At 61.0% G+C, this 110,931-nt stretch carries 118 protein-coding genes (2 of these 118 only partly in view); 60 read left to right on the top strand and 58 right to left on the bottom strand.

Annotated elements, in window-relative coordinates; all coding sequences use genetic code 11:
• A protein-coding gene (locus ACR0KM_RS08270) for a 2-isopropylmalate synthase (protein WP_480825831.1) crosses the window boundary here: on the top strand, window positions 1-355 show its 3' portion. 1,214 nt of this gene lie to the left of the window's left edge; only the last 355 of its 1,569 coding nucleotides appear in the window; its start codon lies off the left edge, out of view; its stop codon occupies window positions 353-355.
• 167 nt (window positions 356-522) lie between these two features.
• On the opposite strand, the gene ACR0KM_RS08265 is transcribed toward ACR0KM_RS08270, so the two are convergent.
• A complete protein-coding gene (locus ACR0KM_RS08265) occupies window positions 523-1,308 on the bottom strand; it encodes a 23S rRNA (adenine(2030)-N(6))-methyltransferase RlmJ (protein ID WP_480860300.1) in 786 nt (261 codons plus the stop codon).
• Between the two features lie 155 nt (window positions 1,309-1,463).
• Here ACR0KM_RS08265 and ACR0KM_RS08260 point away from each other — a divergent pair, with 155 nt between their 5' ends.
• From ACR0KM_RS08260 to ACR0KM_RS08235, 6 genes are read left to right on the top strand one after another with little or no spacing between them, the layout of a single operon-like run.
• On the top strand, window positions 1,464-2,510 hold the full coding sequence (locus ACR0KM_RS08260; protein ID WP_480808446.1) for a rod shape-determining protein: 1,047 nt from the start codon (window positions 1,464-1,466) through the stop codon (window positions 2,508-2,510).
• Window positions 2,511-2,566: 56 nt separating this feature from the next.
• Window positions 2,567-3,469, top strand: coding sequence for a rod shape-determining protein MreC (gene mreC / locus ACR0KM_RS08255; protein ID WP_480860298.1), 903 nt, complete (start codon window positions 2,567-2,569; stop codon window positions 3,467-3,469).
• Window positions 3,462-3,998, top strand: a complete 537-nt coding sequence (locus ACR0KM_RS08250) for a rod shape-determining protein MreD (protein WP_480860295.1) — start codon at window positions 3,462-3,464, stop codon at window positions 3,996-3,998. Before mreC ends, ACR0KM_RS08250 begins: the two co-directional genes overlap by 8 nt.
• Window positions 3,995-5,944, top strand: coding sequence for a penicillin-binding protein 2 (gene mrdA, locus ACR0KM_RS08245; RefSeq protein WP_480860292.1), 1,950 nt, complete (start codon window positions 3,995-3,997; stop codon window positions 5,942-5,944). The genes ACR0KM_RS08250 and mrdA overlap by 4 nt, the downstream gene beginning before the upstream one ends.
• Window positions 5,941-7,080: a rod shape-determining protein RodA gene (rodA, locus tag ACR0KM_RS08240; protein WP_480860290.1), complete on the top strand. Its 1,140-nt coding sequence runs from the start codon at window positions 5,941-5,943 to the stop codon at window positions 7,078-7,080. The genes mrdA and rodA overlap by 4 nt, the downstream gene beginning before the upstream one ends.
• 10 nt (window positions 7,081-7,090) lie before the next feature.
• Window positions 7,091-8,023 carry a 2-hydroxyacid dehydrogenase gene (locus ACR0KM_RS08235; protein WP_480860287.1) on the top strand — a complete coding sequence of 311 codons (933 nt, stop codon included), beginning with the start codon at window positions 7,091-7,093 and terminating at the stop codon, window positions 8,021-8,023.
• On the opposite strand, the gene ACR0KM_RS08230 is transcribed toward ACR0KM_RS08235, so the two are convergent.
• From ACR0KM_RS08230 to ACR0KM_RS08205, 6 genes are all read right to left on the bottom strand, one after another.
• Window positions 8,020-10,035 (bottom strand): M3 family metallopeptidase, encoded by a 2,016-nt coding sequence (locus tag ACR0KM_RS08230; protein ID WP_480860285.1) that lies wholly within the window; start codon window positions 10,033-10,035, stop codon window positions 8,020-8,022. The genes ACR0KM_RS08235 and ACR0KM_RS08230 overlap by 4 nt on opposite strands.
• Window positions 10,036-10,098: 63 nt before the next feature.
• Window positions 10,099-11,145: a HesA/MoeB/ThiF family protein gene (locus ACR0KM_RS08225; protein WP_480860284.1), complete on the bottom strand. Its 1,047-nt coding sequence runs from the start codon at window positions 11,143-11,145 to the stop codon at window positions 10,099-10,101.
• Window positions 11,145-11,600, bottom strand: coding sequence for a dUTP diphosphatase (gene dut / locus ACR0KM_RS08220; protein WP_480860282.1), 456 nt, complete (start codon window positions 11,598-11,600; stop codon window positions 11,145-11,147). Before dut ends, ACR0KM_RS08225 begins: the two co-directional genes overlap by 1 nt.
• A gap of 27 nt (window positions 11,601-11,627) precedes the next feature.
• Window positions 11,628-12,824: a bifunctional phosphopantothenoylcysteine decarboxylase/phosphopantothenate--cysteine ligase CoaBC gene (coaBC, locus tag ACR0KM_RS08215; RefSeq protein WP_480860280.1), complete on the bottom strand. Its 1,197-nt coding sequence runs from the start codon at window positions 12,822-12,824 to the stop codon at window positions 11,628-11,630.
• 63 nt (window positions 12,825-12,887) lie between these two features.
• Window positions 12,888-13,709, bottom strand: a complete 822-nt coding sequence (locus tag ACR0KM_RS08210; RefSeq protein WP_480860278.1) for a ChaN family lipoprotein — start codon at window positions 13,707-13,709, stop codon at window positions 12,888-12,890.
• A complete protein-coding gene (locus ACR0KM_RS08205) occupies window positions 13,706-14,584 on the bottom strand; it encodes an RNA polymerase factor sigma-32 (RefSeq protein ID WP_480823650.1) in 879 nt (292 codons plus the stop codon). The genes ACR0KM_RS08210 and ACR0KM_RS08205 overlap by 4 nt, the downstream gene beginning before the upstream one ends.
• 101 nt (window positions 14,585-14,685) lie before the next feature.
• Between ACR0KM_RS08205 and cobU the strand changes: the two genes are divergently transcribed.
• The 4 genes from cobU to ACR0KM_RS08185 are packed head-to-tail and all read left to right on the top strand — an operon-like array spanning window position 14,686 to window position 18,288.
• Window positions 14,686-15,207, top strand: a complete 522-nt coding sequence (gene cobU / locus ACR0KM_RS08200) for a bifunctional adenosylcobinamide kinase/adenosylcobinamide-phosphate guanylyltransferase (RefSeq protein ID WP_480860276.1) — start codon at window positions 14,686-14,688, stop codon at window positions 15,205-15,207.
• Window positions 15,204-15,782, top strand: coding sequence for a histidine phosphatase family protein (locus tag ACR0KM_RS08195; protein WP_480860274.1), 579 nt, complete (start codon window positions 15,204-15,206; stop codon window positions 15,780-15,782). Before cobU ends, ACR0KM_RS08195 begins: the two co-directional genes overlap by 4 nt.
• A 58-nt stretch (window positions 15,783-15,840) precedes the next feature.
• Window positions 15,841-16,725, top strand: a complete 885-nt coding sequence (locus ACR0KM_RS08190) for a glutathione S-transferase N-terminal domain-containing protein (protein ID WP_480860272.1) — start codon at window positions 15,841-15,843, stop codon at window positions 16,723-16,725.
• Between the two features lie 48 nt (window positions 16,726-16,773).
• Complete coding sequence (locus tag ACR0KM_RS08185; RefSeq protein WP_480860268.1) at window positions 16,774-18,288, top strand: YifB family Mg chelatase-like AAA ATPase; 1,515 nt, start codon at window positions 16,774-16,776, stop codon at window positions 18,286-18,288.
• On the opposite strand, the gene gshB is transcribed toward ACR0KM_RS08185, so the two are convergent.
• The 3 genes from gshB to rsmI form a co-directional block, all read right to left on the bottom strand.
• The gene (gene gshB, locus ACR0KM_RS08180) at window positions 18,285-19,217 is read right to left on the bottom strand and encodes a glutathione synthase (protein WP_480823643.1); all 933 of its coding nucleotides are present in this window, start codon (window positions 19,215-19,217) and stop codon (window positions 18,285-18,287) included. The two genes, ACR0KM_RS08185 and gshB, sit on opposite strands and share 4 nt — an antisense overlap.
• Before the next feature lie 61 nt (window positions 19,218-19,278).
• The gene (locus ACR0KM_RS08175; protein WP_480860266.1) at window positions 19,279-19,647 is read right to left on the bottom strand and encodes a YraN family protein; all 369 of its coding nucleotides are present in this window, start codon (window positions 19,645-19,647) and stop codon (window positions 19,279-19,281) included.
• A gap of 4 nt (window positions 19,648-19,651) precedes the next feature.
• On the bottom strand, window positions 19,652-20,509 hold the full coding sequence (gene rsmI, locus ACR0KM_RS08170) for a 16S rRNA (cytidine(1402)-2'-O)-methyltransferase (protein WP_480860264.1): 858 nt from the start codon (window positions 20,507-20,509) through the stop codon (window positions 19,652-19,654).
• Between the two features lie 87 nt (window positions 20,510-20,596).
• On the opposite strand from rsmI, the gene ACR0KM_RS08165 reads away from it, so the two are divergent.
• From ACR0KM_RS08165 to murJ, 3 genes are read left to right on the top strand one after another with little or no spacing between them, the layout of a single operon-like run.
• The gene (locus ACR0KM_RS08165) at window positions 20,597-21,769 is read left to right on the top strand and encodes a penicillin-binding protein activator (RefSeq protein ID WP_480860262.1); all 1,173 of its coding nucleotides are present in this window, start codon (window positions 20,597-20,599) and stop codon (window positions 21,767-21,769) included.
• Window positions 21,770-21,788: 19 nt separating this feature from the next.
• Window positions 21,789-24,548, top strand: coding sequence for a [protein-PII] uridylyltransferase (locus tag ACR0KM_RS08160; RefSeq protein ID WP_480860261.1), 2,760 nt, complete (start codon window positions 21,789-21,791; stop codon window positions 24,546-24,548).
• Window positions 24,545-26,086 carry a murein biosynthesis integral membrane protein MurJ gene (gene murJ, locus ACR0KM_RS08155; RefSeq protein WP_480860259.1) on the top strand — a complete coding sequence of 514 codons (1,542 nt, stop codon included), beginning with the start codon at window positions 24,545-24,547 and terminating at the stop codon, window positions 26,084-26,086. The genes ACR0KM_RS08160 and murJ overlap by 4 nt, the downstream gene beginning before the upstream one ends.
• 5 nt (window positions 26,087-26,091) lie before the next feature.
• Here the strand turns inward: murJ and ACR0KM_RS08150 are convergent, their stop codons facing one another.
• A complete protein-coding gene (locus ACR0KM_RS08150) occupies window positions 26,092-26,778 on the bottom strand; it encodes a rhomboid family intramembrane serine protease (protein WP_480860256.1) in 687 nt (228 codons plus the stop codon).
• An 86-nt stretch (window positions 26,779-26,864) separates the two neighbouring features.
• Between ACR0KM_RS08150 and trpS the strand changes: the two genes are divergently transcribed.
• The gene (trpS, locus tag ACR0KM_RS08145; protein ID WP_480860253.1) at window positions 26,865-27,893 is read left to right on the top strand and encodes a tryptophan--tRNA ligase; all 1,029 of its coding nucleotides are present in this window, start codon (window positions 26,865-26,867) and stop codon (window positions 27,891-27,893) included.
• A gap of 51 nt (window positions 27,894-27,944) precedes the next feature.
• On the opposite strand, the gene ACR0KM_RS08140 is transcribed toward trpS, so the two are convergent.
• Window positions 27,945-28,994 carry a Glu/Leu/Phe/Val family dehydrogenase gene (locus ACR0KM_RS08140; RefSeq protein WP_480860251.1) on the bottom strand — a complete coding sequence of 350 codons (1,050 nt, stop codon included), beginning with the start codon at window positions 28,992-28,994 and terminating at the stop codon, window positions 27,945-27,947.
• 129 nt (window positions 28,995-29,123) lie between these two features.
• Between ACR0KM_RS08140 and ACR0KM_RS08135 the strand changes: the two genes are divergently transcribed.
• From ACR0KM_RS08135 to ACR0KM_RS08075, 13 genes are all read left to right on the top strand, one after another.
• Window positions 29,124-29,585: an Lrp/AsnC family transcriptional regulator gene (locus ACR0KM_RS08135; RefSeq protein WP_480823626.1), complete on the top strand. Its 462-nt coding sequence runs from the start codon at window positions 29,124-29,126 to the stop codon at window positions 29,583-29,585.
• A gap of 58 nt (window positions 29,586-29,643) precedes the next feature.
• A complete protein-coding gene (locus ACR0KM_RS08130; RefSeq protein WP_480860249.1) occupies window positions 29,644-30,501 on the top strand; it encodes a branched-chain amino acid aminotransferase in 858 nt (285 codons plus the stop codon).
• Between the two features lie 53 nt (window positions 30,502-30,554).
• On the top strand, window positions 30,555-31,010 hold the full coding sequence (locus ACR0KM_RS08125; RefSeq protein WP_480823622.1) for a universal stress protein: 456 nt from the start codon (window positions 30,555-30,557) through the stop codon (window positions 31,008-31,010).
• A gap of 9 nt (window positions 31,011-31,019) precedes the next feature.
• Window positions 31,020-31,613, top strand: coding sequence for a DsbA family protein (locus ACR0KM_RS08120; RefSeq protein ID WP_480860248.1), 594 nt, complete (start codon window positions 31,020-31,022; stop codon window positions 31,611-31,613).
• A 69-nt stretch (window positions 31,614-31,682) separates the two neighbouring features.
• A complete protein-coding gene (locus ACR0KM_RS08115) occupies window positions 31,683-32,246 on the top strand; it encodes a NifU family protein (RefSeq protein WP_480531999.1) in 564 nt (187 codons plus the stop codon).
• The gene (gene tsaB, locus ACR0KM_RS08110; RefSeq protein ID WP_480860246.1) at window positions 32,236-32,823 is read left to right on the top strand and encodes a tRNA (adenosine(37)-N6)-threonylcarbamoyltransferase complex dimerization subunit type 1 TsaB; all 588 of its coding nucleotides are present in this window, start codon (window positions 32,236-32,238) and stop codon (window positions 32,821-32,823) included. The genes ACR0KM_RS08115 and tsaB overlap by 11 nt, the downstream gene beginning before the upstream one ends.
• Window positions 32,820-33,239, top strand: a complete 420-nt coding sequence (locus tag ACR0KM_RS08105) for a GNAT family N-acetyltransferase (RefSeq protein ID WP_480860243.1) — start codon at window positions 32,820-32,822, stop codon at window positions 33,237-33,239. The genes tsaB and ACR0KM_RS08105 overlap by 4 nt, the downstream gene beginning before the upstream one ends.
• Window positions 33,240-33,387: 148 nt before the next feature.
• Window positions 33,388-34,386: a BMP family lipoprotein gene (locus tag ACR0KM_RS08100; protein WP_480860242.1), complete on the top strand. Its 999-nt coding sequence runs from the start codon at window positions 33,388-33,390 to the stop codon at window positions 34,384-34,386.
• A gap of 81 nt (window positions 34,387-34,467) precedes the next feature.
• A complete protein-coding gene (locus ACR0KM_RS08095; RefSeq protein ID WP_480860241.1) occupies window positions 34,468-35,997 on the top strand; it encodes an ABC transporter ATP-binding protein in 1,530 nt (509 codons plus the stop codon).
• A gap of 1 nt (window position 35,998) precedes the next feature.
• Window positions 35,999-37,093: an ABC transporter permease gene (locus ACR0KM_RS08090; protein ID WP_480860239.1), complete on the top strand. Its 1,095-nt coding sequence runs from the start codon at window positions 35,999-36,001 to the stop codon at window positions 37,091-37,093.
• Window positions 37,093-38,103 (top strand): ABC transporter permease, encoded by a 1,011-nt coding sequence (locus ACR0KM_RS08085; RefSeq protein ID WP_480860238.1) that lies wholly within the window; start codon window positions 37,093-37,095, stop codon window positions 38,101-38,103. The genes ACR0KM_RS08090 and ACR0KM_RS08085 overlap by 1 nt, the downstream gene beginning before the upstream one ends.
• 227 nt (window positions 38,104-38,330) lie before the next feature.
• Window positions 38,331-39,251: a sulfite exporter TauE/SafE family protein gene (locus ACR0KM_RS08080; protein WP_480823611.1), complete on the top strand. Its 921-nt coding sequence runs from the start codon at window positions 38,331-38,333 to the stop codon at window positions 39,249-39,251.
• A 1-nt stretch (window position 39,252) separates the two neighbouring features.
• On the top strand, window positions 39,253-40,017 hold the full coding sequence (locus ACR0KM_RS08075; protein ID WP_480860236.1) for a TIGR02186 family protein: 765 nt from the start codon (window positions 39,253-39,255) through the stop codon (window positions 40,015-40,017).
• 3 nt (window positions 40,018-40,020) lie between these two features.
• Here ACR0KM_RS08075 and ACR0KM_RS08070 read toward each other — a convergent pair whose 3' ends face one another.
• From ACR0KM_RS08070 to ACR0KM_RS08040, 7 genes are all read right to left on the bottom strand, one after another.
• Window positions 40,021-40,749 (bottom strand): SDR family oxidoreductase, encoded by a 729-nt coding sequence (locus tag ACR0KM_RS08070; protein ID WP_480860234.1) that lies wholly within the window; start codon window positions 40,747-40,749, stop codon window positions 40,021-40,023.
• Window positions 40,746-42,278 (bottom strand): ATP-dependent DNA helicase, encoded by a 1,533-nt coding sequence (locus ACR0KM_RS08065; RefSeq protein ID WP_480860233.1) that lies wholly within the window; start codon window positions 42,276-42,278, stop codon window positions 40,746-40,748. Before ACR0KM_RS08065 ends, ACR0KM_RS08070 begins: the two co-directional genes overlap by 4 nt.
• A gap of 50 nt (window positions 42,279-42,328) precedes the next feature.
• A complete protein-coding gene (locus tag ACR0KM_RS08060; protein WP_480860231.1) occupies window positions 42,329-42,967 on the bottom strand; it encodes an acyl-homoserine-lactone synthase in 639 nt (212 codons plus the stop codon).
• Between the two features lie 81 nt (window positions 42,968-43,048).
• Entirely contained in the window at window positions 43,049-43,768 is a 720-nt protein-coding gene (locus ACR0KM_RS08055) for a helix-turn-helix transcriptional regulator (protein WP_480823601.1), read from the bottom strand.
• On the bottom strand, window positions 43,707-43,925 hold the full coding sequence (locus ACR0KM_RS08050; protein WP_480860229.1) for a hypothetical protein: 219 nt from the start codon (window positions 43,923-43,925) through the stop codon (window positions 43,707-43,709). The genes ACR0KM_RS08055 and ACR0KM_RS08050 overlap by 62 nt, the downstream gene beginning before the upstream one ends.
• A 210-nt stretch (window positions 43,926-44,135) precedes the next feature.
• A complete protein-coding gene (gene ccrA / locus ACR0KM_RS08045; protein ID WP_480860227.1) occupies window positions 44,136-45,422 on the bottom strand; it encodes a crotonyl-CoA carboxylase/reductase in 1,287 nt (428 codons plus the stop codon).
• Window positions 45,423-45,534: 112 nt separating this feature from the next.
• A complete protein-coding gene (locus ACR0KM_RS08040) occupies window positions 45,535-46,911 on the bottom strand; it encodes a 1-acyl-sn-glycerol-3-phosphate acyltransferase (protein ID WP_480860225.1) in 1,377 nt (458 codons plus the stop codon).
• Between the two features lie 146 nt (window positions 46,912-47,057).
• On the opposite strand from ACR0KM_RS08040, the gene ACR0KM_RS08035 reads away from it, so the two are divergent.
• The 3 genes from ACR0KM_RS08035 (at window position 47,058) to deoD (ending at window position 50,167) form a co-directional block, all read left to right on the top strand.
• Window positions 47,058-49,025, top strand: a complete 1,968-nt coding sequence (locus ACR0KM_RS08035) for a methylmalonyl-CoA mutase family protein (protein WP_480860222.1) — start codon at window positions 47,058-47,060, stop codon at window positions 49,023-49,025.
• A gap of 95 nt (window positions 49,026-49,120) precedes the next feature.
• Window positions 49,121-49,438, top strand: coding sequence for an H-NS histone family protein (locus tag ACR0KM_RS08030; protein WP_480860220.1), 318 nt, complete (start codon window positions 49,121-49,123; stop codon window positions 49,436-49,438).
• Between the two features lie 18 nt (window positions 49,439-49,456).
• Window positions 49,457-50,167: a purine-nucleoside phosphorylase gene (gene deoD / locus ACR0KM_RS08025; RefSeq protein ID WP_480823591.1), complete on the top strand. Its 711-nt coding sequence runs from the start codon at window positions 49,457-49,459 to the stop codon at window positions 50,165-50,167.
• 12 nt (window positions 50,168-50,179) lie between these two features.
• On the opposite strand, the gene ACR0KM_RS08020 is transcribed toward deoD, so the two are convergent.
• The 11 genes from ACR0KM_RS08020 to ACR0KM_RS07970 all read right to left on the bottom strand — a co-directional run bounded on the left by ACR0KM_RS08020 (window position 50,180) and on the right by ACR0KM_RS07970 (window position 59,359).
• Window positions 50,180-51,043 carry an urea carboxylase-associated family protein gene (locus ACR0KM_RS08020; RefSeq protein ID WP_480860219.1) on the bottom strand — a complete coding sequence of 288 codons (864 nt, stop codon included), beginning with the start codon at window positions 51,041-51,043 and terminating at the stop codon, window positions 50,180-50,182.
• A gap of 701 nt (window positions 51,044-51,744) precedes the next feature.
• Window positions 51,745-51,885 (bottom strand): hypothetical protein, encoded by a 141-nt coding sequence (locus tag ACR0KM_RS08015; protein WP_480823587.1) that lies wholly within the window; start codon window positions 51,883-51,885, stop codon window positions 51,745-51,747.
• 488 nt (window positions 51,886-52,373) lie between these two features.
• On the bottom strand, window positions 52,374-53,153 hold the full coding sequence (locus ACR0KM_RS08010; protein WP_480470895.1) for a succinate dehydrogenase iron-sulfur subunit: 780 nt from the start codon (window positions 53,151-53,153) through the stop codon (window positions 52,374-52,376).
• 12 nt (window positions 53,154-53,165) lie between these two features.
• On the bottom strand, window positions 53,166-54,971 hold the full coding sequence (gene sdhA, locus ACR0KM_RS08005; protein WP_480860217.1) for a succinate dehydrogenase flavoprotein subunit: 1,806 nt from the start codon (window positions 54,969-54,971) through the stop codon (window positions 53,166-53,168).
• An 18-nt stretch (window positions 54,972-54,989) separates the two neighbouring features.
• Window positions 54,990-55,361: a succinate dehydrogenase, hydrophobic membrane anchor protein gene (gene sdhD / locus ACR0KM_RS08000; RefSeq protein WP_480823583.1), complete on the bottom strand. Its 372-nt coding sequence runs from the start codon at window positions 55,359-55,361 to the stop codon at window positions 54,990-54,992.
• Between the two features lie 12 nt (window positions 55,362-55,373).
• Window positions 55,374-55,760, bottom strand: a complete 387-nt coding sequence (gene sdhC / locus ACR0KM_RS07995; RefSeq protein ID WP_480823581.1) for a succinate dehydrogenase, cytochrome b556 subunit — start codon at window positions 55,758-55,760, stop codon at window positions 55,374-55,376.
• Between the two features lie 204 nt (window positions 55,761-55,964).
• Entirely contained in the window at window positions 55,965-56,633 is a 669-nt protein-coding gene (locus ACR0KM_RS07990) for a DUF1194 domain-containing protein (RefSeq protein WP_480823688.1), read from the bottom strand.
• Between the two features lie 60 nt (window positions 56,634-56,693).
• Window positions 56,694-57,722: a MaoC family dehydratase gene (locus ACR0KM_RS07985; RefSeq protein ID WP_480860216.1), complete on the bottom strand. Its 1,029-nt coding sequence runs from the start codon at window positions 57,720-57,722 to the stop codon at window positions 56,694-56,696.
• The gene (locus tag ACR0KM_RS07980; protein ID WP_480823575.1) at window positions 57,722-57,928 is read right to left on the bottom strand and encodes a DUF1737 domain-containing protein; all 207 of its coding nucleotides are present in this window, start codon (window positions 57,926-57,928) and stop codon (window positions 57,722-57,724) included. Before ACR0KM_RS07980 ends, ACR0KM_RS07985 begins: the two co-directional genes overlap by 1 nt.
• A 12-nt stretch (window positions 57,929-57,940) precedes the next feature.
• Window positions 57,941-58,495: an NnrU family protein gene (locus ACR0KM_RS07975; protein WP_480860214.1), complete on the bottom strand. Its 555-nt coding sequence runs from the start codon at window positions 58,493-58,495 to the stop codon at window positions 57,941-57,943.
• A gap of 6 nt (window positions 58,496-58,501) precedes the next feature.
• Window positions 58,502-59,359, bottom strand: coding sequence for an HpcH/HpaI aldolase/citrate lyase family protein (locus ACR0KM_RS07970; protein ID WP_480860212.1), 858 nt, complete (start codon window positions 59,357-59,359; stop codon window positions 58,502-58,504).
• Window positions 59,360-59,536: 177 nt separating this feature from the next.
• Here ACR0KM_RS07970 and ACR0KM_RS07965 point away from each other — a divergent pair, with 177 nt between their 5' ends.
• Window positions 59,537-59,836, top strand: a complete 300-nt coding sequence (locus tag ACR0KM_RS07965) for a hypothetical protein (protein ID WP_480860211.1) — start codon at window positions 59,537-59,539, stop codon at window positions 59,834-59,836.
• Here the strand turns inward: ACR0KM_RS07965 and ACR0KM_RS07960 are convergent.
• The gene (locus tag ACR0KM_RS07960) at window positions 59,833-60,588 is read right to left on the bottom strand and encodes a sulfite exporter TauE/SafE family protein (protein ID WP_480860209.1); all 756 of its coding nucleotides are present in this window, start codon (window positions 60,586-60,588) and stop codon (window positions 59,833-59,835) included. The genes ACR0KM_RS07965 and ACR0KM_RS07960 overlap by 4 nt on opposite strands.
• Before the next feature lie 161 nt (window positions 60,589-60,749).
• Between ACR0KM_RS07960 and mdh the strand changes: the two genes are divergently transcribed.
• From mdh to lpdA, 10 genes are all read left to right on the top strand, one after another.
• Entirely contained in the window at window positions 60,750-61,712 is a 963-nt protein-coding gene (gene mdh, locus ACR0KM_RS07955; RefSeq protein WP_480860208.1) for a malate dehydrogenase, read from the top strand.
• 562 nt (window positions 61,713-62,274) lie between these two features.
• Window positions 62,275-63,468 (top strand): ADP-forming succinate--CoA ligase subunit beta, encoded by a 1,194-nt coding sequence (sucC, locus tag ACR0KM_RS07950; RefSeq protein ID WP_480860207.1) that lies wholly within the window; start codon window positions 62,275-62,277, stop codon window positions 63,466-63,468.
• Between the two features lie 82 nt (window positions 63,469-63,550).
• Window positions 63,551-64,432, top strand: a complete 882-nt coding sequence (sucD, locus tag ACR0KM_RS07945; protein WP_480860205.1) for a succinate--CoA ligase subunit alpha — start codon at window positions 63,551-63,553, stop codon at window positions 64,430-64,432.
• A 3-nt stretch (window positions 64,433-64,435) separates the two neighbouring features.
• Window positions 64,436-65,167: a hypothetical protein gene (locus ACR0KM_RS07940; RefSeq protein ID WP_480860204.1), complete on the top strand. Its 732-nt coding sequence runs from the start codon at window positions 64,436-64,438 to the stop codon at window positions 65,165-65,167.
• A 1-nt stretch (window position 65,168) separates the two neighbouring features.
• Window positions 65,169-65,708, top strand: a complete 540-nt coding sequence (locus ACR0KM_RS07935; protein WP_480860202.1) for a DUF805 domain-containing protein — start codon at window positions 65,169-65,171, stop codon at window positions 65,706-65,708.
• A complete protein-coding gene (locus ACR0KM_RS07930; RefSeq protein ID WP_480823557.1) occupies window positions 65,705-68,662 on the top strand; it encodes a 2-oxoglutarate dehydrogenase E1 component in 2,958 nt (985 codons plus the stop codon). The genes ACR0KM_RS07935 and ACR0KM_RS07930 overlap by 4 nt, the downstream gene beginning before the upstream one ends.
• A gap of 3 nt (window positions 68,663-68,665) precedes the next feature.
• Window positions 68,666-70,180 (top strand): 2-oxoglutarate dehydrogenase complex dihydrolipoyllysine-residue succinyltransferase, encoded by a 1,515-nt coding sequence (gene odhB, locus ACR0KM_RS07925; protein ID WP_480860200.1) that lies wholly within the window; start codon window positions 68,666-68,668, stop codon window positions 70,178-70,180.
• A 2-nt stretch (window positions 70,181-70,182) separates the two neighbouring features.
• Complete coding sequence (locus ACR0KM_RS07920; RefSeq protein ID WP_480823553.1) at window positions 70,183-70,452, top strand: hypothetical protein; 270 nt, start codon at window positions 70,183-70,185, stop codon at window positions 70,450-70,452.
• A gap of 126 nt (window positions 70,453-70,578) precedes the next feature.
• Window positions 70,579-70,971: an MAPEG family protein gene (locus ACR0KM_RS07915; RefSeq protein ID WP_480823551.1), complete on the top strand. Its 393-nt coding sequence runs from the start codon at window positions 70,579-70,581 to the stop codon at window positions 70,969-70,971.
• A 57-nt stretch (window positions 70,972-71,028) separates the two neighbouring features.
• Window positions 71,029-72,417, top strand: a complete 1,389-nt coding sequence (gene lpdA / locus ACR0KM_RS07910; RefSeq protein WP_480860197.1) for a dihydrolipoyl dehydrogenase — start codon at window positions 71,029-71,031, stop codon at window positions 72,415-72,417.
• A gap of 150 nt (window positions 72,418-72,567) precedes the next feature.
• Here the strand turns inward: lpdA and ACR0KM_RS07905 are convergent, their stop codons facing one another.
• From ACR0KM_RS07905 to ACR0KM_RS07890, 4 genes are read right to left on the bottom strand one after another with little or no spacing between them, the layout of a single operon-like run.
• On the bottom strand, window positions 72,568-73,173 hold the full coding sequence (locus ACR0KM_RS07905) for a pyridoxamine 5'-phosphate oxidase family protein (RefSeq protein ID WP_480860196.1): 606 nt from the start codon (window positions 73,171-73,173) through the stop codon (window positions 72,568-72,570).
• The gene (locus ACR0KM_RS07900) at window positions 73,160-73,900 is read right to left on the bottom strand and encodes a lysophospholipid acyltransferase family protein (RefSeq protein WP_480860194.1); all 741 of its coding nucleotides are present in this window, start codon (window positions 73,898-73,900) and stop codon (window positions 73,160-73,162) included. Before ACR0KM_RS07900 ends, ACR0KM_RS07905 begins: the two co-directional genes overlap by 14 nt.
• A complete protein-coding gene (locus ACR0KM_RS07895) occupies window positions 73,900-74,799 on the bottom strand; it encodes a cell division protein FtsX (RefSeq protein WP_480860193.1) in 900 nt (299 codons plus the stop codon). Before ACR0KM_RS07895 ends, ACR0KM_RS07900 begins: the two co-directional genes overlap by 1 nt.
• On the bottom strand, window positions 74,796-75,497 hold the full coding sequence (locus ACR0KM_RS07890; RefSeq protein WP_480860191.1) for a cell division ATP-binding protein FtsE: 702 nt from the start codon (window positions 75,495-75,497) through the stop codon (window positions 74,796-74,798). The genes ACR0KM_RS07895 and ACR0KM_RS07890 overlap by 4 nt, the downstream gene beginning before the upstream one ends.
• A 170-nt stretch (window positions 75,498-75,667) precedes the next feature.
• Here ACR0KM_RS07890 and ACR0KM_RS07885 point away from each other — a divergent pair, with 170 nt between their 5' ends.
• Complete coding sequence (locus ACR0KM_RS07885; RefSeq protein ID WP_480823539.1) at window positions 75,668-76,369, top strand: zinc-ribbon domain-containing protein; 702 nt, start codon at window positions 75,668-75,670, stop codon at window positions 76,367-76,369.
• Between the two features lie 6 nt (window positions 76,370-76,375).
• Here ACR0KM_RS07885 and ACR0KM_RS07880 read toward each other — a convergent pair whose 3' ends face one another.
• The 5 genes from ACR0KM_RS07880 to argH all read right to left on the bottom strand — a co-directional run bounded on the left by ACR0KM_RS07880 (window position 76,376) and on the right by argH (window position 82,049).
• Window positions 76,376-78,925: a TIGR02302 family protein gene (locus tag ACR0KM_RS07880; protein ID WP_480860189.1), complete on the bottom strand. Its 2,550-nt coding sequence runs from the start codon at window positions 78,923-78,925 to the stop codon at window positions 76,376-76,378.
• 35 nt (window positions 78,926-78,960) lie between these two features.
• Window positions 78,961-80,226 (bottom strand): diaminopimelate decarboxylase, encoded by a 1,266-nt coding sequence (lysA, locus tag ACR0KM_RS07875; protein ID WP_480860188.1) that lies wholly within the window; start codon window positions 80,224-80,226, stop codon window positions 78,961-78,963.
• Between the two features lie 63 nt (window positions 80,227-80,289).
• On the bottom strand, window positions 80,290-80,439 hold the full coding sequence (locus tag ACR0KM_RS07870; RefSeq protein WP_480860186.1) for a hypothetical protein: 150 nt from the start codon (window positions 80,437-80,439) through the stop codon (window positions 80,290-80,292).
• 39 nt (window positions 80,440-80,478) lie between these two features.
• Window positions 80,479-80,664, bottom strand: coding sequence for an argininosuccinate lyase (locus ACR0KM_RS07865; protein WP_480823534.1), 186 nt, complete (start codon window positions 80,662-80,664; stop codon window positions 80,479-80,481).
• Window positions 80,661-82,049 carry an argininosuccinate lyase gene (gene argH, locus ACR0KM_RS07860; RefSeq protein ID WP_480823532.1) on the bottom strand — a complete coding sequence of 463 codons (1,389 nt, stop codon included), beginning with the start codon at window positions 82,047-82,049 and terminating at the stop codon, window positions 80,661-80,663. The genes ACR0KM_RS07865 and argH overlap by 4 nt, the downstream gene beginning before the upstream one ends.
• 21 nt (window positions 82,050-82,070) lie before the next feature.
• Here argH and ACR0KM_RS07855 point away from each other — a divergent pair, with 21 nt between their 5' ends.
• The 10 genes from ACR0KM_RS07855 (at window position 82,071) to yddG (ending at window position 90,131) form a co-directional block, all read left to right on the top strand.
• Window positions 82,071-82,637, top strand: coding sequence for a TlpA disulfide reductase family protein (locus tag ACR0KM_RS07855; RefSeq protein WP_480860184.1), 567 nt, complete (start codon window positions 82,071-82,073; stop codon window positions 82,635-82,637).
• Between the two features lie 64 nt (window positions 82,638-82,701).
• Window positions 82,702-83,064, top strand: coding sequence for a hypothetical protein (locus ACR0KM_RS07850; RefSeq protein WP_480823528.1), 363 nt, complete (start codon window positions 82,702-82,704; stop codon window positions 83,062-83,064).
• A gap of 121 nt (window positions 83,065-83,185) precedes the next feature.
• Window positions 83,186-83,572 carry a hypothetical protein gene (locus tag ACR0KM_RS07845; RefSeq protein WP_480860182.1) on the top strand — a complete coding sequence of 129 codons (387 nt, stop codon included), beginning with the start codon at window positions 83,186-83,188 and terminating at the stop codon, window positions 83,570-83,572.
• Entirely contained in the window at window positions 83,569-84,540 is a 972-nt protein-coding gene (locus ACR0KM_RS07840; protein ID WP_480860180.1) for a sterol desaturase family protein, read from the top strand. The genes ACR0KM_RS07845 and ACR0KM_RS07840 overlap by 4 nt, the downstream gene beginning before the upstream one ends.
• Window positions 84,541-84,631: 91 nt before the next feature.
• Complete coding sequence (locus tag ACR0KM_RS07835; protein WP_480860179.1) at window positions 84,632-84,814, top strand: hypothetical protein; 183 nt, start codon at window positions 84,632-84,634, stop codon at window positions 84,812-84,814.
• A gap of 92 nt (window positions 84,815-84,906) precedes the next feature.
• Entirely contained in the window at window positions 84,907-85,740 is an 834-nt protein-coding gene (locus ACR0KM_RS07830) for an EAL domain-containing protein (RefSeq protein WP_480823520.1), read from the top strand.
• Window positions 85,741-85,931: 191 nt separating this feature from the next.
• A complete protein-coding gene (locus ACR0KM_RS07825) occupies window positions 85,932-87,107 on the top strand; it encodes an acetyl-CoA C-acetyltransferase (RefSeq protein ID WP_480470928.1) in 1,176 nt (391 codons plus the stop codon).
• Window positions 87,108-87,294: 187 nt separating this feature from the next.
• Window positions 87,295-88,017 (top strand): acetoacetyl-CoA reductase, encoded by a 723-nt coding sequence (phbB, locus tag ACR0KM_RS07820; RefSeq protein ID WP_480860177.1) that lies wholly within the window; start codon window positions 87,295-87,297, stop codon window positions 88,015-88,017.
• Window positions 88,018-88,320: 303 nt separating this feature from the next.
• Window positions 88,321-89,268: a transcriptional regulator GcvA gene (locus tag ACR0KM_RS07815; RefSeq protein ID WP_480860175.1), complete on the top strand. Its 948-nt coding sequence runs from the start codon at window positions 88,321-88,323 to the stop codon at window positions 89,266-89,268.
• The gene (gene yddG / locus ACR0KM_RS07810) at window positions 89,265-90,131 is read left to right on the top strand and encodes an aromatic amino acid exporter YddG (RefSeq protein ID WP_480823514.1); all 867 of its coding nucleotides are present in this window, start codon (window positions 89,265-89,267) and stop codon (window positions 90,129-90,131) included. The genes ACR0KM_RS07815 and yddG overlap by 4 nt, the downstream gene beginning before the upstream one ends.
• Here yddG and ACR0KM_RS07805 read toward each other — a convergent pair.
• From ACR0KM_RS07805 to ACR0KM_RS07795, 3 genes are all read right to left on the bottom strand, one after another.
• On the bottom strand, window positions 90,128-90,292 hold the full coding sequence (locus tag ACR0KM_RS07805; RefSeq protein ID WP_480823512.1) for a YdcH family protein: 165 nt from the start codon (window positions 90,290-90,292) through the stop codon (window positions 90,128-90,130). The genes yddG and ACR0KM_RS07805 overlap by 4 nt on opposite strands.
• Window positions 90,293-90,417: 125 nt before the next feature.
• Window positions 90,418-91,185: a tRNA1(Val) (adenine(37)-N6)-methyltransferase gene (locus ACR0KM_RS07800; protein ID WP_480860173.1), complete on the bottom strand. Its 768-nt coding sequence runs from the start codon at window positions 91,183-91,185 to the stop codon at window positions 90,418-90,420.
• On the bottom strand, window positions 91,182-91,397 hold the full coding sequence (locus ACR0KM_RS07795; RefSeq protein ID WP_170771986.1) for a putative signal transducing protein: 216 nt from the start codon (window positions 91,395-91,397) through the stop codon (window positions 91,182-91,184). The genes ACR0KM_RS07800 and ACR0KM_RS07795 overlap by 4 nt, the downstream gene beginning before the upstream one ends.
• A gap of 56 nt (window positions 91,398-91,453) precedes the next feature.
• Here ACR0KM_RS07795 and ACR0KM_RS07790 point away from each other — a divergent pair, with 56 nt between their 5' ends.
• Complete coding sequence (locus ACR0KM_RS07790; protein WP_480860171.1) at window positions 91,454-92,452, top strand: polyprenyl synthetase family protein; 999 nt, start codon at window positions 91,454-91,456, stop codon at window positions 92,450-92,452.
• Here ACR0KM_RS07790 and ACR0KM_RS07785 read toward each other — a convergent pair.
• From ACR0KM_RS07785 to soxR, 4 genes are all read right to left on the bottom strand, one after another.
• The gene (locus ACR0KM_RS07785) at window positions 92,445-93,266 is read right to left on the bottom strand and encodes a 4-(cytidine 5'-diphospho)-2-C-methyl-D-erythritol kinase (RefSeq protein WP_480860170.1); all 822 of its coding nucleotides are present in this window, start codon (window positions 93,264-93,266) and stop codon (window positions 92,445-92,447) included. The genes ACR0KM_RS07790 and ACR0KM_RS07785 overlap by 8 nt on opposite strands.
• Complete coding sequence (locus tag ACR0KM_RS07780) at window positions 93,256-94,962, bottom strand: tetratricopeptide repeat protein (protein WP_480860168.1); 1,707 nt, start codon at window positions 94,960-94,962, stop codon at window positions 93,256-93,258. Before ACR0KM_RS07780 ends, ACR0KM_RS07785 begins: the two co-directional genes overlap by 11 nt.
• Window positions 94,963-95,066: 104 nt before the next feature.
• Window positions 95,067-96,713, bottom strand: a complete 1,647-nt coding sequence (locus tag ACR0KM_RS07775; RefSeq protein WP_480860167.1) for an electron transfer flavoprotein-ubiquinone oxidoreductase — start codon at window positions 96,711-96,713, stop codon at window positions 95,067-95,069.
• A 136-nt stretch (window positions 96,714-96,849) separates the two neighbouring features.
• On the bottom strand, window positions 96,850-97,305 hold the full coding sequence (gene soxR / locus ACR0KM_RS07770; protein WP_480860165.1) for a redox-sensitive transcriptional activator SoxR: 456 nt from the start codon (window positions 97,303-97,305) through the stop codon (window positions 96,850-96,852).
• An 87-nt stretch (window positions 97,306-97,392) separates the two neighbouring features.
• On the opposite strand from soxR, the gene ACR0KM_RS07765 reads away from it, so the two are divergent.
• The 3 genes from ACR0KM_RS07765 to ACR0KM_RS07755 all read left to right on the top strand — a co-directional run bounded on the left by ACR0KM_RS07765 (window position 97,393) and on the right by ACR0KM_RS07755 (window position 99,491).
• The gene (locus ACR0KM_RS07765; RefSeq protein ID WP_480860163.1) at window positions 97,393-97,773 is read left to right on the top strand and encodes a VOC family protein; all 381 of its coding nucleotides are present in this window, start codon (window positions 97,393-97,395) and stop codon (window positions 97,771-97,773) included.
• Between the two features lie 237 nt (window positions 97,774-98,010).
• Complete coding sequence (greA, locus tag ACR0KM_RS07760; protein WP_480860160.1) at window positions 98,011-98,481, top strand: transcription elongation factor GreA; 471 nt, start codon at window positions 98,011-98,013, stop codon at window positions 98,479-98,481.
• A 17-nt stretch (window positions 98,482-98,498) separates the two neighbouring features.
• Window positions 98,499-99,491: a hypothetical protein gene (locus tag ACR0KM_RS07755; protein WP_480860158.1), complete on the top strand. Its 993-nt coding sequence runs from the start codon at window positions 98,499-98,501 to the stop codon at window positions 99,489-99,491.
• Here ACR0KM_RS07755 and ACR0KM_RS07750 read toward each other — a convergent pair.
• The 4 genes from ACR0KM_RS07750 to ACR0KM_RS07735 are packed head-to-tail and all read right to left on the bottom strand — an operon-like array spanning window position 99,488 to window position 102,828.
• Window positions 99,488-100,753 carry a molybdenum cofactor synthesis domain-containing protein gene (locus ACR0KM_RS07750; RefSeq protein ID WP_480860156.1) on the bottom strand — a complete coding sequence of 422 codons (1,266 nt, stop codon included), beginning with the start codon at window positions 100,751-100,753 and terminating at the stop codon, window positions 99,488-99,490. The genes ACR0KM_RS07755 and ACR0KM_RS07750 overlap by 4 nt on opposite strands.
• Window positions 100,750-101,241 (bottom strand): molybdopterin-guanine dinucleotide biosynthesis protein B, encoded by a 492-nt coding sequence (gene mobB, locus ACR0KM_RS07745; protein ID WP_480860154.1) that lies wholly within the window; start codon window positions 101,239-101,241, stop codon window positions 100,750-100,752. Before mobB ends, ACR0KM_RS07750 begins: the two co-directional genes overlap by 4 nt.
• Window positions 101,238-101,894, bottom strand: coding sequence for a molybdenum cofactor guanylyltransferase MobA (gene mobA, locus ACR0KM_RS07740; RefSeq protein ID WP_480860152.1), 657 nt, complete (start codon window positions 101,892-101,894; stop codon window positions 101,238-101,240). The genes mobB and mobA overlap by 4 nt, the downstream gene beginning before the upstream one ends.
• Entirely contained in the window at window positions 101,887-102,828 is a 942-nt protein-coding gene (locus tag ACR0KM_RS07735) for a formate dehydrogenase accessory sulfurtransferase FdhD (RefSeq protein ID WP_480865475.1), read from the bottom strand. Before ACR0KM_RS07735 ends, mobA begins: the two co-directional genes overlap by 8 nt.
• Between ACR0KM_RS07735 and ACR0KM_RS07730 the strand changes: the two genes are divergently transcribed.
• A complete protein-coding gene (locus ACR0KM_RS07730) occupies window positions 102,827-103,537 on the top strand; it encodes an AzlC family ABC transporter permease (RefSeq protein WP_480860150.1) in 711 nt (236 codons plus the stop codon). The two genes, ACR0KM_RS07735 and ACR0KM_RS07730, sit on opposite strands and share 2 nt — an antisense overlap.
• Window positions 103,534-103,866 carry an AzlD domain-containing protein gene (locus ACR0KM_RS07725; RefSeq protein WP_480823482.1) on the top strand — a complete coding sequence of 111 codons (333 nt, stop codon included), beginning with the start codon at window positions 103,534-103,536 and terminating at the stop codon, window positions 103,864-103,866. Before ACR0KM_RS07730 ends, ACR0KM_RS07725 begins: the two co-directional genes overlap by 4 nt.
• On the opposite strand, the gene ACR0KM_RS07720 is transcribed toward ACR0KM_RS07725, so the two are convergent.
• The 7 genes from ACR0KM_RS07720 to ACR0KM_RS07690 form a co-directional block, all read right to left on the bottom strand.
• On the bottom strand, window positions 103,855-104,487 hold the full coding sequence (locus ACR0KM_RS07720) for a hypothetical protein (RefSeq protein ID WP_480823480.1): 633 nt from the start codon (window positions 104,485-104,487) through the stop codon (window positions 103,855-103,857). The genes ACR0KM_RS07725 and ACR0KM_RS07720 overlap by 12 nt on opposite strands.
• Window positions 104,488-104,508: 21 nt before the next feature.
• Window positions 104,509-104,643 (bottom strand): aa3-type cytochrome c oxidase subunit IV, encoded by a 135-nt coding sequence (locus tag ACR0KM_RS07715; RefSeq protein ID WP_480531848.1) that lies wholly within the window; start codon window positions 104,641-104,643, stop codon window positions 104,509-104,511.
• Between the two features lie 68 nt (window positions 104,644-104,711).
• A complete protein-coding gene (locus ACR0KM_RS07710; protein ID WP_480860148.1) occupies window positions 104,712-105,266 on the bottom strand; it encodes a hypothetical protein in 555 nt (184 codons plus the stop codon).
• Entirely contained in the window at window positions 105,253-107,091 is a 1,839-nt protein-coding gene (locus tag ACR0KM_RS07705; RefSeq protein ID WP_480860147.1) for a glycerophosphodiester phosphodiesterase family protein, read from the bottom strand. Before ACR0KM_RS07705 ends, ACR0KM_RS07710 begins: the two co-directional genes overlap by 14 nt.
• Before the next feature lie 64 nt (window positions 107,092-107,155).
• A complete protein-coding gene (locus tag ACR0KM_RS07700) occupies window positions 107,156-107,608 on the bottom strand; it encodes a DUF6173 family protein (protein ID WP_480860146.1) in 453 nt (150 codons plus the stop codon).
• A gap of 5 nt (window positions 107,609-107,613) precedes the next feature.
• The gene (locus tag ACR0KM_RS07695) at window positions 107,614-108,660 is read right to left on the bottom strand and encodes an MBL fold metallo-hydrolase (protein WP_480860144.1); all 1,047 of its coding nucleotides are present in this window, start codon (window positions 108,658-108,660) and stop codon (window positions 107,614-107,616) included.
• Window positions 108,660-110,363 carry an acyl-CoA dehydrogenase family protein gene (locus ACR0KM_RS07690; RefSeq protein WP_480860143.1) on the bottom strand — a complete coding sequence of 568 codons (1,704 nt, stop codon included), beginning with the start codon at window positions 110,361-110,363 and terminating at the stop codon, window positions 108,660-108,662. The genes ACR0KM_RS07695 and ACR0KM_RS07690 overlap by 1 nt, the downstream gene beginning before the upstream one ends.
• Before the next feature lie 133 nt (window positions 110,364-110,496).
• Here ACR0KM_RS07690 and ACR0KM_RS07685 point away from each other — a divergent pair, with 133 nt between their 5' ends.
• Window positions 110,497-110,931, top strand: the 5' end (the start) of a protein-coding gene (locus ACR0KM_RS07685; protein ID WP_480860141.1) for an L-threonylcarbamoyladenylate synthase. 513 nt of this gene lie beyond the right edge of the window; 435 of the gene's 948 nt are visible here — the first part of the coding sequence; the start codon lies at window positions 110,497-110,499; the stop codon falls past the right edge of the window.

Raw genomic sequence — 110,931 nt, 5'->3', positions numbered from 1 at the left:
TCAGGCCGAGGCGACACTTGAGCTGGAAATGGACGGCAAGGATATCATTGCCACCGAACATGGCGACGGGCCCGTGGATGCAACCTTCAAGGCCATCCGTGCGATTTATCCGAACAAGGCACATCTGCAGCTGTACCAGGTACATGCGGTGACCGAGGGGACGGACGCGCAAGCCACTGTCTCGGTGCGTCTGGAAGAGGACGGCATGATCGCCACCGGCCAGTCGGCCAATACCGACACGGTTGTGGCCTCGGCGAAGGCTTATATCCACGCGCTGAACCGCCTGATCATGCGCCGTGAAAAGGCAGGGCCCGGTGCCGATGCGCGCGAGATCAGCTACAAAGACCTGACCTGATCAAAGGGGAAAGGCTCCCGCACCCGCGGGTGCCCGGCTGCGCCGAACCCCCTTGCGGCTTTGGGCCCGGCAGCGCGCCAAAGGCGCCCTGCCGGCCCCAACGCGTTTGACGGCATCTTTGATGCTGGCAAACGGGGCGGGAGCATTTCTGGCCGTTTGGCACCTGCTCAGAATTTTTCAAACAAACCCGAAAGGCGGCCCATCTCGTCTTCAATCCCAAAGGGCGCGTTCAGCACGAACATACCCGAACCCACCATCCGATGCCCCTCGCGCGCCGGAGGGAACCTCACCTCATGGCAGGTCGCCTTGGGATAACCCGCTGATTTCAAGGCCGAGATCATGGGCCTGTGCCGTCCATCCGTCAGGATCGGATACCAAAGCGCGATCACCCCAACATTCCATTTGCGATGCAGCTTGGCGATCACCCCCGGAATGCGCTCGTAATCCGTCTTCACCTCATAGCTGGGATCGATCAGCATCATCCCCCGCCGCGGCGTCGGTGGCAGCAGGGACTGCGCCAGCTCAAACCCGTCCTGCTGGTAGACCTTCGCAACATAGGGCGACAACGCCAACGAAAGCGCCGCATGCTCCTGCGGGTGCAACTCGGCAAAATGCAGGCTGTCCTGCGCGCGCAGCAGATTGGCCGCAATCAGCGGTGAGCCCGGGTAGGACACCGCGCCGTGACGGCTCTGTACCTCCTCCAACACGCGCGCCATCGGATGACCCGCGCCAAACCACCCCTCGCGCTGCGCCCGCGCGATCCCGGCGGCCGCTTCGCCAGTGCGCACGGCCTCGGCTGCATCAAGGCGATACAGACCGCGCCCGGAATGCGTCTCGATATAGGTGATCGGTTTGTCTTTACGGGTCAGATACCCAAGCACCCACGCCAATAAAGCGTGCTTTTGTACATCAGCCAGATTCCCGGCGTGGTAAATGTGTTGATATGAGAGCATTTTGCCTTCTAAAGTCCCTATCAATAAGGCGGAAAGGTGCTGATTGTCGCGGAATCAGCCCTTTAACCGGGCGAGATGGCACCCTATAAGGCATCCGTCCCGGAACCGTCGAGTCGCGGGCAGTGGAAATTCTGACAAACGGGATCAGTAAAAATATGGGCATCTTTGGCAATCTGGGCGGCCTGTTCTCAGCGGATATGGCAATTGACCTTGGGACAGCGAACACGCTGGTCTATGTCAAGGGGCGCGGTGTGATCCTGTCTGAACCGTCGGTTGTGGCCTATCACGTCAAGGATGGCGTCAAAAAGGTCCTGGCCGTGGGCGAGGACGCGAAGCTGATGCTGGGCCGAACGCCCGGCTCGATCGAGGCGATCCGTCCGATGCGCGAAGGCGTGATCGCTGACTTTGACACTGCCGAAGAGATGATCAAGCACTTCATCCGCAAGGTGCATAAACGCTCGACCTTCTCGAAACCAAAAATCATTGTCTGCGTCCCTCATGGTGCGACACCGGTTGAAAAACGCGCGATCCGCCAGTCGGTTCTCTCGGCTGGTGCCCGCCGCGCGGGCCTGATTGCCGAGCCGATTGCGGCCGCGATTGGCGCGGGCATGCCGATCACCGATCCGACCGGTAACATGGTCGTTGATATCGGCGGCGGCACGACCGAGGTGGCGGTTCTGTCGCTGGGCGACATCGTTTATGCCCGTTCGGTTCGTGTGGGTGGAGACCGGATGGACGAGGCCATCATCTCATACCTACGCCGTCAGCAGAACCTGCTGGTCGGTGAATCCACCGCCGAACGCATCAAGACCACCATCGGTACAGCCCGTATGCCCGACGATGGCCGGGGCCAGTCGATGCACATCCGCGGGCGCGATTTGCTGAACGGCGTGCCCAAGGAAATCGAGATCAGTCAGGCTCAGGTGGCCGAGGCGTTGTCCGAACCCGTGCAGGCGATCTGCGAGGCGGTGATGACCGCGCTGGAAACCACGCCGCCCGATCTGGCCGCCGATATCGTCGACCGGGGCGTTATGCTGACCGGAGGTGGCGCGTTGCTGGGCGATCTGGATCTGGCGCTGCGCGAACAGACCGGTCTGGCTGTATCGATTGCTGACGAAAGCCTGAACTGTGTGGCTTTGGGCACCGGCAAGGCGCTGGAATACGAAAAACAGCTGCGCCACGCGATTGACTACGACAGCTAAGGCGCGCACCCTGAAGGCGTGAGAATTCGGGCGAGAGCAGCACGGGAAGGTAACCTGTGGCAAAGGACCGATCACAACGCGATGAATACACAACCCCCTTGCGCCGTCTGCTGCTGGGGATTGTCGTGCTGTGCCTGCTGGCCATCTTTCTGGTCTGGCGCATCGACAGCCCGCGTGTGGAACGGTTCCGGGCGCAGGTTGTGGATACAGTGGTGCCTTCGATGGAATGGGCGATGGTGCCGGTCACGGCTGCCGTCAATCTGGTGCGGGACTTCCAAAGCTACCAACGCCTGAGCGAGCAGAACCAGGAGTTGCGCAGCGAGTTGCGCCTGATGCGCGCGTGGAAAGAGGCCGCGCTGCAGCTGGAGCAGGAAAACGCCCGTCTGCTGGACCTCAACAATGTGCGGCTCGACCCCCGGCTGACCTATGTGACCGGGGTGGTGATGGCGGACAGCGGCTCTCCGTTCCGGCAATCGGTGTTGTTGAACGTGGGGGAACGTGACGGGATCGTCGACGGCTGGGCCACGATGGACGGGATCGGTGTGGTCGGGCGTATCTCGGGCGTTGGCGCGGATACGGCGCGGGTGATCCTGCTGACAGATGCCTCGAGCGCAATACCGGCGACCATCCAACCCTCGGGGCAGACCGCGCTGATTGCCGGGGATAACAGCGCGTCGCCGCTGGTGCAGTTTCTGGAAAACCGTGAGCTGGTGCGCCCCGGTGACAGGGTTGTGACCTCGGGCGATGGCGGCGTCTTCCCCGGCGGGTTGCTGATCGGCCAGATCGCCGTGGACCCCGGCGGGCGGCTGCGGGTGCGCCTCTCGGCGGATTTCGAGCGGCTTGAATTCCTGCGGGTGCTGCGGTTCCAGTCGGCCCAGCCCATCCGCGACCCCGGCGGCATCGTCGGCCCGCGCCAGCCCGAAGCAGCACTAACCGCACCGGAGGCCACAGATGGATAGGCCATCCTCGCACCTCTGGATGAAACGCGGGCTGTATCTGGCGCTGGCGGTGCTGGTGATGTTCCTGCACCTGCTGCCGCTGGATTCGAAACCGGATCGCTGGCCGTTTCCCGATATCCTGATGGCGCTGACCTATGCCTGGGTGCTGCGCCGCCCTGAATATGTGCCGATCCTTGCGATTGCCTTTGTGATGCTGATGGCCGATCTTCTGCTGCAACGTCCTCCGGGGTTGCTGGCGGCGCTGGTCGTGTTGGGCGCATCGTACCTGCGCACGGCAGCACCGGGGATGCGCGACAGCGGGTTTGTCAGCGAATGGACGACGGTTGGCGCCGTGATCACAGCAGTTTTTGTGCTCAACCGCGTCATTCTTGCTATTCTTTCAGTGCAACAGGCAGCGCTGGGGCCGGTGGTGATACAGGTGGTTCTGACAATTGCGATATACCCGCTGATCGTTCTGCTCAGCCAGAGCGCGTTTGGCGTGCGCCGCAAGTCGGTTGCTGACAACACGACCGCAGGGGCACGGGCATGAAGCAGCGCAAGCCCAAATCCCAAGGCCTCGCCTACAAACGCCTGCCGCGCCGGGCGCTGGTGCTGGGCGGGCTGCAGGCGGCCTTCATCGGCGGGCTGGCGGCGCGGATGCGCTTCATGCAGGTCGATCAGGCCGACGAATACCGCCTGCTGGCCGAGGAAAACCGCATCAATATTCGTCTGATTCCGCCGACGCGCGGGCGGATTTACGATCGCAACGGGCAGATCATCGGGCAGAACTCGCCGTCCTACCGCATCGTGATCGTGCGCGAGGATGCCGGTGATATCGACAAGGTCATCGCCAAACTGTCCGATCTGATCCCGCTGAACGAGGATGAGATTGAGAGGGCGCGCACCGAAATGCGCCGTTCGGCCCCCTTCCTGCCCGTCACATTGGTCGATCAGGTGACGTGGGAGGATATCTCGAAGGTCGCCGTAAACGCGCCGGCCCTGCCCGGGGTCACGCCAGAGGTCGGCCAGACGCGGCAATACCCGCGCTATGAGGATTTCGCCCATATTGTCGGCTATGTCGGCCCGGTCAGCGACTATGACCTCAGCCAGATCGAAGACCCCGAACCGGTGCTGCGCATCCCCCGGTTCCAGATCGGCAAGGTCGGTCTGGAAGCCAAGCAAGAGATCGACCTGCGTGGCAGGGCCGGTTCAAAGCGGGTTGAGGTCAACGCCACCGGTCGCGTCATGCGCGAGCTGGACCGGCAGGAAGGCCAACCCGGCGCGGATCTGCAACTGTCCGTCGACGCAGATCTTCAGCAATATGCGCAGGCGCGGCTGGCCGGAGAAAGCGCCGCCGCTGTAGTCATTGATTGCGAAACCGGCGATCTGCGGGCGATGGCCTCGGCCCCGAGTTTCGACCCCAACCTGTTTGTGCGTGGCATCTCGGTCGCGGACTATCAGCTCCTGACGCAGGACAAATACCGCCCGCTGGCCAACAAGACGGTTCAGGGCACTTATCCGCCCGGATCGACCTTCAAGATGGTCACCGCGCTGGCCGCGCTTGAGGCCGGTGTCGTTGGTCCCGGCAACACCGTCTATTGCCCCGGCCACCTCAAGGTCGGCAGCCGCCGCTTCCACTGCTGGAAACGCGGCGGTCACGGTATGGTTGACCTCAACACTTCGCTCAAGCGCAGCTGTGACGTTTATTACTATGACGTGGCGATCAAGGTCGGTATCGACAAGATCTCCGAGATGGCGCGTACCCTTGGGCTGGGCATTAAGCACGACATCCCGATGTCTGCCGTGCGTGCAGGGCTGGCCCCCAATCAGGAATGGAAACAACGCACCCATGGTGAGGATTGGCTGATCGGCGATACAGCCAACGCGTCGATCGGGCAGGGTTTCATGCTGGCCTCGCCGATGCAACTGGCCGTGATGACGGCAAGGATCGCCACCGGGCGCGCCGTCACGCCCCGTCTGGTCCGGTCTATCGATGGGGTCGAACAGCCAACCGGTGCAGGTGAGCCGCTTGAGATCAGCCCGGCAAATCTGAACTACATCCGCGAGGCGATGTGGTCTGTCTCGAACGACCGGCGCGGGACGGCTTATCGGAGCCGCATCATCGCCGATGATTTCCGCATGGCTGGCAAGACCGGCACCAGTCAGGTGCGCAACATCACCAAGGCCGAGCGCGCCGCAGGTGTGATCCGCAACGAGGATCTGCCATGGGAACGCCGCGACCACGCGCTGTTCGTCAGCTTCGCGCCCTATGACAATCCGAAATACGCCATCGCCGTTGTGGTCGAACATGGCGGCGGCGGGTCCAAGGCCGCCGCGCCGGTTGCGCGCGATATCATGCTGCAAGCGCTCTATAACGGCACACCGCCGCTTGAGGCCTATCCGACCGCTGATCGCGAGCGCATCAAGGAACAACAAAAACGGCTTGAGGGCGACCGCCGCCCCAAAGCGCGTCCTGACGCAAAGGACCGCGCATGAGCTATCTTGAATATGCCGTCAAATCCACGCCCTCGGGGTTCCGCAAATTCCTCTATATGAACTGGCCGCTGACGCTGCTGCTGATCAGCGTGGCGAGCGCCGGGTTCCTGATGTTGTTCTCGGTCGCGGGCGGATCGTGGACGCCGTGGGCCGAGCCGCAGATGGAGCGGTTCGGGCTGGGCCTGACAGTGATGTTCATCATCGCGCTCGTGCCGATCTGGTTCTGGCGGAATATGTCGGTCGTGGCCTATCTGGGGTCAATCGGCTTGCTTGTCATAGTCGAACTGTTCGGCACCATCGGCATGGGCGCGCAACGCTGGATCGACCTTGGGTTCATGCGGCTGCAACCCTCCGAGGTGATGAAAGTGGCGCTGGTCATGGTGCTGGCCGCCTATTACGACTGGCTGCCCGCACATAAAACCTCACGCCCGCTATGGGTGATCATCCCGGTCATCCTGATCCTGATCCCCACCTTCATGGTGTTGCGCCAACCGGACCTCGGCACCTCGATCCTGCTGCTGGCCGCGGGCGGAGGGCTGATGTTTCTGGCCGGTGTCCATTGGGCCTATTTCGCCGCCGTGATTGCGGCGGGGGTTGGCCTGATTGCCACAGTGTTCAACAGTCGCGGGACGGAATGGCAATTGCTTAAAGACTATCAATTCCGCAGGATTGATACGTTTCTGGACCCCTCAACCGACCCGCTGGGCGCAGGTTATCACATCACCCAATCCAAGATCGCGCTGGGCTCGGGCGGCTGGAACGGGCGCGGTTTCATGCAGGGCACCCAGTCGCGGCTGAACTTCCTGCCCGAGAAACACACCGATTTCATCTTCACCACCCTGGCCGAGGAATTCGGCTTTGTCGGCGGCATCACCCTGCTCATCCTCTATGGTCTGATCTTGGTCTTCTGCATGGTCACGGCGCTGGCGACCAAGGATCGGTTCTCGTCCCTTGTGACGCTGGGCATTGCGCTGAACTTCTTCCTGTTCTTTGCGGTGAATATGTCGATGGTCATGGGGCTGGCCCCGGTCGTTGGTGTGCCGCTGCCGATGGTCAGCTATGGCGGCTCGGCCATGCTGGTGCTGATGGCCGCCTTCGGTATCGTGCAAAGCGCCCATATCCACCGCCCCCGCTGAAAGGTCCTCCATGCCCGTAAACGTCCTGTTCTCTGCCCGTCCCGGGTTGTGGCCGGAATATGAAACGCTGCTGCGCAAAGGGCTGGCCGAGGCCGGGCTGGACTTTCATCTGGCCACCGACATTCCGTCCGATCAGGTCGACTATGTGGTCTATGCCCCGAACGGAGGGGTGCGGGATTTCACGCCGTTCACGCGGCTGAAAGCCGTACTCAGCCTCTGGGCCGGGGTCGAGAGCATTTCCGGCAATGAAACCCTGACCGTTCCGCTGGCGCGCATGGTGGATAGTGGGCTGAAACAGGGCATGACGGAATGGGTGGTGGGCCATGTGCTGCGCTATCACCTTGGGATGGACCGCCATATCACGCAGCAGGACACAACGTGGGAGCCGAACGCCCCACCGTTGGCCCTGCAGCGCACGGTCTGCGTTCTGGGTCTAGGCGAATTGGGTGAGGCTGCGGCACGGGCGCTGGCCGCGTTGAATTTCGATGTCATTGGTTGGAGCCGCACCGCCAAGGACATTCCCGGCGTGACCTGTCTGCATGGGGCAGATGGCCTGCGGGGCGCGTTGTCACAGGCGGAAATCCTTGTGCTGTTGTTGCCGGACACGGCGGCCACCACAAATATACTGAATGCTGATACGCTTGCCCTGCTGCCGAAAGGCGCCTGCATCATCAACCCGGGCCGGGGGCCTTTGATTGATGATGATGCCCTGCTGGCGGCCCTGAAGTCAGGACAGGTCGGCCACGCCACGCTGGACGTGTTCCGCACCGAACCCCTGCCGCCCGAGCATCCCTATTGGGCGCAGCCAAACGTGACAGTGACGCCGCATATCGCCTCGGAGACCCGGCCCGTAACCGCCGCTCAGGTCATCTGCGAGAACATTCGCCGAGGTGAAGCGGGCGAACCCTTTCTCCACCTCGTCGATCGTGATCTGGGCTATTAGGCCGCGATCAGCCCGCGACCTTTCAGAAGGGCTTCGACCCCCGGAAGACGCCCGCGGAAGGCCAGATACAGGTCCTCGGCCTCGCGCGATCCACCGGTGGACAGAATGTTGTCCTCCAACGCTTTGGCGCGTTCGGGATCAAAGGCACCGCCCGCTTCCTCGAACGCTGCAAACGCATCCGCATCCATGACCTCGGACCACATATAGCTGTAGTATCCCGAGCTATAGCCGTCGCCCGCAAACACATGGGCGAAATGTGGCGTCGCGTGGCGCATTCCGATGGCCGAGGGCATTCCCAGATCGGCCAGAACCTCTGCCTGCTTGGCCATCGGGTCCGCGGGTGCGGCCCCGTCATGGAAGGCCAGATCAACCAGAGCCGAGGCGACATATTCCACCGTCTGGAACCCCTGATCGAAATTGGCGGCCTGCAGCACCTTGTCCAACATCTCTTGCGGCATCGGCGCGCCGGTCTCGGCATGGGTTGCGAACTCGGCCAGTACCTCGGGCACTTCCAACCAGTGTTCGTAAAGCTGGCTGGGCAGTTCCACGAAATCCCGCGCCACCGAGGTGCCCGAGATGCTTTCATAGGTCACGTTGGACAGCATCTGATGCAGCGCATGGCCGAACTCGTGAAACAGGGTGCGGGCGTCGTCATAAGACAGCAGCGCCGGATCGCCCTTGGCAAAGTTGCAGACATTGATCACGACCGGAGCCTGCGCCTTCGGGAACTTCGCCTGCCCGCGCATCGCGCTGCACCACGCGCCCGAGCGTTTTGAGCCGCGCGCGAAGTAATCGCCGATGAACACCGCGATATGCTGGCCGTCGCGTGTCACTTCCCACGCGCGGCAATCGGGGTGATAGAGCGGCACGTCCAGCGGTGCGAACTCCAACCCGAACAGGCGGGCCGCGCAGGCAAAAGAGGCCTCGATCATCCGGTCCAGTTGCAGGAACGGCTTCAACGCGGCTTCATCGAGATCATGTTCGGCCTTGCGGCGTTTCTCGGCATAGTAGCGCCAGTCCCACGCTTCCAGCGGGCCGTTGACGCCATCCTCTTGCATCATCGCGGTCAGCACCTCGGCATCTGCGTTGACGCGGGTTTTGGCGGGCTGCCACACATCCATCAACAGATCACGCACGCGATCCGGTGTGCGGGCCATCTCGGTCTCAAGCTTGTAGTCGGCAAAACTGTCATACCCCAGCAGATTGGCACGTTCCTCGCGCAGGCGCAGGATTTCAGCCGCAATCTCTCGGTTGTCGGTCTCACCGCCATTTGCCCCCCGCGCGGTCCACGCGCGATAAGCCTTTTCACGCAAATCCCGACGGGGCGAGAATTGCAGAAACGGCACGATGATTGACCGCGACAGGGTCACGACGGGGCCATCCGCCCCCTTCTCCTGCCCCGCAGCGCGGGCGGCATCCACAGCAAAATCCGGCAGGCCCTGCAGGTCATCCTCGGTCAGGTCCATGAACCAATCCCGCTCATCGGCCAGAAGGTTCTGGGTAAAGGATGTGCCCAGCGAGGCCAGCCGCGCCTTGATCTCTTGCATCCGCGCGTCGGCCTCGCCTTCCAGCGCAGCGCCGGCGCGGACAAATCCGCGATGCGACAGCATCAGAACCCGCGCCTGCTCGTCCGTCAGGCCCAACTCGCCCTTGCGCGCCCACAGATCGGCCACCCGTTGAAACAGCGCCTTGTTCGATGAAATGCCCGAGAAATGCGCCGCGAGTTTCGGCGAGAACTCTCGCTGCAACTCCTCACGTTTGGGATTGCTGTCCGCGCCTGCGACCGTGAAGAACACCGACAGAACCTTGTCCAACTGCTCGCCAGCGGCTTCCAGCGCCTCGATCGTGTTGGCAAAGCTGGGCGCCTCGGGGTTCGCAGCGATTGCGTCGATCTGCGCGTTATGCGCCTGCAGCGCCTGTTCCAGAGCAGGGGCGAAATCACCGTCCGAGATCTCGGCAAACGGGGCGAGTTCGAAGGGCGTGGTCCAGTCGGACAGGATCGGGTTGGTCATGCGGGTCTCCTTTGGTCTTTACCTAGGAAACCCACCCCCAAGGGTCCAGTGCGCGCGGTGAAATTACCCGCCCGCACCGCAGATCGGGCAATCGGCGCGCTGCGATAGGGTGATCTTGCGGCTTTCGCCATAGAGCGCGTCATAGATCAACATCTCGCCCCGCAGGGCCTGCCCCGCACCGGTGATCACCTTGATCGCCTCAACCGCCATCATCGAACCAACAACACCGGGCAGAGGGCCAATCACGCCCGCCTCGGAACAGGACGGGGCCAGGCCGGGGGCCGGGGCCTCGGGGAAGATGCACTGATAGCAGGGCGCGCCGCTGGCGGGATCAAAAACGCTCAGCTGCCCTTCCCATTGCGACAGCGCGCCCGAGATCAGTGGTTTGCCCAGCGCAACTGCCGTCCGGTTGGCCAGATAACGGGTGTCGAAATTGTCGGTGCCGTCGAGGATCAGATCGAAATCGGCGAACAGGTCTGCGGCGATCTCGTCGGTCAGCCGCCGGTGATAGGGCAGGACAACCACATTGGGGTTCTGCGCTTCCATCGCCTGCTGGGCCGAAAACACCTTGGGCATCCCGATATCCGTGTCGCGGTGAATGACCTGCCGCTGCAGGTTGGCGTTCTCGACCTCATCATCGTCGATCACGCCGATCGTGCCCACGCCCGCCGCAGCCAGATATTGCAACGCCGGAGCCCCCAGACCGCCAGCGCCGATCACCAGCACCCGCGCCTGTTTCATCTTCTTTTGCCCCGGCCCGCCCAGCTCGCGCAGGACGATGTGGCGGGCATAGCGTTCCAGCTCGGTCTCGGTGAACTGATCTGAAGGCATCTTGGGCTCCTTAGCCTCGGCGGTTTCCGCTCGGTTTCGCAGCGCTTTCACGCCCCGACCATAAAGCAGAACCAGCACCGCAGAGCCAGCAAGGATCAACCACATCGCTGCAGAGCCGCCAGTTGCCTGACGCAAGGGGTTGCCTTCGGGCAAAACCAGTTGCGCGACGATCACCCCGGCCAGCAGCGTGCCAATAGACACCATCCGCGCATTGCGCGACACACCGGCCATCCAGCCCACGCCCCACAGCCCGGCGGCAAGGATCAGAACCAGCAGCATCAGCCGCGCCCGGTCGAACCAAAGCCACCCGTGCCCCGGTCGGTCTCGGACAGGGCATCGGTGGCCTCGAAAGTGGCCTGCACCACGGGGGCGACGACAAGTTGGGCGATGCGCTCTCCGTGGGTGATTTCGAACGAATCCTGCCCGGTATTCAGGACGATCACCCCAAGCGGGCCGCGATAATCGCTGTCGATGGTGCCGGGCGTGTTCGGCAGGGTGATGCCATGCTTCAACGCCAGACCCGAGCGTGGACGCACCTGTACCTCAAACCCTTGCGGGATTTCGATCCGCAAACCTGTCGGCACCAAAGCGCGGTGCCCAGGGGCCAGCGTGATCGAGGCCTTGCCCGGCAGGTTGGCCCGCACATCGGCCCCGGCAGCCCCCGATGTTTCGTAAGAGGGCAACGGGATCGAAGGATCAGACCCATCCTCACGGATCACACGAATTGCAACCATCCCGACACCCCTCGTTCTTTGCGGAAATCAATCGGCCAAAGTCGCCGCTATCTTCTGCGCCAGCCGATCCGCCACGGCGTCCTTGCCCATGCGCGGCCATTCCTCGGCCCCTTCGTCCGAGATCAGGATCACCGCATTCTCGGACCCGCCCATGATACCCGTTGCCGGGCTGACATCATTGGCCACGATCCAGTCACACCCTTTGCGCGCGCGTTTGGCGGTGGCGTGTTCGATGACATTGTCCGTTTCCGCCGCGAAGCCCACCACCAGCGCGGGGCGGCCCGTCTCCATCCCGGCGACGCGTTTCAGGATATCCGGGTTCTCGGCAAATTCCAGCGCCGGTAACCCGTCGCGGCTTTTCTTCAGCTTCTTGTCTGAGGCCGTGGCCACGCGCCAATCGGCCACCGCCGCAGCAAAGACACCTGCATCGACAGGCAATGCAGCCTCGACCGCATCGGACATTTCTTGCGCCGTTTCGACCGCGACAACTTGCACACCCTCGGGCGGCGCAACATCGGCTGGGCCGGTAACAAAAACCACCTCGGCGCCCAGCGCCGCCAGCGCCCGCGCCACCGCTGTGCCCTGCGCGCCCGAGGACCGGTTGGCGATATAGCGCACAGGGTCAATCGGTTCATGGGTCGGGCCAGACGTCACCAATACGCGCTTGCCCTGCAAGGGGCCGTCGCCAAGCTGCGCCTCTATGGCTGCAACAATCTCAAGCGGTTCCGACATGCGGCCCGGGCCGAATTCGCCACAGGCCATGTCGCCCTCATTCGGGCCGACAAAGCGGACGCCATCGGCCTGCAGCTGCGCCAGGTTGCGCCGCATTGCCGGGTGATCCCACATCCGCACATTCATCGCGGGCGCACACAGAACCGGCGTGTCGGTCGCCATCAGCAGGGTCGAGGCCAGATCATTGGCCAGCCCCCCCGCCATCTTGCCCATCAGATCGGCCGTCGCCGGGGCCACCACGATCAGATCGGCCGAGCGCGATAGCTGGATATGCCCCATCTCAGCCTCATCGGTCAGGTCAAACAGATCGCGATAAACCTTTTCTCCGGCCAGCGCCGACACGGACAGGGGCGTCACGAATTCCTCAGCCGCGCGGGTCAGAACCGGCGTGACGGATGCCCCACGCTCGCGCAGACGCCGGATCAGATCCAGCGCCTTATAAGCAGCGATTCCGCCACCGATAATCAGCAGAATGCGTTTGGATGCCAGCATCTCTAGCCCTTCCCGTCCCGGTCGACCCCGACATTAGGCAAGGCGGTCGGGCAGTTCCAGCAGTTAATTCTGAGTCTCGAAGGCCTTGCAGGGGTCCTCGCGCTCGACGGTCGGGCTGTCGATCACCGCGTCAAACTCACCATTGATAAGCCCATCTTCGGACTGCCCCAATACAAAGACCTTCAGGCCCGGACGCAACCGCGCAAGGAAAGTTGGAATGCCGCGGTCCTTGCGGGCATGGCCGTTGCCCGTGATCACCGCAATCGGCCCGCCGGTTTCATCGGTCGCCCGCAGAATAGCGCGGGTCAGCACCGCATCGCGCAACCTCTGGATCGCCACCATCTGCGGTAAAGCTTCTACGGGCAGCGCGTGACAATGGGCTGCAAGCTGATCAGCTTCCCGCGCGGCCTGATCCTCGGGCGACAGCGGAATGGTCAAGCCATAGCGCGCAGCATCCGCGCCCAGCGCGGTGGCAGCACCACGCTCCATCGCGGCACGGGCTGCAGCACGAGGGACCATGGCCCCATAGACCGGCGCGTTCGAAGCCTGAAAAACCGGGTAATACATGCTGAGCGGCGGCCAGCCGGATTCAGCCCAGCGTAGAATGCGAGACAAGTCCTCGGGGTTCGTGGCCGCCTTTTGCGCCAATCGCTGAGCGCCTTCCTCTGTCACCATCTCCCAGACCACACCCGAAGGGTTGATGGCTTCGATCGCCTCTTTCTGGACAACGTGGTGACGGGGGTTATCGTGGATTTCGCCAAGAATAACGACGTCGGCGGCCTGCATAGCCTCGCGCACATCCTGAGGGATCAGGTCAGCCGAATACCCGGCACGAGGTAAGACCGTGAACAGCACACACGCTACGAAAATCGCAATTTGTTTCATGCGAAGAAGTGTTGCACCTCGCGCGATTGCGCTTCAAGGTTCTTGCGCATCTTTATGAAGGCTGCGGCTTCAAGCTGACGCACCCTTTCTTTCGAGAGCCCAAGCTCTTGGCCCAAGCTTTCAAGGGTGCGCGCCGGTTCACGCAGCTTGCGCTCGCGCACGATGAAACGCTCTCGATCGTTCAGCGCCTGCATCGCGGTCACCAACCAATCGCGCAGTTGCTCGGTGTCGTGGCTGTGTTCAACGGTTTCAGCCGCCTGTTCGCGGTCGTCTTCCAGCGCATCAATCCACTCGCGCCCGTCTTCATCGGTCGATTGCACCGCATTCAGCGAGAAATCGGACCCGGCCAGCCGGCCTTCCATCATCTCGACATCGCGCAGCGGCACACCAATTTCAGACGCAATCATCTGATGCAGTTGATGGCGATCCAGCTCCTGACCCTCGGTCGCGGCTTCTCGCTCAAGCCGGGCCTGAACCCGGCGCATATTGAAAAACAGAGATTTCTGAGACGATGTCGAGCCGGTGCGCACCATGGACCAGTTCCGCATCACATAATCCTGAATGCTGGCCTTGATCCACCAGACCGCATAAGTCGAAAATCTTACACCGCGATCGGGATCGAATTTGTCAGCGGCCTTCATCAGGCCCAGACCGGCCTCTTGAATCAGATCATTCATCGGCGCGCCATAGCGCTTGAACTTGGCCGCCATCGAAATCGCAAGACGCATGTATGCGGTGATCAAACGGTGCAACGCCTGTTCATCTCGTTCATCGCGCCACGCATAGGCAAGCCTTAGCTCGGTTTCGGCATCCAGCAGTTCGGCCTTCATCGCCTGCCGGGACATTGAAAAATCATGTGCGTTGTCCAGTGCCATGCAACTCTCCCTTTTCCACCGGCTTTTGGCCGGGCTTGTCATGCCGACTTAGGGTCGATACGCAGGGCAAAACCGGGTGGATCACCAGAAAGGTAATAAAAGTGCACCCTAATTTAACCTTTGTGCTGGGCGGCGCGGCTTCTGGCAAGTCGCTTTTCGCTGAACAACTATCTGTTTTAACAGGGAAAAGCCGCGTTTATCTGGCGACATCACAAGTCTTTGATGACGAGATGCGCCTGAAAGTTAGGCAACATATTGCACAAAGAGGCAGCAGTTGGGAGACAATAGAGGCCCCGTTTGATCTGTCGCCCGAACTGGCAAGGCTGACATCAGATCAGGTTTGCCTGATCGATTGCGCCACCATGTGGCTGACCAATCACCTTCTGGCCGAAAATGATCTTGAGCGGGCCCGGTCCGCGTTGCTTGCTTCGCTGAAAGACTGCGCGGCACAGATCGTCATTGTCTCTAACGAAGTCGGCCACGGGATCGTGCCCGACAACGCCCTGTCGCGCCGCTTTCGCGAGGCGCAAGGGCGGCTGAACATTGCGCTGGCCGCGCAGGCCGACCGTGTGGTGCAGGTGACTGCTGGGTTGCCCTTGGTCCTGAAAGGCGCCCCCCTGTGACCCGCCTGCATCTGGTACGGCACGGGCCGACCCATGCCAAAACCATGGTCGGCTGGTCCGATCTGCCCGCCGACCTGAGCGACACCGCTGCGCTTGGCCGCCTGTCCGCGCATCTGCCGGCACAGGCCATCGTGATCTCATCCGATCTGTCCCGCGCCGCCGACACAGCCAGCGCCATTCAAGGCGCGCGCACACGACTGCCCCACCGCGAAGACCTGCGCGAGATTAACTTCGGCAGCTGGGAGCTGCGTGGCTTCAGAGAAATCGAGGCCGAAGACCCCGAACTGTGCTTTGCCTATTGGGACAATCCGGGCGAGGTCCGCCCCCCGAACGGCGAAAGCTGGAACGAGGTCCGCGCGCGGGTTGATACAGCCATCGATACGCTGATTGCTGCCCATACCGGCCACGATCTGATCATCGTGGCCCACTTCGGCGTGATCCTGACGCAGGTGCAACGCGCCCTGAATGTCGACGCGCAAGAGGCGTTTGGCCACCGGATCGACAACCTCTCGGTCACCGAGATCACCCATCACGGTGATCGCTGGTCCGTGGGTCGGATCAATCACCGACCGTGATGGGGCCGCGCACAAATCTCTGATTTACCAAGGCCGCGCCATCCGACATCGTTCGCGGATGACCTATGACCTTTTCATCGGCGACCGCCTGTTCTCCAGTTGGTCCATGCGCGGATGGCTTATGCTTGAGAAGTTCGGCCTGCCCTACCGCACCCATATGATCGGCCTCTATTCCGGCACGATGGCGGCGGATATGGAACCGCTGGCCCCTGCCCGCCTCGTCCCGGCGCTGCGGCTGCCAGAGGGAACCGTGGTTGGCGAAAGCCTTGCCATGGCCGAAACACTCGCCGAGCGCCACCCCGAAGCCGGGCTGTGGCCCACAGATCCCGCCGCCCGCGCGACCGCCCGCTGGCTGTGCGCCGAGATGGTTGCGGGATTCTCAGCCCTGCGGGGCGAATGCCCGATGCAACTGCGCCAATGCTGGCAAGGATTTCAGCCCTCTCCAGAAACCCTGTCTGACCTGCAGCGAATCGAGACCCTTTGGGCGTACGCCCGAACCCTCTCAGGCGCTGAAACCGGCCCGCTATTCGGGGCCTATTCCCTGGCGGATGTGTTCTACACCCCGGTCGCCGCGCGGATCATCGGTTATGGCCTGCCGGTGACCGACACCAACCGCGCCTATTGTCTTGAGCTGCTCTCCGACCTGTCGGTCCGGCAATGGCGCGCGATGGGTCTGACCGTTTCGTATGATCCGTTTCCCTATCCGCAGAATGGGCCCGTGCAGGACTGGCCGGTTGGCGGAACCTCTCGGCCCAAGGCCCTCGCCTCGGGTCCATCAGTCAACTCAACCTGCCCCTATTCCGGCAAACCCGTCACCGACTACCTCGAACTCGACGGCCAAATCTGGGGCTTCTGCAACCCGTTCTGCCGCGACAAAACCGTGGCCGACCCGGGGGCATGGCCAAAATTCACCGCCATGGTGGCAGACGTTAACCATTCCTAAACCGCAACCATGGCAGCAACGTCCTGTTAACCACGAAACAGGATTGCCATGGTCGCCCGCGCCCATACCGTAGCCTTTCAAGGCGTAGACGCCCGCCCGGTCGAGGTGCAATGCGCCGTTTCACCGGGCCTTCCGGCGTTCTCGATCGTCGGCCTGCCCGACAAGGCCGTGTCCGAGGCGCGCGACCGGGTGCGCAGCGCGCTCAGTTCGATGGCCATTGCCCTGCCGTCGAAACGGATCACCATCAACCTGTCCCCCGCCGACCTGCCGAAAGAGGGCAGCCATTTCGACCTGCCCATCGCCGTCGCCCTGCTGTCCGCGCTGGACATCATCCCGACCGACGCCGCCGAAGGGGCCGTGGCATTGGGAGAGCTATCGCTGGACGGCTCGCTGGTGCCGGTCGTGGGCGCCCTGCCCGCTGCCATGACCGCCGCCGCCGAAGACCGCGCGCTGCTCTGCCCTGCAGCATCCAGCGCCGAGGCCGCATGGGTCGATGCAACGCAGGTGATCGGCGCGGCCTCACTGGGCGATGTGGTCAAGCATTTAACCGGCCAATCCGCCCTGCCCGCTGCCACACCGGGCGAAGTCAGCCTGTCGCCCTCTGCACGCGATCTGCGCGACGTCAAAGGGCAGGAACGCGCCAAACGCGCGCTGGAAATCGCCGCCGCTGGCCGTCATCACCTGATCATGATCGGCACACCCGGTTCTGGCAAATCCATGCTGGCGGCCCGGCTGCCCGGCATCCTGCCGCCTCTGACACCGGTCGAGGCCTTGGAGACCTCGATGATCCAGTCCCTCTGCGGTTTGCTGGACGAGGGCGGCATCAGCCGCGCCCGCCCCTTCCGCGAGCCACATCACACCGCGTCGATGGCCGCCATCGTCGGTGGCGGCAAGGGCGCAAAACCCGGTGAGATTTCGCTGGCCCATAACGGCGTTCTGTTCATGGACGAATTCCCCGAATTCCCGCGCACCGTGCTGGAAACCCTGCGCCAGCCCATCGAAACCGGAGAGGTCATGGTCGCCCGCGCCAACGCCCACGTCAAATACCCCTGCCGGTTCATGCTTGTGGCTGCCGCGAACCCTTGCAAATGCGGCTATCTGACCGATCCCGCCCGCGCCTGTTCCCGCGCTCCGGTCTGTGGCGAGGACTATCTCGGTCGTATTTCAGGTCCATTGATGGATCGGTTCGACCTGCGAATCGAAGTGCCGCCGGTCAGCTTCACCGACCTTGATCTGCCACCTTCAGGCGACAGCTCCGCCACCGTCGCCGCGCGGGTCGAGGCCGCCCGCGCCCTGCAGGCCGACAGGTTCCGGGACATGCCAGGCACGCGGCAGAACGCCGACCTTGAAGGCACGTATCTGGAAGATTGCGCCGCCCCGGACGCCGAAGGCAAAGACCTGCTTTTGAAGGCCGCAGAACGGTTCGGCCTGTCAGCCCGCGCCTTTCACCGCATCCTGCGGGTCGCCCGAACCATCGCTGATCTGGAAGGCGCACCAGACATCCGCCGCCCCCATGTCGCCGAGGCCCTGAGTTATCGCATCAGCGCCAAGGTCGGCGGTTAAAGCTTCGACTCAATCGCTTGCCAGATTTTTTCGGCGATGTTCTCGCCGTTGAACCGTTCCAGCTCCTGAATGCCGGTGGGGGACGTCACGTTGATCTCGGTCAGGTAGTCGCCGATGACGTCGATGCCGACGAAAATCTGGCCCTTCTCTTTCAGTAGTGGCCCAATGGCGGCGCATATCTCCATGTCGCGGTCGGTCAGACCAATCTTCTCGGGCCGCCCGCCCACATGCATGTTCGAGCGCGTCTCACCCTCGGCTGGGACCCGGTTGATGGCACCCACGGCCTCGCCATCAACTAGAATCACCCGTTTGTCGCCATTGCGCACGTCGGGCAGGAATTTCTGGACGATCAGCGGCTCGCGGGAAAACCCGGTGAACAACTCGTGCAGGGAGGTCAGATTGCGATCATCCGGTCCCAGCCGAAACACGCCAGCGCCGCCGTTGCCATAGAGTGGTTTGAGGATGATATCCCCGTGCTTCTCCTTGAACGCCTTGATGGTCTGCAGATCGCGCGCAATCGACGTGGGTGGGGTGAGATCAGGAAAGTCCAAAACCAGCAGTTTCTCGGGATAGTTCCTGACCCAGAACGGGTCATTCACCACCAGCGCCTGCCCTTTCAGGCGATCCAACAGATGGGTCGATGTGATGTAATGCATGTCAAACGGTGGATCCTGCCGCAGCCAGACAACATCAAAGTCGGCCAGATCAACCTCACGCTCGGGGCCAAGAACCGCCGGGTCGCCCGGCACCCGTTGCACCGTCATATCGTGACCGCGCGCTGTAATCCGCCCCTCCTGATAGGCCAACTGGTCGGGCCCGTAGAAAAACAGCTCATGCCCACGGGCCTGTGCTTCTTCGGCCAGACGGAACGAGCTGTCGGCATTGATATCCACGGCCCCGATCGGGTCCATCTGAAAGGCGATCTTCATGGCGTATCCCTCAGTTCTACGCCCGATACATGGCGCACAGACCTGACGGGTTCAATGGCGATCAGCCGTGACCAAAGGCGTTTTCGATAATTTCAACCGCGCCAGAGCCATCGACCAACGCCGCGTCAAAGCGCACATTGGTCAGTTGTCCGCCCGGTTCATGTTCCAGAAACTGGGCTGCTGACGCGTAAATCCGGTCGATTTGCCGGGGGCTGATCCGCGCCGCCGCCGTTGCGAAGCTTGTGCTTTTCTTAACTTCGACGAACACGATCCCGTCCGCATTCCGCGCGATCAGATCAATCTCTCCACCTGCGCCGCGCCAGCGACGATGGGCAATCAAAAACCCACGCCTTTCATAGTCAGAAGCGACGCGAAGCTCCGCCGCCTGCCCCGCATGATAAGAAACCGAGCCCCGAACCGATCGCCGCATGATGTCATCCCTTTCCCAGCTTCAGGGCCTTTTGATAGATCGGCCTGCGCGGCAGGTTGAACATCTCTGACACCAGATCTGCCGCGTCGCGCACCGAATGGCTTTCCAGCGCCCGTTTCAAAGCCTCTTCTACGTCAGACTCGTTAACAGTTTGCGAATGCGCGCGATCCACAAGCAGGACGATTTCGCCCTTCACCGTCGCGCCCTGATACTCTGCCGCCAGATCAGCAAGCGTTCCGCGCCGCACCTCTTCGAATTTCTTCGTCAGCTCACGGCACATCGCGGCCTGCCGCTCGGCGCCCAGAACATCTGCCAAATCCTCAAGGCTTGCGGCCAGCCGCTTGGGGGATTCGTAGAACACCAGCGTTCCGGGAATGTCGCGCAGCGCCTCGATGCGCGACCGCCGTGCGCCTGAGGCATTGGGCAGAAAGCCCGCGAAAAAGAACGCATCCGTGGGCAGCCCCGCCAATGTCAGCGCCGCCAGGGCCGCCGAGGGGCCCGGGGCGCAGGTGACGGCAAAGCCTGCCTCAGCCGCCTGCCGGCCCAGATCATAACCCGGATCGGCGATCAGGGGCATCCCGGCTTCAGAGGCGTAGGCAACCGACTGCCCCGCCTCAAGCGCCTGAAGAATCTTGCTGCGCGCGCCCGCGCCGCTGTGGTCATGATAGGCCAGAATCCGGCGACCCTCGAGCGGTACGCCATGGATTTCCATCAACCGGCGCAGGCTGCGGGTATCTTCGGCGGCGATCATGTCCGCCGAGGCCAGCACATCCAGCGCCCTGAGCGTAATGTCGCGCGCGGCCCCGATAGGAGTGGCAACAAAATACAGGCCCGCGGCCAATCTGATCTTTTGGAAATTCAAAGCTGGACCCTCAGAGCGTGACGTTTATTATCGCGGATCGTTAGACCAAGGTGCCCTCAGACGCCGGATCAGGGAGTTTTCATTTAGATGTTTACCGTTTGCAAGCCCACCCGCAAACTGGCGAAATCCGCCATTGCTCTGGCCACGGCCGCATTTCTGGCCGCCTGTGAAGTGGGCGGCATTAGCGGAGGCCCGTCGATCGATACCTCTGATCCTGTGCCGGTGGCCCTGCTGGTGCCAAGCGGATCGCCACAGGCAGGTGATGCGGCGCTGGCACGAAGCCTTGAAAACGCGGCGCGTCTGGCAATGGCAGATTTGCAGAACGTAAAGATTGACCTGCGGGTTTACGATACCGCCGGAAACGCCGGCACCGCGTCAACGGTGGCCCAACAAGCTGTCGCCGATGGGGCCAAGATCATCCTCGGCCCGGTATACGCGCAGGCGGCAAACGCCGCCGGCCTTGCTGTGCTGAACAACAATGTCAACGTGCTGTCATTTTCGAACAACACCGGCATCGCCGGTGGCAACGTTTACGTTCTGGGACCTACATTCCAGAACACGGCCAACAGATTGGTCAATTTCGCCGGTCGTCAGGGCAAAACCGGAACAGTAATCGTGCACAGCAACGACCCTGCGGGTCAGCTTGGCCAGTCCGCAATCGCAACAGCGCTTGGCAGCAGCCGGGTCAAGAATGCTGGCACTGTGGGGTATGACCGGTCTCAGCAGGGCGTCATCAACTCGGTGCCGACGATCAAGGCAACCGTAGATGCCAATGCCGCCGATTCGATTTTTATGACCGCGACCACGGCGGGCGCGTTGCCTCTGTTCAGCCAGTTGCTGCCCGAGGCGGGCGTCTCACCGGCGAGTGTTCAGTATATCGGTTTGACGCGGTGGGATATTCCATCGCAAACGCTGGACCTGCCCGGAGTACAGGGGGGCTGGTTTGCCCTGCCTGATCCGGCCAAAGCTCAGGCGTATCGCCAGCGTTACAACAACACCTATGGCGAGGCACCGCACCCGATCAGCGGTCTGGCCTATGATGGGATCGCCGCCATCGGCGCGTTGGTCAGCCAAGGCAAATCCAACGCGCTGACCGGTGCCGCACTGACACAGAATGCCGGTTTTCAGGGCGTTGGCGGAATCTTCCGCCTGCGGTCGAACGGGACAAACGAACGCGGTCTGGCGGTTGCCACGATCCAGAACAAACAGGTGGTTGTGATTGACCCTGCTCCACAAAGCTTCTCTGGCGCCGGATTCTGAGCCACCGGCGCAGGCGACCATGCCTGACAACAAGCTAATCTGCCCCGCTGACCGGATATTTGACAGCGTCAAAGTCAATGCCGAACTTTCCGCCATCGTTGAAAGCGGCACGGACAACTCTGCCCTGCGTGCGGAGACCGTTCGCATTCTGCGAGAGGCCCAAAAGGCGGGACGCGAGGCCATTGCAGACGCGTTCGCCCAAGCGCCATTTGATGCGCGCCCTTTGACCCGGTCCTATACCTACCTGACAGACCAATTGGTCTGTACAGCCATGCGCGTCGCAAGTGAAACGCTGCACCCGCTGGCTACACCAACACAGGGCGAAAAGATCGCCGTTCTGGCCGTCGGCGGATATGGTCGGGGTGAAATGGCACCGTCGTCTGACGTCGATCTGTTGTTCCTGACGCCTTACAAGATCACCGCCTGGGCCGAGAGCGTGATCGAATCCATGCTCTATATCCTGTGGGATCTGCGACTGAAGGTTGGGCATTCGTCACGCACGATCAAGGACTGCCTGCGGCTGGGGGGTAATGATTTCACCATCCGCACCGCGATGCTGGAACAGCGCTATCTGGCTGGCGACGCCGCGCTTGCTGCAGAGCTTGAGACCCGGTTGAAGGCGGATCTGTTCAAAGGCTCTGAGCGCGATTTCATCGAAGCCAAGCTGAAAGAGAGGGAAGAGCGGCACCTGAAGCAAGGTCAGCGCTATATGGTCGAGCCGAACGTCAAAGAGGGCAAAGGCGGCCTGCGCGATCTGCAATCGCTCTATTGGATCGCAAAATATATCTATGGCGTTCAGGATGTGGCCGAACTGGTGCCGCTGGGCTTGTTCACGCCGGAAGAGTTCGAAGGCTTTGTTCAGGCCGAAGATTTCTTGTGGGCCGTGCGGTCTCATCTGCATCTGGTTACCGGGCGGGCAACGGAGCAACTGACCTTTGACCTTCAGGTCGAGGTGGCCGAGCGGATGGGATACAAGGACCGGGCCGGGCGACGCGCGGTCGAGGTGTTCATGCAGCGCTATTTCCGCGAAGCCACGCGCGTGGGCGAGTTGACCCGAATATTCCTGACAAAGCTGGAAGCGGCCCATGTCAAAAGCGCTCCGTTGCTGGAGCGTCTCTTTCGCCGCCGCCCGCGCGTGAAAGCCGGATATCAGGTTGTACATGGCCGCCTGGATGTCGCCGACCCGGACACTTTTCTGACCGATAAGCTGAACCTGTTGCGGCTGTTCGAAGAGGGGCTGCGCACAGGTATGCTGATCCACCCCGACGCCATGCGGTTGGTGGCTGCCAATCTGCATCTGATTGATGAAGACATGCGCAACAACAAGGAAGCGCGGCGCATCTTCCTTGACCTGATGCTGAAACACGGCAACCCCGAGCGCGCCCTGCGACGGATGAATGAACTGGGCGTTCTGTCAGCCTTCCTGCCCGAGTTCGAGCCCATCGTGGCGATGATGCAGTTCAATATGTATCACAGCTATACGGTGGACGAGCACACGATCCAGTGCATCGTCAACCTCGCCCAGATTGAACGCGGTGAGTTGATCGAGTCACTGCCGCTGGCCTCATCGATCCTCAAGGAAGGCGTCAACCGCAAGGTGCTGTATGTGGCGCTGCTGCTGCATGACATCGCCAAGGGACGGCCCGAGGATCACTCGATCCTTGGCGCGCAGATCGCGCGCAAGGTGGCCCCACGTCTGGGGTTGAACAAATCGGATTGCGAGACAGTGGAATGGCTGGTGCGCTATCACCTGCTGATGTCGGACATGGCGCAGAAGCGCGACATTTCGGACCCGCGCACCATCCGGGACTTTGCCAAAGCGGTCGAAACGGTCAAACGGCTGGACCTGCTGACAGTTTTGACCGTCTGCGATATCCGCGGCGTTGGCCCCAATACGTGGAACAACTGGAAAGCCACCCTGCTGCGCGCGCTACATGCCGAAACCAAACGCGCACTTGAAACCGGGATGGAGGACCTCAACCGTGCCAATCGCGGCGCGGGCGCGAAAAAGCTGTTGCGGGCCGAGTTGGCGGACTGGTCCAAGTCTGATCTGAAAACCGAAACCGGGCGGCATTACGATCCCTATTGGCAAGGCTTGAACCTTTCGACCCATGTCGAGTTCGCCGAGATGCTGAAAGCGCTGGAAGACAGCGGCGATCCCGGTGAGATGGAGATTCGCCTGCATCCCGACGAAGACCGCGACGCGACGCGCGCCTGTTTCGCCATGGGTGACCACCCGGGTATCTTTGCCCGCATCGCAGGGGCCCTGGCGCTGGTAGGCGCCAATGTGGTCGACGCGCGCAGCTATACGACCAAGGATGGCTACGTGACCGACGCGTTCTGGATTCAGGACGCCGAGGGCCGCCCCTTCGAATCCAGCCGCCTGCCGCGTCTGACGCAGATGATCCACAAGACGCTGAAAGGCGAGGTGGTGGCCCGTGACGCCCTAAAATCGCGCGACAAGATCAAGAAACGCGAGCGCGCCTTTAACGTCCCAACCCATATCACCTTCGACAATGACGGGTCCGAGATTTACACAATCATCGAGGTCGACACCCGCGACCGCCCCGGTCTGCTCTATGATCTGGCGCGTACGCTGGCTGCGGCCAATGTCTATGTCGCCAACGCCGTCATCGCGACCTATGGCGAGCAGGTGGTCGATACCTTCTACGTCAAGGATATGTTCGGCCTGAAATACCACTCGGACAGCAAGCAACGCGGCCTTGAGGCCAAGCTGCGCACCGCTATTACCGAGGGCGCCGAGCGCGCCGCCTCATGAAGCAGATCCGTCTGTTCTCGGGGTTTTTCACGGTAGGGTTCTGGACGCTGGCCAGCCGTATCCTTGGGTTTCTGCGGGAAATCCTGCTGACCGCCTATATCGGGCCGGGCCCGGTGATGGACGCCTTTGTCGCCGCCTTCCGCCTGCCCAATATGTTCCGCCGTTTCTTTGCCGAGGGTGCGTTCAACGCAGCCTTTGTGCCGATGTTCTCCAAGCGGCTGGAGGGTGACGAGAACGCCGAAGGCTTCGCACAAGACGCCTTCAACCTGCTGGCCGTTGCCGTATTGGCGCTGGTCGGTCTGGCGATGGTGTTCATGCCCGCACTGGTCTGGATCACGGCCGAGGGGTTCTATGGCGACGAACGCTTCGATCTGGCCGTGGACTATGGCTATGTCGTCTTTCCCTACATCTTGTTCATGTCGCTGGCGGCGTTGTTTTCCGGCGTGTTGAACGCCACGGGCCGGTTCGCCGCCGCCGCCGCCGCGCCGGTTCTGCTGAATATCTTCGCCTGCTCCGCCCTGATCTTCGGGGCGCTTTCAGGTGGTGAGGTCATCCGCTGGCTGATCGCCGTCATCCCCGCCGCAGGCGTCGCTCAGCTGGCCCTTGTCTGGATCGCAACCGAGCGCGCGGGCATCCGCATCCGCCCCGGCCTGCCGAAACTGAGCCCCGAGATGCGGCGCATGGTGCGCATCGCGGTGCCTGCCGCTTTGGCCATGGGGGTGACGCAGGTCAATCTGGTGGTGGGGCAGTTGGTGGCCTCGAAAACCGAGAAAGCCGTGAGCTGGCTGTTTGCGGCAGATCGCCTGTATCAACTGCCCTTGGGTGTGGTCGGTATCGCCGTGGGCATCGTCCTGCTGCCTGATCTGTCCCGTCGCCTCCGCGCCGACGACAAAGACGGCGCGCGCAATGCGTTTTCCCGGGCCGGAGAATTCACGCTGCTGCTGACCATCCCCTCGACCGTCGCCTTCCTGATCATCCCCGTCCAACTGGTCTCGGTCCTGTTCCAGCGCGGCCAGTTCACCGCCGAGGATACCGCAGCCACCGCGCTGGCCGTCGCTATCTATGGCATCGGCCTGCCCGCGTTCATGCTGCAAAAGCTGCTGCAACCGCTGTTCTTTGCCCGCGAAGACACGAAATCTCCGTTCCGATACGCCGTTGTTGCGATGGTTGTGAATGCCGCTCTCGCCTTTGGCCTTTATCCCGTCGTCGGCTGGATCGCGCCCGCCATCGCGGCCTCGATCGCCGGTTGGGCCATGGTTCTACTGCTTGCCATCGGCGCGCGGCGGTTCGGGGACGAGGCCCGTTTTGATGCGCGGTTCAAACACCGGGCATGGCGGATCGTTGCGGCCTCGGCCGGGATGGGCGTCGTCCTGTTTGCTGCGATCCACCTGTTCGGCTGGGCGTTTGACCTGTCTGGCCTGCGCTACCTCGCCTTACTCCTTCTGATCGCAGCGGCGGGTGCGGCCTACTTCGCCCTCGGTCACGTGTTCGGGGCCTTCAAACTGTCGGAATTCCGCACCGCGCTGCGCCGGGGGTGACCCGCCTAGTCGCGGCGTATCCTGCCCAGAATCCGCGCCCAGCCGCCCGGTGCCAGAAAGAACGACAGGCCAAACCCGGTGCCAAACCCGGCCAGATCGGCGACCCAGTCCGAGGTGCCCCCGAAAAGCAGGCCAAACAGGAGTTGGATACCCATCAGCACGGCAATCAGGCTGAACGCACGGGATTGATTTGCACCAACCAAAGACAGATTTCGCCAGAGCAGCCATGTGAACGCACCGATCAACCCGTAAACGGGCGGGAACCCTCCGACCAGCGGATAGGCCGGGTCCAGCAGCACCGCATAGGCCAGCGCTCCACCCACGCCGGACAGCACAAAGATGATCAGCATGGCGACGCTGCCGAACACCTCAGCCACCATCTTGCCCATCGCCAGCACGAAAACACAGACAAAGATCGCCTGCGTGAAATTGGCCGAAACAAAGGGATAGGTGACAAAGCGGATCACATGCTCGAACGGCCAACGCCCGTTTTCCACCATCCAGTCGAAGATATCGGGCGAAAACGTGTATTGCTGCAGCGCGTCCAGCCGCCAGCCCAACGCAGACGGCCCGCCAAGGATGCCGCGCGTGCCCAGTTGCAGGACTACCTCGATCCCGATGATGAACAACGTCAACGCCACCACCACAGGCGGTAGAGGGTTCACGGGCGGGGTATAATGCTCACTGCTCATTGGGCTGGCCCTTCGCGGCTGTTGACGTCCCTTGGCCTCATGGGTAAGCGACGGGGACTGATTTTTCCAGACGGGAGTTCCCTTCGATGACCGAGACCCAATTCACGCCGCGCGTGTTCTCCGGCATCCAGCCTTCGGGAAACCTGCACCTTGGTAACTATCTGGGTGCGCTCAAGCGTTTTGTGGACATGCAGGGTGCGGATTTTCAGACCATCTACTGCATGGTCGACCTGCACGCGATCACCGTCTGGCAAGACCCGGCCCGCCTGCGTGAAAAGACGCGCGAGGTCTGCGCAGGCTTCATAGCCGCCGGTCTCGACCCCGAAAAGTCGATCCTGTTCAACCAGAGCCAGGTGCCCGAGCACACGCAACTGGCCTGGATTTTCAACTGCATCGCCCGGATGGGCTGGATGCAGCGGATGACGCAGTTCAAGGACAAGGCGGGCAAGAATGCGCAAAACGCCTCGCTGGGCCTGTTTGCCTATCCGGCACTGATGGCGGCAGATATTCTCATCTATCACGCCACCCATGTGCCCGTAGGCGAGGATCAGAAGCAGCATCTGGAGCTGACCCGCGACATCGCGATCAAGTTCAACCACGACTATGGCGTCGAATTCTTCCCGGTGACCGAACCCGTCATCGGCGGCCCCGCGCCGCGCGTGATGAACCTGCGGGACGGGTCGCGCAAGATGTCGTCTTCGGACCCGTCGGACATGACGCGGATCAACATGACCGATGATGCCGACACCATCGCCAAGAAAATCCGCAAGGCGAAGACCGACCCGGATGCCCTGCCCTCGGAAATCGATGGCCTGTCCGAACGCCCCGAGGCGCGCAATCTGGTGAGCATCTATGCCGCTCTCAGCGATCAGACGGCGGAGCAGGTTCTGGCCGAGGTCGGCGGCAAGCAATTTGGTGAGTTCAAGCCGATGCTTGCGGAACTGGCGGTCTCGAAACTGGCCCCGATCTCGTCCGAGATGGCCCGGTTGATGGGCGAAGAGGCCGAGATCGATCAAATCCTCGCCCGCGGCGCAGAACGTGCCCGTGCGATTGCGGCTCCGATACTGCAGCAGACCTATGAGATTGTCGGGATGGTGGGCGCAGGCAAGCCCTGACCCTTTCGCAAACAGAACGCCGCCCCGATCAGGGCGGCGTTTTCTTTTGGCTCAGGCCGCCTTTGCACGCAGGGTTTCGTGCACGATGGCTTCTGCAATGTCATGCGGGCTGATCGCCTCGGCCCTGGCGCGGGTCAGAATGCGATCCATGGTCTGCTCCAGCGCCTGCAACCGGTGGTTCACCCAATCCTCACGATCGGCCACGCGCAGAATCTCGGTGGCGACATTGATGATCCCACCGCCATTAGCGACGAAATCCGGCGCATAGAGAATACCCCGGTCGTGCAGCAGCAGCGCGTCGCGGTCCTTGGCTAGTTGGTTGTTCGCACCACCGGCCACAGCACCAACCTGCAACAGCGGGATGCTGGTTTCATTCAGAATACCACCGATGGCGCAGGGGGCGAAGATGTCGGCCTCAACGCCATAGATCGCATCCGGTGCGACAGCCTGCGCGCCGAACCGCTCGGCCACGCGCGCGGTTTGCTCGGCGTTGATATCGGTGACGATCAGGCGCGCGCGCGCGTCATGCAGAAACTGGCACAGATGCTCGCCCACATGGCCCAAGCCCTGAACCGAAACGGTCAACCCGCCCAGATCGGCCAGCCCGAACCGGTGCTGCGCGGTCACCCGGATCGCGTTGAAAATCCCGCGCGCCGTGATCGGAGAGGGATCGCCACTGGCAAAGGCACCATCCGCCAGCCCGGCGACGAAATCCGCCTCAGACCCGATATGCGCCATGTCGGCCGGGGTCATGCCCATATCCTCGGCGGTCCAGTAAAGCCCGTCGAGGCTTTGGACCACGCGCCCGAAGGCTTTCAGCAGCTCGGGCGTCTTGTCGGCGCTCGGATCACCAATGATCACCGCCTTGCCTCCGCCCAACGGCAGGTCAGCGGCAGCGTTCTTGAACGTCATGCCCCGCGCCAGCCGCAGCGCATCCTGCAGCGCCTCGGCGGGATGGCCATAGGGCCGCATCCGCACACCACCCGCAGCCGGACCGCGTTGGGTCGAGTGGATGGCGACATAGCCCAAAAGACCAAGCTTGCTGTCTTTGAATTCAACCACGCGCTCGTGCTCGGGCGCGTCTACGATGGTGATGTCCATGCGTCTCCTCCGGAATCTCCAGAAGAGTTTGCCACCTTTGCCTGAGGGGTTCTCGCCATTATCTGGCTGGTTATTGTCATATGTTAGTGATATTCTCCATGATATTGCACAATTGTAGATACTTTCCCCATGGATACCATAGACACCAAAATCATCCGCGCCCTGCAAAAGGATGGGCGCATGACGGTCATTGATCTGGCGGACCATGTTGGCCTGTCCCCGACCCCCTGCGCGCGGCGATTGGAACGTCTGCAGCGCGATGGCATCATCACCGGCTATGCCGCGCAGGTGGATCCAGAACAATTGGGCTTTGGCGTCACTATCTTCGTCTCGGTCGAGCTGGAAAAGCAGGATCGCAAGGCCATTGATGCGTTCGAAAAGGCGATCCGCCGCTGTGACGAGGTGATGGAGTGCTACTTGATGACCGGGTCGCGGGATATTCTGCTGCGGGTAGTGGCAAAGGACCTCACTGCCTTTGACGCTTTTCTGGAACATCGGCTGATGCAGATTCCCGGGATCCGCAACCTCAGATCAAACTTTGCCCTGCGTACGATGGTCAAACGCGGAACGCTGCCGCTGCATCACGGATAATCTGCTGGACCTTGCCTCGGCCCCAACCTAGGTTTCCCTCGAACCGAGGGAGGGCACAATGGCAGTCGGCACAAACATCCGCACCTATTTCGATGGTCAATGGCATGACGGAGACGCTCCGATCATGCGCGCGGCAGACCATGGCGCTTGGCTGGGGTCGTCTGTCTTCGACGGCGCGCGGTTCTTTGAAGGGCTGACCCCCGATCTCGACGCCCATTGCGCGCGGGTGAACCGGTCCGCCGAAGCGCTGATGCTGGCACCAAACGTCACCACAGAACAGATGGTCGAGCTGGTGCACGAGGGGCTAGAGGCCTACGCCCCCGGCACAGCCGTCTACATCCGGCCGATGTATTGGGGGATCGACGGGGATCCCACTGCGATTATCCCACAGGAAGACAGCATCGGCTTTGCGATCTGCCTCGAAGCGATCCCTATGGCGCCCGAGACGGCCTCGGCCACGCTGACAACCACGCGGTTCCGCCGCCCGGTACTGGAATCCGCTGTCGTCAACGCCAAGGCCGGATGCCTCTACCCCAACAACGCAAGGATGCTGGCCGAGGCGCGGTCGAAAGGGTTCTCGAACGCTCTGGTCGCCGATGCGATGGGCAACGTTGCCGAAACTGCAACCGCCAACATCTTCATGGTGCGCGATGGCGAGGTCTTTACCCCCATCCCCAATGGCACCTTCCTTGCGGGCATCACCCGTGCCCGCCACATCAAGAACCTGCGCGCAGACGGTGTAACCGTGCACGAAACCGTCCTGAGCTTTGACGACTTCCACAACGCGGATGAGGTCTTCATGTCCGGCAACATGAGCAAGGTCACCCCCGTCACCGCGCTGGACGACACGCAGTATCAGGTCGGTCCCATCGCCCGTCGCGTGCGCGAGATGTATTGGGACTGGGCGGCCAGCTAGTTGCCAGTGCCCCCGCGCTGGGGCATGATCGCGGAAACAAACCGGGGACAGATATGCGCAAATTCCTTGTGGTTCTGGATGACAGCCGCGAATGCCTGAACGCGATGCGCTTTGCGGCTATGCGTGCGGCGCATACGGGCGGAGGGGTCACGATCCTGTCGGTTATCCCGCCGGATGAATTCAACCACTGGATCGGCGTTGCCGAGGTCATGCGTGAAGAGGCGCGCGAACGTATTCACGCCCATTTCGAAGTGTTCGCCAAATGGATGCGGGACAAGCAAGGGGTCGAACCCGAACTCGCCATCCGCGAGGGCGACCCGGTGCCCGAGATCATCGCCCATGTCCAGTCGGACCCGGAAATAGGCGTTCTGGTGCTGGGTGCCGGAACTGACAAGAAAGGTCCCGGGCCGTTGGTGACGCAGCTGACGCGTAACTCGGGCAGCCTGCCGATCCCGATTACCATCGTGCCCGGTGATCTGAGCAAGGAAAAGCTGGAAGCCATTACCTGAGGGCCGCAGATGGGTGCGCAACTGCAATTCTGGTTCGACTTCGCCTCGACCTATTCCTATCTCAGCGCGATGCGGATCGAGGCCATGGCCTCGGATCAGGGTGTCGAGGTCGCGTGGCAACCGTTTCTGCTGGGACCGATCTTTGCCGAACAGGGGTGGGACAACTCCCCGTTCAATATCTACCCCGCGAAGGGTCGGTATATGTGGCGGGACATGGAGCGTCTGTGCGCCGCGCGCGACCTGCCCTTGCAACGACCCGATGCGTTTCCACAGAACAGCCTCAAGGCGGCGCGTCTCGCGTTGACGATAGACGCGCCCGACCAGCGCGCGGCCTTTTCCCGCGCGGTTTATACGGCGCAGTTCGGCGTGGGTCAGGATATCTCGGACTTGCAGGTTCTGGCCGGGTGCCTGTCGCTTGCCGGTGCCGCGCCAAACCTCATGGACCGTATGGGCGACCCGCAGATCAAGGCGGCCCTGTTCGGACAGGTCGACCGCGCCAAGGCACTGGGCATCTTCGGTGCACCCAGCTTTGTCGCCGGGGACGAGCTGTTCTGGGGCGATGACCGCCTTGCGGACGCAATTTCTCAGGTTGCAGTAATTTAGAACGGTTCCAAATCTTGACTTCGCCCGCGCGGGCGCGCATATCAAGGTCACCTCAAACGGAGCCGCGCCATGTTCATCCAAACCGAATCCACGCCCAACCCGGCCACGCTGAAATTCCTGCCCGGTCAGACGGTTCTGGAAGCGGGCACCGCTGACTTCCCAAGTGCCGAGACCGCCGAGAAGTCGCCCTTGGCTCAGCGGATTTTCGGGGTAAACGGTGTGACCGGCGTGTTCTTCGGCAATGATTTCGTCACCGTTACGAAGTCGGATGACGTTCAGTGGGATCACATCAAACCTGCTATCCTCGGTGCAGTGATGGAGCACTACCAGTCGGGTCAGCCGGTCATGGCGGCCGATGCGCAGACCGCCTCGGGCCATGCCGAACACACTGGCGAAGACGCCGAAATCGTCAACCAGATCAAAGACCTGCTGGACAGCCGGGTCCGCCCTGCGGTGGCGCAGGACGGTGGCGACATCACCTTCCACGGCTTTGATCGCGGCGTGGTCTATCTGCATATGCAAGGTGCCTGCGCGGGATGCCCGTCCTCGACGCTTACGCTGAAAATGGGCATCGAAAACCTGCTGCGCCACTACATCCCCGAGGTGACCGAGGTGCGCCCTGTTGCGGTCTGACCCAACGATTCTTGCATTCGACACATCGGCCGCGCATTGCGCGGCCGCTTTGTTGTGTGGCGACCAGATCGTCGAAACCGTGGCCGAACCGATGACCCGAGGGCAGGCCGAGAGGCTGATGCCCCTGCTCGAAGAGCTGTTGACCCGGAACAGACTCAACTGGCAGAGCCTTGATGCGATTGGCGTGGGCGTCGGCCCGGGCAATTTCACCGGTATTCGAATATCGGTCTCCGCCGCGCGCGGTCTGGCGCTGGGGCTCGGGATTCCGGCGGTTGGCGTCTCGGGGTTTGATGCGCTGGGTGAATTGGCCGCTCCGGGCCAGATCCCCGCCATCCCCGCGCCGCGAGACCAGGTCTATGTTCAGCCAGACGACACTCCACGCCTGATCGCGCGTGATGAGGCCGAAGGGCTGGGCCCACTGTTCCTGTGTGCCGCCCCCGACCAGCAGGCCTACGCTATCGCCCGGCTGACCGCGCGCCGCTGGCAGGCAACGCAAACGGCGCCCGCCCCGCTTTATGTCCGACCCGCTGATGCCGCGCCGTCGCGCGATGTGCCACCGGTTCTGCTGGACGAATGACACCCGAAACCCTTGCCCAGATCCACACGGCAGCGTTCACGCAGTCCCGCCCGTGGACCGCGGCGGAATTCACCGACCTGCTGGCGGGGCGCTTCACCCATCTTGTTGGCGACGACCGGTGTTTTGCGCTGTTTCAAGTCATCGCGGATGAGGCAGAGCTGCTGACCATCGCAACCCATCCCGATCATCAAAGGCAGGGCCTTGCCCGTCAGGCCATGGCAAAATGGCACGCTCAGGCGCAGCACCTTGGGGCCACACGCGCCTTTCTAGAGGTGGCCGCCGACAATGAGGCAGCCATCGCGCTGTACTCAGACTGCGGGTACGAACCTTGCGGGCGGCGACGTGCCTATTATGCGCGCAAAACTGGCCCAAATGTGGACGCGATTGTCCTGGAGTGCCTGCTAATCGGGAAATAATCGATCTTTTTGACCAAATGATCAAAAATCAATTGACCGAAGCTGTTGCAAACGTCCTTAATTCCCGCCATCACAACAGGTATGCTCGCTCTGAGTGGGTGATGGGGCGGTCAAGCCCCGGACCGATAATAGCCAACGGGAGTAACAGATGAACCTTATGAAATCCTTGATGGGCGCCGCGGCGGCGGTTGCACTGACAGCTGGCGCCGCTCTGGCCGAACCGGCCCTGATCTTTGATCTTGGCGGCAAATTCGACAAGTCGTTCAACGAAGCTGCACATAACGGCGCGTCACGCTGGGCCGAGGAAACAGGCGGAACCTACCGCGAGATCGAAATGCAATCCGAAGCGCAGCGCGAACAGGCCCTGCGCCGCTTTGCCGAAGCGGGTTCGAACCCGATCATTACCATGGGTTTCGGCATGGCCGATCCGCTGGCCGCCGTGGCGCCCGACTATCCTGACACCACTTTTGTTGTGGTCGACGTGACATGGCTGGATGCACCCAATGTGCGTCAGGTGGGCTTTGCCGAACATGAGGGCTCGTACCTGGTCGGCATGATGGCCGCGATGGCTTCGGAATCCGGCACCGTCGGCTTTATCGGCGGCATGGACGTTCCGCTGATCCGTCACTTTGGCTGCGGCTATGCACAGGGAGCCAAGGCGGTGAACCCCGACATTAACGTGGTGGCCAACATGACCGGCACCACCCCCGCCGCCTGGAACGACCCGGTGAAGGGTTCGGAACTGACCAAGGCGCAGATCAGCCAGGGTGCTGACGTTGTTTATGCTGCGGCGGGCGGCACCGGCGTTGGCGTGCTGCAAACTGCGGCTGACGAAGGCATCCTGTCGATCGGTGTGGACAGCAACCAAAACCACCTGCATCCCGGCAAGGTTCTGACCTCGATGCTGAAACGTGTGGACGTCGCCGTTTACGAAGCGATGAAGGCCGGCGAGAACGTTGAAACCGGCGTGTTCGTCATGGGGCTGGCCGAGGATGGCGTGGGCTTTGCGATGGATGACAACAACGCGTCGCTGGTGTCGGACGACATGAAAGCGGCGGTCGACAAGGCCCGTCAGGACATCATCGACGGCAACGTCTCGGTTGTCAGCTATTACGAGAACGACAGCTGCCCGGCGCTGCAGTTCTGATATCACGCGGGGCGGGGGGCTGACCTCCGCCCCGTCTCCACTCTGCCGCGTGCGGCCCTTTCGGCAACCCAAGGACAAGACATGACCGTCCCCGCCATTGAGCTCAAAGGGATTTCCAAAGCCTTTGGGCCGGTTCAGGCCAACAAAGACATCTCCATCAGCGTCGCCCCCGGAACGATCCACGGGATCATCGGTGAAAACGGTGCGGGCAAATCCACGCTGATGAGCATCCTCTATGGCTTCTACAAGGCCGACAAAGGTGAGATCTGGATCAACGGATCAAAGACCGACATCCCTGACAGCCAGGCGGCCATCGCCTCGGGCATCGGGATGGTCTTTCAGCATTTCAAACTGGTCGAGAATTTCACCGTTCTGGAAAACATCGTTCTGGGTGCCGAAGATGGCGGGCTGCTGGCCCCCTCGCTGGCCAAGGCGCGTAAAGAACTGAAAGCGCTGGAAGAAGAATACGAGCTGTTCGTCGACCCCGACAAGCGTATCGACGAGATCGGCGTCGGCATGCAGCAGCGGGTCGAGATCCTGAAAGCGTTGTACCGCAAGGCCGAGATTCTGATCCTCGACGAACCCACTGGCGTGCTGACTCCTGCCGAGGCGGATCAGCTGTTCCGCATCCTCGACCGTCTGCGGTCCGAGGGCAAGACCATCATCGTGATCACCCACAAGCTGCGCGAGATCATGGAAAACACCGACACGGTCTCGGTGATGCGGCGTGGCGAGATGACGGCGACCGTGAAAACAGCTGACACCAACCCGCAGGAACTGGCCGAACTGATGGTGGGCCGCAAGGTACTGCTGCAGGTCGACAAAGTGCCCGCGCAGCCCGGCAAACCGGTGCTGGAGATCGAAAACCTCAGCGTCACCGATTCCGCCGGGGTCGAGCGCGTCAAAGGTATCAACCTAACCGTCCGCGCGGGCGAGATTGTGGGCATCGCCGGGGTCGCTGGGAACGGACAATCCGAACTGCTTGAGGTTCTGGGCGGGATGCGCCCGGGGCATGGGACGATCCGGCTGAACGGTGAACCGCTGGCCCTGCATGGCGCAGGATCTGACGGTCAGGCGCGGCGGGCGCAGGGCATTGCGCATGTGCCCGAAGACCGCCAGCGCGAGGGTCTGATCATGGATTTCCACGCGTGGGAGAACGTGGCCTTCGGCTATCACCGCGACCCGGCCTATCAGCGCGGCATCTTCATGGACAACGCCGCCCTGCGCGCCGACACCGAGGCCAAGATCGAAAAGTTCGACGTGCGCCCCCCGAATGGCTGGCTGACCGCCAAAAGCTTCTCGGGCGGCAACCAGCAGAAGATCGTCGTCGCGCGTGAGATCGAGCGCAATCCCGATCTACTGTTGGTGGGCCAACCCACGCGCGGCGTGGATATCGGAGCCATCGAATTCATTCACAAACAAATCGTCGCCCTGCGCGATCAGGGCAAGGCGATCCTGCTGGTCTCGGTCGAGCTGGAGGAGATCTTCTCGCTGTCCGACCGGATCGCGGTGATGTTCGACGGACATATCATGGGCGAACGTCTGCCCGCCGAGACGGATGAAAAGGAACTGGGCCTGCTGATGGCCGGTGTTGCGGGAGAGGCCGCGTAAGATGGAAAAAATGCCCAAATGGGCCGATGTGGTGCTGATCCCGCTGATCAGCCTGCTGTTGGCCACAATCCTTTCGGCAATCGTCATCCTCGCCATCGGAGAAGACCCGATCGAGGCGGTCAACCTGATGGTCACCGGCGCGTTGGGCTCGACCTATGGTTGGGGCTATACGCTGTATTACGCGACCAACTTCATCTTTACCGGTCTGGCCGTGGCGGTCGCCTTCCACGCGCGGCTGTTCAATATCGGCGGCGAAGGTCAGGCTATGCTGGGGGGCTTGGGCGTTGCCATCGTCTGCCTGTCGGTGCCGTGGCCGCACTGGACCATCGCCCTGCTGGCTGCTTGTGCCGCCTCGATGATCTTTGGCGCAGCATGGGCGGCCATTCCGGCCTATCTGCAGGCCAAGCGCGGCAGCCACATCGTGATCACCACGATCATGTTCAACTTTATCGCGGCCGCCTTCCTCAACTACATGCTGGTCAACGTCATGCGCCCGCAAGGTTCGCAAGACCCGGCCACCGCGCGCTTCCCCGAAGCCGTGCATCTGCCCACCTTCCAGTCGATGTTTTCAACCGCGGAAAACGTGATGTTCCGCGGCGCGCCTGCGAATATCTCGTTCTTCGTGGCGATCCTTGCCTGTTTCGTGGTCTGGGCGCTGATCTGGCGCACCCGGCTGGGCTATGAAATCCGCGCCTATGGGCATTCGGAAACCGGGGCGGTCTATGCCGGTATTTCTCCGGTCCGGATCACCATCATCGCCATGCTGATCTCGGGCGCGCTGGCCGGTCTGATGGCCATCAACAACGTGATGGGTGAGGCGGAGCGGCTGGTCCTGAACTCGACCGAGGGGGCCGGGTTCATCGGCATTGCCGTCGCCTTGATGGGGCGATCGCATCCGTTCGGCGTGTTCTTGGCCGCGATCCTGTTCGGGTTCCTGTACCAAGGGGGTGCCGAACTGGCGCTCTGGACGTCAATCCCGCGCGAGTTGATCGTGGTCATTCAGGCGCTGGTGATCCTGTTTACCGGAGCGCTGGACAACATGGTGCGGATGCCGCTTGAAAAGCTGTTCCTGGCTCTGCGGAAGGGGTCGGCCTGATGGATATCTTCCTGACACTCATCCAGGTTCTGGATTCCACCATCCGTCTGGCGACACCGCTGCTGCTGGCCTGTCTGGCCGGGCTATATTCCGAACGTGCGGGCATCTTCGATATCGGGCTCGAAGGCAAGATGTTGATGTCGGCCTTCTTCTCGGCGGCTGTGGCAGCTGTTACCGGCTCGGTCTGGCTGGGCCTGTTGGCGGGGATTGCGGCCTCACTGGTCCTGTCGGCGCTGCACGGGTTTGCCTCGATCACGTTCCGGGGCAATCAGCTGATCTCGGGCGTAGCCATCAACTTCCTCGCCTCAGGGATGACCGTGTTGGTCGCCCAAAGCTGGTTCCAGCAAGGCGGGCGCACTCCATCCCTGTTTGGCGGCGGGCGGTTCGAATCCGCCGAATTCCCCTATGCCATCGGTCCCGAGGACGCAGAACTGACCGGGAAACCGGTGTCCGAACTGATGTCTGAGGCCAACGTCCCGCACTTGGTCTATTCCGAGCTTCTGTCGGGCCATTCCATTCTGGTCTACGTGGCCTTCCTGATGGTGCCGCTGACGTGGTGGATTCTGTTCCGCACCCGTTTTGGCCTGCGCCTGCGCGCGGTAGGTGAGAACCCGGCAGCCGTCGACACTGCCGGTGTCTCGGTCGTGGGTCTGCGTTACGCGGCTGTGGCGATCTGCGGTATCCTGTGCGGCATCGCCGGGGCCTATCTGGCCACCGCCCTGCAAGCCGGGTTCGTGAAAGAGATGACTGCCGGGCGCGGGTTCATCGCGCTGGCCGCGCTGATCTTTGCGAAATGGCGGCCCTGGCACGCCATGTGGGCCTGCCTGCTGTTCGGTCTGCTGCAAGCCGTTGCCCTGCGTTTCCAGAACATCGATCTGGGCGGCGTCGTGATCCCGGTGCAGGTGATGGACGCCCTGCCCTATATCCTGACCGTGGTGATTCTGGCCGGGTTCGTGGGCAAGGCCGTACCGCCGCGCGCCGGGGGTGAACCTTACGTGAAAGAGCGCTGATAAGGCCAGTTCAGGACTGCCCTGCAGTCCTGTTTGCTGCAAAGCGGCATACAGAGTTGATTTTGTATGCCGCAACCGCTCTAAGGGGGTATGGACATGCCCCGCCACAGCTTTGCAGCCCCGGCATCCAAGGCCCAAGTTGTTGCGCGTGCTACGCCTGTTGAGTTTTACGTTATCACCGGTTCTGCTCCGTTGCGCGGCGCGGCCTGTCCCGTTTAGAAGAAGTCATGCAGATATACCTCCCGATTGCCGAAGTCTCCGTGAACGCGTTTCTGCTGTTTGGGCTGGGTGGCATGGTGGGAATCTTATCGGGCATGTTCGGGGTCGGCGGCGGCTTTCTGATGACGCCGCTTTTGTTCTTCATCGGCATCCCGCCAGCAGTTGCCGTTGCGACCGAAGCCAACCAGATCGTCGCCTCGTCCTTCTCGGGCGTTCTGGCCCATTTCAGGCGGCGAACGGTCGATCTGAAGATGGGAACGGTGCTGCTGATCGGAGGGCTGATCGGGGCGGCGCTGGGTGTGGTCCTGTTCAACTATCTCAAAAGCCTTGGACAGGTCGATCTGCTGGTCAAGCTTTGCTATGTGGTCTTTCTGGGCGTCATCGGCAGCCTGATGTTTGTCGAAAGCCTGAATGCGCTGCGCAAGTCCCGCAAGGGTGGCGGTACCCCGCCAAAGCGTCGTCAGCGCGGATGGATTCACGCAATGCCGTTCAAGATGCGGTTCCGGACTTCGGGGCTTTATATCTCGGTCATTCCGCCGGTCATGGTGGGGCTGTTCGTCGGCATCCTGTCGGCGATCATGGGCGTCGGCGGCGGATTTATCATGGTGCCTGCGATGATCTATCTGCTGGGAATGCCCACCAAGGTCGTGGTCGGAACCTCGCTGTTTCAGATCATCTTTGTGACGGCGTTTACCACCATGCTGCACGCCACAACAAACTATACGGTCGACGTGGTGCTGGCTGTTCTGCTGCTGGTCGGCGGCGTTGTGGGCGCGCAGATCGGAACGGTGATTGGCGCGCGGATGCCAGCGGAACAGCTGCGGGTGCTGCTGGCCGCGCTGGTGCTGGTGGTCTGCGGCAAACTGGCGCTGGACCTGCTCCTGCAACCGGCGGAACTGTATTCGCTGGGCGATGCGGGGGGGCACTGAGATGTTGCGCCTGATCGCCGCCCTCTGTCTGATCTGCCTGCCGGTTTACGCCGCCGAGGAACAGGTTGTTCTGGGGCTGTCTCAGGACCGGGTTTCGATCACCGCCAATTTCGACGGCTCGGAAATTCTGGTCTTTGGCGCCGTCAAACGCGAGGCCCCGATCCCCGAAGGCCCGCCGCTTGAGGTGATCGTCTCGGTCGTGGGCCCATCCGAACCTGTCACGGTGCGCCGGAAGGAGAAGAAGTTCGGCATCTGGGTCAACACCGACAGTCTGGTCGTCGATCTGGCCCCCAGCTTCTACGCGGTCGCCACCAGCGCACCGTTCCGCGAGGTGCTGACGAACACCGAAGACCTGCGTTACAAAGTGTCGGTTGAACGCGCCATACGATCGGTCGGGGCGGATATGAGCATTGAAAGCGCGCAGGATTTCGCAGCCGCTGTCATTCGCATCCGCGAGACTGAAGGGCTGTATTCCATCCGCGAAAACACCGTGGCGGTGGACGAACAAACCCTGTTCCGCACCTCGATCGATATGCCTTCGGACCTGACCGAGGGCGACTATACCGCGCGCATTTTTCTGACCCGTGGCGGCAACGTCGTATCCACGTTCGAAACCTCGATTGACGTGCGCAAGGTCGGGCTGGAGCGGTTCCTGTACAATATGTCCCGCGAGCAGCCGATCTGGTACGGGCTGATGTCGCTGGCCATCGCCATAGCCGCCGGCTGGGGGGCGTCGACGGCGTTCCGTCTTCTGCGGGAAAACTAGGCGCTATCCGCGACCGATATAGGGCATGGTCGTGGCCATCACCGTCATGAACTGCACATTCGCCTCGGGCGGCAACTGCGCCATGTGCAACACTGACCGCGCCGCGTCAGCAACATCCATGGTCGGGTCGGGTGTGCGCCCCGCTGCGATGGTGCTGTCGACCAGGGCCTGCACCATCGGCGTGCGTGCATTGCCAATGTCGATCTGACCACAAGCGATACCAAACGCGCGCCCATCCAGCGACAGGCTGCGCGTCAGCCCTGTAATGGCGTGTTTGGTTGCCGAATAATGCACCGAGTTGGGACGCGGCACATGGGCGGCAATCGAACCGTTATTGATGATCCGTCCACCCTGCGGTTGCTGCGCCCGCATCGCGGCAAAGGCCGCACGAGCACACAGGAACATCCCGTTCAGGTTCACATTGACCGAGCTGAACCAGTCCTCCAGCGCGATCTCGTCAATGGTGCCACCGGGCGCGAAGATACCCGCATTGTTGAACAGGACATCCAGCCGACCGGCTTTCGTGGTGAACGTCTGGAAGGCGCGGTTCACCGCATCCGGGTCGGTCACATCCACGACCAGCGGGATCGCATTGTCCCGCCCCTCGGCCATCGCGTGCAGCTTGTCTGCGCTGCGCGCCAGCAGGCCGACGCACCAGCCTTCAGCCAGAAACAACTCGGCCGTCGCGCGGCCTATGCCCGAGCTGGCCCCGGTGACGATGATCGTTTTCATGTCTCTTCCGCCTCCAATGTCAGCGATGGCGCGGCCACGGCCCGCAGGTCATCAACGCGCAGCGGGTGCGTCGGCTTCGACAACCGATTGCGCACCACCCAGACCAGCCGCTCTTGCGCACGGGTTATGGCGACATAGGCCAGACGTTTCCACAGCGGCTGCCCCGCCTCGGTCCGGCCCATGCGGGCGGCGGCGTAGATATCCGGGGCAAACACCTGAACTGTGTCCCATTGCGATCCCTGCGCCTTGTGGATCGTCACTGCTGCGCCATGCAGGAACGTCGCCCCCATGCGGGCGGCGTAGGGGATGAAGGGTTCCTCTTCGTCCGGCTTTTCAATCTGCACGATCGAGGCCGCGCTGACCTGCGGGTCTTCGGCCCCCATCACATGCAGGCGCGAAAACCCCGGCTTGCGACCGGGGCCCAGATAGATGACCTGCGCGCCCTTGATCAGGCCACGAGCCTCAAGGTCCAGCCGTTTCTTGCGATGTTTCAAGGGCAGTTCGATACCGTCGCAAATCAGCGGCTCGCCCTCCAGCAACTCGGTCTCGGGCGCGCCGTGGACGTTTCGGAAGGCTTGAATCAGGCGAATCCGGGTGGCGTTGCGCCAGACCAGAACCGGGCTGCGGGCCATCAGATCGACTTCGACCCGCTGACCCCAGACCACGCGGTCATCCTTGCGGGCGGTGTCCTCGATCAGCCGCTCGAAATCCTCGAACCCCATCGCCGGATCAGACAGCGCGTGGGCGAGGTCCAGAATCGGATTGCCCGCCGTCTGCCGATGCACCCGATGCAAAATCTGTTTGCGCGGTTCGGGCAGGGTATCGAACACCATCGACCCGGATTGATTCACAGGCGCCAGCTGCGCCGGGTCGCCGAACAGCAGCAGCGTCGGGAAAATCTCTTTCAAATCGTCGAACTGCCGGTCATCCAGCATCGAGGCCTCATCGACAAAGCCAATATCCAGAGGCTCCTCGCGCCGTTTCCAACCGGTGATGAAATCAGACCCGCGTAATCCGGCAGCGGCCAGCGCGCCGGGGATGGATTTGTTGTTGGCATAGAAGGCAGCCGCCCGATCCAGCGCCTCGTCGGTCAGGCCTTCGATCTCGGGGCGTTCATCATTGCCCGCCAGCCACTCGGCGATGCGTTCATATTCCGGGTCGTAAACCGGGGTATAGAGAATGCGGTGAATCGTTGTCGCGGGCACCCCGCGCAGGCGCAACACGCTCGCCGCCTTGTTGGTCGGCGCAAGGATCGCAAGGCTGCGTTTGTCGCGCGATTTGCGGCTTTCGAAATCGCCCGAGATCAGGTTAACGCCGGACTCGGCCAGCGCCTTGTAAAGCTCGGCCAGCAGCAGGGTCTTACCCGACCCCGCCTTGCCGATCACCGCCATCACACCCGATTGCCCCCCGCCCGGCAGCTTTAGCAAGGCATCGTCGTGGAGGTCGACACCAGCGCTGCGCAGCATCTCGGCGATGTTGTCGAAAGCGGCTGCCTGATCTTCGGAAAAGGTGACTTGGGGCAAGGACATGGCGCGACCCTACAGGGACGCGCCGCCCGCCACCAGACACCGAATGCGATTTAGGCCGACATTGCAAACCGATGCTGCGCGCCGCTGCCAAAGGCGGTCTTGAACCACAGGCGAGACAGCTCACGCGGGATGCCCGCACGGGCCGCGACGCGGTTGCAATCGTCCGCCGAATAAGGCCACAGACCCACCGAAATCTGATCCCGGCCGGACCCTTCCGAACCCAGCACCACCGGCGATGAGCCGATCATGCGGTAGATCCGGATCATGCGCGCATCAAAGACACCAGCGATATGGGTCAGGCCAAACCCCTCCATCACCTCGCCACCGCTGAGCATGATCGCACCAGCCGTATGGGCGCTGGCGGTGCGCGAGAGGCAAAAGCGCGTCACCTCCCAGATCATCGGGCTGCAGATGGGGCTGCCGCCGGTCAGATGGCCGAACACCTCGTTCACCATCACCGGGCCCGTGGTGGGCAGGATTCGCATCGAGCCGCCATGGCTGCCATCCGCCTCTTCCCAGATCACATAGAGCGGATTCAGATCATCATACTGATCCCGCTCCTCGCCCTTTTCATTCACCTTAACGTCCCAGCCCAGGCGAGTTTTGAACTGATCGGCCCGGTCCCGAAACATCCCCTTGGCCAAAACTGGAAATTTATGCAGCTCGTCCGCATACAAATAACGCAACATGACGTGTTCCCCTTGTCGTCCATTTGGAACAAAGGGGGTACGAACACGTGGTTAATTTACGATGAGAGCAACGTACGGTGATTAAACGACTATTAAGCCCCGGCTGAGCGCGGTGGCGATGGCGTGGGTCGTATTCTGCGCGCCAAGTTTTGATCGCGCGCTTTCGATGTAAGCGCGCAGAGTATGCTCGGAAATCGAAAGTGAATGCGCCACCTGCGCGCGGCTATAACCCAGCGCCAAAAGCGTCATCGCATCAATCTCGCGTGGCGAAAGCCCGCGCACGGTTTCAGGCTGCCGATTTTTGGCGAATTCCAGCGCTTTGCGATTCAGGAAATGCGCGACCAGAATCAGATCGCGACCATAGGCTGTGATGAAAGCCTGCCAAGCCGTATCATCGCAAGTATGGTTTACAGTGAACAGGGCAAACTGTCCGCTCGGGCCGCGGAGCGGGATCGAATATCCTTGGTTACCGACACCGTGTGCAAGTGCATCCTCCAGAAAGGCGCGCACTGCTTTCCCTGACCAGTTCAGCTGCTTCCAATCCACGGCGTGAAAGCGTTGAAAACACCCCAGTATTACCGGATCAATACGATGGTAGTTTCTGTCGCGGTATCGCGCATCCCATGCATCTGAATAGGTGGTGAAACCATATTGATCACCGGCCCCATCCACCCAGTGATATGTGACATGATCAATATTCAGCCGGTCCCTTAGCTGGACCGAAACGCTGGTCAGCTCTTCAAGCGTGCTGGTGCTTTCCAAATCCTCGAGGATCCGGCTCAAGTCGAATTGTGTTGCCATTCGCGCGCGCGCGTGCCTCGTCTTTCAAGGACGCAATCTCGGCCGCAGCGATCAACCTGGTGTCATCAAGCTGTTCGGCAAGCGCAGTTAAACCATTCGCCACCGCAAAGGCGTTGAGGTCCGACAATACGTCCAGTATCCACTCATTTTGCGCCATCAGGGTGTCCCCGAAATAGTTAACGAAGGGTTAACATAACCATATCATGCGGAGACTATTTCAGCCTACTCACTGCTTTCTACTCCCCAAAAATAGTGGGTCATGGGATACTAAGCCCTTGATAAGACTACCGACGCCATAAACGCAAAACACCCGCGCGACTAAGACAGGTCGCACGGGCGCAAGATTGCAGCGTTTCAGTCGCGCGTGTTAATCGCGCGCCGCCAGAACCTCATCCAGAGTCCGCATGCCAGTGTGCGGCGCCTGCACAAGCACGGACATATTGCCGGGCTTATGTTCGTTCCGCATCATTTTCATATGTGCCTCAGGCAGCTCCTTCCAGCTGAACACCTCGGACATGCAAGGGTCCAGACGCCGCTCGACCATCAGCTGGTTCGCCGCAGCCGCCTGCTTGAGGTGCGCAAAGTGCGATCCCTGCAGGCGCTTCTGGTGCATCCACATATAACGCACGTCGAAGGTCAGGTTATAGCCGGTAGTACCAGCGCAGATCACGACCATGCCGCCCTTTTTCACCACGAAGGTCGAGACGGGGAAGGTGCTTTCGCCGGGGTGTTCGAATACCATGTCGACATTCACACCCTTGCCGGTGATGTCCCAGATCGCCTTGCCGAATTTGCGGGCCTCTTTGAACCATTCAGCATATTCCGGGGTGTTCACCGTGGGTAGCTGACCCCAGCAGTTGAAATCCTTACGGTTCAGGACGCCCTTGGCCCCCAGCCCCATGACAAAATCACGCTTGCTTTCGTCCGAGATCACACCGATCGCGTTTGCGCCCGCCGTGTTGATCAACTGGATCGCATACGACCCCAGACCACCCGATGCGCCCCAGACCAGAACGTTCTGACCGGGTTTCAGATCATGCGGTTCATGCCCGAACAGCATCCGGTACGCGGTGGCCAGCGTCAGCGTGTAACAAGCGCTTTCTTCCCAGGTCAGATGTTTCGGGCGCGGCATCAACTGCTGGGCCTGCACATTGGTGAACTGCGCAAAAGACCCGTCCGGCGTCTCATAACCCCAGATGCGCTGGCTGTCCGAATACATCGGATCACCACCGTTGCAGTGTTCGTCGTCGCCATCGTCCTGATTGCAGTGGATCACGACCTCATCGCCAACTTTCCAGCGCGTGACCTTCTCACCCACGGCCCAGACAATGCCCGAGGCATCCGAACCCGCGATATGGAAAGGTTGACCGTGACCATCAAACGGGCTGATCGGCTTGCCCAGCGAAGCCCAGACGCCGTTATAGTTAACGCCTGCGGCCATCACCAGAACCAGCACCTCATGGCTGTCCAGCTTGGGAACGTCGACCACCTCAAGTTGCATTGCGGTGTCAGGTTCACCATGACGCTCGCGGCGGATCGCCCACGCATACATCTGCTTGGGAACATATCCCATCGGAGGGATCTCTCCCATCTCATAGAGGTCTTTTTCGGGCGCATCGTACGACGCGATGCCACTGTCGACGTCCAAAGCCATGCTGGCCTCCTATAACTCATCCATTGCCGCGCCGCAGAATCGCGGCTGTCACAAGATGGAATATTGGCCGTCACGAAATAATGCAACAGTTTTTGATATGTTTTTTGTAATTTTATGACCCAGCAGTCGCAGAAATGCTTGCTGCGCCTGCATCGTCGCGCGACGGCGGGGCCGGTTCAGAGGCTGCTGCATAATAAGCCAACAACTCGGGCCGCTGCCCGGTCGGACGCAACGTACCGTTCTCGCGCAGAAGAATCCTGCGTTCGACCAATTGATTGATCGCATCATCCACGGCCTCATCCCCGACCGTCTCAGGCCCACCCTGTTCCTGCAAACGCGCCCGAAGCGTCTCTTCTTTCATCTCGCCTTCCTGCTGGATCAGGCGACAGGCCGCCGGCAATGGAACAAAGGGCGTCGCAGCGCCGATCCGGCGCATCAATTCGCGCGCGAGATCGGTGGTCAGATCGCGGTCATGCGCTGCGCGAAATTCCTGCAGCGAGATCGGTTTTGCATACCGCACAGAGGCCATGCCGAAGCGTTTGTATCGCCCGGTGATCCGCCGCCAGATCTGTTTCAAGGTCCAGAGCGTGATAACACCGATACGGGCGCGAAAACGCCGTTCAGTGTCCTTGGCAGCGGCAGTGAGAACAGTGTCCTCCAGCACGCGGTCATAGTTCAGCGCGACCGGCACAAACACCACATCGTGGCCCTGTGGGTCCGCCGCATCGACCATGTATTTCAGCAACCCCAACTTGGGACGCCCCAGCTTGCCGCTCAGGCTCAGCCCGCCTTCTGGGAATATCGCCTGCGTCACACCCGCTTCGGTTGCGTGGCGCACGTAGCTGGCCAACACCTGACGATAAAGATCACTGCCCGATTTGCGCCGGATGAAATATGCGCCCATCGCTCGTATAAGCCGACTGAGCGGCCAGACCCGCGCCCATTCACCAACCGCATAAGACAGGGTGGAATGATCCGCCGCCAGATAGGTGATCAACACATAGTCCATGTTGCTGCGATGATTCATGACATAGATAACCGCAGCATCCGGGTCGATGTTGTCCACCGCCGCTTTGTCCTCGTAGCTGAGCCGGACATTGTAAAACGCATTGCTGAGGATCCGGGCAAATCGGATCGCCACGCTGAAATAGGCCACAGTCGAGAATGACGGAGCGATCTCGCGGGCGTAGCGCCGCGCCAGTTCCGATGCCACCGCATCAGGCACACCTTCCTGCTTGGCATGCTGCTGCACCGCTTTGCTGACCTGCGGGTCATAGATCAGCCGCTGGATCATATCGTGCCGACCAGCCAGCTTGAACGGCTGGATCGGACGCTGCAACCGCTTGTTCAGACGCGCCACAGCGCGTTCGAGCCTGCGACGAAAAAACCACCGCACCGATGGGAACAAGAAATGCGAAGCGAAAGTGACCGCGGCAAACAGCACGATCAGCACAAACAGCCAAAGCGGTAGTTCCACGGTCTGAGTCATCTGCGCACAGTGCCATCAATCTGGATCGCTCACAATCTGAAGAAACCCTGTTATGCCGCGACGCAGCGAATTGACATATGCTGAAAATTACTATTTATCACCTATTGACGTAATTTTGTTGCTCACTGACCCACGAGGCCCACCCGATGACGCAGACGCAGAAAGACCGCCCCTGGCTGATCCGAACCTATGCCGGGCATTCGACCGCCCAAGCGTCGAACGCGCTCTATCGTGCCAATCTGGCGAAAGGGCAAACCGGGCTTTCGGTGGCTTTCGACCTGCCGACCCAGACCGGGTATGACAGCGACCACACGCTGGCGCGCGGTGAGGTCGGAAAGGTGGGTGTCCCCGTCTGTCATCTGGGCGACATGCGGATGCTGTTCGACCAAATCCCGCTGGAGCAGATGAACACCTCGATGACGATCAACGCGACAGCGCCATGGTTGCTGGCGCTTTATATCGCCGTTGCCGAGGAACAGGGCGCGGATGTGTCCAAGCTGCAGGGAACGGTTCAGAACGATCTGATCAAGGAATACCTGAGCCGCGGCACCTATGTCTGCCCGCCGAAACCGTCGTTGAAGATGATCGCGGATGTGGCCGAATATTGCTATTCCAACGTGCCGAAATGGAACCCGATGAATGTGTGTTCCTATCACCTGCAAGAGGCCGGCGCGACGCCCGAACAGGAACTGGCCTATGCGTTGGCGACCGCCATCGCCGTTCTGGACGAGCTGCGCCCCCGTGTCCCGGCCGAGGATTTCCCGGCGCTGTGCGGGCGGATTTCGTTCTTTGTGAACGCGGGCATCCGGTTTGTTACCGAAATGTGCAAAATGCGCGCCTTTGTCGATCTTTGGGATGAAATCCTGCAACAACGCTATGGTGTCGAGGACCCTAAGTTCCGCCGATTCCGCTATGGCGTTCAGGTGAATTCTCTGGGTCTGACCGAGCAGCAGCCCGAAAACAACGTCTATCGCATCCTGATCGAGATGCTGGCCGTGACTCTGTCCAAGAAAGCCCGCGCCCGCGCCGTGCAGTTGCCCGCATGGAACGAGGCGCTTGGCCTGCCGCGCCCGTGGGATCAGCAATGGTCGATGCGGATGCAACAGATTCTGGCCTATGAAACCGACCTGTTGGAATATGGCGACCTGTTCGATGGAAATCCGGCGGTTGATGCCAAAGTCGAGGAACTCAAGGAAGGCGCTCGGGCAGAGCTGGCAAATCTGGAGTCGATGGGCGGGGCCGTCGCCTCGATCGAATACATGAAGTCGCGGCTGGTGGATTCGAACGCCGAGCGTCTGAACCGGATCGAACGCAATGAGACGATAGTGGTCGGAGTAAACAAATGGACCGAGGGTGAGCCCTCGCCCCTGCAGACCGAAGATGGCGGCATCATGGTGGTCGACCCCGCCGTCGAGCAGGACCAGATCGGGCGTCTGAACGACTGGCGCGCGGGGCGCGACCAAGCCGCCGTTGCCGCAGCTCTGCAGGACCTGCGCGAAGCAGCCGCGACCGGGGCGAATGTGATGGCCCCATCCATCGCTGCGGCCAAGGCGGGCGTCACCACTGGCGAATGGGCCGAGGAAATGCGCAAGGCCTACGGAACTTACCGAGGCCCGACCGGCGTTTCAGGATCTGTCTCGAACAAGACCGAAGGGTTGGACGATCTGCGCGCCGCGGTTGACGCCGTCAGTGACAAGCTGGGGCGTCGCTTGAAGTTTCTGGTCGGAAAGCCGGGGCTGGACGGGCATTCCAACGGGGCCGAACAGATCGCCTTCCGCGCCCGCGATTGCGGCATGGATATCAGTTATGAGGGTATTCGCCTGACACCCGAAGAGATTGTCGCCGCCGCACGCGCAGACAACGCGCATGTCATCGGTCTGTCTATCCTGTCAGGCAGCCATTTGCCTCTGGTACAGGACGTGATGAACCGCCTGCGCGAAGAAGGCCTGAGCGACATCCCCGTGGTCGTCGGCGGGATCATCCCCGATGAAGATGCCGATGCGCTGCGCGCCATGGGCGTCGCCAAAATCTATACGCCCAAGAATTTCGAGCTAAACGCCATCATGGACGATATCGTTACGTTGGCCGACCCAAAAAATATGGCTGCAGAGTAAGGGCACCCAGACCAAGCCGAAAAAAGCAATAGACCATTTCCCAATTTCGATTTACCAAAGCCAGCGCCTTGGGATTAAATCGGACGGGAAAAAGAATGGCAATTGATCTTGAAAAAATGTCGCGCAAAGAACTCATCGATTTGCGTAATGACATCGAAAAGGCAATGAAGCGCGCCGAGGCACGCGAACGTAAAGAAGCATTAAGAGCTGCGGAAAAAGCGGCTGCTGAATTCGGGTTTTCGCTGTCTGAATTGTCGTCAGACGGCCCGAAGTCCGGGAAGACACCAAAAGCCAAGCCGAAATATCGTAACCCCGACAATGCCGAACAAACCTGGACAGGTCGGGGTCGCAAACCGCGCTGGGTGCATGATGCGCTGGATGCCGGCACCGATCTTGCAGACCTTGAAATCTGAACCGGGGCATTTGCGAAAATGACAATACATATTGGCGCCGAAAAAGGTGAAATTGCCGAAACCGTTCTTTTGCCGGGCGATCCCTATAGGGCAAAATGGGCAGCCGAGACATTTTTGCAAAACGTAAGACAGGTCAATAACGTACGTGGCATGCTGGGATTTACCGGCACCTGGAATGGGAATGCGGTAACCATTCAGGGCAGCGGCATGGGTATGCCCTCGCTCTCAATCTATGTTAACGAATTGATCCGGGATTACGGGGCGAAAACGCTTATTCGCATCGGGTCCTGCGGAGGTATGCAGGACAGCGTCAATGTGCGGGATGTCATCCTCGCGATGACGTCGACCACGCTAAGCACCCCATCGCGCGGCATCCTGAAAGAGCTGAACTTTGCCCCCTGCGCGGATTGGGGCCTGCTGCAGGCCGCGGCACGGGCGGCAGAAACCAAAGGCACGCGTACCCATGTCGGCGGTATCTATTCCTCGGATGTCTTTTATGACGAACGCCCGGACCTGAACGAGCAAATGGTGCGCCACGGTGTTCTGGGTGTCGAGATGGAAGCGGCCGAGCTTTATATCCTTGCGGCGCGCCATAAATGCCGTGCGTTGGCGGTCCTGACGGTCTCGGACCACCTGCTGACTGGCGAAGCGCTGCCGTCATCTGATCGAGAACGCAGCTTTGGCGACATGGTCGAAATCGCGCTTGAGGCGGCTTTCCCAACCACTTGACACGCCCAAACACTAACGCCCATGCGTGCGATCATAAGCATTGCGCGCAGGGCTGCGCCAGCCCGCCAATGCGCCATCGGCAGGCGCAAAAACCTCGACCAGCAAAGGGTGGCATGGCGCGGTATCCGAGGAATGCTCGGATGAGCAGTCACCACCCGGGCAGGCACTGAGATTCCCCAGCAGATCAATCTCGGCGAAGAATTCCAGATAGTCACCAGGCCGAACAGGCGAGGCCTTCATAAAGTACTGACCGGTATCGCGGGTGAACCCGGTACACATGAACACGTTCAGAACATCATGTACGGCCGGTTCCGCCTCGGCCAGCGGGATGGCCAAATGATCTGCCAAAGCACGGGTCAGGTTTGAATGGCAGCAATGATGGTACTGGGTCCCGGCAAGCAAATTGCCTGTATATGGATCGCAGCGCGTACCAATCACATCATGGACCGAACCGCCGAACGCATCGATGCCATACCAGCCCAGCGTATCCGCAACGATGGTCGCCATCGGGCGCATATGCGGAAAGCTCGACCACATCTGCTCGCCCGTTGTCAGATGCGTGCCATGCAGCGCACGTGTCTTGCCGGAATAGAATCTTTCGGACAGGTCATTCAGATTCCAGAGATTGAGGTCGCCAACCTGCGGCCCCTCGACCGAGGTGATGCGAAAGAAATGCCCGGCAGGCACTTGGAAACAACGCGCGTCACGCGCTGGAACCAACACTTCGTCTGTTTTTTGCGCCGTTTCCCGAGCCGCCTGGTACAGCGCCAGAGGGGGCTTGGGCAACCCATCGGTGGGGTAGCAAATAACAGGCGCGACCACACGGCGGGCGTCCGCGTCATTCGGCGGTTGAGGGGTGTTCTGAGAATCTGTCATGGCTCGAGATTGACCTAGTTCGTGATGACGTAAAAGCCCAAAGCCATGCAGAAACAGACTTAACCGATCACAACGCGTGCACCATGTGGCGATTTAAAGCCACTCAAATCGGAAAAACCTCAAGAGTGCTTGGAATGCTCCCCCTAGACAAGGGTCCCGCTCGCATCAGATGCGCGTCAAAGCTGACTGCTGGCGCTTTGGATAACGCTTCTTCTTTTACATCACAGGTCATAGTTTTAGGACATACGGGGTACCTCACCACGCTGCATCCATTCGGATGCGCAGGCTAAGTGCGCCAAGTTATCTTCCACATCCTTTGTCAGGTCCTGTTTCGCGGTCGTCGTACAGGCAAGAGCGGAGCGTCACACAATATCAGTTTATCTGGGTGAGCAGGTTTGCAAGGTACCCACCGGCACCCGGAGCTCGCTCAAAGTCAATCAGCGCAAAAGCCCGTTGGATATCAGCCCTGCCCCTTGAGGCACCGCGTGGGTTCTTCATCTGATTGTGAAACGGCACCACAGAAACTGCAGCGCCATTGATGCGCATCGCGGTGCTGTCGCCACCGGCATTCGCGCGTCAGCGACGAGGTTCGGGAGCGCCAATAGAAGTAGGCAATAACACCGGCAGCAAGCAAAAGCAGAAGGACTGGCATCCTTCTGCTTTGCCGATTGTCAGCAGTTTTTCAAGACCGGACAGAGGTTTTAGGCGGCACGCGCGTATTCGAACAACTCCGGCGCGTCCTCGAAAGCTGGAACCTTAGGTTCGGGTGTGTAATAAGCCCACGCCTGTTCCAGGAGCTCAAGGGCTTTGGCCGCATCGGTTTTCTTTTTGTCTGCGCTCATCGAAGTGATCCCGTAATGTGTCATCACTCCTCCCCAACGCAAAGATATTCGGACCGGATGCCGGGCACATCAGATCTTTTTGCAGGCGGGGTATGCTCAAAATACATACAAGGCCAGCAGATACCTCTGCCAGCCCGATGCTTTGCAAAGGTTATGCAGCCATGCAGGCATTTGCCTTCGCGGCTTGCGCGTCAGTCACACCATTTCCGGGAACGAAGACTTCGGTTTGCTTCCCATTCTGAAGGACGTACTGGGTGGTAAAAGACCCCTCAATCCCGGCTTGGCTGGCGCAATCCACTTGCTTAAAGGCGAACTCAGCTCGACTGCTGTTCGATCCACTACATGCGGAAAGAGCACTGATCGATGCGACAGTCAGAACCTTGATTGGTGTTTGGGGCATTGATGTTCTCCAGCCATTCAATACCCGCAGAACACGAATAAATCCGGGGCGCTTCAGCCCCGGATTTCTTCTTCGACCTGAACTGTGGTTACACAGCCCGCTCGACCATCATCTTTTTGATCTCAGCAATCGCTTTGGCCGGGTTCAGACCCTTGGGGCAGGTTTTGGCGCAATTCATGATGGTGTGGCAGCGATACAGCTTGAAGGGATCCTCAAGCTCATCCAGTCGCTCACCTGTGGCCTCATCACGGCTGTCGATAATCCAGCGGTAGGCGTGCAGCAGTGCGGCGGGGCCAAGATAGCGGTCGCCATTCCACCAATAGCTGGGGCACGAGGTTGAGCAACTTGCGCACATGACGCATTCATACAGACCGTCCAGCTTCTTGCGATCTTCGATGGACTGTTTCCACTCCTTCGCCGGGCGGTTGGTCTTGGTTTCCAGCCACGGCATGATGCTGGCGTGCTGCGCATAGAAATGCGTCAGGTCGGGGATCAGGTCCTTGACCACGGGCATGTGCGGCAGCGGGTAAATCTTCACGTCGCCCTTGATCTCGTCCATCCCATAGATACAGGCCAGCGTGTTGATCCCGTCGATGTTCATCGCGCAGGACCCACAGATCCCTTCACGGCACGACCGACGGAAGGTCAGGGTTGGGTCGATCTCATTCTTGATCTTGATCAGCGCATCCAAAACCATCGGGCCGCAGGTGTCCATGTCGACGAAATAGGTGTCGACACGCGGATTTTGCCCATCATCCGGGTTCCAGCGATAAATCTGGAACTTGCGCACGTTGGTCGCACCTTCGGGTTTGGGCCAGGTTTTTCCGGTCGTAATCCGGGAATTCTTGGGGAGGGTCAGTTGTACCATAAGTTCCTCTCCTTAGAACGTGCGCGCCTTGGGCGCGATTCTTTTAAGGCTGATGCCACCTTCATCTTCGGTGGTCAGCGGATCAACGATGACAGGGCGATAGCTGAGGTCAACCTTGTTGCCCTCGACCCGGCTGACGGTATGTACTCGCCAGTTTTCGTCGTCACGCTCGGTGAAATCCTCATGCGCGTGCGCGCCGCGGGATTCTTTGCGGGCCTCTGCACCGACAATAGTGGCCAGCGCACTTGGCATCAGGTTGGTCAGTTCCAGCGACTCCATAAGGTCGCTGTTCCAGACAAGGCTGCGGTCCGAGACTTTCAGGTCGTCCATCTTGGCAGCGATGGCAGTCATCTTCTCGACGCCCTCAGCCATGGTTTTCGACGTCCGGAACACAGCCGCATCCGACTGCATGGTCTTTTGCATCTCAAGCCGCAGATCAGCCGTCGGAACCGCACCGCTTGCGTTGCGCACCGCATCAAACCGGTCAAACGCCTTATCGACCGATGTCTGATTCAGCACTGGGTTGGGTGCATCCGCATCCACGACCTTGCCCGCCCGGATCGCCGCCGCGCGGCCAAAGACCACAAGGTCGATCAGCGAGTTCGACCCAAGCCGGTTGGCCCCGTGGACCGACGCGCACCCGGCCTCACCGACGGCCATCAGGCCGGGGACCACAGCGGTGGGATTGTCCTCGGTCGGGTTGAGAACCTCACCCCAATAGTTCGTTGGGATACCACCCATGTTGTAGTGAACTGTCGGCAGAACCGGGATCGGCTGCTTGGTCACGTCGACCCCAGCGAAGACCCGTGCAGATTCCGAAATACCCGGCAAACGCTCGGCCAGTGCCTCGGCGGGCAGGTGGCTCAGGTTCAGGTGAATGTGATCACCGTCCTCCCCGAGCCCGCGGCCCTCGCGGATTTCCATGGTCATCGAACGGCTGACATAGTCGCGCGGTGCCAGGTCCTTATACTGGGGCGCATAACGCTCCATGAACCGTTCGCCTTCCGAGTTGGTCAGGTAACCGCCCTCGCCCCGCGCGCCTTCGGTAATCAGACAGCCCGAGCCGTAGATGCCGGTCGGGTGGAACTGCACGAACTCCATATCCTGCAGCGCCAGACCCGCGCGGGCCACCATGCCACCACCATCACCGGTGCAGGTATGGGCCGAGGTCGCGCTGAAATAGGCGCGGCCATAACCGCCAGTCGCCAGCACCACCATCTTGGCGTTGAAGACATGCATCGTGCCGTCGTCCAGTTTCCAGCAAACGACGCCCTGACACTGTCCATCATCGGACATGATCAGGTCGATGGCAAAGTATTCGATATAGAACTCGGCGTTGTTTTTCAGCGACTGGCCATACAGCGTGTGCAGGATGGCGTGGCCTGTCCGGTCCGCAGCCGCGCAGGTGCGCTGCACAGCGGGACCTTCGCCAAATTCCGTTGTGTGCCCACCAAATGGGCGCTGATAAATCTTGCCTTCTTCGGTGCGGCTGAACGGCACGCCATAGTGCTCAAGCTCGTAAACGGCCTTGGGAGCCTCACGCGCCAGATACTCCATCGCGTCTGTGTCACCCAGCCAATCCGAGCCCTTGACGGTGTCGTACATATGCCATTGCCAGTGATCCGGGCCCATGTTCGACAGCGACGCGGCGATCCCGCCCTGCGCGGCGACCGTGTGCGAGCGGGTCGGAAACACTTTGGTCACACAGGCCGTACGCAGCCCTTGTTCCGCCATGCCCAGCGTGGCGCGCAGCCCGGCCCCACCGGCACCAACAACGACCACGTCATATTCATGCGTTTCGTATTCGTAAGCAGCCATTTCTTTCAGCTCCGGGAATTAAAGGGCAATGCGCGCGATGGCGAAGAGGCCAGCCGCGGCCGCGCCGTACGACAGGCAAGTCGTCAGGATGATCAAGACTTTTTCCATGGTCCCGTGGACATAATCCTCAAGCATCACCTGCGCGCCTTCGGCAAAGTGTTTCATGCTGACCACAAGGGTCAGCGCGGCAACAATCGCCGGGAACGGGCGCGAGTAATAGTCCAACACCACGTCATACGGCTGACCCAGTACCGGGCCGAATGTGAAAATGAACAGCGGAACAAGGATCAGCAATGCCACCGAGCTGACCTTCATCCGCCAAAAATGAGCAGTACCTGCCTTGGCCGACCCAAGACCCGTCGCGCGTTTGCGGTCCGTCAGATAACGCATAAGTAAACTCCTTTACGCGACAATCAGCAGGGTGAGCAGGGTCAGAACGACCGAGCCGATAACAACCGCCCAGCCCAGCTTCATCGCAGTCGGCAGATCCAGCCCCACCGCATTGTCCCAGATCAGGTGCCGGACACCGGCCAGTGTGTGGTACCACAGCCCCCAAAGCGACAGCGCCATCACCAGATCGCCCAGCACCGATGTGAGCCACCAGTTCGCCCGTTCGAACGCTTCGGGAGAGGTCGCTGCGGCCAGAAACCACCAGACGATCAGGAGTGCCGCAACAATGAGCGCATTTCCGGTAATACGGGTCAGGATGGACGTGACCGACGTCAACTGAGGACGATAGATCGACAGGTGCGGCGAAAGCGGGCGATTGCCCCGATTTACATCGGCCATGGCGGCTCCTTTTCGGTTGGCTACCGAACGTTTTACTGTTTTTTGCGACACTGTCACGCGCTGCAGGTGCAAAAAGCGTTAAATCCAGCGCAAATCGCGCGATAAAATCTGTTTGTGATCACGACCACATTTTGCGTGATCACAAATCGCATTCAGCGCCGCCAATGTTAGCGTTTTCAAGGGAAAAGCTATGTGATCACGAATCTAGTGACGACCGCGATTCAGGTCCGCCGTCTGCTGCGTCACTTCGCGCAGCAATTTTTTGCGGATACGTTCGGGGTAATCGGCGAATCCGGCGGCCGAGACGACAAAGGCACCCTCGCCCACGATAACATTCTCAAAGAAATAGGCGGTCAGGTCGGGTTCGCTTTCTTCAATGGCAATGGCGTTCACGGTCACTCCGCGATCCCGCAGTTTAGGGTGCAGTTTCACCGGCTCGACACCCTCGTTGGAAATCCCGTCGCCGGACAGATCGATCAGGTGACGGGCACAGTCTGCTACACTGTCAAAATGCGAGATTGTCATTTCAAGCGCCTCGCCGATCGCAGTCGAGAAATTGCGCCACACACGCGGATCGTTAGCCACCTGTTCGGCGAAGCTGTCCAAGGTTGCGAAGCTGTCGATCCGGGTCCATGGGATGGTGACCCGCTGGCGCGAACTGCCGGTCCACTGCACCAGCATCAGCTGAGCCTGCCCACGTACCAGCGCCTCGGATACAATGGGATCGCGCAGGCCGGCGGCCAGGCCATCCATCTGGATACGATATTCCTCGGAATCGACCGAGCCGGAAACGTCAACCGCCAAAGCCAAAGCCAAATCACAGGCATAAGCCTGCGAGGCCAGACAGAGACTGGCCACAAACGCGCGCACCATCATCATGCGACCAGCGTATCACGGATTTCGCGGACCGCGATCAATTGAATGTCAGCGGGGTTACATCGGCATCAGCGCCCAATAGTCCAGATCCAGCAACACGCCGGGCAGATATTTGCCATCCTCGTTGCGCAGGGCAAACGGTTCTCCGCCTTTGGTCGCTACCAACCGCAGGCGCACAGCCCCGACGCCCGGTACGCCTGTTTCTGCCTTGCCCAAGACCTCGGACCATGCCTTGATCGTGTCACCCGCGAAACAGGGGTTGGCGTGCGCGCCGCCATTCAGTCCCACGATCATCTGCGCGTTGGCCAGCCCGTTGAACGACAGCGCCCGCGCCATCGAGATCACGTGGCCGCCATAAATCAGCCGACCCTCGGGGCGGAACGTCAGGTCGAAATGCACTTTGGCCGTATTCTGCCACAGGCGCGTGGCCAGCATGTGCTCGGCCTCTTCAACAGTGACGCCATCAACGTGGTCGATCTGTTCTCCGACCTCATAGTCGCCCCAGCGATGCGCCTCGCCGGATTGCACAAAATCGTAGTTCGAAAGATCGAGCCCCGCGGGCACTACCAGATCACCAACATCCAGCGCCTGTTTTAATGCGGGTACAACCGTATCAGGCGCAGGTGCATCCAAATTCGATTTGCGCACCATGACCCAGCGCACATACTCAATGACCGCCTCATCGCGCTGGTTCATCCCGCGCGTGCGCACCCAGACCACGCCGGTTTTCCCGTTGGAGTTCTGTTTCAACCCGATCACCTCGGATTCCGACCGCAAGGTGTCGCCGGGATAGACCGGCTGCAGCCAGCGCCCCTCGGCATAGCCCAGATTGGCGACCGCGTTCAGCGAGATGTCGGGGACGGTTTTGCCAAAGACCACATGGAACGCCGCCAGATCATCGATCGGGCTTTGCGGCAGGCCACAATTCCGGGCGAACTCGTCCGAGGAATAGAGCGCATGGCGGGCGGGATAGAGCGCGTGGTACAAAGCGCGCTCGCCATCCGTCACAGTGCGCGGGACTGCGTGGTGCAGCACCTGCCCGATGGAATAATCCTCGAAGAAGTTATCCGGATTGGTTTTTGCCATTATTGTTGTCCCAGTTTCATGTCTGCTGTGTAGTCGGCCTGAACCTCTTTGGTCACAGCCTGCGCGCAACGCATGACGTTGTTGGCCGCGTCAAAGGCGTATGAGGGGTCACCGTACAGATCCCACCCCTTTGCCAGCGCGTCCGAGACCTTGTGACAGAAGGCCGAGGTGTCTTCCTCGGTCAGCAAACGATAAAGTTTCGCCATGTTATCCGCCCCTTACCCACCAAACGGTGACGGGCCGACCAGCCCATGAATGTAGCCCACCACGCCCAACAGCACGATCGAGCCCACAAAGAACATCGCATCCTTGCCATAAGTACCGGGTTCGCCCGGAGTCCAGTCAGGTTCGGATTTGTTGATCACGATGACCTCGACCACGGCCCAGGCCAGCAAGCCACCGAACAGGATGATCGACGCCAGATCACCATTCACCAGCAGATGCGCAAAGGCCCAGAGTTTGAAGCCGCCCAGCATCGGGTGACGCAGCTTGTGCAGCACGCGCCCCTTCTGGCCAGCAGGGCTCATGAGGAAGAAGGCGAGCAGAATCAAGAGATTGTTGAGGTGGATCAGGAAGGTCGGCGGTGCCCAGACATAGACGAAATCGGTCATGCGATAGCCGAAGATCATCAGCAAGATCGCCGCGACCAGCGCCAGCGCAACCGCGCCCTTGCCCGCGTTGCCCATGGCGGCGCGCCGTTCGGGCATCACACGTTTGAACAGATGTGCGGCCCACCAAAGCGCCACACCAAGGATCAGAAGAACAAAGCCCATGCTGGCTTACCCCGCTTGCAATGCTGTTATCGCCTCTGCTTTTGCCAGAGTTTCGCGGGCAGTTACAACGTGAAGGTTCTCAACAATTTTGCCATCGACAACAGCCACGCCTTGCCCACGCGCTTCGGTTTCCTCGAAAGCGGCGATCTGGCGGCGGGCCAGGTCGATCTCAACCTCTGATGGCGCGAAGGCTGCATTGGCGACATCGACCTGTGCGGGGTGGATCAGCGTCTTGCCGTCAAAGCCCATATCGCGGCCCTGTGCGCATTCATCGGCCAGCCCGTCGGTGTCCTTGAAGGCATTATAAACACCATCGACAATAATCAGCCCTTCGGCCTTGGCCGCCAGCAGGCACAGGCCCAGCGAGGTCATCATCGGCAAGCGGTCGGGGCGGAAACGGGTTTGAAGTTCTTTCGCCAGATCATTCGTACCCATGACAAAGCCTGCCATCAGTGGATGCGCCGCGATTTCGGCTGCGTTCAGCATGCCGCGTGGGGTTTCCATCATCGCCCAGATCGGAAGATCGCCCGTGATCGCCGCCAGCGCATCCACATCGGCGGCCGCGCTCACCTTGGGCAGCAGCACCACATCGGCGTCCATGTCGCGCACGGCTTCGGCATCGGCCCGGCCCCATTCTGTGTCCAACCCGTTGATGCGCACGATCTTGACCCGCGCCCCATAGCCGCCTGCAGCCAGCGCAGCCCTGAGCGTTTCGCGTGCGTTGTCTTTTTCGTCCGCGGCCACCGCATCTTCAAGGTCGAAGATAATCGCATCCACCGGCAAGCTACGGGCTTTGTCCAGCGCGCGGTCCCGTGAACCGGGGATATAGAGAACGGAACGATAAGGACGCTGGCGCGGGTCCATTGGCTTCTCCCAAAGAAATAATGTTGCGCGGAATGGGGCATTTTTTGACGGAAAGTTCAAGCGCAAAATCGCCGCAGCGCAGCATTTCGGCGCCGTGACGCAACGTGCGTTGCCTTAACGCGATATCGCTTTGTCGGTTGCACCCTGTTTTTGCGATGAAAACGAATGGGGTGTGAGATGCAGAAAATACTGCTGAAGATGACAATCGGTCTGGGGATCATGGTACTGGCTGCGCAGCAGGTCAGTGCACAGAACTGCGCGCCGCGAAGCGACGTGATAAAGCGATTGATCGAAACCTATGGCGAGACCCGGCGCAGCATCGGCATCGCCCGTCAAGGTGCAGTGATGGAGGTGTTTGCGTCGGACCAGAGCGGAAGCTGGACGATCACCGTGACCCTGCCCGACGGTGTGACCTGCCTGATCGCCTCGGGGCGGTCCTTTGAGGCGCTGACCGAGGCCCTGCCGCCCAACGCTTAGGTCAGGGCGTCCCAGATCAGTTTCGTGCCGGTCAATGTCAGCAACACATAAGCGATACCAAAGAACAGGCGTTCGGAGAGCATGAAATGCGCCCGGACGCCCAGCCATGCGCCAAGGATGGCGAAGGGGGTCAGCAGAAGATCAGCCAGCGCGGTGTGCCATGTGAACAGGCCCAGATAGGCGAAGGGCACGAACTTCACCGCGTTGATCACCCAGAAGACCAGCACGGTCGAGGCCTGAAACTCGGTCTTGGACAGGCGCTGGGACAACAGATAGACGGCGGCGGGCGGCCCGCCCGCGTGACTGACAAAGCTGGTGAACCCCGCAACCAGCCCCGCGAACAAACCAGCCGGGGGCGGCAGGCGGTTTGCAAAGCCACGGATCCAGCCCCTGGACTGGCCCACATGCCACACGACGAAGCCGACCGAAATTCCTCCGATCAGCAGCCGCAGCAGGTCGTCATCCGTGACACGATAAAACCAGGCACCCAGCGCAACCCCCGGCACCCCGCCCAGGATCAGCAGGCGGGAATCCGGCCAGCTCCAGCGTTTCCAATAGGGTTTCAGCGTGGCAACATCGATCACCATCAGGATCGGCAGCATCAGCGCCAAAGCCTGCCCTGGCGTCAGGATCAACGCCAGAATCGAGGATGACGCGAAGGCCACGCCCGAGCCGAAACCGCCCTTCGATATGCCGGCAAAGATCACCGCCGGGATCGCCACCGCAAAAAACATCAGATTCATTTCGAACATAGGGTGATCCGCGAATAGGCGTGTCTCGCAGGCGGTTTAGCGCAATCGGTACAGGCTGTGCAAACGGTATGCGGTGGCATGCCGCGCCGCAGGAGGCTTGCGCAGCGTCGTTTTTGCGACTAGCAAAACCGCGATTTCAAAACCGACCGGAGATAATCCAAATGGCCAGACCCAAGATCGCGCTGATCGGCGCAGGTCAGATCGGCGGCACGCTCGCCCACCTCGCAGCAATGAAAGAACTTGGGGATGTCGTTCTGTTCGACATCGCCGAAGGTACGCCCGAAGGCAAGGCGCTGGACATCGCAGAATCCGGCCCCTCGGAAGGGTTCGACGCCAAGTTGAAAGGCACGCAGTCCTATGAAGACATCGCAGGTGCCGATGTCTGCATCGTGACCGCCGGTGTCCCGCGCAAACCGGGCATGAGCCGTGACGACCTGCTGGGCATCAACCTGAAGGTCATGAAATCGGTCGGCGAAGGCATCGCCGCCAACGCGCCGAATGCATTTGTCATCTGCATCACCAACCCGCTGGACGCGATGGTCTGGGCCCTGCGCGAATTCTCGGGCCTGCCGCACAACAAGGTATGCGGCATGGCGGGCGTTCTGGATTCAGGCCGTTTCGCCCACTTCCTGTCGGAAGAGTTCAACGTCTCGATGCGCGATGTCACCGCGTTCGTTCTGGGCGGCCACGGCGACACGATGGTCCCGTCAGTACGTTATTCCACCGTCGCCGGTATCCCCCTGCCCGATCTGGTCGAGATGGGCTGGACCACGCAAGAGAAACTGGACGCCATCGTGCAGCGCACCCGTGATGGCGGTGCCGAGATCGTTGGCCTGCTGAAAACCGGCTCGGCCTTCTACGCGCCTGCCACCTCGGCGATCGAAATGGCCGAGGCCTATCTGAAAGACCAGAAACGCGTTCTGCCCTGTGCCGCTTATTGCGATGGCGAACTGGGTGTTGAAGGCATGTATGTGGGTGTTCCCACCGTCATCGGCGCTGGCGGCATCGAGCGCATCGTCAACATCAAGCTCAACGAAGAAGAGCAGGCCGGCTTCGACAACTCAGTGAATGCTGTGAAAGGTCTGATCGAAGCCTGCAAGGGCATCGATAGCTCGCTGGCATAAGGTCTGGAATTCCAGACCAAAGGGTGAATGCGCGTCTTCGGGCGCGCATTTCTCTTTTCTTGACCATAGAAAGAGAAGTTATAGTGTTCACCACCATCTTCTTGATAACACTGAGGCCCACTTTCTATGTCTTGGCTTTGTCCGCACTCTTACTTTTTTGATATGACAAACCTCAGGGCATTATCACAACAGTTCTTAAGGCCTACTCGGCTCAATGCATCGTGCGTGGGGCCGGGCTGATCCCGATATTTTTCATCGCGCTCGGAGTCGATGGAGGAAATCCAACCGTGATGGACCCGTTGCTCGCAGCCGTGATGCGAACCGCGCCACTTTTCTTGGCAGGAGGGATTTCATTCTATCTATGTTTTTTGCAGAATCGATACTTTCTGAAAAACTAGCGCAATACACGCCTGTGTATTTTTTTGTGATCACACCCCAAAAAACCGTGATCACAAATACTGAAAATCTTCTGCAATTTCCCGTGACACGTCAAAAAACTCTTTAAACTTGGCCCTTAGACACCCCTATAACGGGGTAATCGTAGTCAGACGGGACAATTTCGATGAATATTCACGAATATCAGGCCAAAGCTCTTTTGCGCAGCTATGGCGCTCCGGTCTCCGACGGTCGCGCGGTTCTGCGCGCCGAGGAAGCCAAAACCGCAGCCGGTGAACTGGATGGACCCCTGTGGGTCGTCAAGGCGCAAATCCACGCGGGGGGACGCGGCAAGGGCTCGTTCAAAGAGGTGGATGCCGGGGAAAAAGGCGGTGTCCGTCTGACCAAGTCGGTGGAAGAGGCCGCCGAAGAAGCCAAGAAGATGCTGGGCCGCACACTGGTCACGCATCAGACCGGCCCGGCAGGCAAGCAGGTGAATCGCATCTATATCGAGGCCGGTTCGGGCATTGAGCGCGAGCTTTACCTGGCTCTGCTGGTGGATCGCCAGACCAGCCGCATTTCATTTGTCTGCTCGACCGAAGGCGGCATGGATATCGAAGAGGTGGCTGCAGCGACGCCCGAGAAAATCCTGTCCTTCTCGGTTGACCCGGCGACCGGCTATCAGGCCTATCACGGCCGCCGCATCGCCTTTTCGCTGGGACTGGAAGGCGCGCAGGTCAAACAATGCGTCAAACTGATGAACCAGCTCTATAACGCCTTCGTCGAGAAGGACATGGAGATGCTGGAGATCAACCCGCTGATCATCTCGGACAAGGGCGACCTGAAAGTGCTGGACGCCAAGGTCGGCTTTGACGGCAACGCGGTTTACCGCCACCCGGATATTGCCGAGCTGCGCGACACGACCGAGGAAGACCCCAAGGAACTGGAAGCTTCGAAATACGACCTGAACTACATCGCGCTGGATGGTGAGATCGGGTGCATGGTCAACGGTGCCGGTCTGGCGATGGCCACGATGGACATCATCAAGCTCTATGGGGCCGAGCCTGCCAACTTCCTCGACGTGGGCGGTGGTGCGACCAAGGAAAAAGTGACCGAGGCGTTCAAGATCATCACCTCGGACCCGCAGGTCAAAGGCATTCTGGTCAACATTTTCGGCGGCATCATGCGCTGTGATGTGATTGCCGAGGGCGTTGTTGCCGCGGTGAAAGAGGTCGGCCTGCAGGTTCCGCTGGTCGTGCGTCTGGAAGGCACGAATGTCGAGAAAGGCAAAGAGATCATCAACACCTCTGGCCTGGACGTGATTGCGGCGGACAACCTGAAAGACGGTGCCGAGAAGATCGTGAAGGCCGTCAAGGGCTGATGCCATCCCGTTGGGTGGGCTTCGGCCCACCTTTCCCAAGATTTCGGCGGGCTGAACCCCGCCCTACAAAGGAGAACGCCAGATGGCAGTCCTCATCGACGAAAACACCAAAGTGATCTGTCAGGGTTTTACCGGCTCACAGGGCACATTCCACAGCGAACAGGCCATCGCCTATGGCACCAACATGGTCGGCGGCGTGACCCCCGGCAAAGGCGGGATGACCCATCTTGACCTGCCCGTGTTCAACTCGGTCCACGAAGCCAAGCATGTGACCGAGGCCAATGCCTCGGTGATCTACGTGCCGCCGCCCTTCGCAGCGGACTCGATCCTTGAAGCGATTGATGCCGAGATGGAAGTGATCGTCTGCATCACCGAAGGCATCCCGGTTCTGGACATGATGAAGGTCAAGCGTGCGCTGGAAGGCAGCAAGTCGCGCCTGATCGGGCCGAACTGCCCCGGTGTGATTACGCCCGATGCCTGCAAGATCGGCATCATGCCCGGCCACATTCACAAGCGCGGCTCGGTCGGCGTTGTGTCCCGCTCGGGTACCCTGACCTATGAGGCCGTCAAGCAGACCACCGATGTGGGTCTGGGCCAGTCCACCTGCGTGGGCATCGGCGGCGACCCGATCAAAGGCACCGAGCATATCGACGTGCTGGAATGGTTCCTGGCCGATGACGAGACCCACTCGATCATCATGATCGGTGAGATCGGCGGCTCGGCCGAGGAAGAAGCCGCGCAATTCTTGGCGGATGAGGCCAAGAAGGGCCGCTCGAAACCCACCGCTGGTTTCATCGCGGGCCGCACAGCCCCTCCGGGCCGCCGCATGGGCCACGCGGGCGCGATTGTTGCCGGTGGTAAAGGCGGTGCCGAGGACAAGATCGAAGCCATGCGCTCGGCCGGTATCGTCGTGGCCGAAAGCCCGGCGACGCTGGGTGAGGCTGTGCTGGAAGCGATTGGCTGATTGATGCCTGCAAAAGCGATAAATTCTGCTTTTTGCAGGCTACACACGCTCCCGGAACGCATTGCTCGTTCCGGGACAAGTCTTATTTTAGCTTGCCTTGCAAGCGTTGGCTCCCCTGCGGCAGCAGAAGAACCCACCGAAGAAAGTGAGCAGGCATTTTTGGCGGCGGCGAAGCTATGCTCAATCGGCTTCGAAAATCTCGATTCTGCGCGTGACGCATTAACCAAAGCAGGCTGGGGCGTATCTGAACGCGGCCCAGCGCCTGTAGTTGTTTCGAACCGCGTGGCATTCTCAATCGACGAGACTGATCTGGCCTACACTGTCGAGAATGCGTATTTCATGGCGGCATCTATCCTCGGAAACTCCGCGCTCGGCCCGAATCAACCAGCGTTTGTGTACGGCGACGTCCAGCTAGCATTGATTGGGGTAGAAGAAGGTCGCCAGTATTGCGCCTTCGCGGGGCCAAAATGGATCGTTTATTCTGCAATTAAAGATGGCCTTGGTGGGGGGATGCACGCCCGAACCAATATCGTTTCTTTGATACTGGGCCGCGAAGACAATGCAACGACCGCAATATCTCTGATTGAATTGGACGCATTTTTTAGGGCGTTGGGTACAGCGAAGACAGACAGTTCGGACAAAAGACTGTTTGGCGCGCCGTTCAGAGAACTCCTAATGCCCGCAAACATCACAATTTCTCCCGACTACAAGGGCGAATATGAGGAGGCAAATTAGCATGACCTTCTCTGACGCCATCCGAACCTGTTTCTCGAAATTCTTCACCTTCTCGGGACGCGCCTCGCGGCCCGAATACTGGTTCTTTTTCCTCTTCATCGTGATCTGGAGCATCATCGCAGGTTTCATCGACCTGAAGTTCTTCACTCAGGTCGCGGTGTCCGAGACCGAGACTTCGAAATCCGTCACCGCCACGTCCTCGGGGCCGGTGCAGTCCATTGTGACCCTGATCGTCTTCTTCCCGCATCTGGCCGTTTCGTTCCGGAGGATGCACGACACCGGACGCAGCGGATTTTATGCGCTGCTGCCGATCTTACTGATCCTGGGTGCCCTGGCCGTTTTGCTCTTTGGAATTGGCCTTGCCAGTCAGTTCCATGGCGGGGCTTTGGACATTCTGTTCACCCGTGCAACCCTGCTTATAGTCATTCCGACACTGATCGTTCTCACAGTGTCACCCCTCCTGGTGCTGTGGTGGCTGTCCCGCCCCAGCCAGCCGGGCACCAACCAATACGGTCCCAACCCATATGAGGTAACCCCATGACCGAACATTCGCCCAACGACCAGTTTCATGCCTCAAGCTTCATGCAGGGGCATAACGCCGAGTATCTGGAGCAGCTCTATGCCCAGTATACCCGGAACCCCGGCGCGGTGGATGCCGCCTGGGTCGAGTTCTTCAAGGCCATGGGTGATGCCACGCCGGATGTGCAGCGCGAGGCCGAAGGGCCGTCTTGGGCGCGCACCGACTGGCCTCCGATGCCCAGTGATGATCTGACCGGGGCGCTGACCGGCGAATGGGCCGAGATTGATGCCAAGGCCGCAGGTAAGAAGATCAAGGACAAGGCCGCCGCCAAGGGAGTTGCGGTCAGCGATGACCAGATCAAGCGCGCGGTGCTGGACAGTCTGCGGGCGCTGATGCTGATCCGCGCCTATCGCATCCGGGGCCATCTGGCCGCTGATCTGGACCCGCTGGGCATGCGCGCGGCCAGCACACACCCTGAGCTGGACCCAAAGACCTATGGCTTCACCGATGCCGACATGGATCGCCCGATCTTTATCGACAACGTGCTGGGCCTGCAGATGGCCTCCATGCGCCAGATCGTCGAGATCGTGAAGCGGACCTATTGCGGCACGTTCGCGCTGCAATACATGCATATCTCGAACCCCGAAGAGGCCGCGTGGCTGAAGGAACGGATCGAGGGTTTTGGCAAGGAAATCCAGTTCACCAAGGAAGGCCGCAAGGCGATCCTGAACAAGATGGTCGAGGCCGAGGGCTTTGAGAAATTCCTGCACGTCAAATACATGGGCACCAAGCGGTTCGGTCTGGACGGTGGCGAAGCGCTGATCCCCGCTATGGAACAGATCATCAAGCGCGGCGGCGCCTTGGGCCTGAGCGACATCGTGATCGGGATGCCGCACCGTGGCCGTCTGAACATTCTGGCCAACGTGATGGGCAAGCCCTATCGCGCCATCTTCAACGAATTCCAGGGCGGTAGCTTTAAGCCCGAGGACGTGGATGGTTCGGGCGACGTGAAATACCACCTCGGTGCCTCCAGCGACCGCGAGTTTGACGGCAACAGCGTCCACCTCTCGCTAACCGCCAATCCCAGCCACCTTGAGGCGGTGAACCCGGTGGTGCTGGGCAAGGTGCGCGCCAAGCAGGATCAGCTGAAGGACACTGACCGCACCAAGGTCATGGCGATCCTGCTGCATGGCGATGCAGCCTTTGCCGGGCAGGGCGTGGTGGCCGAAGGCTTTGGCCTGTCCGGCCTGCGCGGACACAAGACCGGCGGTACGATGCATATCGTGGTGAACAACCAGATCGGCTTTACTACAGCGCCGCATTTCAGCCGCTCCAGCCCATATCCCACGGATATCGCGCTGATGGTTGAAGCCCCGATTTTCCACGTCAATGGCGACGACCCCGAGGCGGTGGTGCATGCCGCCAAGGTGGCGACCGAGTTCCGCCAGAAGTTCCACAAGGACGTGGTTCTGGATATCTTCTGCTACCGCCGGTTCGGGCACAACGAGGGCGATGAGCCCATGTTCACCAACCCGATCATGTACAAGAAGATCAAGACGCATAAGACAACGCTGTCGCTGTACACCGAACGTCTGGTCAAGGATGGGCTGATCCCCGAGGGCGAGATCGAGGATATGAAAGCCGCGTTCCAGGCGCATCTGAACAACGAATTCGAGGCCGGGAAGGACTTTAAACCCAACAAGGCCGACTGGCTGGATGGGCGCTGGTCGCACCTGGACAAGAACAAGGACGAATATGTTCGGGGCGATACGGCGATCACCCCCGATACTCTGGCCGAAATCGGAAGCGCGCTGACACAGGCTCCGGACGGATTTGCTTTGCATAAGACCGTGGGCCGTCTGCTGGACCACAAGAAACAGATGTTCGAAACCGGCAAAGGCTTTGACTGGGCGACGGGTGAGGCGATGGCCTTCGGCTCGTTGCTGACAGAAGGGTACCCCGTGCGTCTGGCCGGTCAGGATGCCACCCGCGGCACATTCAGCCAACGCCATTCAGGCTTTGTCCACCAGGAAACCGAAGAACGGTATTATCCCCTCAACAACATCCGCAAAGGGCAGTCACAATACGAAGTGATCGACTCGATGCTGTCCGAATATGCAGTTCTGGGTTTCGAGTATGGCTATTCGCTGGCCGAACCCAACGCGCTGGTTCTTTGGGAAGCGCAGTTCGGCGATTTCGCCAATGGTGCGCAGATCATGTTCGACCAGTTCATCAGCTCGGGCGAAAGCAAATGGCTGCGTATGTCCGGTCTGGTCACCCTGCTGCCGCACGGGTTTGAGGGGCAAGGCCCGGAACACTCGTCCGCCCGGCTTGAACGCTTCTTGCAGATGTGCGGTCAGGACAACTGGATCGTGGCCAACTGTACGACGCCTGCGAACTATTTCCACATCCTGCGCAGACAGCTGCACCGGACCTTCCGCAAGCCGCTGATCCTGGTGACGCCAAAGTCACTGCTGCGGCACAAGCTGGCGGTCAGCACGGCAGATGATTTCACCACAGGTTCCAGCTTCCACCGGGTACTGTGGGATGATGCGCAGAAAGGAAATTCGGATACAAAGCTGGTGTCCGATGACAAGATCAAGCGCGTCGTCATGTGTTCCGGCAAGGTGTATTTCGACCTTCTGGAAGAACGCGATGCGCGTGGCATCGACGACATCTATCTGATGCGGATCGAGCAATACTATCCCTTCCCCGCGCACTCGCTGATCAACGAGCTTGAGCGCTTTAAAGGAGCCGAGATGGTCTGGTGTCAGGAAGAACCCAAGAACCAAGGCGCCTGGACCTTTATCGAGCCCAATATCGAATGGGTGCTCACCCGGATCAAAGCCAAACATACGCGTCCGGTTTATGCTGGTCGCGCCACCTCGGCCTCGCCCGCGACGGGTCTGGCCAGCCAACACAAATTCCAACAAGAAGCGCTGGTGAACGAAGCGCTGAGCCTCAAAGGAAAGTAAACGATGACGATTGAAGTTCGTGTTCCCACGCTTGGCGAATCTGTCACCGAAGCCACGGTTGCAACGTGGTTCAAGAAACCCGGTGACGCTGTGGCCGTGGACGAAATGCTCTGTGAGCTTGAGACCGACAAGGTCACGGTCGAAGTGCCCTCGCCCGCCGCGGGTGTGATGGGGGAGATCGTAGCCGCCGAAGGTGAGACCGTTGGTGTCGACGCCCTGCTGGCCACGATTGCGGCGGGTGAAGGCGCGGCCCCTGCCCCGGCGGCGGCCCCGGCCTCTGCTGCTGCGGCCCCCGCAGCGTCGGGTGGCAGCGTCGATGTGATGGTGCCCACGCTGGGTGAATCCGTGACCGAGGCGACCGTTTCGACATGGTTCAAGCGGGTCGGCGACGCCGTGGCACAGGATGAGATGCTGTGTGAGCTGGAGACCGACAAGGTCTCGGTTGAGGTTCCGGCCCCGGCTGCAGGTGTTCTGGCCGAAATCGTAGCGCCCGAAGGTGCGACCGTGGATGCCACCGCCAAGCTGGCGGTGATCTCGGGCGCGGCAGCGGGTGCTGCTGCGGCTCCGGCGGCGGCTGCCCCGGCGAATGGGGGCGACTCTGTTGGTGGCAAGGACGTGGCCAACGCGCCCTCGGCTGAGAAAGCCATGGCCGAGGCCGGTCTTTCGGCAGATCAGGTCACCGGAACGGGCCGCGACGGGCGCATCATGAAAGAGGATGTGGCAAAAGCGGTTGCAACGGCTACGGCCCCAGCGCCTGCGGCGGCTGTGCCCGCCCCCGCTGCCCAAACTCCGCGCGCACCTGTCGCTGCCGATGATGCTGCGCGCGAAGAACGTGTGCGCATGACCCGTCTGCGCCAGACCATCGCCAAGCGCCTGAAGGATGCCCAGAACACCGCCGCAATCCTGACCACCTATAACGAGGTGGACATGACCGAGGTGATGGCCCTGCGCAACCAGTACAAGGACCAGTTCGAGAAGAAGCATGGTGTGCGTCTGGGGTTCATGTCCTTCTTCACCAAGGCCTGCTGCCACGCGCTGAAAGAAGTGCCCGAGGTCAATGCCGAGATTGATGGCACCGACATCGTCTACAAGAACTTCGTCCATATGGGCGTTGCTGCCGGTACGCCGCAGGGTCTTGTGGTTCCGGTGATCCGGGATGCGGATTCGATGTCCTTCGCAGCGATCGAGAAAGCCATTGCCGAAAAGGGCAAGCGCGCCCGTGACGGCAAGCTGTCCATGGCTGAGATGCAGGGCGGCACCTTCACGATCTCGAATGGCGGCGTCTACGGCTCGCTGATGTCTTCGCCCATTCTGAACCCGCCGCAATCGGGCATTCTGGGCATGCACAAGATCCAGGACCGCCCGATGGTCATCAATGGTGAGATCAAGATCCGTCCGATGATGTATCTGGCCCTGTCCTATGATCACCGGATCGTGGACGGCAAAGGCGCGGTCACCTTCCTTGTGCGCGTGAAAGAGGCGCTGGAAGATCCGCGCCGTCTGCTGATGGATCTGTGATCATGGCAACACATGTACTCTGGCAGGCCGATGTGGCCGATTTCAGCGCCTGGCTGAAAGTGTTCCGCGAGGACAAGCCCATGCGCAAGGCTGCGGGCATCCGCGACCTGCATGTCTGGAAAGACCCCGACCAGCGCGACCATGCGGTTGCGATGTTCGAGGTGGCGGACCTTGAAAGGGCGCGCAGGTTCTTCGACTCGGAAGAACTGTCCATGCATCACGAACGTGGCGGCGTGGCCCATATTCAGGTTAAGCTGCTAGAACCGGTCTGACATCCTGCGTGTGCAGGGGCTCTCTCCTGCACACGCCGTTGCACTTACGCGTGAGCCCCGCCTGCCCATCAGCCTTGGAGATGTTAGTCCCGAACCCGGACACTCATTGAAAAAGGAAATGTGAACATGTCTTCGGAACTTTCCATTCTTGCGCTTTATGGCCTGCTGGTCGTGGTGATCATCCTGCTGAACGTCCTGACCGCCATGTCACAGGTCGGGCTGATGACGCTGGGTGGCGCGCGGGATGACATGCCGCCGCTGACCGGGGTTGCCGGACGGGTCGAGCGCACGCTGTCGAACTCGGTCGTGGCGATGGCGCTGTTTGCGCCTGCGGTGCTGATCCTTGCCGTCAAGGATGGCTTCACGTCCGGGACGCTGCTGGCGGCGCAGATTTTCCTGATCGCGCGCCTCGTCTTTGTCCCGGTCTACGCTTTGGCCATCCCGGTCCCGTTCCTGCGCACGCTTGTCTGGCTGGCAGGATTTCTTGCAACCGTTTATCTATACCTTATGGCCCTGTAAGGCCTGACTGCCGCGCCCTGACACGGGCGCGGTCGAGACACATCAAGGAGTGCCCCAATGTCCAGCTATGACGTCATCGTAATCGGAGCCGGCCCCGGCGGCTATGTCTGCGCCATCCGCTGCGCCCAACTGGGGCTGAAAACCGCCGTGGTCGAAGGGCGTGAGACGCTGGGCGGCACCTGTCTGAACGTAGGCTGCATTCCGTCCAAGGCGCTGCTGCATGCCAGTCACCAGTTGCACGAAGCCGAGCATAACTTTGCCAAGATGGGCCTGAAAGGCAAATCTCCGTCGGTCGATTGGAAACAGATGCAGGCCTATAAGGACGAGGTGATCGACGGCAACACCAAGGGCATCGAGTTTCTGTTCAAGAAGAACAAAATCGATTGGCTGAAAGGCTGGGGCTCGATCCCCGCTGCCGGTCAGGTAAAGGTGGGTGATGAGGTGCACGAGGCCAAGAACATCATCATCGCCTCGGGCTCTGAGCCGTCGGCGCTGCCCGGTGTCGAAGTGGATGAGAAGGTCGTTGTGACTTCGACCGGCGCACTGTCTCTGGGCAAGATTCCGAAGAAGATGGTGGTGATCGGTGCCGGTGTGATCGGGCTGGAGCTGGGCTCGGTCTACAGCCGTCTTGGGGCCGAGGTGACGGTGATCGAATTCCTCAAGGAAATCACGCCGGGCATGGATCCTGAAGTACAGAAGACCTTCCAGCGTATTCTCAAGAAACAGGGTCTTAACTTCGTCATGGGCGCGGCGGTGCAAAAGACCGAAGCGACCAAGACCAAGGCCAAAGTGACGTATAAGCTGCTCAAGGATGACAGCGAGCATGTGATCGACGCCGACACCGTTCTGGTCGCCACCGGGCGCAAACCCTATTCCGATGGTCTGGGACTCGAGGCTCTGGGCGTTGAGATGACACCGCGCGGCCAGATCAAAGTGGGCGCTGACTGGCAGACCAACGTTCCCGGCATTTACGCGATCGGAGACGTCACCGAAGGCCCGATGCTAGCCCACAAAGCCGAGGACGAAGGCATGGCCGCCGCCGAGCAAGTCGCAGGCAAACACGGTCATGTGAACTACGGCGTCATCCCGGGCGTAATCTACACCTGGCCCGAGGTCGCCAATGTCGGCGAGACCGAGGCAACGCTGAAAGAACAGGGCCGCGCCTACAAGGTCGGCAAGTTCATGTTCATGGGTAACGGCCGCGCCAAGGCGAACTTCGCAGCCGACGGGTTTGTCAAAATCCTTGCCGATAAGGACACCGACCGCATTCTGGGGGCCCACATCATCGGCCCCGCGGCGGGCGATCTGATCCACGAGGTCTGCGTCGCCATGGAATTCGGTGCCTCCGCCGAGGATCTGGCTCTGACCTGCCACGCACACCCGACCTATTCAGAAGCGGTGCGTGAAGCAGCACTCGCCTGTGGCGACGGCCCGATCCACTCGTGAAACTGTAAGGGCTGAAAGCGCGGGATGCGAGGCTCTGCCTCGCGCTCCGGGATATTTCTGGCCAGATGAAGACCGGATCCCCTGCTTCATCTGGCTCTAAATATCCCGGGGGAGTCGCGGCTTGCCGCGGCGGGGGCAGAGCCCCCTTTTCTACCACATGGTCTTGGCGGCGCGTGCACCCCATTCCTGATCGTATCGGGCACCGCCTTCGTCACCAGCACTCACTTCGGCCAGTATCTCGCCAACGCTCGGTAGCTGTTTGGCATCGTCACCGCCCGCCCATGTCTGCGCCCGCATCAGCGCGCGGGCGCATTGGGTGTATATCTCGGCAATTTCGATAACGATGACGGTGGCGGGTTGTTTGCCGTGCTTTTCAAAGCGGGCGCGCAGCGTTTCATCCGCCGTCAGGCGCGCGGTGCCATTGACCCGTACCACAGTGTTTGAACCGGGCACCATGAACATCAACGCCACACGCGGGTCCCGCACGATGTTGCGCAGACTGTCCAGCCGGTTGTTCCCACGCCAGTCGGGCAGCGCCAGCGTGCCGGGGTCCAGTTCCAGCACAACAGGTCCGTCATCGCCGCGCGGGCTGCCATCGACGCCTTCAGGGCCCACGGTGCTCAGCACGCAAAGCCGCGCGGTCATGATCCATTTGCGATAGAGCGGCGTCAGTTGCCGGGCCACTTTGCGCAGCGAGGGTGCGCCGGGTGTGCCGTAAAGCCCCTCGAGCGTCGTTATGTCTTCAATGAACTGCATCCGGGTCAAATCCCACTTCTCGCATCAATGCGTTTGAACCTGTTTCGATGACGTCCTCGAGCCGCTCCAGAAAGGCGTCCCGGCCAACGCCGGGTTCGATCGGGTCGAGGAAATCGACAATGGCTGTGCCGGGTTTGCGCAGGATGCCGGTTCTGGGCCAGAAGACGCCCGCGTTTGTGGCGACCGGTACGCAGGGATACCCCAGCCCCTGATAGAGCACCGCAGTCCCCACCTTGTAAGGTTTCGGAACACCCGGCGCGACGCGGGTGCCTTGCGGGTAGATCACCAGCTGGCCGGGTTCGCTGAACTCTTTGGCCACATCCTTGACCATCTTGGCCACCGCCACGCCCCTCTTGCCGCGATCAACCGCGACACAACCCAGCCGGCGGGCATACATGCCGATGACCGGGGTCCACAGAAGCTCTTTCTTCATGATGAACTTGCCATGGGGGATGGCGCTGAAGATCATGATGATATCGAGGAAGGACTGGTGCTTGGCGGCGATCACCACCTCTCCGGTCGGAGGGTTTCCGCGGATTTCGCTGCGGATACCGACCATCCAGCGGGCCAGCCACATGGTCGTGCGGGCATAGGTCATGCAGGCCCGCGCCGCTCCGCGTTTGGCGAACAGCGCGTAGGGTGCAAAGACAATCCCAAGGATCAGCATCCACGCGTAGATCGTGAACATGAAGATCAGCGACCGTATCCATTGAAGGGCCATGAACATCACGAAAGCTCCTTTAACTTGCGCCGCGCCGCCGACCATGTGGCCAGAAACGCAACCGCCGCGCCCAAAAGCGGGATCAGCACGACCAGCAGCCAGCCTGCCCCCTGAAACCCGAGCCCGGTGAGAAATCCACCCGCGTCCGAGGCTTCGGGCAGCAGCAGCACGCCGGACATGCCCAGCAGGGTGCCGACCGCGGCACCGAACAGCGCGCGGAAGGTGAACCGCCGCACGAAGGCCCCGGCGATGAAACGGTCGCGGGCACCGACGAGACGCAGGACCTCGATGATCTGGGCGTTGGCGGCCAGCGAGGCATTGGCGGCAAGGGTGATCATCGCAGCCGTGGCCCCACCGATCAGCAGGATCGAAATCCAGCCCAGTCGCCGCAGCGACATGGCGGCATCAACCAGCGGTTCGCGCCAGCGGGTGTGGTCGTCCAGTACCGCGCCGGGCACTTCGGCCCCCAGACGCAGGCGCAGACCGGCGGCATCCAGACCGGGCGGGCCTTCTATGATCTCGATCAGTTGTGGGATGGGCAGCGTCTCGAGCGGCAGGTCGGGGCCGAACCAGGGCGACAGCAGTGCCGCTTGTTCCTCGCTGGTCAGCGCGCGGGCCGAGGCGACGCCGGGGGTTTGGCGTAATACAGTCAGCGCAGCCTCGGTCTGGGCGGCGCGTTGGTCGGCGGGGGCGTTGATCCGCAGCGTGGCGGCCCCCGCCAGTTCCGAGGCCCAGCGATCCGCCAGCCGCCCCGAGGCCAGCGACAAAGCCAGCGCAAAGACGGCCAGAAAGGCCATCGCGCCGGATACGAACAGAGTCAGTTGTGCGGTAAACCCGGTGGGCGGCACGACGCGGTCGGCGCGGCTGTCGCGGCGCAGCAGGTTGCGGATATCGCCCTTGCTCATAGATCGGCCCCCGCAAGCTGCAGGCGGCGCTGAGAAATACGCAGCACCCGCGCCTGCACCTGACTTTTGGCGGCGCGGATCAGGGACAGGTCATGGGTCGCGATCAGCACGGTCTTGCCCATCCGGTTCAGCTCGACCAGCAGGCGCAGCAGGCGTTGCGACATCTCCCAATCGACATTGCCCGTGGGCTCATCCGCCAGCACCACATCCGGCGACAGGATGACGGCACGGGCCAGCGCGGCGCGTTGACGTTCACCGCCCGAGAGCTCCGGCGGCAGCGCCTCAAGACGGCTGCCCAGCCCGACCCAGCCCAGCAGTTCGGTCAGATCGTTTTGTTCGCCCGCCTCCGCCCGACCCGACACCATCAGCGGCAGGGCGACGTTTTCGGCCACGGTCATGTGATCCAGAAACCGGCAATCCTGATGCACGACGCCAATGCGACGGCGCAGCAGGGCCATCTGGTCACGGTCCAGCCGCGCAATATCCTCGCCAAAGGCGCTTAGCCGCCCCGAGGTCGGCAGCAAAGCGCCGTAGCACAGTTTCAGCAGCGTGGTCTTGCCCGAGCCCGACGGCCCGGTCAGGAAGTGGAACGATCCCGGCTGCAGCTGCAGCGAAACATCGCTCAGCAATTCGCCGCCGCCATAGCTGTAGCTGATATTTTCCAGCTCGATCACGCCTGCCCCCATTGTTCTGCTCATCTCTTGCCCGAGCGCGACGACGGTTTCAATGCCTGCTTTGATCCCCTGAACGGGTCCAATTGGCGACACTTGACCTACGATGGCGAAAACGCGCTTTGCTGTTGGGTCTTAACGGAATATCATCCCTGAAAAAACTACTATCAGGCCCGCTTGGCCGGGCAGGAGGCAGAATGCGTTTAACGTGTCCGAATTGCAGTGCCCAATATGAGGTCCCGGATGAGGTGATCCCCGATGGTGGGCGCGATGTGCAGTGCTCGAATTGCGAACACACGTGGTTTCAGGCCAAGGCAAAAGACACTGCGACGGCTGAGGCAAAAGCGCCGCCTGCGCCGGTCACAGACGAGGTCGAAGAAGTTGCCGCGCCTGCAGCCCCGGAAACACTGCCCGAGAAGCCCGAGGACGATAGCGGCCATGTAGACCCCGCCGTTGCCAACATCCTGAAAGAAGAGGCCGCGCGCGAGGCCGAGTTGCGCGAGCGCGAGGGAAGCAGTCTGGAAAGCCAAGCCGATATGGCGCTTGAAGTGCCGGAAGAGCCCAAGGTCAAACCCAAGCGCCCCGAAGCAAGTAAAACAGCGTCAGATGCGGGTCAGAAGGACGCTCTGCCCGATGTCGAGGCGATCAATTCCGGCCTGCGCAGCGATCTGACATCCGAGGATGCCGAGGAAGCCGCCCCTGTTCGCAAATCCGGTGGGTTTCTGCGCGGCTTCGCGCTTATCGTCATCATCGGGGTCATTTTGTTCCTGATCTACGGCAACGCCAATCAAATCAGCGAGGCCGTTCCGCAGGCCGATCCTGTTCTGAAATCCTATGTCTCGATGATCGATCAGGCCCGCATCTGGCTTGAGACGCAGACGGGCGGTGCGCAGAACTGAACGCGCTCAGAACCGCTCGAGCAGACGTTTGAGGTACTCTAGCTCGATCTGCGGCCGATCCGTATCGCCCGTGCGGCGGCGGATTTCATCCAGCAGCTCTCTGGCACGGCGATAGACATCTTCGCCTTGCAACAGGTTGTCATCTGTCGAGATCGACCCGGCAGACCCCGGCGTGCGGCCCAGAGGGTCCCGGTTATTGGCTTGCATATCTCCGGCCTCGGTTCCCTGACCAGGCTGGTTTTGCTGGTTCTGCGCCATCGCCTCACCCAGTGACCGCATGCCTTCGCGCAAGGCTTCCATCGCCTCGGACTGGCGGTCAATGGCTTCGGCCAGATCATTGCCCCGCAAGGCATCTTCGGCCTCGTCCATCGCGCGGCCTGCACGGCCAAGCGCTTCGCGCGCGGCCTCGCCTTCCGGTGTTCCGCCACCCGGCAGGTTCTGTTCCTGCCGCCCAAGCTCATCCCGCAGGGCCTGTTGGCGATCCGCCAATGAACCCTCCTGTCCCTGCTGGCCCTCGCCAGCCTGATCCTGGCCCTGTCCCTGACCGCCCTGACCTTCATGGCTCTCGCCCCGGCCAAGACCGCCATTGCGCCCTTCATTGCCCTGGCTTTCGCCCGATTGCGCGCCCGGGTTGAACTGTTCCTGCAGGTCCCGGAACGCCTGATCGCTGAGGCCTTGTTGTTCGCGCAGGGTTTCCGCCAGGCCTTCCATGGCCTGCTGACCCTCGGACTGGCCGCCCTGACCCTGGCCTTGGGTGACGCGCATGTTTTCCATCATCTGCTGGAACTCTTCCAGCGCCTGCTGCGCCTCGGCCATGCGGCCCTGTTCCATCAGTTCCTGAATGCGGTCCATCATCCGCTGCAGGTCGTCCTGCGTCATCTGCAGGGTTTCACCGTTGGGCCCTTGCTGGCCCTGCTGGGTCTCACCGTTCTCTTGCGCCAGACGCTGCAACTGGCGCATGTAGTCCTGCGTCGCCTCGCGCAATTCCTGCATCAGTTCGGCGATCTCTTCGTCGCTGGCGCCATTCTGCATCGCCTCAGTCAGGCGCTCTTGCGCCCGGCGCATACGTTCCAACGCGTCCGCAAGCGTTCCATCCTCAATCAGAACCGCGAGTTCCCACAGCGCTTGCGCGATCTCTTCCTGTTGTTTCGAATTCAGCGCACCGTGGCGGTCAAAGGTCTCTAACCGGCGCAGGATCACGCGCAAACGCAAATAGGCCGTGTCCGAACGGAACAGGTCTTCGGGCAGATGCGAGACCGCGCGCAGCAATTGCGACACGCGCAAAGCGTTTTCGCGCGACCACAGCAGATCACGGCGCTGTTCCGCCACCGCCGCAGCCAGCGGGTCAAAGAACCGACGGGCGGGCAAGTCGGTCAGATAGGGCTCTGCCACCGATTCCTGATCTGCCGCATCGACAGCCATCAGCGTGATCCTGACGGGCAAATGCGCCCATGGGTGCTGCGAGAAATCTTCAATCAGGTCTTCGGTGAATTCAGTCCGATCGCCGGTGATCGGCATCGGAAGTTGAACAGTGATCGTTTCACGTGGCTCGGGCTCGGTCGCCAGACCAAACTCACGGTTCACGGCGGGCAAATCAAGCTCGATCCGCGCTGTTCCCGAAACGATGCCGTAATCATCCGCTGCCGCAAAGGGCAACTTCATCTGCCCACCAGCTTCAGCCTCAGCCGCCCCCGCTGCAGCGATCTGCGGGGCAGTGTCCGGAAGGATGTCCAGCATCCAGTCGCGACCTGCCGGACCCTCGATCCGCATCTGGCCGGACCGTTCAGCGACAAATTCCTGCTCGGGATCAGTGGCAGCTTCGGTACCCAAAGGCGTCGACGTTTCGGTCAGGCTGTGGGCGCCCACCTCTCCGTAAAACCGCAGCGTGATGCGGCTGCCCTTGGGCACGCTCAGCGTGGGATCGGTCTGATCCGCCAGATAGAGCGTCGGCAAACCGGTATAGCGCGGCGGTTCAACCCACCCTTCCCAGCTGGGGCCCTGCCCGGCCTGCGCGGTGCCCGGTGTCATATCGGCAACCGAGCCAATCCGCCAGAACGAGCCAAAAAGCGCGGCCACCACCAGCGCCAGCAGCGCGGCATAACGTAGCGCATAGGGGTCACGCGACGCCAACCTCAGGTCGGGCTTGACCGGTTCCGCCTCAGCCACGCGCGCCGCCATGCGCGACTGGTGCGCCCTCCACAACGCCACAGAATCGGCATCCATCGCGCCAATCGCCTGATCATCCATCAAGGCCTGAATCGGTCGGCCCGGCAGCGTTTCATCCAACCGCACCAGCGCCTCGGTTCGGGTCGGCAGGTGGAATCGCCTGAGCCCGAGAATCGCTGTCGCAATCAACGCCAACACGCTGACGGCTGCACCCGCCCAGACGGTCTCGATCCGCACAAGGTCCTGCAAACCCAGCATAAGGGCGGCAAGCACCGCCATGAGTATCGAGAAGAAGGGCCAAAAGGCACGCATGACCTGCTCGGCCAGCATCCCGGCATGCGTAAGCCACAGGGATCCTCTTGGGATCGGCAGGTTTGATACGTCGCGCAAGGCGGGCCTCCTGATCGGCCCGCGCGCCTATCGCGTCAGAGCCACACGGGTATGGTATCGCGGTTTATGATTTCGTCAAAGCTTGGGCGTTCACGAATTACGGCAAATTGATCCCCATTCACCAGAACCTCGGGGATCAGGGGTCGGGTATTGTATTCGCTGGACATCACCGCGCCGTAAGCTCCGGCGCTTCGGAAGGCGATCAGATCACCCGATTTCAGCGGCGGCATGTTGCGCTGTTTGGCGAAGGTGTCGCCGGATTCGCAGACTGGGCCGACGATGTCATAGGGCTGTTGTTCGACACCTGCAGCGGGCTCTGCCACCGCGATGATGTCATGATGCGCTTCATACATCGCAGGCCGGATCAGGTCGTTCATCGCGCCATCAACGATCAGGAAATCACGGCCTTCACCGGATTTGACATAAATAACCTTGGACACCATCAGACCCGCGTTGCCTGCAATCAGGCGCCCCGGTTCAATTTCGATCTCACAACCCAGATGACCCAGTGTTTTCTTGATCATCGCGCCATATTCGACCGGCAAAGGTGGTGCATCGTTCGAGCGGGTGTAGGGAATGCCCAGTCCACCCCCCAGATCCAGCCGATGTATGTTATGGCCCTCAGAACGCAGGCGTTCGGTTAGCTCTGCGACCTTGTGGTAGGCCAGTTCAAACGGCTCAAGCTCGGTCAATTGCGACCCGATATGGACATCAATCCCGATCACCTCCAAGCCCGGCAAGCTGGCTGCCAGCGCGTAGACCTCGGACGCGCGCGAGATCGGGATGCCAAACTTGTTCTCGGACTTGCCGGTGGCAATCTTGGCGTGGGTTTTCGCATCCACATCGGGGTTCACCCGCACGGTGATCGGCGCAACCTTGCCAAGTTCAAGCGCAACGGCGTTAATCACCTGCATCTCGGGCTCGGATTCAACGTTGAATTGCCGGATGCCGCCCGTCAACGCCGCCCGAATCTCATCCGCTGTCTTGCCGACGCCCGAGAAAACGATCTTGTCCCCGGGCACACCTGCCGCCTTGGCACGCAGATATTCCCCGCCCGAGACCACATCCATCCCTGCGCCCGCTTGCGCCAGCGTTTTCAGGATCGCCTGATTGCTGGCCGCTTTCATCGCATAGCACACAAGATGATCCATACCCTCAAGCGCGTCATCAAACAGCTTGAAATGCCGCAGCAAGGTCGCCGTTGAATAGACGTAGAATGGGGTTCCGACCGCAGACGCGATCTCGGAAACGGGCACATCCTCGGCGTAAAGCGCGCCGTCGCGGTAGAGAAAATGATCCATGACAGCGCGCTTAGACCAAAAAGGCCCTTCGGATCAATGGATTCTGCACCAAGTCTGGCAAGCCTACTGGCGCGTCACCACGCCAACGCGACCATAGCCCGAGATCGAGATGCCCGTCCCACCGCTTGACGCCTCGGGCGCGGACCTCGGAGAGGATGACGGCTCGCACGCGGCAAGCATGACGAGGCAGAAGATCAGGCCCATGGGTTTCATATGAAGGTCTCTTTCGTTCGACGCTGTTTTCAGGGCAGATCACAGCCCCAGATAAACACCCAATCCACCGCGCCGCAGGCCAACCCCCACGCCACCGTAGGTGCCGCTGCTACCCACGCCGACACTCGCGCTCATGGTGGGTTGGATCGGTTCGCCATCAGCGCCACACGCGGCCAAGGCCACTGTAGCTGTCAGCAAAAGCACCAAATGTCGTATCCGCATCATATCAACGTCTTCCATCGCGCGATTTGGGCCCGCACCTGATCCGGCGCAGTTCCTCCGTAGGATTGGCGAGAGTTTACTGAATTTTCGACCGTAAGAACAGAAAAGACATCGTCGGTGATATCCGCATGGACGGTTTGCATATCCTCGAGCGTCAGATCGGGCAGGTCGCAGGTCTTGGCCTCGGCCATCGCCACCAGCGATCCAGTGACATGGTGCGCATCGCGGAACGGCAGGCCCAGCACGCGCACCAGCCAGTCGGCCAGATCGGTCGCGGTTGAAAAACCCGACCCTGCGGCGGCGGCGAGGCTTTCGCGGTTGGCGGTCATATCTTTGACCATGCCTTCCATCGCAGCAAGCGCCAGCATCCAGTTATCGGCGGCGTCAAAGACCTGCTCTTTGTCCTCCTGCATGTCCTTGGAATAGGCCAGCGGCAGGCCCTTCATCACCATCATCAGCGCGGTGTTTGCGCCATAGATGCGGCCCACCTTGGCGCGGATCAGTTCCGCTGCGTCGGGGTTTTTCTTCTGCGGCATGATCGACGAGCCGGTCGAGAACCGATCCGACAGCGTCACAAAACGAAACTGGGCCGAGGACCAGATCACCAGTTCCTCGGCAAAGCGCGACAGGTGCACGGCGCAGATCGAAGCCGTTGACAGGAACTCAAGCGCGAAGTCGCGGTCGCTGACGGCGTCCAGCGAGTTGGCGGCGGGGCGGTCAAAGCCCAGCGCCTCAGCGGTCATAGCGCGGTCGATGGGGAAGGACGTGCCTGCCAGCGCAGCAGCGCCCAGCGGGGATTCGTTCATCCGGGCGCGGGCATCGCGAACGCGGCTGAGATCACGGCCAAACATCTCGACATAAGCCATCATGTGATGGCCCCATGTCACCGGCTGCGCGGTTTGCAGGTGGGTAAAGCCGGGCATGACCCAATCGACCCCGGCATCGGCCTGCGCCAGCAAGGCGCGGATCAACGCCAGAAGGCCCGTTTCTGCCGCGTCGAACTGATCGCGCACCCAAAGTTTGAAATCCGTTGCGACCTGGTCATTGCGCGAACGCCCGGTGTGCAAACGGCCAGCGGGTTCTCCGATCACCTCTTTCAGGCGCGCCTCGACATTCATGTGGATGTCTTCCAGCGCGGTCGAAAACTGAAACGAACCGGACTGGATTTCTGACAAGACTGTGAGCAGGCCTTCCCGAATAGCTTCGGCATCACTATCACTTATGACGCCTGTAGCGGCCAGCATGGCGGCATGGGCGCGCGAGCCTGCGATGTCCTGGGCTGCCATCCGCTGATCGAACCCGATCGAGGCGTTGATTGCCTCCATGATCGCGTCTGGACCGGCGGCAAAGCGGCCGCCCCACATCTGGTTCGAGGATTGATCGGTCATGAAAGAAAACCCGGAGTTGATATGCGCCTGTTACGTCTGATCCCCCTTTATATGGCCCTTGCGCTGGGTGCAAACGCGGCGTTGGCCGCGGATGTCGAAACGCTGAAACCGCTGCGCGACGGCACGCTGAAACGGCTGATCCTGCACAAAGAGCCGAAAGAGGCCAAGACCATCGAATTCCAGCTGGAGGATGAGGGTGGCGTCGGCACGCTTGAGGACTATGCCGGAAAATATGTGCTGGTGAACTTCTGGGCCACCTGGTGCGCACCCTGCCGGAAAGAGATGCCGCAGATTGCGGAACTGCAGGAAGAGTTCGGTGGCGATAAGTTCGAGGTTCTTACACTGGCGACCGGGCGCAACACGCCTGCCGGGATCAAGAAGTTCTTTGACGAGAACGGCATCGAAAACCTGCCCCGTCACCAGGACCCCAATTCAGCCGCGGCGCGTGAATTTGGTGTCATTGCCCTGCCGATCACCGTGATCCTCAACCCCGAGGGTCAGGAAATCGCGCGGCTGATCGGTGATGCCGAATGGAATTCGGACAGCGCAAAGGCGATCGTGGGTGCTCTTGTAGGCGGCGAAAGTTAACACGCTTATCAAAAGGGTGCCAATGTGCTATCCCTCCCACTTGTTATGAGTGGGAGGATGTATTGTGAAACTTGTCATTAAACTCGCTACAGCGGCAATTATGGTTGTTGGACTGACCTCTGTTGCAAGCGCCAAAGATATCAAAAAAGAAAGTCAGTTTGTCGAATCCGTAGCGGGCAAAAAGCTTGTAAGCGGTTCAACCTGGCTGATCATATCCCCAGATGGGAAGATGAGCGGTGTTGGCCTGAATGATGCCAAACTCACCGGTGCCTGGGTTTGGAACAAACGCTTTTTCTGCCGCAATGTTGTCGTTGGCGACAGGGAGTTCCCCGAAGACTGTTTGAAGGTCAAGATAGAAGGCGATCAGGTGAAGTTTGTCCGCAACAAAGGCAAAGGCGATACCATCGTCTACACCGTCGCCAACTGAGATACACCGACAGCGTGATCCTGACTTCGGCATGTCCGCTTGCTGCCCCGGTTTCAAGCTGACGCGACGCCACCTTTGACACCCGTCCTCCCGCTTTGCAGTTTGGCGGCAGGAGGATGGAATGGCGCTGGAAATTCTATTGGTGCTGGTGGTCGGCGGCATTGCCGGGATCACGCTGTTGCTGCATCTGACGGGTAAGTCCCGCCTGCATCTGCTGACATCCGAAACGGCTGCAGACCAGTGGCTGCGACATTTTCCTGATGACACGGTGATCGACGTTACCGTGGCCCATGACGGCCACGCCGCGCTTGTGCGGACCGAGATCGGGGCCGGGCTGCTTTGGTCCTTCGGGGCCGACACTGTGGCGCGGCATCTGCGTGATTTCGACTGGCTCGAGACCTCTGACGGCATCGAAGTGCAGTTCCACGACTTCGCCATTCCCCGCGCGCGTATTCACCTTGAAGAGACCGAACGCCAGCATTGGCAACACCTGATGGACCCGGAATGACTGACCAGATTACCTTTCCCGACGCGGTGCAATGGGCCGTGCCCTTCTTCATCGCCGCCATTCTGGCCGAGTTCCTGTGGATCGCCGTCAAAGGCCGGGGCGGGCGGTACGAGACGCGCGATGCCGTGACCTCTCTGATCATGGGGGCAGGCAATATCGCATCCGGCTTTCTGCTGGGGTTCATCGCCTATGCGTTCTTCATGTGGCTGTGGCAGATCACGCCGCTGAACCTTGGCACGTCGATCCCGATCATCATCCTGTGCTTCGTGCTGGATGACCTGCGCTATTACTGGGTGCATCGGTTCGGGCACCGTATCCGCTGGGTCTGGGCCAGTCATGTGAACCACCACAGCTCGCAGCATTACAACCTGACCACAGCTCTGCGGCAGACCTGGACCTATACGTTCACCTTCATGATGGTGGTGCGCGCGCCGCTGATCCTGCTGGGCTTTCACCCGGCGATGGTACTTTTCGTGGGCGGGCTGAACCTGATCTATCAGTTCTGGATTCACACCGAGGCCATCCACAAAATGCCCCGCTGGTTCGAGGCGGTGATGAACACGCCCAGCCACCACCGCGCCCATCACGGGCGCAACGCGCGGTATCTGGATTGCAACTATGCAGGCGTGTTCATTATCTGGGACAAGATGTTCGGCACCTTCGTGCCTGAACAAGAGGATGACCGCGTCGACTACGGGCTGGTGCATAATATCGGCACCTTCAACCCGCTGCGTGTAGCATTCCACGAATGGGTCGGCATCTGGCGCGACGCAACGCAGCCGGGGCTGACCCTGCGCCAACGGCTGGCCTATTGCTTTGCACCACCGGGCTATAGCCATGATGGCAGCCGCGACAGCTCGCAACAGATCAAAGCCAAGCATCTGCAGCGTCATCCCGAAGATCGCGGAACGCCCGGATTTGAGCATGCCGACCTGACGATGCCCAATAAACAAGCAGAACAAGCCTGAGGATCGGCGCCGCGGCGCTCATCAGGTTGATTCTCGGGCCGAAGGCTCCATATGAGACCGAAGTTTCGTATTCGAGTAGCCCGAGGCCCCAATGACCCGTATTGTTACTATATTCACGTTTATCGGCCTCGCGGGATTGGCTCTGGTGATGTTTGCAGCGCTTGGGGCGGGCGGTCCCCCAGCGGCGCTGGCACTGGGTTTTGCAATGGCCGCGTTGGGCCTGATCGGTGCCGTGATCGGAGCGGCCGGACACGCTTGGCAATCTGTCCGCTGATCCTGCACAAGCAGAAAACCGCGGTTTCTTAACCCCAGATTCACTTGTTTGACCTGAAATCAGGGCCACTCCTTTCGTGGACAGGCTTGGATATGCGGGACAAGAAATTAGCAGACGTGCCCGAAGGCTCGGACAATCCGCTGAATGCGGCGGTGTCGTCTCGGGACCGGTCGATCGTGCAGATGGCGACCGAAGCGGTGAAGCACAAACAGTGCAAGCTTGCCTTTCAACCGGTCATGCAAGCACAAGCCCCGCAGGGAGTGGCCTTTTACGAAGGGTTCATCCGTGTGTTGGATGAAACCGGACGCGTGATTCCGGCGCGTGAGTTCATGCCGCAAGTCGAAAACACGCCCATCGGGCGCGATCTGGACTGTATCGCGCTTGAGATGGGGTTGCGTACCCTGATCCGAAACCCCGGCATCCGCCTGTCCATTAACATGTCCGCCCGGTCCATAGGCTATGCCAGATGGTCCCGTGTGTTGGACAGGTTCCTGAAAAAAGACAGCAGCGTGGGTGAGCGTTTGATTCTGGAGATATCGGAAAGCTCGGCCATGCAGGTCCCCGAATTGGTGGTCGACTTCATGGATCGGCAACAGGCGCGGGGCGTCGCCTTTGCGTTGGATGATTTCGGAGCCAGCAACTTCAGCTTTCGTCATTTCCGAGAGTTTTTGTTCGATGCCGCCAAGATTGATGGTCAATTCATCCGCGGCATTGCCCTTGACCGAGACAACCAAGCGCTGGTCCGCGCCTTGATCGCCGTCGCGAAAGAGTTCGAGATTCTGGTCACAGCCGAATCGGTCGAAACAGCCGAAGATGCGAAATTTCTGATCGCGAACGGTGTCGACTGCCTGCAGGGGTTCTTGTTCGGCGCGCCATCTGTGACGCCCCCTTGGATCCCGGAAAAACCTGCCAAAACCGGTAGTTGAGAAGAACGTACCCGATGATGAACCGCCCCGGTTGACGCTGAGACAAGCTGTCCGTTGCTGCAGTTGCAGCATTCCTGTATCCCAAAGCACACTGGACAACGGGATCGTAGGGTATTGTACTGTCCGAGAGGGTGCTCTCGGCCATTGCGTGCGACCTCCCGACAGGACCATGATGGTAAAGGATTGACTATATGACCAACGTAGTAATCGCATCCGCCGCCCGCACAGGTGTGGGCAGCTTCGGTGGCTCGTTTGCGAACACCCCTGCACATGACCTCGGCGCTGCGGTTCTCGAAGCGGTGGTGGACCGCGCCGGGATCGATAAAGGCGAAGTAAGCGAAACCATCATGGGCCAGGTCCTGACCGCCGCCCAGGGGCAGAACCCCGCGCGGCAGGCGCACATCAACGCAGGCTTGCCGCAGGAAAGCGCGGCCTGGGGTATTAACCAGGTCTGTGGCTCGGGTCTGCGGGCGGTTGCCTTGGGCGCACAACATATCCAACTGGGCGACGCCGAAATCGTTGCCGCCGGCGGACAAGAGAACATGACCCTGTCACCCCATGCCGCAGCCCTGCGCGCCGGGCACAAGATGGGCGACATGAAATACATCGACACCATGATCCGCGATGGCCTTTGGGATGCCTTCAACGGCTATCACATGGGTCAGACCGCTGAAAACGTCGCCGAAAAATGGCAAATCAGCCGCGACATGCAGGATGAATTCGCCGTCGCGTCGCAGAACAAAGCCGAAGCCGCCCAGAACGCTGGCAAGTTCGCCGACGAGATCGTCCCCTTCACCATCAAGACCCGCAAGGGCGACATCGTGATGGACAAGGACGAATATATCCGTCACGGCGCAACCATGGAGGCGATGGCCAAGCTGCGCCCCGCCTTTACCAAGGACGGTTCGGTAACTGCGGCCAACGCCTCGGGCCTGAATGACGGCGCTGCCGCGACCCTGCTGATGTCGGCCGAGAACGCGGAAAAGCGCGGCATTGAGCCTTTGGCCCGCATCGCGTCTTACGCAACTGCCGGTCTGGACCCGTCTATCATGGGTGTTGGCCCGATCTATGCCTCGCGCAAAGCACTGGAAAAGGCAGGCTGGTCGGTTGACGATCTGGACCTCGTCGAAGCGAACGAAGCCTTCGCCGCGCAAGCATGCGCCGTGAACAAGGACATGGGCTGGGATCCGTCGATCGTCAACGTGAACGGCGGCGCAATCGCCATCGGCCACCCGATCGGGGCTTCTGGCTGTCGCGTGCTGAACACGCTTCTGTTCGAAATGAAACGCCGTGATGCCAAAAAAGGTCTGGCAACCCTGTGCATCGGTGGCGGCATGGGCGTCGCCCTCTGCGTGGAGCGCGACTGAACGGTTTGATATCCGGATAGAAGAGGCGCCCCCTACGGGCGCCTTTTTTGTAACACTGGGGCCCCGCCCCGCAGATGCGGCGATATTGCCACCCGAGACGGGAAACATGGCGTGAAATAATATTGCGCAACATAAATCATAACAGTAACAACATTACCAAGACGACTAAGACTGGAGGATTCCTAAAATGGCACGTACAGCACTCGTAACCGGCGGCTCCCGCGGCATCGGCGCAGCAATTTCCAAGGCGCTCAAGGCCGAAGGATACAATGTTGCCGCCACTTATGCGGGCAACGACGAAGCCGCCGCAAAGTTCACCGATGAAACCGGGATCGCCACCTACAAATGGAACGTGGCCGATTACGATGAATCCAAGGCAGGTATCGAAAAGGTCGAAGCCGATGTTGGTCCCATCGACGTTGTGGTCGCAAATGCTGGCATCACCCGTGACGCGCCGTTCCACAAGATGACACCCGAGCAATGGCATCAGGTGATCGACACGAACCTGACCGGGGTGTTCAACACCGTGCACCCCGTATGGCCGGGTATGCGCGAGCGTAAGTTTGGCCGCATCATCGTCATCAGCTCGATCAACGGTCAGAAAGGACAGTTCGCTCAGGTGAACTATGCTGCCACCAAGGCGGGTGATCTGGGTATCGTAAAGTCACTGGCTCAGGAAGGCGCGCGCGCCGGAATCACGGCCAATGCGATTTGCCCCGGCTATATCGCAACTGAAATGGTTATGGCGGTGCCGGAAAAGGTGCGCGAATCGATCATCGGCCAGATCCCGGCAGGTCGTTTGGGTGAGCCGGAAGAAATCGCCCGCTGTGTCGCGTTCCTGGCCTCGGACGACTCGCAGTTCATCAATGGCTCGACCATCTCGGCGAATGGTGCGCAGTTCTTCGTCTAATCAACAGACCCCGAACAGAAAGCGGGCCGGTCCATCAAGGACCGGCCCTTCTTTTATCCCGTAAGATCGCGCGCGCAGCGATCAGCGGGAACCAAATAGCCAGGACCAAAGCGCCACGACTGCTTTGCTGCGCTCTTTGTGGGCGCGATGAATGGCGCTTTGGACGGCCGGGTTTGTTGTCATCTCGATCATGCTGAACCCTTTCCTATCAAGTTAAATTTGTCTTGCCCTCAACATGACCTTTGATTTTAAATTGCACAAACGAGAGTTTTCGCCACCTCAATTCAAAATTTCTTAACTGATATGCCCGACCGCCTTCCCCCTCTTACCGCGCTGCGCGCCTTTGATGCTGCCGCACGCCATATGTCATTCGCCAAGGCGGCGGAGGAGTTGAACGTGACCCCGGCTGCGCTGTCTTTTCAGATCAAGTCGTTAGAAGAGCATCTGGGGCATCCCCTGTTCCGCCGCCTCAACCGCGCCGTCGAGTTGACCGAGGCCGGACGCACACTTGCTCCGGGAACGGCGGATGGGTTTGCGGCGCTTCAGGCTGCCTGGCAGGCCACGCGCAGACTGCGGGATGAGACCAGCCTGACCGTTACCGCTGGCCCTGCCCTGACAGCAAAGTGGCTGGCGCCGCGCCTTTACGAATTCGCACGGGCAAACCCGGGGATTGACCTGAAGTTCTCGGCCACATTGCGCAACATGGATCTTGAACGCGATGATGTGGACGTGGCCATTCGCTTTGGCTACGGGCCGGATGAGGACCTGTATTCCGTTCCCGTTCGCAAGGAATGGCTGACACCGGTGATGACGCCCGATCTGGCCGAGCAATTCCCCACGCCCGAGTCGCTGCGTGAGGCGCCCTTGATCCATGACGACTCGATCAGTTTTCTGAAACCGCGCTGCGACTGGTCTGCCTGGTTTCGCGCGGTTGGACTGGATTTCGCGCCAACCCATGGGGCGCATTTTTCGAACGCGGACCATGCGATCGATGCCGCTGTGGCAGGGCTTGGCGTGGTGCTGGGACGGCGCGCCATGATCCTGAAAGACATGACCGAAGGACGCCTGGTTGCGCCCTTCAAAGTCGCGCTTGAAACTGCCGGGCGCTTTAGATTCCTCTGCGTGAAAGGGGCCGAGAGGCGGCCTCAGATTGCGGCCTTCCGCGACTGGTTCATATCCGAGATTGAAAAGACCGCGCATATATCAGATGAGTTCGAGATCATTCCCGTCGAAAAGGTGGCCATCGAATGAACCAGATAAGCGCGACCGCAATCGGCTTCGTCGCGGTGTTGCTGTGGTCTCTGCTGGCTTTATTCACCGTGGGATCGGCACCCACACCACCTTTGTTGCTGAACGCGATATGTTTTACCATTGGCGGTACGCTTGGCCTGATCTGGACCATCGCAAATGGCGGCCTGCGGCAATTGCGCCAAGTCGCCTGGCCGACCTATCTGTTTGGCACAATTGGGCTTTTCGGCTATCACGCGCTTTACTTTTCAGCTCTGCGCATGGCCCCCGCGGCTGAGGCCGGGCTGATCGCCTATCTCTGGCCTTTGCTAATCGTACTGCTGTCGGGCCTGCTGCCCGGAGAGCATCTGAAACCCGGTCACCTGATCGGGGCCTGTCTTGGCTTTGCCGGGGCGGCTGTGATCATCACAGGCGGCGGCGATGCAGGATTTCAGGCGCAACATCTGCCCGGCTATGGGTTGGCACTGTTATGCGCCCTGACATGGTCCAGCTATTCGGTCCTGTCGCGTCGACTGGGCGACGTGCCCACAAGCTCGGTTGCAGTCTTTTGCATACTGACCGCCATAGCGTCCTGGCTCCTGCATTTTGCGATGGAAGAAACGGTCTGGCCGCAGGGCGCGCTGGCGTGGACCTCGGCCATCGCACTGGGTTTGGGGCCGGTCGGTTTGGCGTTTTATGTGTGGGATATCGGGGTCAAACGCGGGGATATTCAAATCTTGGGCACCGCCTCTTACGCAGCACCATTGTTATCCACGTTGGTCTTGGTTCTGGCCGGGATCGCCGCCCCGTCCTGGGGTCTGGCGATCGCGGCCTTGTTTGTCACCGGTGGCGCAGCCATCGCTGCCCGCGCCAGCCTGACGGGTTAAGTCGACAGGCGCTCGATCTCTTCCTTCAGCCTCAGCTTTTGCTTTTTCAGCTGCGCGATATGGAGATCGTCGATACCAGGTGAGCGTTGCGCTTGTTCCACTTCAAGACCGAGAATTTCGTGTTTCTTCTTCAACTCCGTCAGATGTGCGCTCACGCTCATGGCGGTCCTCCTTCTATGGGTTTGTGAATGTCACGTAAGAAGTTGACCACATCATTTCCAGCCTGTCACGCTGCAGGCGCATAGAATCTGACATAAATCCGACAATTTCGGCTGGTCATTGCCGATCAGGCGAAATACCCGGTCAAATCCGCGCCGTCCCGCAGCACCGCCGACACCTGCGGCGTATAGCTCTCGCCGTCCTCCAGATGTCGATTCCCCGCATGCAGGATAAGCGGTGCACACAGCCGGAAAGCAGCGCGCCCACCTTTGCGCGCGCGCAAAATCACCAGCTCTGCGGCACGGTTGACGCGCGCAGACAGCGGCAGCACCTCGATCGAGCCCAGCCGGCCCGCGCAACCCGCCAGCATATCCGGCAGGCGGTCGGCCTTTTGTATCATGTGCAGATAGCCGCGTGGTGCCAGCCGGCGGGCGGCGACGTCAATCCAGTCCTCCAGCGGTGTTTCTTCACCCAACGCCGCCCTCCGCCCAGCGTCGGCGGACGGGCTATGCGCCCCTGCGCGATAATAAGGCGGGTTGGCGATAACGTGATCGAATTGCATCTGGCGCAATTCCTCTGGCAAGGCATTCAGGTCAGCTTCAATCACGGTCAGCGCCGCGTTCGCCTCGGCGTTTCGACGCGCCAATTCCGCATAAGCGGGCTGCAGCTCAACGCCAGTGGCCTGCAGGCACGGCACCCGTGCCATCAGGCACTGAATGGCCGCCCCGGCACCGCAGCCCAGCTCCAGCACCGACTGGCCCGCATGTGCCGTCACAGCGGCCGCCAGCAAAACCGGATCAACCCCGGCCCGGTATCCCGATCGCGGTTGCCACAGGCGCACGCGCCCCTCCAAAAAGTCATTGCGGGTCAGATCATTGTCGGCAAAGCGGCTCATCGGCCCAAAGGAACCTCGTTATCGCGCATGACCCGCTCGGCGCGGGTCAGGTCATCGGCGCGCACCATCAGGCGGCGGGGAAAGATTCCGATGCCGCCTTCGAGGATGCTCATGTTTACGTCCATCTGAAAGCAGTCTATATCCTCGCCCTCAAGGAGAGCTGTTGCAAAGGCCAGGATGGTCGGATCGGTGCTGCGCAATAGTTCTTTCATGGGGATGGATGTAAGGGCAAGGCGACCGGGATGTCGAGCCTTGTATCAGGAGTGTGATGGACGTCGGGACGATCTCGAAACCGCATGAGCGTCTGGCAGATATGCTGACGGATGAAATGGCAGCGGTGAACACGCTGATTCGGACGCGGATGGCGTCCGAGCACGCCCCGCGCATTCCCGAAGTAACGGCCCATCTTGTGGAAGCAGGCGGCAAACGCCTGCGTCCCATGCTGACGCTGGCTGCGGCGCAGCTGTTTGGCTATGCCGGGGATCACCACGTCAAGCTGGCTGCAACGGTCGAGTTCATTCACACCGCCACCCTGCTGCATGACGACGTGGTCGATGAGAGCGGTCAGCGGCGCGGGCGACCCACGGCGAACCTGCTGTGGGACAATAAATCCAGCGTTCTGGTGGGCGATTACCTGTTTTCCCGCAGCTTCCAGTTGATGGTCGAGACGGGTTCGCTGCGGGTTCTGGACATTCTGGCCAACGCCTCGGCCACAATTGCCGAGGGTGAGGTGCTGCAGATGACCGCCGCCACCGATCTGGGCACGGATGAGGGCGTTTATCTGCAGGTTGTGCGCGGTAAGACTGCGGCGCTGTTTTCCGCTGCGACTGAGGTCGGCGGCGTGATCGCTGGTGCGTCCGAGGCGCAGGTCAAAGCGCTGTATGATTATGGCGACGCGCTGGGGGTTGCGTTCCAGATTGCGGATGATTTGCTGGATTATCAGGGTGATAGCGCAGCGACGGGCAAGAATGTTGGCGACGATTTCCGTGAGCGCAAGCTGACCCTGCCGGTGATCAAGGCCGTGGCACAGGCCACCGCCGAAGAACATGCCTTCTGGGAGCGGACGATTGGCCGCGGTCGTCAGGAAGAGGACGATCTGGATCATGCCCTGTCGCTGATGGCGAAATACAGCACTCTGGACGCCACGCGCGCGGATGCGTTCGGTTGGGCGGCCAAGGCCAAATCCGCGCTAGAGGCGCTGCCCGATCATGAGATCCGCGACCTGCTGGGCGATCTGGCGGATTACGTGGTCTCTCGTCTCAACTAAGCAGCGTTGCCCGGCACCACCAATCGGGATGTGCCGTGCCGATCTCATAGGCGGCGAAATGGGCCGCCTTCAGTGTCGGGTAGAGCGCGAAGCAGGTTGAGCCTGAACCTGACATGCGCGTCAGCAACGCGTCCCGTGTCTCACCCAGCGCGTCAAGCACATCAATGATCCCGGGCGCGACGGAGGTTGCCGGCAGTTGCAGATTATTGCGTTGATCCTGCAACCACCCGGCGCAGTCTTCCGGCGCGTTGAAGGCCGGGATTTGTTCCGGCATGGGCGGATTATCCCGCTGCTCCAGAGCTGCAAAAACCGGCCCGGTGGGAACGGCAATGCCCGGATTGACCAACAACGCGGGCAAGGGCGGCAACGCGATCGGTTCAACCCGCTCGCCAATCCCACGCATCCGCGCGGCTGAGGCCCTCATGCAAACCGGCACATCCGCGCCGAGCGAGACAGGCACGGTATCCGCCATCCCGGTGCCCTGAGCGCTCAGGCTACGCAAGACTGCAGCCGCGTCCGAGGACCCGCCGCCAATGCCACCGCCATGGGGCAGGTGTTTGTCCAGTTGGATAAGACCGGTCCAGCCTATCGCCTCAGCCGCCTGCCAGACCAGATTGCGGGCGTCGCAAGGCACACCATCCGAAAACTCTCCGCTGATCTCAAGCGACAGCTCAGGCCCCGGCGTAAGCTCCAGCCGATCCCCCACATCGGCAAATACAACCAGCGAATCCAGCAAATGGTAGCCATCTGCGCGATGGCCGGTCACATGCAGGGTCAGGTTGATCTTGGCCGGCGCAAACGCCTTAGCCTTCATTGGCGACCTTCAGGGGCTCGGCGCCTTCCTCGACCAGTACCGCATCCAACCCGATCTCGATCTTGCGGCGGATGCGTTCGGGGTCGGCTTCGCCATCGGTCTCTTCTGGATCGATGAATGAGAGGGCGCGCTTCCACTGGAATTCGGCCTCGCGGGCACGACCTACGGCCCAGTAGACGTCACCAAGATGGTCGTTGACAACCGGATCGACCGGCATCAGCTCTACCGCGCGCTCCATATGGTCCACCGCTTCTTCGTAGCGGCCCAGACGGAACAGAACCCAGCCTAGGCTGTCGACGATATAACCGCTGTCCGGGCGCGCCGCGACCGCACGCTCGATCAACTCAAGCGCTTCATCCAACTTCTCGCGCCGTTCGACCAGCGAGTAGCCCAGATAATTCAGAACCTGCGGCTGATCGGGGTTCAGTTCCAGCGCGCGACGAAAATCGGCCTCGGCCTTGTCCCAGTTCTTGAGCCGCTCGTGCGAGATTCCACGGGCGTAGTGCAGGAACCAATTGCCGCCGATACCCTCCTCAGTCAGGTCGATCGCCCGGTCATAGGACGTGACGGCGGCGGCATAGTCCTCTTGCTGGCGACGCAGATCGGCCAGCGCTACGTGGACACCAGGCAGATCAGGGTTTTGCGCCGCCAGGTTTTGCAGCACTTCAGCGGCGGCGTCCTTGCGGTCGGATCGGCTGAGCACTTCGGCACGTCCCAGTTCCGCCGCGTGATAATCGCTGCTGTCGGGCGGCACCTGCCGGTAAACGTCGACCGCCTGATCATACTGTTCAAGCCCGTCCAGCAGCTCGGCGCTCAGCAAAATCGCGTCGATATGATCGGGGCGCAGAAACATCGCGATGCGGGCGTAGAGCAGAACATAGTCCGGTGAGGCCTCGGCGCTAAGCGCCGCCCCAACCGAAAAGAACACTTCGGCCATGCCATCGCGCGCCGACTGAACATGCGTGAAAGGCAGCGTCTGGTCATCCGACAAACGCGTAACATAGCTTTCGATGGTGGGATCGCTGCCGTTGGCAAAAACGTCTTCCATAAATTGCAGCGCGTCGGCGTTACGATCCAGCTGCGACAGAATTTCGGTCCGCGCCAGCGCTGCGCGGCGCGAGAAGCGCGAAACAGCACCGTTATTGGCGGCGAGGATCGCGTCAGAGCCCTCAAAGTCGCCAATCGATGCCAGCGCCATGGCTTTGTGGTAGAGCGCAAACTCTGCCAACCCATCCTGGGTCGAGACCACGTCGAACTGCTCCATCGCTTTGGTTACGGCACCCTGATCCATGTAAGCCCAGGCCGTCATCAACCCGTCAACCAGCGGGCCAACGCCTTGGGTTTCAGGATCACGGGACAGAAGCTCGTCAAGCGCACCGTCAGCGATCAGGTTGGCTGCGATCACCATCCGCGCCGCCTGGCTAGGCAGGCCATTGGCCTCGATGGTTTCGGCGACCGGCAGGGCGCGTTCGATCTGGCCCAGGGCAAGGCGCGCCACAACGACGTTTTCCAACAGTTTGGCATTTTCGGGATCAGCTTTCAGCGCCTGCGCATAGTAGCGTTCAGCCGCTGGATAATCGCTTTGATAGATCGCCTGCCGTCCGGCCAGATAAGACCCGGTATCCGCCATCGCCGGAAGCGCCAGTGCTGAGCTGAGGATCGCGGCCAGTGCCGCGCGTCGAACCAGGGAAACCACCGATATCCTGCCTTGCTGTCATTGACTGACCGACAAGCTAGGGCTTCGGCGGGCAAGAGGCAATGGCAGAGCCTTCACGACCCTGCCAGAGCCCGTCTTTTCGCTTACATATTTGGGTAGTTCGGGCCATCCCCACCCTGCGGCGTGGTCCAGGTGATGTTCTGGCTGGGATCCTTGATGTCGCAGGTTTTGCAGTGGACGCAGTTCTGGAAGTTGATGACGAATCGCGGCCCGTTCTCATCTTCAACCACCTCGTACACGCCTGCAGGGCAATAGCGCTGCGCCGGTTCATCATATTTCGGCATGTTCACTTTGACCGGAATCTCGGGATCGGCCAGCCGCAGATGGCAAGGTTGGCTTTCTTCGTGATTGGTCGCTGCGAAGGACACGTTTGTCAGACGGTCGAAGGACAATACGCCGTCGGGTTTTGGATAGTCGATGGGCTGATGCTTGCTGGCATCCTCAGTCGACTCGGCGTCGTTTTTGCCGTGACCAACCGTGCCAAAGAAAGAAAAGCCCAGCGTATTGGTCCACATATCCAGACCACCCAGCATCAGCGAGGCTGTCAGGCCCCATTTCGACCAGATCGGTTTGACGTTGCGCACTTTTTTCAGGTCAGCACCAATCGCACCGTTGCGCACATCGGTTTCATAGGCGGTCAGCTCATCGCCCGAACGGTCGGCCTTGATGGCGTCAAAGGCTGCCTCGGCCGCGGCCTTGCCCGACAGCATCGCGTTGTGGTTGCCTTTGATGCGCGGCACGTTGACCATGCCCGCCGAGCAGCCCAGCAGCGCCACGCCCGGCGCGACCAGTTTCGGCATCGACTGATAGCCGCCCTCGGTGATCGCCCGCGCGCCATAGGCCACGCGCTTGCCGCCTTTCAGCAGCTCGGCCACCATCGGATGGTGCTTGAACCGCTGGAATTCCATGTAGGGATACAGATGCGGGTTTTTGTAGTTCAGGTGAACCACAAAGCCGACATAGACCTGATTGTTTTCAAGGTGATAGATAAAGGACCCGCCGCCCGCGTTGCTGCCCAAAGGCCAGCCCATCGTATGCGTGACCGAGCCTTCCTTGTGCTTGGCCGGGTCGATCTCCCAGATCTCTTTCATGCCGACGCCGTATTTCTGCGGCTCTTTGCCCGCAGACAGGTCGTATTTGTTGATGACCTCTTTGGACAACGAGCCGCGAACGCCTTCCGACAGGAAGACATATTTGCCGTGCAGTTCCATCCCCGGCTCGGTGTTGGGGCCGTAAGATCCATCGGGCTCAAGCCCGAACACACCGGCCACAACGCCTTTGACCTCGCCATTCTCGCCGTAAACCAGTTCCGAACACGCCATGCCGGGGAAGATTTCGACACCCAGTTCCTCGGCCTGTTCGGCCATCCAGCGGCAGACATTGCCCATCGAGACAATGTAGTTGCCATGGTTGTTCATCAGCGGCGGCATCGGGAAGTTAGGGATACGGATTTGACCGGCCTCGCCCAGCATATAGAAATTGTCTTCGTGCACCGGCACGTTTAGCGGCGCGCCCTTTTCCTTCCAATCGGGGATCAGCGCGTCCAGGCCGCAGGGGTCCAGCACAGCACCCGACAGGATATGCGCGCCCACTTCCGAGCCCTTCTCCAGAACCACGACATTCAGGTCGGCATCCAGCTGTTTCAGACGGATGGCCGCTGACAGGCCCGCAGGGCCAGCGCCCACGATCACCACGTCATATTCCATCGCTTCGCGTTCAATCTCGGCCATCGCGGGCTCCTTAGCTAACTTTCCGAATTGGCGCTTTTCTCGTGCGGTCGGCGCAATATTGTTTCACGGCTGATTACATGGTCTGAAAGAGCTTGGTCAATCGAAACACGGCGTAACAAGAGCGCTATTCGACACATCAGCCCTCTGGTGCGTCCCCCATCAGGTATCTGGGACCGCTACCATGGGATTTGGCCCTGTCATCAGGGTTGTAAAGCCTGCATTTGGGCAGGCTGAGGCAGCCGCAGCCAATGCAGCCATCCAGATTGTCGCGCAGTCGTATCAGCGTATCGATTCGCTGATCCAGATGCGCGCGCAGATTGACGCTGATCGCCCTCCAGTCCTGCGGCGTGGGTGTTCGGTTTCCGGGCAGGCCCGACAGAACCTCGCGGATTTCCGGCAGGGTCAGGCCAAACTGCTGGGCGATCATGACAAAGCTCAGCCGCCTGATGTCCGCCCGCTGATAGCGCCGTTGCCCGCCCGCATTGCGCCATGGCGCGATCAGACCCTGCGCCTCGTAATACCGGATGGCCGACACCGCCAGCCCGGTGCGCCGCGCCAATGCGCCGATTGCAAGCCCTTCGGAAACTGCCATGAGACCCTCGCAAATAATCCTTGACCTAAAGTTAGGTTTAGAAATTACGGTGAGTCGGGACAAGCCTCAATTCGCAAAGGAGATCCCATGATGGCGACGCTTGAACACACCAATTTCACGGTCCGCGACCCCAAAGCCTCGGCCGCGTGGATGGCGAAGGTCTTTGACTGGAAAACCCGCTGGGAAGGCCCGGCCATCGCAGGCGGCTACACCGTGCATGTGGGCGGGCCGCATACTTACCTTGCGCTGTATAACCCCGGTGACCCCAAGCCGCTGACCAACAGCAGCTATGACGTTGTCGGCGGGTTGAACCACGTGGGCGTGCTGGTAGAGGATCTGGATGCCACCGAGGCCAAGGTCAAAGAGGCTGGATTCGAGCCGCATAATCACGCCGATTATGAACCGGGCCGCCGGTTCTATTTCCGCGATGACAACGGCATCGAGTTCGAGGTGGTCCAGTATGATTGAACTGCTCTGGCTGGGGTCCGAGGCCCATCGCTGGCGGCGCGGCGACCTTCTGGGATCGCGCCACAGGCGAGAACCGCCGCGGGCGAAACGGCGCTAAGTTGCGGGTTGCGCCATAACGCGCGCCTGCCCCCTTGCAATTCACGCCTCATTTAGGTCAGGTAATTGCCGACCCATCATTCGCCCCGACGCTGATTTCTGGCGGCGGGGCGTCACAGTTTATGCGTGGACGACAAGACTATGGAAAAAATCCCCATGACGCCTGCGGGCAATGCCGCGCTTGAGGCGGAGCTGAAGAACCTGAAATCCGTCGAGCGCCCGGCGATTATCGAGGCGATTGCCTCGGCCCGTGAACTGGGCGACCTGAAGGAAAACGCCGAATATCACTCGGCCCGCGAAAAGCAGGGCTTTATCGAAGGCCGCATCAAAGAGCTGGAGGGCGTGCTGTCGCTGGTTGATGTGATCGATCCGAGCAAGCTGTCGGGTGCGGTGAAGTTCGGGGCCAAGGTGACGCTGGTCGATGAAGACACCGACGAAGAAAAGACCTGGCAGATCGTGGGCGAATATGAGGCTAATATCGAAGCGGGCCTGCTGAACATCAAATCCCCCATCGCGCGCGCTTTGATCGGCAAGGATGAAGGCGACAGTGTCGAGGTGCGCACCCCCGGCGGCGTGCGGTCCTATGAAATCCTGAGCATCACCTACGCCTGATCCCGGAGCGTCCTGTCATGTCCGACACCGACCCTGATCCGGAAAGCAAGAAAGCGACCTCGCTGGGCATATATGACCGGCCCGGCCACCCCTCGGTGACCGGGATCGAGATCGCGGCGGCTGCGCTCAGCCTGGTGTGGCTGGTGGTGTCGGTGGTGTTTCTGGTGCTGCCCGGTGCCGGGCAAGGCGGGTTTATTGTCACCGCGCTGGCCGTGTTCCTGCCGGTGGCGATGATCTGGGTCGCCGCGGTTGCCATGCGCGCCAGCCGGGTCATGCGCGAGGAAAGCGCACGGCTGCAGACCGCAATCGATGCGATCCGCAACAGCTATGTCACCCAAGCGCAGCGCGCGGCCAGCACCTATGAGCCGACCGTAGGCAAAAAGCTGGACGAGATCGCCGAAACCGCGAAAAAGACCGAAAGCGCGCTGGCGACCTTTTCGACCAATCGGGCCGAGCCGATGCGCCCCGGCAAGCGGGCGGCTGAACCGGCCAACCAGACCTCACTTGAGCTGGGGACGTTGGCCGAAGAGATCGCGCCGCCCCTGCCGCGGGATGTCTTCATTCGGGCGCTGAACTTTCCCGAAACGCAGGACGATACGGCGGGTTTCGACGCCCTGCGCCTTGCGCTGAAGGATCGCAAGGCGGCGCAACTGGTGCAGGCCTCGCAGGATGTTCTGACCCTGCTGAGCCAGGAGGGGATCTATATGGACGACTTGCGCCCCGACATGGCCCGGCCCGAGATTTGGCGGCAGTTTGCCCAAGGGGCGCGCGGGCGCGCGGTTGCGACGCTGGGCGGTATCCGCGACCGGTCGTCGCTGGCGCTGACGGCGGCGCGGATGAAGCAGGACCCGATCTTTCGCGATGCGGCGCATCATTTCCTGCGCCGCTTTGACCACATGATCGCCGATTTCGAACCCGATGCCAGCGACGCCGAACTGACCGCATTGGGCGAAACCCGCACGGCGCGGGCTTTCATGCTGGTGGGGCGTGTGGCGGGGACTTTTGATTAAAGTCCAAAACTACCGTAGGGGATGAACCGCACGGGATCACCGGGCTGAATGTGGCGGGCCCCATCTTCGATCTCGACCAGTCCTTCGGCCCAGCTTAGGCCGCTGATCCGGCCCGATCCTTCAGACCGGAAGACCTCGGCCCGACCGTCGCGGATGCGGGCACGCAGATATTCGCGGCGGCCCGGTTTCTTGCGTTTCTCGAAGGCGGCGGGCACATCAAAGCCCTGCGGCGCTTGCCAGCCCGCACCGGCCATCAAACACAGCGCCGGGCGGGCGAAGATCAGCGTGCAGACCAAAGCTGCGACCGGATTACCAGGCAAACCGAACACCGGCGTGCCCTGCCACAGGCCCAACGCCAAAGGACGCCCCGGTTTCAGCGCAATGCGCCATTCCTGCATTGCGCCTGCCGCGCGCAGCAGGGCCGAGACATGGTCTTCATCCCCCGCCGAAGCGCCACCGCTGGTCAGGATCACATCCGTCTGGTCTGCCGCCTCGTCCAGCCGGAGTTGCAGGGCGGCCCGTTCATCGGGCACCCGGCCAAGATCGACCGCGTCAAACCCCATGCGCGCGATCAGCGACAGCAGCATCGGACGGTTTGCATCAAATATTTGCCCCGGCCCTGCGGGATCACCGGGTTCGACCAGCTCATCGCCCGTGGACAAGACCCCCACGCGCAGCACTTTGCGGACCGCGACCTGGCTGACACCCACTGCAGACATCAGCGCCAAATCCGCAGGCGTGACCTGCCGCCCGGCAGGCAGCGCCACGGCCCCCTCTGTCACATCCTCGCCGGCCTTGCGTGTGTTCGCACCCTGTTTCAGTGGGCCGTGAAAGGCGATATGGCCATCCTGAACCGTCACATCCTCTTCCAAAATGACCGTCTGGACCCCTTCGGGCAGGGCCGCGCCGGTCAGGATGCGGATGGCGTGGCCCGCGGGCACCGAGCCGTCGTAGGGAACACCCGCCGCCGCGCGGCCCTCGATCAGAGGCAGAACGCAGGGACCTTCGGGCATCACCCCGGCAAAACCATAGCCGTCCACCGCCGTGTTCGGCTGCGGCGGGTTCGAGCGTTCGGCAACCACGTCTTCGGCCAGAATGCGGCCTGTGGACTGCATCAGGGGCACGGTTTCGCCCCCGGTCACGACGGTCAGCCGCTCGCGCAGCAGGGCCAGCGCGTCATCCACCGGCGTCCAGTTGACCCCGGCAGGCAGGGCAAAGCAATCGTTGCGCAGGGGCGGCGGGGTGATGTCCGGTTTGCTCATAGCCCGACCTCTTGCAGGATGAAATCCGCGATGACGGCGGTGTTGTTCAGGTCAAAGACTGGGCGGTCCAGATCCAGCGGCGTGTCGCTGGCAACCGCGCGGATGGTCGGGTCATCGGGGGCGATCAGGGGGTTGTTTGCCACGGCGCGGAATGCCTCGACCTTGGGATGGACCTCGCGTTTGAAGCCTTCGATCAGCACCAGATCTACCGGCGAGAGGCGGGCCAGCAGCTCGGCCAGCGATGGTTCTGGCGCGCCGCGCAACTCCTGCATCAGCGCGATGCGGTTGCCCGAGGCCAGCAGCACCTCGGACGCGCCCGCCGTGCGGTGGCGGTAACTGTCGGTGCCGGGCTGGTCCACATCGACCGCGTGATGCGCGTGCTTGACGGTCGAGACCGAGATTCCGCGACCGGTGATCTCGGTCACCAACCGCTCCATCAACCCGGTTTTGCCCGCGTTTTTCCAACCGGTGACGCCGTAGACCCTCATGCCTGCTCCAGCAGGGTTTCGGCGCGGGCCAGATCGTCGGGGGTGTTGACGTTGAAGAAGGGGTCGAACGGCTCGGCTGAAAACAGGGCCTCGCGCCCGTCATGTTGATCGGTCCACAGCACCACCTTGCGCAAGCCCCCGGTCAGTGCAGCCCGCAGATCATCGCGCAACGCCACGGGCCAGAGGCCGAACGTCGGGTGCCGGTTCACGCGCTTGCCGCCACCCGATTTCAACGCCTCATCGCCGGTGCGCGGCGTGGTGGCCAGAACCAGCGGATGCGTCTGCCCCTCAGCAGCCTGCGTTAGGCGCGCGACCAGATCGTGGGGAAAGAACGGCGTGTCGGCGGCGGCGGTGACGATGCTATCGGCCCCTTGTTCAGCGGCCCAGTCGAGCCCGGCCAATACACCGGCCAACGGGCCCGCAAACCCGTCAATCGAATCCGCGATGACCGGCAAGCCCAAATCTGTGAACCGCGCCGGATCGCCGTTGGCGTTTAGTGCAAGGCCATCCACTTGCGGGCGCAACCGGTCGATCACATGGCCCAGCAGGCTCTGCCCGCCCAGTTGCAGCAGGCCTTTGTCGCCACCACCCATCCGGGTCGCAAGGCCGCCCGCGAGGATCACGCCCATGGGCTTTGCGGCACGCTCAACCATTTGCGCTCTTCCTGCGATGTTTCTTATCCTCAACCGCAACCGTTGTGGGATCAATATCGCGCAGCAGACGGTCCTCGCCTGAAAGGCAGACGAACCGCTGGCCGCGCATCCGTCCGATCAGGGTCAGACCGACCTCGCGTGCGATCTCGACACCCCAGGCGGTGAAGCCCGAGCGCGAGGCGAGAACCGGGATTCCCATCATCGCTGTCTTGATCACCATCTCCGAGGTCAGGCGGCCCGTGGTGTAGAGAATCTTATCCGCAGCGCCCTCACCCTCGGACAGCATCCAGCCGGCGATCTTGTCGACAGCGTTGTGGCGGCCCACGTCCTCCATATAGACCAAGGGGCGGCTTTCTCGGCACAGCACCGTGCCGTGGATGGCCCCGGCCTCAAGGTACAGCGACGGGGTGCGGTTGATCTTGGCCGCCAGATCATAGAGCCACGAGGTCCGCACCTGCACTTGCGGCAACCGTACATCCTCAAGCCCCTCCATCATGTCGCCAAAGACTGTGCCAACAGCACAGCCGCTGGTGCGAGTCTTTTTCTTGAGCTTGTCTTCGTACGAGGTTTCACGCGCAGTCCGAACGACCACGGTTTCCAGATCGTCGTCATAGTCGACGCGCGTGATTTCATCATCCGGCAGCAGCATGCCTTGGTTGCGCAGGAACCCCAGCGCCAGATATTCGGGGTAATCGCCAATAGTCATCGCGGTCACGATTTCCTGCGCGTTCAGGAAAATCGTCAGCGGGCGTTCCTCGACCACCGAGATCTGGCTGACCTCGCCGTTCTGGTCCACGCCCTCGACCGCGCGGGTCAAGCGGGCAGCGCCCGGATCGGGGGCGATGAGATAGTCGGACAGGTCGATTTCCGTGGCCAATTGCAACCCTTTCCCAAGACGTCTACTGCTGCATGCGTCACCATAGGATTTAGCCATGGCCTCTGCCACATCCAAGTCATACTTCTGGAAAGGTTTTCGCGACGGGACGCCCTTCGTGTTTATTGCGGTGCCCTTCGGTCTGCTGTTCGGTGTATTTGCCACCGAGGCCGGGTTAAATGTCGCCCAAACCATGGCCTTTTCCGCCACTGTTTTTGCCGGGGCAGCACAGTTCACCGCGCTGCAACTCCTGCAGGACAATACGCCGACACTCATCGTGCTGATCTCGGCATTGGCAGTGAACCTGCGGGTGGCCATGTATTCGGCCTCGCTGACGCCGTTTCTGGGGGCGGCGCCGTTGTGGCAACGCGCTTGCGCGGCCTATCTGATCGTGGATCAATCTTATGCCTGTTCAATCGTGCAGTTCGAGAAAGAGCCGCGCATGACCGTGCCCCAGCGCATGGTCTATTTCGTCGGATCGGTGACACCGATTACGCCGCTGTGGATATTGGGCACGTATCTCGGGGCCGTTCTTGGGGCGCAGATACCGGAAAGCTGGGCGCTGGATTTTGCCCTGCCAATCACGTTTCTGGCGATGATTGGGCCGATGATGCGCACGCTGGCCCATGTGGTGGCCGCGCTGGTTGCCATCGTGGTCGCCCTGCTGACCGTTGCAGTGCCGTTCAATCTGGGCCTGCTGATCGCGGGTACGGTCGGGATGATCGCGGGCGCACAGACCGAGCTGATGCTGGAGCGGAGCAAACCATGACCCAGATTGACGCTACGACCATATGGATCATCATCGCAGGGCTGGCCATTGGCAGCTATTTGCTGCGCTTCACCTTCATCGGATTGGTCGGGGATCGCCCGATGCCACCCTGGCTGCTGCGCCACCTGCGCTATACGGCGGTGGCCATCATTCCTGCGCTGATCGCGCCCTTGGTTGTGTGGCCTTCGGCCACGGACGGACAACCGAACCTGCCGCGCATGGCAGCAGCAGCGGTGGCGTTGACGGTTGGTTACGTCACAAAAAACGTGCTGGCCGCGATTTTCAGCGGGGCTGCCACGCTCTACGGTCTACTTTATCTAGTTGGTTGAGGCTGCTTCAAGCTGGTTCAGGCGCGCGTTGTTCTCTGCAAGGCCCTGCTGCAGATCAGCCGAGTCGCTCTCGCGGTACTCGGTGGTGACGACACCTGGAAGCTGGCCGAACTGATCCGACAGTTTGACAGGGTAGAAAGTGGTGCTGATCTGCTCGAACCCCGGAACCTGCTGCAATAGCTGCGCGGTCGAATTGGCGCAGAATGCCCCGGCCACCGGACCCATTTGCTTGGCCAATTGCAACGCGATCTCGGCCTGCTGCGGGGTGACTTCGATGGTCTGGATGCGCGCATAGTGCGTCTCGCGCGCGTGGCTGCTGCGGTAGGCGCGCTCGACATTTGGCGTGATGCCATAGAGCACATCGTTCCTGATTGGCACCACATCGGCCCGGAAAGAGCCCGCAGGATCGAAGATCACCCGTTCACTGCCACTGATCATAAGCGACGTATGTGCGCCCGACCCGGTGCGGGTGCTGATCATCGTATATAACGTCAGCGTCGATGGCCCTGGATCACGATAAGATCGGGCAACAATCTCGGATGGATCAGCCTGCGGGCGTTGCGATCCCGCGCAGCCCGCAACCGTCACTGCCAGCAGGCAGGCTATCAGTATCCTGAACACGTCGGCACGCTACGCTACGGATCAGGCCGCAAAAACCGCCAGGAAGATGCAAAGGAAGACAATCGCCACCACGCACCATGTGGTGAACTTGACGAACCCGTCAAAGGTTTTGGTTTGGACGGTGATGTCCATTTCGCCGTGCTTGTGATCAGCCATGTGTCTCAGAATCCCAATTCGCGTGTTTGAAATGTTGGATAATGCAAAATTCCGGGCCTGTCACGACGTCATTCGCGCGCAGTCGGGTCAAAGATTGTGCAGCCCGGATAGCCGAACCCCCAGCGCCACGGCAGCCCGCTGCACGGCCCGCCGCCAAAGCGGACGGCCATGAACATCGCCTCGGAGGTGATCGAATGGACCGAGCGGATCTGGTCCGGCGTCATGTCGTAGCGTTCGGCATAATCCTCGGCATGGGGTTCGCCATGGGCTGCGACGCAGGCCCTCAGCGCGTCATCGGCGGCGAGGCGGGCGTCGAAACTGGCATCCGCCTGCGTGGCGCCGCCTGCATTGTGATAGGCGCGGTCATGGGTGACACAGCAGTATTCCCAAGGCGGATGCGCCTCATAGAGCAGGCTGAACTTGGGAAAGGTCTCGGCCACCAGCCGCCAGCTTGAAGACAACCCGCCCGAGCAGCCATCGGTTTCAAACGGCGTCAACTCGGCGTCGCCGGCCTTGGCCATCAGCGCCCGATGCGCGGGCATTTCGACGCTGCGCATCAGGTCCTGCGCGGTGGCAGGCAGCGCACAACCGACCATCAAAGCGGCGTACTTAAGGGCTTTCATCGCGCATTTCCGAGGTATCGACCGACATCCCGAAGGTCGTCGCCAGCCACAGCATGATCCGCTCACCCGGGCCCATTTCGGCGCGGACGCGCAACACTTCACGGGCCATCGCGGGGCGGTCGGTGATCAGCCCATCGACGCCCATCGAGGCCATCGCTGACATTTGCAGCGGATCGTTCACGGTCCAGACATAGATCTCCTTGCCCGCCTCATGGACCGAGCGGATCAGGCCCGGCGTCACCGTCGCCGCATTCACAGCAACGAAGTCGCCATCCAACCCCGACAGATCGCCGACGGCAGTCGCGGCCAGAACCCCGGCACGCCAATCCGGGCGCAGCGCTTTCATCTTCTGCACCGCGGGGTATTTTAGCGACATGGTGGCGATGTCATCCTGCATATCCAGTTCTTCGACAATCGCCGCCACGCGGTTTTCAAGATCGACATCATGGCCATAATATTTCAGCTCGATGATGACCTTGGACTTGCCCTTGGCGGCCTCCAGCACATCGCGCAGCGTGGGCGTCCGTTCCGAGGCATATTGCGGGTCAAACCAACTGCCGATGTCAATCTCGGCCACATCCTCCATCGTTGCGTCCCAGACCTTGAGGGGCACGCCCGCCAGCTTCATGAAATCGCTGTCATGGGCGATGATGACCACATCATCCGCCGTTTCCTGCACGTCAATCTCGACCCAGTCGGCACCGTCCTCAATGGCTTTAACGACCGCTGCCATGGTGTTCTCGGGCCGGATCGCTGCCGCGCCCCGGTGACCGATGACATCCGCATGATCCGGGGCCTGAATACGCTCCAGCAATTCCTGACCGGACCAGAGGCCAATCAGAACCGCAACAGCGGCCCCGCCCACCACGGCATATAGCGGCGCGCGCAGGTTGCCCGGTTCGGGATGCGGCACTTCGCGCCCTTCGGTGTCGAAGAAGCCATCCAGCAGCACCGCCAGCGCACCCAGCGCAATGGCCGCCAGCACCAGCCCGGCCAATGACCACAGGCCCGCGACGATCAGGCTGAGGATCAGCGCAAACCGCAGATTGGTACCCTGTTCCAGCGGAATGAGGTCGAAAAGCACCCCGACCACAGAGGCAATCAACGCGGCGATCACAACGCGCAGCACAAGCCAGAGACCGAGCTGTATTTTCAGCCGTCCGCGCCGGCCTTCCATGCGCTCTGCGCTGATCAGAAACGCCTCGGTCGGTTTGGCCCCCTCAAACAGCACCAGATGCAACGCAAGCGCCCAGGCCGAGAGCCTGCGGATCAGAACCCAGGCGAGGCACAGAACAACAATGCCGATCAGCCCCACCGCGACCCAGAAAGAGGGCGGGTGAAAGGTGAGATAGTAGTTGATGTCGTATTCCGTCAGCATCCACCACGCGATCAGGCCTGCCACCGCCACAAAGGGCAGCGCAAGTATCAGAACACGCAGGATGAAGCGGGCGGCAAACCCGAACAGCGCAGGTATCCGCGTCAGGATCAACCGGATCGAGGCGCTGCCCGCCCGCCACGGATCGCTTTCGCCCATGCGCAGCGATCCGGCCATGACGGAAAAGACAAAGACCTCGGCCAGCAGGAACAGGCTCAGCACCGCGACCGCCGCGATGAAGCCTGCAGGCGACAGCAGAAACATGGCGATATCCTGATCGGTCAGCGCCGATTGATCCGACAGCGACACCGCCAGATTGACCGCGATCGCCACGCCCGGTGCGATCAGGGCCACCAGCAGCAGCCGTACTGCCAGATAGATCGGCACAAAGACGCGCCGTCGCGCCCATGCGCCGCGATAGGCGGTTGTAACGGCTGAGAAATTGGTCACGCGGCACTCCCTTAAATGACAGTCTCATTCAAGGCTGCGCAGACATGAATTGCAAGGGTGCGCGTCAGCTTTCTTCGAGGTCGGCTGCCAGCCGGAAACCGATGCGATTGGCCGGTTTGTTCTCGACCACCTTGGGCAGCGCGCGCAGCATCACGTTCAGCTGGCTGACATGCTGCACCAGCTGGGTCTTGGCCCCGCCGCCATCCGAGCCGTAGAAGGTGATGATATCGGGATCGAAATAGCCCATGCCCTCGATCCGCATCACGCCCGCATCGCCGCCGGTAAAGCCCATTGCGACCTCGTGATCGCCATCCAGCGTTTTCTCGAAATTCTGAATGTATAGGATCAGCCGTTCATAGGCCCATTGCGCCGGGCTTTTGGTCTCGACCGGTTTTTGCAGCGGCTTGGGCAGGTCCTTGTTGCCCGAGGCTGTTTCCGGGTTGGCGTGGACCTCGTAACAGCGGGGCAACGCCGCGGATTCTGCGGCCTCGGCCGAGGTTTCGATCTGGTCCTGCATCGCTGTTACCCTTTGCGCTGATACTCCCACGCCCCGTCCGCGCGACGCGTCCGGGTGACAGCTCCAATGTGGTAGAGATGGTTCATATGTGCAACCGCCTCGACCAGCGCGAGGCCGTATTCGCCGCCCTTGATCTGGCGCTTGAACAGCGGGGCGAAACACTCGGCGGCGGTTTTAGGCTGATCGAGATCGGCCAAAAGGCGTTCGAGCGCGCCGTGATGGTTGTCGATCAGTTGCCGCATCCGAATGGGTAGCCCGGTGAAGGGCAGCTTGTGACCGCCCAGAACCAGATGATCGGGCCGGGCCAGCGGTTGCAGACGCTCGCAGGCCTCAAGCCAGTCGGCGACGGGATCAGCCATCGGCTCGGTCGCGTAGACGCCCAGATTCGAGCTGATCGAGCTTAGGATCTGGTCGCCGGTCAGCACTAGATTGTCGTCACGGCTCCAGAAGGTGCAATGCTCGGGCGCGTGGCCATTGCCCATATGCACGTCCCAGTCGCGCCCGCCCATGCGGAAGACATCGCCCTGCTTGATGCGGGTAAAGCCCAGCGGCATGGGATAGACGGTGTCAGCGAAGTTAAACGGACGCTCGGCCATCCGACCGGCCAGCACATCCGCGTCCATCCCGGCGCTGCGGTAGTAGCTCAGCGTTTCCTGCGGCCAGTTTTCTTGCACATCCAGCGTCAGCATCCGCGCAAACAGCCATGCGGTGCGGCTGGTGACCAGTTCTGCGCCATGTTCGGTCTGGAACCAGCCCGCATTGCCCACATGGTCGGGGTGGTGATGGGTCACGACCACGCGATGGACGGGCTTGCCTGCCAAAGGCCCCTCGATCAGCGTCTGCCAGATACCGCGCGTTTTCATCGAGGACAGCCCGGTATCGACCACGGTCCAGCCATCGCCATCATCCAGCGCATATACATTCACATGATCCAGCGCCATGGGCAGAGGCAACCGTATCCACAGGACTCCCTCGGCGACCTGCGTCCACTCACCCGGCGCGGGCGGTTCGGCCCATGGGTAGCGCATCACCTGAGGTCCCTCGCCATCCATCAAACCACCAACTCCTCGGCGCTGAGCGCATAGAGGTCATCGGCCCCGTTCTGCGCCTGCGCCAAGAGGCCCGTGTGTTCCGGCAGCAGCGCGTTGATGTAGAACCGCGCCAGCTTGGCACGCGGGCCATCTGGATCGGCCAAAGCCGCGGACAGGTGATAATGCCCGCCCAGAACCCGCGCGAAGGCCTTGAGATACGCAGTCGCCCCAGCGAAACGGTTGTTCATGTCCGACTGCGCCACCAGCCATTCGGTCGCCTCGCGCAGGGACTCGGTGGCCTCCCACACCGGACCGGCGAGTTCCGGCATCGTGGCGCGGGCCTTTTCGGCCTGATCCTCGATCTCGTCCAGAAGGTTCGAAGCCGCCTCGCCCCCGTCCATCATCTTGCGGGCAACAAGGTCCATGGCCTGAACGCCGTTGGTGCCCTCATAGATCGCGGTCACGCGGACATCGCGGTAATACTGCGCGGCGCCGGTTTCTTCGATAACCCCCATGCCGCCATGCACCTGCACCCCGGTTTCCGAGACACGCATCCCGGTCTCAGCCCCGAATGCCTTGCAGATTGGCGTCAGCAGGGCTGCCCGTGCTGCCCAATCGGCATCGCCCGTGGCCTGCGCCATGTCGATCGCAGCGGCATTCGCCAGCATGATCGCCCGCGCCGCAAACACATCCGCGCGCATCGACATCAGCATACGCCGCACATCCGCATGGTCGACGATCGTGCCCGAGGGTGTCTTGCCCTGCTTGCGCTCTAACGCATAGGACAGCGCGTGCTGATAGGCCGCTTCGGCCACGCCGACACCTTCGCCACCCACGCCCAGACGCGCGTTGTTCATCATGGTGAACATCGCAGCCATGCCGCCATGCTCTTGACCGATCAGCCAGCCCTTGGCCCCGTCGTACTGCATCACGCAGGTGGGCGAGCCGTGCAGGCCCATCTTGTGTTCCAGCGAGACCACCTTCAGGTCATTCGCAACGCCAGGATTGCCGTTTTCATCGGGGATGAATTTCGGCACCAGAAACAGCGAAATCCCCTTGGTGCCGGGCACGCCATCGGGCAGGCGGGCCAGAACCAGATGGCAGACATTCTCGGTAAAATCGTTGTCGCCCCACGAGATGTAAATCTTCTGCCCCGTGACCGAATAGGTGCCGTCGCCATTATCCTCTGCCTTCGAGATCAACGCCCCCACATCCGTTCCGGCCTGCGGTTCGGTCAGGTTCATGGTGCCAGACCATTCCCCGGCCATCATCTTGGGCAGGTAGAGCGTTTTCAACTCGTCACTCGCGTGATGCTCCAGCGCCTCGATCTGGCCCTGCGTCATCAACGGGGCCAGTTGCAGCGACAGGCAGGCGGCGCTCATCATCTCGTTCACGGCGGTGGTCATGGTCATGGGCAGGCCCATGCCGCCATATTCGGGGTCCCCGCTCATCCCGATCCAGCCGCCCTCGGCAATCGCTTTCCACCCATCAGCATAGCCCGGTGAGGTCCGCAACACGCCGCTTTCCAGCCGCGCGGGTTCCAGATCGCCGGGGCGTTGCAGCGGAGCCATGACCTCTTCGCACATCTTTCCGGCTTCGGTCAGAATGGCGCTGACCACATCCGCGCTCGCCTCGGAAAACATCTCGGTCGCGGTGATCTGGTCAAAACCGATCACGTTGCGGAACAGGAATTCATAATCGGAAATCGGGGCGCGATAGGGCATGGGTTCCCTCTGGGTTCTGGCATGTTCGGTGCGTGGGGTTGGAATCCCGGCCCCACGCCGGTATTCATCTGGGCTGGCACGATTACCTACCGTGACCGGATCATCACGCAACCAGAACGCGGCGTCACGACCTATGACCTTTCTCGGCACCCACGACTTATCTGCAGACCCCGATGGCATCGCCCATGCCGCCGATCTGCTGCGGCAGGGCCAGTTGATCGCCTTCCCGACCGAGACGGTCTACGGCCTGGGCGGTGACGCGCGGAACGGGCAGGCCGTCGCCGCGATCTATGAGGCCAAGGGGCGGCCCAGCTTCAACCCTCTGATCGCGCATGTCGCCTCGGTCGAGACCGCGAAACGGTTCGTGGACTGGACCGATCAGGCAGAGCAACTGGCGCAGGCTTTCTGGCCCGGTCCCCTGACCCTGGTCCTGCCGCTGCGTACTGGCCACGGGATATCCTCGCTGGTCACGGCTGGGCTGGATACGCTGGCCGTCCGCGTGCCCGCACATCCCACCGCCCGCGCCTTGCTGGCGGCGTTTGATGGCCCGGTGGCGGCGCCCTCGGCC

Source organism: Ruegeria sp. G10 (genome assembly GCF_056533645.1).
This window is presented reverse-complemented; position numbering and strand designations above follow the sequence as displayed.

Bases quoted from the DNA above. Each gene is read 5' to 3' on its own strand.
- ACR0KM_RS08260 (WP_480808446.1), top strand. From the start codon at position 1,464: ATGGGCATCTTTGGCAATCTGGGCGGCCTGTTCTCAGCGGATATGGCA.
- mobB (WP_480860154.1), bottom strand. From the start codon at position 101,241: ATGAGGGTCTACGGCGTCACCGGTTGGAAAAACGCGGGCAAAACCGGG.
- soxR (WP_480860165.1), bottom strand. From the start codon at position 97,305: ATGGCAGTTTCCGAAGGGCTTGCAATCGGCGCATTGGCGCGGCGCACC.
- ACR0KM_RS07800 (WP_480860173.1), bottom strand. From the start codon at position 91,185: ATGAGCCGCTTTGCCGACAATGATCTGACCCGCAATGACTTTTTGGAG.
- ACR0KM_RS07715 (WP_480531848.1), bottom strand. From the start codon at position 104,643: ATGGCTGATCACAAGCACGGCGAAATGGACATCACCGTCCAAACCAAA.
- ACR0KM_RS08010 (WP_480470895.1), bottom strand. From the start codon at position 53,153: ATGGTACAACTGACCCTCCCCAAGAATTCCCGGATTACGACCGGAAAA.
- ACR0KM_RS07825 (WP_480470928.1), top strand. From the start codon at position 85,932: ATGACCAACGTAGTAATCGCATCCGCCGCCCGCACAGGTGTGGGCAGC.
- ACR0KM_RS08075 (WP_480860236.1), top strand. From the start codon at position 39,253: ATGTTGCGCCTGATCGCCGCCCTCTGTCTGATCTGCCTGCCGGTTTAC.
- ccrA (WP_480860227.1), bottom strand. From the start codon at position 45,422: ATGGCTTTGGACGTCGACAGTGGCATCGCGTCGTACGATGCGCCCGAA.
- ACR0KM_RS07690 (WP_480860143.1), bottom strand. From the start codon at position 110,363: ATGCCCTATCGCGCCCCGATTTCCGATTATGAATTCCTGTTCCGCAAC.
- ACR0KM_RS08030 (WP_480860220.1), top strand. From the start codon at position 49,121: ATGGCAATTGATCTTGAAAAAATGTCGCGCAAAGAACTCATCGATTTG.
- ACR0KM_RS07830 (WP_480823520.1), top strand. From the start codon at position 84,907: ATGCGGGACAAGAAATTAGCAGACGTGCCCGAAGGCTCGGACAATCCG.
- ACR0KM_RS08165 (WP_480860262.1), top strand. From the start codon at position 20,597: ATGTTTACCGTTTGCAAGCCCACCCGCAAACTGGCGAAATCCGCCATT.
- ACR0KM_RS07785 (WP_480860170.1), bottom strand. From the start codon at position 93,266: ATGAAGGCTAAGGCGTTTGCGCCGGCCAAGATCAACCTGACCCTGCAT.
- ACR0KM_RS07895 (WP_480860193.1), bottom strand. From the start codon at position 74,799: ATGAGCAAGGGCGATATCCGCAACCTGCTGCGCCGCGACAGCCGCGCC.
- ACR0KM_RS07970 (WP_480860212.1), bottom strand. From the start codon at position 59,359: ATGGACCCGCGCCAGCGTCCTTATCGTTCCGTTCTCTATATCCCCGGT.
- ACR0KM_RS08015 (WP_480823587.1), bottom strand. From the start codon at position 51,885: ATGAGCGCAGACAAAAAGAAAACCGATGCGGCCAAAGCCCTTGAGCTC.
- rodA (WP_480860290.1), top strand. From the start codon at position 5,941: ATGAGCTATCTTGAATATGCCGTCAAATCCACGCCCTCGGGGTTCCGC.
- ACR0KM_RS08070 (WP_480860234.1), bottom strand. From the start codon at position 40,749: ATGAAAACGATCATCGTCACCGGGGCCAGCTCGGGCATAGGCCGCGCG.
- ACR0KM_RS08060 (WP_480860231.1), bottom strand. From the start codon at position 42,967: ATGTTGCGTTATTTGTATGCGGACGAGCTGCATAAATTTCCAGTTTTG.
- ACR0KM_RS07890 (WP_480860191.1), bottom strand. From the start codon at position 75,497: ATGAGCAGAACAATGGGGGCAGGCGTGATCGAGCTGGAAAATATCAGC.
- ACR0KM_RS08105 (WP_480860243.1), top strand. From the start codon at position 32,820: ATGACACCCGAAACCCTTGCCCAGATCCACACGGCAGCGTTCACGCAG.
- ACR0KM_RS08120 (WP_480860248.1), top strand. From the start codon at position 31,020: ATGGGTGCGCAACTGCAATTCTGGTTCGACTTCGCCTCGACCTATTCC.
- phbB (WP_480860177.1), top strand. From the start codon at position 87,295: ATGGCACGTACAGCACTCGTAACCGGCGGCTCCCGCGGCATCGGCGCA.
- ACR0KM_RS07960 (WP_480860209.1), bottom strand. From the start codon at position 60,588: ATGTTCGAAATGAATCTGATGTTTTTTGCGGTGGCGATCCCGGCGGTG.
- ACR0KM_RS08100 (WP_480860242.1), top strand. From the start codon at position 33,388: ATGAACCTTATGAAATCCTTGATGGGCGCCGCGGCGGCGGTTGCACTG.
- ACR0KM_RS07965 (WP_480860211.1), top strand. From the start codon at position 59,537: ATGCAGAAAATACTGCTGAAGATGACAATCGGTCTGGGGATCATGGTA.
- sucD (WP_480860205.1), top strand. From the start codon at position 63,551: ATGGCAGTCCTCATCGACGAAAACACCAAAGTGATCTGTCAGGGTTTT.
- ACR0KM_RS07805 (WP_480823512.1), bottom strand. From the start codon at position 90,292: ATGAGCGTGAGCGCACATCTGACGGAGTTGAAGAAGAAACACGAAATT.
- ACR0KM_RS08090 (WP_480860239.1), top strand. From the start codon at position 35,999: ATGGAAAAAATGCCCAAATGGGCCGATGTGGTGCTGATCCCGCTGATC.
- ACR0KM_RS08230 (WP_480860285.1), bottom strand. From the start codon at position 10,035: ATGACCAACCCGATCCTGTCCGACTGGACCACGCCCTTCGAACTCGCC.
- ACR0KM_RS07940 (WP_480860204.1), top strand. From the start codon at position 64,436: ATGCCTGCAAAAGCGATAAATTCTGCTTTTTGCAGGCTACACACGCTC.
- odhB (WP_480860200.1), top strand. From the start codon at position 68,666: ATGACGATTGAAGTTCGTGTTCCCACGCTTGGCGAATCTGTCACCGAA.
- ACR0KM_RS07885 (WP_480823539.1), top strand. From the start codon at position 75,668: ATGCGTTTAACGTGTCCGAATTGCAGTGCCCAATATGAGGTCCCGGAT.
- ACR0KM_RS07865 (WP_480823534.1), bottom strand. From the start codon at position 80,664: ATGATGCGGATACGACATTTGGTGCTTTTGCTGACAGCTACAGTGGCC.
- ACR0KM_RS07725 (WP_480823482.1), top strand. From the start codon at position 103,534: ATGACCCAGATTGACGCTACGACCATATGGATCATCATCGCAGGGCTG.
- deoD (WP_480823591.1), top strand. From the start codon at position 49,457: ATGACAATACATATTGGCGCCGAAAAAGGTGAAATTGCCGAAACCGTT.
- ACR0KM_RS08185 (WP_480860268.1), top strand. From the start codon at position 16,774: ATGGTCGCCCGCGCCCATACCGTAGCCTTTCAAGGCGTAGACGCCCGC.
- ACR0KM_RS07735 (WP_480865475.1), bottom strand. From the start codon at position 102,828: ATGGCTAAATCCTATGGTGACGCATGCAGCAGTAGACGTCTTGGGAAA.
- ACR0KM_RS08210 (WP_480860278.1), bottom strand. From the start codon at position 13,709: ATGAAACAAATTGCGATTTTCGTAGCGTGTGTGCTGTTCACGGTCTTA.
- sdhD (WP_480823583.1), bottom strand. From the start codon at position 55,361: ATGCGTTATCTGACGGACCGCAAACGCGCGACGGGTCTTGGGTCGGCC.
- ACR0KM_RS07855 (WP_480860184.1), top strand. From the start codon at position 82,071: ATGCGCCTGTTACGTCTGATCCCCCTTTATATGGCCCTTGCGCTGGGT.
- ACR0KM_RS07985 (WP_480860216.1), bottom strand. From the start codon at position 57,722: ATGGCAAAAACCAATCCGGATAACTTCTTCGAGGATTATTCCATCGGG.
- sucC (WP_480860207.1), top strand. From the start codon at position 62,275: ATGAATATTCACGAATATCAGGCCAAAGCTCTTTTGCGCAGCTATGGC.
- ACR0KM_RS08095 (WP_480860241.1), top strand. From the start codon at position 34,468: ATGACCGTCCCCGCCATTGAGCTCAAAGGGATTTCCAAAGCCTTTGGG.
- sdhC (WP_480823581.1), bottom strand. From the start codon at position 55,760: ATGGCCGATGTAAATCGGGGCAATCGCCCGCTTTCGCCGCACCTGTCG.
- ACR0KM_RS07695 (WP_480860144.1), bottom strand. From the start codon at position 108,660: ATGGATGGCGAGGGACCTCAGGTGATGCGCTACCCATGGGCCGAACCG.
- ACR0KM_RS08250 (WP_480860295.1), top strand. From the start codon at position 3,462: ATGGATAGGCCATCCTCGCACCTCTGGATGAAACGCGGGCTGTATCTG.
- ACR0KM_RS07975 (WP_480860214.1), bottom strand. From the start codon at position 58,495: ATGGGCTTTGTTCTTCTGATCCTTGGTGTGGCGCTTTGGTGGGCCGCA.
- ACR0KM_RS08190 (WP_480860272.1), top strand. From the start codon at position 15,841: ATGACCTATGACCTTTTCATCGGCGACCGCCTGTTCTCCAGTTGGTCC.
- ACR0KM_RS07845 (WP_480860182.1), top strand. From the start codon at position 83,186: ATGGCGCTGGAAATTCTATTGGTGCTGGTGGTCGGCGGCATTGCCGGG.
- ACR0KM_RS07990 (WP_480823688.1), bottom strand. From the start codon at position 56,633: ATGGTGCGCGCGTTTGTGGCCAGTCTCTGTCTGGCCTCGCAGGCTTAT.
- ACR0KM_RS08175 (WP_480860266.1), bottom strand. From the start codon at position 19,647: ATGCGGCGATCGGTTCGGGGCTCGGTTTCTTATCATGCGGGGCAGGCG.
- gshB (WP_480823643.1), bottom strand. From the start codon at position 19,217: ATGAAGATCGCCTTTCAGATGGACCCGATCGGGGCCGTGGATATCAAT.
- trpS (WP_480860253.1), top strand. From the start codon at position 26,865: ATGACCGAGACCCAATTCACGCCGCGCGTGTTCTCCGGCATCCAGCCT.
- greA (WP_480860160.1), top strand. From the start codon at position 98,011: ATGGAAAAAATCCCCATGACGCCTGCGGGCAATGCCGCGCTTGAGGCG.
- coaBC (WP_480860280.1), bottom strand. From the start codon at position 12,824: ATGCTGGCATCCAAACGCATTCTGCTGATTATCGGTGGCGGAATCGCT.
- ACR0KM_RS08150 (WP_480860256.1), bottom strand. From the start codon at position 26,778: ATGAGCAGTGAGCATTATACCCCGCCCGTGAACCCTCTACCGCCTGTG.
- ACR0KM_RS08035 (WP_480860222.1), top strand. From the start codon at position 47,058: ATGACGCAGACGCAGAAAGACCGCCCCTGGCTGATCCGAACCTATGCC.
- ACR0KM_RS07930 (WP_480823557.1), top strand. From the start codon at position 65,705: ATGACCGAACATTCGCCCAACGACCAGTTTCATGCCTCAAGCTTCATG.
- ACR0KM_RS07835 (WP_480860179.1), top strand. From the start codon at position 84,632: ATGACCCGTATTGTTACTATATTCACGTTTATCGGCCTCGCGGGATTG.
- ACR0KM_RS08020 (WP_480860219.1), bottom strand. From the start codon at position 51,043: ATGACAGATTCTCAGAACACCCCTCAACCGCCGAATGACGCGGACGCC.
- ACR0KM_RS08085 (WP_480860238.1), top strand. From the start codon at position 37,093: ATGGATATCTTCCTGACACTCATCCAGGTTCTGGATTCCACCATCCGT.
- sdhA (WP_480860217.1), bottom strand. From the start codon at position 54,971: ATGGCTGCTTACGAATACGAAACGCATGAATATGACGTGGTCGTTGTT.
- ACR0KM_RS08040 (WP_480860225.1), bottom strand. From the start codon at position 46,911: ATGACTCAGACCGTGGAACTACCGCTTTGGCTGTTTGTGCTGATCGTG.
- ACR0KM_RS07755 (WP_480860158.1), top strand. From the start codon at position 98,499: ATGTCCGACACCGACCCTGATCCGGAAAGCAAGAAAGCGACCTCGCTG.
- ACR0KM_RS07765 (WP_480860163.1), top strand. From the start codon at position 97,393: ATGATGGCGACGCTTGAACACACCAATTTCACGGTCCGCGACCCCAAA.
- ACR0KM_RS08050 (WP_480860229.1), bottom strand. From the start codon at position 43,925: ATGGCGCAAAATGAGTGGATACTGGACGTATTGTCGGACCTCAACGCC.
- ACR0KM_RS08265 (WP_480860300.1), bottom strand. From the start codon at position 1,308: ATGCTCTCATATCAACACATTTACCACGCCGGGAATCTGGCTGATGTA.
- ACR0KM_RS07775 (WP_480860167.1), bottom strand. From the start codon at position 96,713: ATGGCCGAGATTGAACGCGAAGCGATGGAATATGACGTGGTGATCGTG.
- yddG (WP_480823514.1), top strand. From the start codon at position 89,265: ATGAACCAGATAAGCGCGACCGCAATCGGCTTCGTCGCGGTGTTGCTG.
- ACR0KM_RS07750 (WP_480860156.1), bottom strand. From the start codon at position 100,753: ATGAGCAAACCGGACATCACCCCGCCGCCCCTGCGCAACGATTGCTTT.
- ACR0KM_RS07710 (WP_480860148.1), bottom strand. From the start codon at position 105,266: ATGAAAGCCCTTAAGTACGCCGCTTTGATGGTCGGTTGTGCGCTGCCT.
- ACR0KM_RS08140 (WP_480860251.1), bottom strand. From the start codon at position 28,994: ATGGACATCACCATCGTAGACGCGCCCGAGCACGAGCGCGTGGTTGAA.
- ACR0KM_RS07915 (WP_480823551.1), top strand. From the start codon at position 70,579: ATGTCTTCGGAACTTTCCATTCTTGCGCTTTATGGCCTGCTGGTCGTG.
- ACR0KM_RS07980 (WP_480823575.1), bottom strand. From the start codon at position 57,928: ATGGCGAAACTTTATCGTTTGCTGACCGAGGAAGACACCTCGGCCTTC.
- ACR0KM_RS07920 (WP_480823553.1), top strand. From the start codon at position 70,183: ATGGCAACACATGTACTCTGGCAGGCCGATGTGGCCGATTTCAGCGCC.
- ACR0KM_RS08235 (WP_480860287.1), top strand. From the start codon at position 7,091: ATGCCCGTAAACGTCCTGTTCTCTGCCCGTCCCGGGTTGTGGCCGGAA.
- ACR0KM_RS08225 (WP_480860284.1), bottom strand. From the start codon at position 11,145: ATGCTGCTGGTTCTGATCCTTGCCGCCGGGCTGTGGGGCGTGGGCTGG.
- ACR0KM_RS07935 (WP_480860202.1), top strand. From the start codon at position 65,169: ATGACCTTCTCTGACGCCATCCGAACCTGTTTCTCGAAATTCTTCACC.
- ACR0KM_RS08115 (WP_480531999.1), top strand. From the start codon at position 31,683: ATGTTCATCCAAACCGAATCCACGCCCAACCCGGCCACGCTGAAATTC.
- ACR0KM_RS07700 (WP_480860146.1), bottom strand. From the start codon at position 107,608: ATGCAGGACCAGATCGAAACCTCGGCCGAGGCCGCAGAATCCGCGGCG.
- ACR0KM_RS07905 (WP_480860196.1), bottom strand. From the start codon at position 73,173: ATGCAGTTCATTGAAGACATAACGACGCTCGAGGGGCTTTACGGCACA.
- ACR0KM_RS07730 (WP_480860150.1), top strand. From the start codon at position 102,827: ATGGCCTCTGCCACATCCAAGTCATACTTCTGGAAAGGTTTTCGCGAC.
- ACR0KM_RS07815 (WP_480860175.1), top strand. From the start codon at position 88,321: ATGCCCGACCGCCTTCCCCCTCTTACCGCGCTGCGCGCCTTTGATGCT.
- ACR0KM_RS08130 (WP_480860249.1), top strand. From the start codon at position 29,644: ATGGCAGTCGGCACAAACATCCGCACCTATTTCGATGGTCAATGGCAT.
- ACR0KM_RS08135 (WP_480823626.1), top strand. From the start codon at position 29,124: ATGGATACCATAGACACCAAAATCATCCGCGCCCTGCAAAAGGATGGG.
- ACR0KM_RS08065 (WP_480860233.1), bottom strand. From the start codon at position 42,278: ATGTCCTTGCCCCAAGTCACCTTTTCCGAAGATCAGGCAGCCGCTTTC.
- mobA (WP_480860152.1), bottom strand. From the start codon at position 101,894: ATGGTTGAGCGTGCCGCAAAGCCCATGGGCGTGATCCTCGCGGGCGGC.
- murJ (WP_480860259.1), top strand. From the start codon at position 24,545: ATGAAGCAGATCCGTCTGTTCTCGGGGTTTTTCACGGTAGGGTTCTGG.
- mdh (WP_480860208.1), top strand. From the start codon at position 60,750: ATGGCCAGACCCAAGATCGCGCTGATCGGCGCAGGTCAGATCGGCGGC.
- ACR0KM_RS08160 (WP_480860261.1), top strand. From the start codon at position 21,789: ATGCCTGACAACAAGCTAATCTGCCCCGCTGACCGGATATTTGACAGC.
- ACR0KM_RS08125 (WP_480823622.1), top strand. From the start codon at position 30,555: ATGCGCAAATTCCTTGTGGTTCTGGATGACAGCCGCGAATGCCTGAAC.
- mrdA (WP_480860292.1), top strand. From the start codon at position 3,995: ATGAAGCAGCGCAAGCCCAAATCCCAAGGCCTCGCCTACAAACGCCTG.
- lpdA (WP_480860197.1), top strand. From the start codon at position 71,029: ATGTCCAGCTATGACGTCATCGTAATCGGAGCCGGCCCCGGCGGCTAT.
- ACR0KM_RS07870 (WP_480860186.1), bottom strand. From the start codon at position 80,439: ATGAAACCCATGGGCCTGATCTTCTGCCTCGTCATGCTTGCCGCGTGC.
- ACR0KM_RS07795 (WP_170771986.1), bottom strand. From the start codon at position 91,397: ATGAAAGAACTATTGCGCAGCACCGATCCGACCATCCTGGCCTTTGCA.
- ACR0KM_RS07900 (WP_480860194.1), bottom strand. From the start codon at position 73,900: ATGTTCATGGCCCTTCAATGGATACGGTCGCTGATCTTCATGTTCACG.
- dut (WP_480860282.1), bottom strand. From the start codon at position 11,600: ATGGTTGCAATTCGTGTGATCCGTGAGGATGGGTCTGATCCTTCGATC.
- ACR0KM_RS07790 (WP_480860171.1), top strand. From the start codon at position 91,454: ATGGACGTCGGGACGATCTCGAAACCGCATGAGCGTCTGGCAGATATG.
- ACR0KM_RS08055 (WP_480823601.1), bottom strand. From the start codon at position 43,768: ATGGCAACACAATTCGACTTGAGCCGGATCCTCGAGGATTTGGAAAGC.
- ACR0KM_RS08205 (WP_480823650.1), bottom strand. From the start codon at position 14,584: ATGGCACTGGACAACGCACATGATTTTTCAATGTCCCGGCAGGCGATG.
- lysA (WP_480860188.1), bottom strand. From the start codon at position 80,226: ATGGATCATTTTCTCTACCGCGACGGCGCGCTTTACGCCGAGGATGTG.
- ACR0KM_RS07840 (WP_480860180.1), top strand. From the start codon at position 83,569: ATGACTGACCAGATTACCTTTCCCGACGCGGTGCAATGGGCCGTGCCC.
- argH (WP_480823532.1), bottom strand. From the start codon at position 82,049: ATGACCGATCAATCCTCGAACCAGATGTGGGGCGGCCGCTTTGCCGCC.
- ACR0KM_RS08080 (WP_480823611.1), top strand. From the start codon at position 38,331: ATGCAGATATACCTCCCGATTGCCGAAGTCTCCGTGAACGCGTTTCTG.